This window comes from Mariniflexile jejuense, assembly GCF_042675665.1.
Classification (GTDB): Bacteria; Bacteroidota; Bacteroidia; order Flavobacteriales; family Flavobacteriaceae; genus Mariniflexile; species Mariniflexile jejuense.
Genome location: NZ_JBHTJI010000001.1, coordinates 2,012,651 through 2,127,993, shown reverse-complemented (window position 1 = coordinate 2,127,993; position 115,343 = coordinate 2,012,651). Strand labels below are relative to the sequence as shown.

General features: G+C 31.6%; 100 protein-coding genes and 2 tRNA genes (2 of these 102 running past the window's edge). 62 read left to right on the top strand and 40 right to left on the bottom strand.

The window, feature by feature from the left end:
• The 3 genes from ACFQ1R_RS09070 to ald all read left to right on the top strand — a co-directional run.
• Positions 1-301 carry the 3' portion of a DUF6370 family protein gene (locus ACFQ1R_RS09070; protein ID WP_379925839.1) on the top strand. 11 nt of this gene lie to the left of the window's left edge, so the window shows 301 of its 312 coding nt (coding positions 12-312); the start codon falls outside the window, past its left edge; its stop codon occupies positions 299-301.
• A 3-nt stretch (positions 302-304) separates the two neighbouring features.
• The gene (locus tag ACFQ1R_RS09065; protein WP_379925838.1) at positions 305-556 is read left to right on the top strand and encodes a SemiSWEET family sugar transporter; all 252 of its coding nucleotides are present in this window, start codon (positions 305-307) and stop codon (positions 554-556) included.
• 194 nt (positions 557-750) lie between these two features.
• The gene (gene ald / locus ACFQ1R_RS09060; protein ID WP_379925837.1) at positions 751-1,851 is read left to right on the top strand and encodes an alanine dehydrogenase; all 1,101 of its coding nucleotides are present in this window, start codon (positions 751-753) and stop codon (positions 1,849-1,851) included.
• A gap of 9 nt (positions 1,852-1,860) precedes the next feature.
• On the opposite strand, the gene ACFQ1R_RS09055 is transcribed toward ald, so the two are convergent.
• From ACFQ1R_RS09055 to ACFQ1R_RS09045, 3 genes are read right to left on the bottom strand one after another with little or no spacing between them, the layout of a single operon-like run.
• Complete coding sequence (locus ACFQ1R_RS09055) at positions 1,861-2,604, bottom strand: class I SAM-dependent methyltransferase (RefSeq protein ID WP_379925836.1); 744 nt, start codon at positions 2,602-2,604, stop codon at positions 1,861-1,863.
• Positions 2,605-2,606: 2 nt separating this feature from the next.
• A complete protein-coding gene (locus tag ACFQ1R_RS09050; RefSeq protein WP_379925835.1) occupies positions 2,607-3,320 on the bottom strand; it encodes a glycosyltransferase family 2 protein in 714 nt (237 codons plus the stop codon).
• Between the two features lie 56 nt (positions 3,321-3,376).
• Positions 3,377-4,387 carry a hypothetical protein gene (locus tag ACFQ1R_RS09045; protein WP_379925834.1) on the bottom strand — a complete coding sequence of 337 codons (1,011 nt, stop codon included), beginning with the start codon at positions 4,385-4,387 and terminating at the stop codon, positions 3,377-3,379.
• 412 nt (positions 4,388-4,799) lie between these two features.
• Here ACFQ1R_RS09045 and ACFQ1R_RS09040 point away from each other — a divergent pair, with 412 nt between their 5' ends.
• The 4 genes from ACFQ1R_RS09040 to ACFQ1R_RS09025 all read left to right on the top strand — a co-directional run bounded on the left by ACFQ1R_RS09040 (position 4,800) and on the right by ACFQ1R_RS09025 (position 9,084).
• The gene (locus ACFQ1R_RS09040) at positions 4,800-5,495 is read left to right on the top strand and encodes a zinc metallopeptidase (protein ID WP_379925833.1); all 696 of its coding nucleotides are present in this window, start codon (positions 4,800-4,802) and stop codon (positions 5,493-5,495) included.
• A 79-nt stretch (positions 5,496-5,574) separates the two neighbouring features.
• The gene (locus ACFQ1R_RS09035) at positions 5,575-7,347 is read left to right on the top strand and encodes a MutS-related protein (RefSeq protein ID WP_379925832.1); all 1,773 of its coding nucleotides are present in this window, start codon (positions 5,575-5,577) and stop codon (positions 7,345-7,347) included.
• Between the two features lie 63 nt (positions 7,348-7,410).
• The gene (locus ACFQ1R_RS09030; protein ID WP_379925831.1) at positions 7,411-8,556 is read left to right on the top strand and encodes a methionine aminotransferase; all 1,146 of its coding nucleotides are present in this window, start codon (positions 7,411-7,413) and stop codon (positions 8,554-8,556) included.
• Between the two features lie 60 nt (positions 8,557-8,616).
• Complete coding sequence (locus ACFQ1R_RS09025) at positions 8,617-9,084, top strand: hypothetical protein (protein WP_379925830.1); 468 nt, start codon at positions 8,617-8,619, stop codon at positions 9,082-9,084.
• A gap of 22 nt (positions 9,085-9,106) precedes the next feature.
• Here the strand turns inward: ACFQ1R_RS09025 and ACFQ1R_RS09020 are convergent, their stop codons facing one another.
• Positions 9,107-9,640: a GNAT family N-acetyltransferase gene (locus ACFQ1R_RS09020; protein WP_379925829.1), complete on the bottom strand. Its 534-nt coding sequence runs from the start codon at positions 9,638-9,640 to the stop codon at positions 9,107-9,109.
• A 45-nt stretch (positions 9,641-9,685) separates the two neighbouring features.
• On the opposite strand from ACFQ1R_RS09020, the gene ACFQ1R_RS09015 reads away from it, so the two are divergent.
• A complete protein-coding gene (locus ACFQ1R_RS09015) occupies positions 9,686-10,465 on the top strand; it encodes an amidohydrolase (protein ID WP_379925828.1) in 780 nt (259 codons plus the stop codon).
• Here the strand turns inward: ACFQ1R_RS09015 and ACFQ1R_RS09010 are convergent.
• Positions 10,452-12,059 (bottom strand): Ig-like domain-containing protein, encoded by a 1,608-nt coding sequence (locus ACFQ1R_RS09010; RefSeq protein WP_379925827.1) that lies wholly within the window; start codon positions 12,057-12,059, stop codon positions 10,452-10,454. The two genes, ACFQ1R_RS09015 and ACFQ1R_RS09010, sit on opposite strands and share 14 nt — an antisense overlap.
• Before the next feature lie 59 nt (positions 12,060-12,118).
• Positions 12,119-12,796 carry a ComF family protein gene (locus ACFQ1R_RS09005; protein ID WP_379925826.1) on the bottom strand — a complete coding sequence of 226 codons (678 nt, stop codon included), beginning with the start codon at positions 12,794-12,796 and terminating at the stop codon, positions 12,119-12,121.
• Between the two features lie 128 nt (positions 12,797-12,924).
• Between ACFQ1R_RS09005 and ACFQ1R_RS09000 the strand changes: the two genes are divergently transcribed.
• The gene (locus ACFQ1R_RS09000; RefSeq protein WP_379925825.1) at positions 12,925-14,466 is read left to right on the top strand and encodes a glycine--tRNA ligase; all 1,542 of its coding nucleotides are present in this window, start codon (positions 12,925-12,927) and stop codon (positions 14,464-14,466) included.
• A gap of 85 nt (positions 14,467-14,551) precedes the next feature.
• On the opposite strand, the gene ACFQ1R_RS08995 is transcribed toward ACFQ1R_RS09000, so the two are convergent.
• Entirely contained in the window at positions 14,552-15,466 is a 915-nt protein-coding gene (locus tag ACFQ1R_RS08995) for a tetratricopeptide repeat protein (RefSeq protein ID WP_379925824.1), read from the bottom strand.
• Positions 15,467-15,526: 60 nt separating this feature from the next.
• The gene (locus ACFQ1R_RS08990; RefSeq protein ID WP_379925823.1) at positions 15,527-16,069 is read right to left on the bottom strand and encodes a hypothetical protein; all 543 of its coding nucleotides are present in this window, start codon (positions 16,067-16,069) and stop codon (positions 15,527-15,529) included.
• Positions 16,070-16,269: 200 nt separating this feature from the next.
• Between ACFQ1R_RS08990 and ACFQ1R_RS08985 the strand changes: the two genes are divergently transcribed.
• Both ACFQ1R_RS08985 and pckA read left to right on the top strand, forming a co-directional pair.
• A complete protein-coding gene (locus ACFQ1R_RS08985) occupies positions 16,270-16,656 on the top strand; it encodes a DUF423 domain-containing protein (RefSeq protein ID WP_379925822.1) in 387 nt (128 codons plus the stop codon).
• Between the two features lie 61 nt (positions 16,657-16,717).
• Positions 16,718-18,334 (top strand): phosphoenolpyruvate carboxykinase (ATP), encoded by a 1,617-nt coding sequence (gene pckA / locus ACFQ1R_RS08980; protein WP_379925821.1) that lies wholly within the window; start codon positions 16,718-16,720, stop codon positions 18,332-18,334.
• 55 nt (positions 18,335-18,389) lie between these two features.
• Here the strand turns inward: pckA and ACFQ1R_RS08975 are convergent, their stop codons facing one another.
• Both ACFQ1R_RS08975 and ACFQ1R_RS08970 read right to left on the bottom strand, forming a co-directional pair.
• Positions 18,390-19,139, bottom strand: a complete 750-nt coding sequence (locus tag ACFQ1R_RS08975; protein WP_379925820.1) for a uroporphyrinogen-III synthase — start codon at positions 19,137-19,139, stop codon at positions 18,390-18,392.
• A gap of 22 nt (positions 19,140-19,161) precedes the next feature.
• Positions 19,162-19,809, bottom strand: a complete 648-nt coding sequence (locus tag ACFQ1R_RS08970) for a DUF4271 domain-containing protein (RefSeq protein ID WP_379925819.1) — start codon at positions 19,807-19,809, stop codon at positions 19,162-19,164.
• Between the two features lie 121 nt (positions 19,810-19,930).
• Between ACFQ1R_RS08970 and ACFQ1R_RS08965 the strand changes: the two genes are divergently transcribed.
• Genes ACFQ1R_RS08965 through ACFQ1R_RS08955 form a run of 3 tightly spaced genes read left to right on the top strand, consistent with a single transcriptional unit; the run spans position 19,931 to position 22,516 of the window.
• Positions 19,931-20,653: a polyprenol monophosphomannose synthase gene (locus ACFQ1R_RS08965; RefSeq protein WP_379925818.1), complete on the top strand. Its 723-nt coding sequence runs from the start codon at positions 19,931-19,933 to the stop codon at positions 20,651-20,653.
• Between the two features lie 10 nt (positions 20,654-20,663).
• On the top strand, positions 20,664-22,010 hold the full coding sequence (locus tag ACFQ1R_RS08960) for a dihydroorotase (RefSeq protein WP_379925817.1): 1,347 nt from the start codon (positions 20,664-20,666) through the stop codon (positions 22,008-22,010).
• A gap of 23 nt (positions 22,011-22,033) precedes the next feature.
• Complete coding sequence (locus ACFQ1R_RS08955; protein WP_379925816.1) at positions 22,034-22,516, top strand: DUF4296 domain-containing protein; 483 nt, start codon at positions 22,034-22,036, stop codon at positions 22,514-22,516.
• On the opposite strand, the gene ACFQ1R_RS08950 is transcribed toward ACFQ1R_RS08955, so the two are convergent.
• Positions 22,476-23,483 (bottom strand): NAD-dependent epimerase/dehydratase family protein, encoded by a 1,008-nt coding sequence (locus ACFQ1R_RS08950; protein ID WP_379925815.1) that lies wholly within the window; start codon positions 23,481-23,483, stop codon positions 22,476-22,478. The two genes, ACFQ1R_RS08955 and ACFQ1R_RS08950, sit on opposite strands and share 41 nt — an antisense overlap.
• Before the next feature lie 160 nt (positions 23,484-23,643).
• On the opposite strand from ACFQ1R_RS08950, the gene tyrS reads away from it, so the two are divergent.
• On the top strand, positions 23,644-24,939 hold the full coding sequence (gene tyrS, locus ACFQ1R_RS08945) for a tyrosine--tRNA ligase (protein ID WP_379925814.1): 1,296 nt from the start codon (positions 23,644-23,646) through the stop codon (positions 24,937-24,939).
• A 132-nt stretch (positions 24,940-25,071) separates the two neighbouring features.
• Here the strand turns inward: tyrS and ACFQ1R_RS08940 are convergent, their stop codons facing one another.
• From ACFQ1R_RS08940 to ACFQ1R_RS08930, 3 genes are all read right to left on the bottom strand, one after another.
• Entirely contained in the window at positions 25,072-26,052 is a 981-nt protein-coding gene (locus ACFQ1R_RS08940) for a LuxE/PaaK family acyltransferase (RefSeq protein ID WP_379925813.1), read from the bottom strand.
• A 73-nt stretch (positions 26,053-26,125) separates the two neighbouring features.
• On the bottom strand, positions 26,126-26,893 hold the full coding sequence (locus tag ACFQ1R_RS08935; protein ID WP_379925812.1) for a T9SS type A sorting domain-containing protein: 768 nt from the start codon (positions 26,891-26,893) through the stop codon (positions 26,126-26,128).
• 107 nt (positions 26,894-27,000) lie between these two features.
• A complete protein-coding gene (locus tag ACFQ1R_RS08930) occupies positions 27,001-27,342 on the bottom strand; it encodes a T9SS type A sorting domain-containing protein (protein ID WP_379925811.1) in 342 nt (113 codons plus the stop codon).
• 210 nt (positions 27,343-27,552) lie between these two features.
• Here ACFQ1R_RS08930 and ACFQ1R_RS08925 point away from each other — a divergent pair, with 210 nt between their 5' ends.
• Positions 27,553-28,233, top strand: a complete 681-nt coding sequence (locus tag ACFQ1R_RS08925; RefSeq protein WP_379925810.1) for a response regulator transcription factor — start codon at positions 27,553-27,555, stop codon at positions 28,231-28,233.
• The gene (locus tag ACFQ1R_RS08920) at positions 28,233-29,276 is read left to right on the top strand and encodes a sensor histidine kinase (RefSeq protein ID WP_379925809.1); all 1,044 of its coding nucleotides are present in this window, start codon (positions 28,233-28,235) and stop codon (positions 29,274-29,276) included. The genes ACFQ1R_RS08925 and ACFQ1R_RS08920 overlap by 1 nt, the downstream gene beginning before the upstream one ends.
• Here ACFQ1R_RS08920 and ACFQ1R_RS08915 read toward each other — a convergent pair.
• Positions 29,250-30,305: a glycosyltransferase gene (locus ACFQ1R_RS08915; RefSeq protein ID WP_379925808.1), complete on the bottom strand. Its 1,056-nt coding sequence runs from the start codon at positions 30,303-30,305 to the stop codon at positions 29,250-29,252. The two genes, ACFQ1R_RS08920 and ACFQ1R_RS08915, sit on opposite strands and share 27 nt — an antisense overlap.
• Before the next feature lie 252 nt (positions 30,306-30,557).
• Here ACFQ1R_RS08915 and trmB point away from each other — a divergent pair, with 252 nt between their 5' ends.
• The 6 genes from trmB to ACFQ1R_RS08885 all read left to right on the top strand — a co-directional run bounded on the left by trmB (position 30,558) and on the right by ACFQ1R_RS08885 (position 34,228).
• Positions 30,558-31,232: a tRNA (guanosine(46)-N7)-methyltransferase TrmB gene (gene trmB, locus ACFQ1R_RS08910; RefSeq protein WP_379925807.1), complete on the top strand. Its 675-nt coding sequence runs from the start codon at positions 30,558-30,560 to the stop codon at positions 31,230-31,232.
• 2 nt (positions 31,233-31,234) lie between these two features.
• Entirely contained in the window at positions 31,235-31,864 is a 630-nt protein-coding gene (locus ACFQ1R_RS08905) for a lysine transporter LysE (RefSeq protein WP_379925806.1), read from the top strand.
• 3 nt (positions 31,865-31,867) lie between these two features.
• Entirely contained in the window at positions 31,868-32,197 is a 330-nt protein-coding gene (locus ACFQ1R_RS08900) for an MGMT family protein (protein ID WP_379925805.1), read from the top strand.
• Between the two features lie 213 nt (positions 32,198-32,410).
• On the top strand, positions 32,411-33,550 hold the full coding sequence (locus ACFQ1R_RS08895; RefSeq protein ID WP_379925804.1) for an Mrp/NBP35 family ATP-binding protein: 1,140 nt from the start codon (positions 32,411-32,413) through the stop codon (positions 33,548-33,550).
• Entirely contained in the window at positions 33,551-33,796 is a 246-nt protein-coding gene (locus ACFQ1R_RS08890) for a NifU family protein (RefSeq protein WP_379925803.1), read from the top strand.
• Between the two features lie 102 nt (positions 33,797-33,898).
• A complete protein-coding gene (locus ACFQ1R_RS08885; protein ID WP_379925802.1) occupies positions 33,899-34,228 on the top strand; it encodes a ferredoxin in 330 nt (109 codons plus the stop codon).
• Positions 34,229-34,456: 228 nt separating this feature from the next.
• On the opposite strand, the gene ACFQ1R_RS08880 is transcribed toward ACFQ1R_RS08885, so the two are convergent.
• The 5 genes from ACFQ1R_RS08880 to ACFQ1R_RS08860 form a co-directional block, all read right to left on the bottom strand.
• Positions 34,457-34,921: a hypothetical protein gene (locus ACFQ1R_RS08880; RefSeq protein WP_379925801.1), complete on the bottom strand. Its 465-nt coding sequence runs from the start codon at positions 34,919-34,921 to the stop codon at positions 34,457-34,459.
• Between the two features lie 54 nt (positions 34,922-34,975).
• Positions 34,976-35,875, bottom strand: coding sequence for a metallophosphoesterase (locus ACFQ1R_RS08875; protein WP_379925800.1), 900 nt, complete (start codon positions 35,873-35,875; stop codon positions 34,976-34,978).
• Between the two features lie 70 nt (positions 35,876-35,945).
• On the bottom strand, positions 35,946-39,434 hold the full coding sequence (locus ACFQ1R_RS08870; RefSeq protein ID WP_379925799.1) for a hypothetical protein: 3,489 nt from the start codon (positions 39,432-39,434) through the stop codon (positions 35,946-35,948).
• Between the two features lie 171 nt (positions 39,435-39,605).
• A complete protein-coding gene (locus ACFQ1R_RS08865) occupies positions 39,606-40,784 on the bottom strand; it encodes an acyl-CoA dehydrogenase family protein (protein ID WP_379925798.1) in 1,179 nt (392 codons plus the stop codon).
• 112 nt (positions 40,785-40,896) lie between these two features.
• Positions 40,897-41,613, bottom strand: a complete 717-nt coding sequence (locus ACFQ1R_RS08860) for a tRNA1(Val) (adenine(37)-N6)-methyltransferase (RefSeq protein WP_379925797.1) — start codon at positions 41,611-41,613, stop codon at positions 40,897-40,899.
• Between the two features lie 182 nt (positions 41,614-41,795).
• On the opposite strand from ACFQ1R_RS08860, the gene ACFQ1R_RS08855 reads away from it, so the two are divergent.
• Positions 41,796-42,245 carry a DUF2383 domain-containing protein gene (locus tag ACFQ1R_RS08855; RefSeq protein WP_379925796.1) on the top strand — a complete coding sequence of 150 codons (450 nt, stop codon included), beginning with the start codon at positions 41,796-41,798 and terminating at the stop codon, positions 42,243-42,245.
• A gap of 50 nt (positions 42,246-42,295) precedes the next feature.
• On the opposite strand, the gene rimM is transcribed toward ACFQ1R_RS08855, so the two are convergent.
• The 3 genes from rimM to ACFQ1R_RS08840 form a co-directional block, all read right to left on the bottom strand.
• Entirely contained in the window at positions 42,296-42,820 is a 525-nt protein-coding gene (gene rimM / locus ACFQ1R_RS08850; RefSeq protein ID WP_379925795.1) for a ribosome maturation factor RimM, read from the bottom strand.
• A gap of 151 nt (positions 42,821-42,971) precedes the next feature.
• Positions 42,972-43,481 carry a 30S ribosomal protein S16 gene (locus ACFQ1R_RS08845; protein ID WP_379925794.1) on the bottom strand — a complete coding sequence of 170 codons (510 nt, stop codon included), beginning with the start codon at positions 43,479-43,481 and terminating at the stop codon, positions 42,972-42,974.
• A 106-nt stretch (positions 43,482-43,587) separates the two neighbouring features.
• A complete protein-coding gene (locus ACFQ1R_RS08840; RefSeq protein ID WP_379925793.1) occupies positions 43,588-44,649 on the bottom strand; it encodes a lactonase family protein in 1,062 nt (353 codons plus the stop codon).
• Positions 44,650-44,847: 198 nt separating this feature from the next.
• On the opposite strand from ACFQ1R_RS08840, the gene dnaE reads away from it, so the two are divergent.
• The 13 genes from dnaE to ACFQ1R_RS08775 all read left to right on the top strand — a co-directional run bounded on the left by dnaE (position 44,848) and on the right by ACFQ1R_RS08775 (position 61,457).
• Positions 44,848-49,236, top strand: coding sequence for a DNA polymerase III subunit alpha (gene dnaE, locus ACFQ1R_RS08835; protein WP_379925792.1), 4,389 nt, complete (start codon positions 44,848-44,850; stop codon positions 49,234-49,236).
• A 79-nt stretch (positions 49,237-49,315) separates the two neighbouring features.
• Positions 49,316-50,179 carry a hypothetical protein gene (locus ACFQ1R_RS08830; protein WP_379925791.1) on the top strand — a complete coding sequence of 288 codons (864 nt, stop codon included), beginning with the start codon at positions 49,316-49,318 and terminating at the stop codon, positions 50,177-50,179.
• 222 nt (positions 50,180-50,401) lie between these two features.
• A complete protein-coding gene (gene trxA / locus ACFQ1R_RS08825) occupies positions 50,402-50,719 on the top strand; it encodes a thioredoxin (protein WP_379925790.1) in 318 nt (105 codons plus the stop codon).
• An 80-nt stretch (positions 50,720-50,799) separates the two neighbouring features.
• Positions 50,800-51,345 carry a ClpP family protease gene (locus tag ACFQ1R_RS08820; RefSeq protein WP_379925789.1) on the top strand — a complete coding sequence of 182 codons (546 nt, stop codon included), beginning with the start codon at positions 50,800-50,802 and terminating at the stop codon, positions 51,343-51,345.
• Positions 51,346-51,351: 6 nt separating this feature from the next.
• The gene (locus tag ACFQ1R_RS08815; protein WP_379925788.1) at positions 51,352-52,281 is read left to right on the top strand and encodes a DUF58 domain-containing protein; all 930 of its coding nucleotides are present in this window, start codon (positions 51,352-51,354) and stop codon (positions 52,279-52,281) included.
• A 79-nt stretch (positions 52,282-52,360) separates the two neighbouring features.
• Positions 52,361-52,434 (top strand) — tRNA-Asp (locus ACFQ1R_RS08810).
• Positions 52,435-52,973: 539 nt separating this feature from the next.
• Positions 52,974-53,165 (top strand): hypothetical protein, encoded by a 192-nt coding sequence (locus tag ACFQ1R_RS08805; protein ID WP_379925787.1) that lies wholly within the window; start codon positions 52,974-52,976, stop codon positions 53,163-53,165.
• A 314-nt stretch (positions 53,166-53,479) separates the two neighbouring features.
• Positions 53,480-55,993 carry a PAS domain-containing protein gene (locus ACFQ1R_RS08800; RefSeq protein WP_379925786.1) on the top strand — a complete coding sequence of 838 codons (2,514 nt, stop codon included), beginning with the start codon at positions 53,480-53,482 and terminating at the stop codon, positions 55,991-55,993.
• Positions 55,994-56,092: 99 nt separating this feature from the next.
• Positions 56,093-56,464 carry a response regulator gene (locus ACFQ1R_RS08795; RefSeq protein WP_379925785.1) on the top strand — a complete coding sequence of 124 codons (372 nt, stop codon included), beginning with the start codon at positions 56,093-56,095 and terminating at the stop codon, positions 56,462-56,464.
• Between the two features lie 2 nt (positions 56,465-56,466).
• Positions 56,467-59,658: a sigma 54-interacting transcriptional regulator gene (locus ACFQ1R_RS08790; protein ID WP_379925783.1), complete on the top strand. Its 3,192-nt coding sequence runs from the start codon at positions 56,467-56,469 to the stop codon at positions 59,656-59,658.
• A 448-nt stretch (positions 59,659-60,106) separates the two neighbouring features.
• Positions 60,107-60,511: a PAS domain-containing protein gene (locus ACFQ1R_RS08785; protein ID WP_379925782.1), complete on the top strand. Its 405-nt coding sequence runs from the start codon at positions 60,107-60,109 to the stop codon at positions 60,509-60,511.
• A gap of 80 nt (positions 60,512-60,591) precedes the next feature.
• On the top strand, positions 60,592-61,047 hold the full coding sequence (locus ACFQ1R_RS08780; protein ID WP_379925781.1) for a response regulator: 456 nt from the start codon (positions 60,592-60,594) through the stop codon (positions 61,045-61,047).
• A 269-nt stretch (positions 61,048-61,316) separates the two neighbouring features.
• The gene (locus ACFQ1R_RS08775) at positions 61,317-61,457 is read left to right on the top strand and encodes a DUF5679 domain-containing protein (protein WP_162880137.1); all 141 of its coding nucleotides are present in this window, start codon (positions 61,317-61,319) and stop codon (positions 61,455-61,457) included.
• Between the two features lie 67 nt (positions 61,458-61,524).
• On the opposite strand, the gene ACFQ1R_RS08770 is transcribed toward ACFQ1R_RS08775, so the two are convergent.
• Positions 61,525-62,331: an HAD family hydrolase gene (locus tag ACFQ1R_RS08770; protein WP_379925780.1), complete on the bottom strand. Its 807-nt coding sequence runs from the start codon at positions 62,329-62,331 to the stop codon at positions 61,525-61,527.
• A 163-nt stretch (positions 62,332-62,494) separates the two neighbouring features.
• On the opposite strand from ACFQ1R_RS08770, the gene ACFQ1R_RS08765 reads away from it, so the two are divergent.
• From ACFQ1R_RS08765 to ACFQ1R_RS08735, 7 genes are all read left to right on the top strand, one after another.
• Complete coding sequence (locus ACFQ1R_RS08765) at positions 62,495-63,499, top strand: LacI family DNA-binding transcriptional regulator (protein ID WP_379925779.1); 1,005 nt, start codon at positions 62,495-62,497, stop codon at positions 63,497-63,499.
• A gap of 356 nt (positions 63,500-63,855) precedes the next feature.
• Positions 63,856-64,002, top strand: coding sequence for a hypothetical protein (locus tag ACFQ1R_RS08760; protein ID WP_379925778.1), 147 nt, complete (start codon positions 63,856-63,858; stop codon positions 64,000-64,002).
• A gap of 106 nt (positions 64,003-64,108) precedes the next feature.
• Positions 64,109-65,941, top strand: a complete 1,833-nt coding sequence (locus ACFQ1R_RS08755; RefSeq protein WP_379925777.1) for a tetratricopeptide repeat-containing sensor histidine kinase — start codon at positions 64,109-64,111, stop codon at positions 65,939-65,941.
• Between the two features lie 8 nt (positions 65,942-65,949).
• Complete coding sequence (locus tag ACFQ1R_RS08750) at positions 65,950-66,624, top strand: response regulator (RefSeq protein WP_379925776.1); 675 nt, start codon at positions 65,950-65,952, stop codon at positions 66,622-66,624.
• 394 nt (positions 66,625-67,018) lie between these two features.
• Entirely contained in the window at positions 67,019-67,378 is a 360-nt protein-coding gene (locus ACFQ1R_RS08745; protein WP_379925775.1) for a BlaI/MecI/CopY family transcriptional regulator, read from the top strand.
• 4 nt (positions 67,379-67,382) lie between these two features.
• Positions 67,383-69,017, top strand: a complete 1,635-nt coding sequence (locus ACFQ1R_RS08740; RefSeq protein WP_379925774.1) for a M56 family metallopeptidase — start codon at positions 67,383-67,385, stop codon at positions 69,015-69,017.
• Positions 69,018-69,123: 106 nt separating this feature from the next.
• Entirely contained in the window at positions 69,124-69,600 is a 477-nt protein-coding gene (locus ACFQ1R_RS08735) for a hypothetical protein (protein ID WP_379925773.1), read from the top strand.
• Between the two features lie 2 nt (positions 69,601-69,602).
• On the opposite strand, the gene ACFQ1R_RS08730 is transcribed toward ACFQ1R_RS08735, so the two are convergent.
• Entirely contained in the window at positions 69,603-70,736 is a 1,134-nt protein-coding gene (locus ACFQ1R_RS08730; protein WP_379925772.1) for a glycosyltransferase family 2 protein, read from the bottom strand.
• Positions 70,733-71,701, bottom strand: coding sequence for a lysylphosphatidylglycerol synthase domain-containing protein (locus tag ACFQ1R_RS08725; protein WP_449288661.1), 969 nt, complete (start codon positions 71,699-71,701; stop codon positions 70,733-70,735). Before ACFQ1R_RS08725 ends, ACFQ1R_RS08730 begins: the two co-directional genes overlap by 4 nt.
• Positions 71,702-71,759: 58 nt before the next feature.
• On the opposite strand from ACFQ1R_RS08725, the gene ruvC reads away from it, so the two are divergent.
• The 7 genes from ruvC to ACFQ1R_RS08690 all read left to right on the top strand — a co-directional run bounded on the left by ruvC (position 71,760) and on the right by ACFQ1R_RS08690 (position 76,667).
• On the top strand, positions 71,760-72,314 hold the full coding sequence (gene ruvC, locus ACFQ1R_RS08720; protein ID WP_379925770.1) for a crossover junction endodeoxyribonuclease RuvC: 555 nt from the start codon (positions 71,760-71,762) through the stop codon (positions 72,312-72,314).
• On the top strand, positions 72,314-73,489 hold the full coding sequence (gene hemW / locus ACFQ1R_RS08715) for a radical SAM family heme chaperone HemW (RefSeq protein WP_379925769.1): 1,176 nt from the start codon (positions 72,314-72,316) through the stop codon (positions 73,487-73,489). The genes ruvC and hemW overlap by 1 nt, the downstream gene beginning before the upstream one ends.
• Positions 73,489-74,238 (top strand): cyclase family protein, encoded by a 750-nt coding sequence (locus tag ACFQ1R_RS08710; protein WP_379925768.1) that lies wholly within the window; start codon positions 73,489-73,491, stop codon positions 74,236-74,238. Before hemW ends, ACFQ1R_RS08710 begins: the two co-directional genes overlap by 1 nt.
• On the top strand, positions 74,235-74,636 hold the full coding sequence (locus tag ACFQ1R_RS08705) for a GNAT family N-acetyltransferase (RefSeq protein WP_379925767.1): 402 nt from the start codon (positions 74,235-74,237) through the stop codon (positions 74,634-74,636). The genes ACFQ1R_RS08710 and ACFQ1R_RS08705 overlap by 4 nt, the downstream gene beginning before the upstream one ends.
• Entirely contained in the window at positions 74,633-74,992 is a 360-nt protein-coding gene (locus ACFQ1R_RS08700) for an MmcQ/YjbR family DNA-binding protein (RefSeq protein WP_379925766.1), read from the top strand. The genes ACFQ1R_RS08705 and ACFQ1R_RS08700 overlap by 4 nt, the downstream gene beginning before the upstream one ends.
• Positions 74,993-75,148: 156 nt before the next feature.
• The gene (locus ACFQ1R_RS08695) at positions 75,149-75,976 is read left to right on the top strand and encodes a hypothetical protein (protein WP_379925765.1); all 828 of its coding nucleotides are present in this window, start codon (positions 75,149-75,151) and stop codon (positions 75,974-75,976) included.
• 112 nt (positions 75,977-76,088) lie between these two features.
• Positions 76,089-76,667 (top strand): PhnA domain-containing protein, encoded by a 579-nt coding sequence (locus ACFQ1R_RS08690; protein WP_379925764.1) that lies wholly within the window; start codon positions 76,089-76,091, stop codon positions 76,665-76,667.
• 186 nt (positions 76,668-76,853) lie between these two features.
• On the opposite strand, the gene ACFQ1R_RS08685 is transcribed toward ACFQ1R_RS08690, so the two are convergent.
• Positions 76,854-77,285 carry a YybH family protein gene (locus ACFQ1R_RS08685; protein ID WP_379925763.1) on the bottom strand — a complete coding sequence of 144 codons (432 nt, stop codon included), beginning with the start codon at positions 77,283-77,285 and terminating at the stop codon, positions 76,854-76,856.
• Between the two features lie 224 nt (positions 77,286-77,509).
• Here ACFQ1R_RS08685 and ACFQ1R_RS08680 point away from each other — a divergent pair, with 224 nt between their 5' ends.
• On the top strand, positions 77,510-77,788 hold the full coding sequence (locus ACFQ1R_RS08680; protein WP_379925762.1) for an STAS domain-containing protein: 279 nt from the start codon (positions 77,510-77,512) through the stop codon (positions 77,786-77,788).
• A 67-nt stretch (positions 77,789-77,855) separates the two neighbouring features.
• Here ACFQ1R_RS08680 and ACFQ1R_RS08675 read toward each other — a convergent pair whose 3' ends face one another.
• A complete protein-coding gene (locus ACFQ1R_RS08675; RefSeq protein ID WP_379925761.1) occupies positions 77,856-78,956 on the bottom strand; it encodes a DUF4407 domain-containing protein in 1,101 nt (366 codons plus the stop codon).
• Positions 78,957-79,110: 154 nt separating this feature from the next.
• Between ACFQ1R_RS08675 and ACFQ1R_RS08670 the strand changes: the two genes are divergently transcribed.
• Positions 79,111-80,313, top strand: a complete 1,203-nt coding sequence (locus ACFQ1R_RS08670) for an NAD(P)/FAD-dependent oxidoreductase (RefSeq protein WP_379925760.1) — start codon at positions 79,111-79,113, stop codon at positions 80,311-80,313.
• A gap of 33 nt (positions 80,314-80,346) precedes the next feature.
• Here ACFQ1R_RS08670 and ACFQ1R_RS08665 read toward each other — a convergent pair whose 3' ends face one another.
• Positions 80,347-81,207, bottom strand: coding sequence for a DMT family transporter (locus ACFQ1R_RS08665; protein WP_379925759.1), 861 nt, complete (start codon positions 81,205-81,207; stop codon positions 80,347-80,349).
• Positions 81,208-81,323: 116 nt separating this feature from the next.
• A complete protein-coding gene (locus ACFQ1R_RS08660; RefSeq protein WP_379925758.1) occupies positions 81,324-82,712 on the bottom strand; it encodes a dipeptidase in 1,389 nt (462 codons plus the stop codon).
• A gap of 101 nt (positions 82,713-82,813) precedes the next feature.
• Here ACFQ1R_RS08660 and ACFQ1R_RS08655 point away from each other — a divergent pair.
• The 6 genes from ACFQ1R_RS08655 (at position 82,814) to ACFQ1R_RS08630 (ending at position 90,208) form a co-directional block, all read left to right on the top strand.
• Positions 82,814-82,895: transfer RNA gene (locus ACFQ1R_RS08655), tRNA-Leu, on the top strand.
• 460 nt (positions 82,896-83,355) lie between these two features.
• A complete protein-coding gene (locus tag ACFQ1R_RS08650) occupies positions 83,356-84,147 on the top strand; it encodes a gluconate 5-dehydrogenase (RefSeq protein ID WP_379925757.1) in 792 nt (263 codons plus the stop codon).
• Between the two features lie 18 nt (positions 84,148-84,165).
• Positions 84,166-85,566, top strand: a complete 1,401-nt coding sequence (gene uxaC, locus ACFQ1R_RS08645; protein WP_379925756.1) for a glucuronate isomerase — start codon at positions 84,166-84,168, stop codon at positions 85,564-85,566.
• Between the two features lie 75 nt (positions 85,567-85,641).
• On the top strand, positions 85,642-87,090 hold the full coding sequence (locus ACFQ1R_RS08640) for an MFS transporter (protein WP_379925755.1): 1,449 nt from the start codon (positions 85,642-85,644) through the stop codon (positions 87,088-87,090).
• Positions 87,091-87,130: 40 nt separating this feature from the next.
• Positions 87,131-88,576: a tagaturonate reductase gene (locus ACFQ1R_RS08635; RefSeq protein ID WP_379926326.1), complete on the top strand. Its 1,446-nt coding sequence runs from the start codon at positions 87,131-87,133 to the stop codon at positions 88,574-88,576.
• A 24-nt stretch (positions 88,577-88,600) separates the two neighbouring features.
• Positions 88,601-90,208 carry a UxaA family hydrolase gene (locus ACFQ1R_RS08630; RefSeq protein ID WP_379925754.1) on the top strand — a complete coding sequence of 536 codons (1,608 nt, stop codon included), beginning with the start codon at positions 88,601-88,603 and terminating at the stop codon, positions 90,206-90,208.
• A 66-nt stretch (positions 90,209-90,274) separates the two neighbouring features.
• Here the strand turns inward: ACFQ1R_RS08630 and ACFQ1R_RS08625 are convergent, their stop codons facing one another.
• Positions 90,275-91,303 carry a LacI family DNA-binding transcriptional regulator gene (locus tag ACFQ1R_RS08625; protein WP_379925753.1) on the bottom strand — a complete coding sequence of 343 codons (1,029 nt, stop codon included), beginning with the start codon at positions 91,301-91,303 and terminating at the stop codon, positions 90,275-90,277.
• Positions 91,304-91,739: 436 nt separating this feature from the next.
• Here ACFQ1R_RS08625 and ACFQ1R_RS08620 point away from each other — a divergent pair, with 436 nt between their 5' ends.
• From ACFQ1R_RS08620 to ACFQ1R_RS08610, 3 genes are all read left to right on the top strand, one after another.
• Positions 91,740-95,033 (top strand): SusC/RagA family TonB-linked outer membrane protein, encoded by a 3,294-nt coding sequence (locus ACFQ1R_RS08620; RefSeq protein ID WP_379925752.1) that lies wholly within the window; start codon positions 91,740-91,742, stop codon positions 95,031-95,033.
• A gap of 21 nt (positions 95,034-95,054) precedes the next feature.
• Positions 95,055-97,175, top strand: coding sequence for a RagB/SusD family nutrient uptake outer membrane protein (locus ACFQ1R_RS08615; RefSeq protein WP_379925751.1), 2,121 nt, complete (start codon positions 95,055-95,057; stop codon positions 97,173-97,175).
• An 89-nt stretch (positions 97,176-97,264) separates the two neighbouring features.
• The gene (locus tag ACFQ1R_RS08610) at positions 97,265-98,497 is read left to right on the top strand and encodes a glycoside hydrolase family 88/105 protein (RefSeq protein ID WP_379925750.1); all 1,233 of its coding nucleotides are present in this window, start codon (positions 97,265-97,267) and stop codon (positions 98,495-98,497) included.
• A 479-nt stretch (positions 98,498-98,976) separates the two neighbouring features.
• On the opposite strand, the gene ACFQ1R_RS08605 is transcribed toward ACFQ1R_RS08610, so the two are convergent.
• From ACFQ1R_RS08605 to ACFQ1R_RS08565, 9 genes are all read right to left on the bottom strand, one after another.
• Entirely contained in the window at positions 98,977-99,171 is a 195-nt protein-coding gene (locus ACFQ1R_RS08605) for an IS3 family transposase (protein ID WP_379926325.1), read from the bottom strand.
• 237 nt (positions 99,172-99,408) lie between these two features.
• Complete coding sequence (locus tag ACFQ1R_RS08600; protein WP_379925749.1) at positions 99,409-101,241, bottom strand: T9SS type A sorting domain-containing protein; 1,833 nt, start codon at positions 101,239-101,241, stop codon at positions 99,409-99,411.
• 179 nt (positions 101,242-101,420) lie between these two features.
• A complete protein-coding gene (locus ACFQ1R_RS08595) occupies positions 101,421-103,220 on the bottom strand; it encodes a prolyl oligopeptidase family serine peptidase (RefSeq protein ID WP_379925748.1) in 1,800 nt (599 codons plus the stop codon).
• A gap of 1 nt (position 103,221) precedes the next feature.
• Positions 103,222-106,212: a glycoside hydrolase family 2 protein gene (locus tag ACFQ1R_RS08590; protein WP_379925747.1), complete on the bottom strand. Its 2,991-nt coding sequence runs from the start codon at positions 106,210-106,212 to the stop codon at positions 103,222-103,224.
• Complete coding sequence (locus tag ACFQ1R_RS08585; RefSeq protein ID WP_379925746.1) at positions 106,212-109,109, bottom strand: glycosyl hydrolase 115 family protein; 2,898 nt, start codon at positions 109,107-109,109, stop codon at positions 106,212-106,214. Before ACFQ1R_RS08585 ends, ACFQ1R_RS08590 begins: the two co-directional genes overlap by 1 nt.
• Before the next feature lie 3 nt (positions 109,110-109,112).
• Positions 109,113-110,234, bottom strand: coding sequence for a glycoside hydrolase family 88/105 protein (locus tag ACFQ1R_RS08580; RefSeq protein WP_379925745.1), 1,122 nt, complete (start codon positions 110,232-110,234; stop codon positions 109,113-109,115).
• A gap of 7 nt (positions 110,235-110,241) precedes the next feature.
• Positions 110,242-112,977: a glycosyl hydrolase gene (locus tag ACFQ1R_RS08575; protein ID WP_379925744.1), complete on the bottom strand. Its 2,736-nt coding sequence runs from the start codon at positions 112,975-112,977 to the stop codon at positions 110,242-110,244.
• 4 nt (positions 112,978-112,981) lie between these two features.
• On the bottom strand, positions 112,982-114,172 hold the full coding sequence (locus ACFQ1R_RS08570; protein WP_379925743.1) for an oligogalacturonate lyase family protein: 1,191 nt from the start codon (positions 114,170-114,172) through the stop codon (positions 112,982-112,984).
• A gap of 139 nt (positions 114,173-114,311) precedes the next feature.
• Positions 114,312-115,343, bottom strand: the 3' portion of a protein-coding gene (locus ACFQ1R_RS08565; RefSeq protein WP_379925742.1) for a glycoside hydrolase family 28 protein. It continues 339 nt past the right edge of the window; only the last 1,032 of its 1,371 coding nucleotides appear in the window; the start codon falls outside the window, past its right edge; it ends in the stop codon at positions 114,312-114,314.

Sequence of the window (115,343 nt, the reverse complement as noted above, 5' to 3'; positions counted from 1 at the left end):
AATTCTGGTTTCTATTTTGGTTTTGACTTTTTCTTGTGCTAAAGAAAAGGCCAATAAGCAAATTGTAGAACTTTCTTGTGGGCAATGTCAATTTAATTTAACCTCTCAAAAAGGTTGCGATTTAGCAGTTCGTATAGAAGGCGAATCGTATTTTGTAGATGGTGCACATATTGATGATTTTGGTGATGCGCATGATGAAGGTACAGGGTTTTGCGAAGTAATTAGAAAAGCGGAGGTTGAAGGAGAAGTAGTTGATAATAGGTTTAAAATAAGTTCAGTGAAGTTGCTGGATAAAAAATAAAAGATGGAAATAATAGGTTTTTCAGCAGCAATATTAACAACAGCTGCATTTTTACCACAAGTTTATAAAACATGGAAAACCAAAGATGTTTCAGGTTTGTCATTACCTATGTTAATCATGTTTTTTGTGGGTGTTTTTTTGTGGCTCGTTTATGGGTTTTATAAAGAAAGTCCGTCCATGATTTTTGCTAATGCTATTACGGTAGTTTCGGCTTTCTTCTTAATGTATTTCAAAATTATATATAGCAAAAAATAGTTTTCAAGAATTAAGTTTTCTTCATTTTAAAATGAAAATTTATTTCCTACTAAATCGATATGGATTATTTAATTGCTAACAAAACGTTAAATTCAATGATTATTATTCATTAAAAATAGCTATTTTGCTTTTTTCTTCAATCTATTGTTTTAATTTTGCACTGTTTTTAAAACTAACTTAATATTTTTTCTGTTATGAAAATTGGTGTTCCTATTGAAATTAAAAATAATGAAAACAGAGTAGGTATGACGCCTTCTGGAGTGTTTGAACTTACTAAAAGAAACCATGAGGTTTATGTGCAAAAAAATGCTGGATTTAATAGCGGTTTTTTAGATGAAGATTATGTAGGTGCTGGAGCAAACATTCTTGAAACAATTGAAGAAGTTTACGCCATTGCTGAAATGATTGTAAAGGTAAAAGAACCAATTGAACATGAATATAATTTAATAAAACCAAATCAAGTAGTATTTACATATTTTCATTTTGCATCAAGTGAAGCACTTACCAATGCTATGATACATAGTAAGGCTGTTTGTATAGCTTATGAAACGGTTGAGGATGAAAACGGAACGCTACCATTACTAATTCCAATGTCGGAAGTAGCAGGAAGAATGTCTATCCAACAAGGTGCGAAATATTTAGAAAAACCAATTAAAGGTAGAGGTATTTTATTGGGTGGTGTACCTGGTGTGCCACCAGCAAAAGTATTAATTTTAGGAGCAGGAGTAGTTGGTTACCAAGCGGCTAAAATGGCAGCAGGATTGGGTGCTTTGGTTATTATTATGGATATCAATATGAAAGCATTACGTTATGTAAGCGATTCGATGCCTAATAATGTTATTAGCGAATTTTCAAGTGAATATAATATTAGAAAACATATAAAAGACTCCGATTTAATTATTGGTGGTGTATTACTAAAAGGTGCAAAAGCACCAAAACTAATAACCCGTGATATGTTAAAGGAGATGCGTCCTGGAACTGTAATTGTTGATGTGGCAGTTGATCAAGGAGGTTGTTTTGAAACTACTAAACCAACTACACACCAAGACCCAACGTATATTATTGATGATGTAGTACATTACAGTGTTGCCAATATGCCCGGAGCTGTTCCATATACATCAACTATGGCATTAACAAATGTTACCTTGCCATATGTAATTAAATTAGCTAATGAAGGTTGGGAACAAGCATGTAAAAACAATGCCTCTTTAGCTAAAGGATTAAATATTGTAAAAGGAGATATAGTATATAAAGAAATAGCGGAAGCTTTTGATTTGGAATATCAAACATTGTAAGCCAAAGGCTTACAATGTTTTTTTGCCAACAATTATTGTAGATAATCCAAAGGTGTTAAAAATTACCTTATCTATTATTTTAATAATTGGTACAAGTGTATTGTAAAATTTCATTTGTTTTTTAGGGATTGTTTTATTTTTTAAAATTTTTCCGCTCATGTACCATCCAAATATGCCAATAAAATTAAAATATTGTTTGTGTATTAATTCAAAATCCGATTTTGAAAACACATTGGCAAGTGAAGTTTTAGTGTACCTTCTATAGTGACCAAGTTCCTCATCAAATTGGTTAAAAAGGCTTTGGTATGATGGTACCAATATGATAACATTTCCATTTTTGGAAAGTAGTTTGTGGCAATTTTTTAATGCTAGTTCATCTTCGTATATGTGTTCTACAACATTAAGAGCAAAAACGGTATCGTATTTTTGTGAATGATTTTTGTATTTTTCATCAAAATTAGCATCTGTTAAATTTATTGTCTCAGTTCCAGAGAAGTTTTTAAAGGTTTTGAATTTTTTCTCTAATTCTAAGCAATAACCAACGCGAATGTCACTTAAAAAAATATCGTAACCATCCTTGATAAAGAAATGTGAAATGTTACCAATCCCACTTCCAATTTCTAATATTTTTCCTTTACAGTAAGGTTTAATTGTTTCATACATCCATTGGTTAAACTTGTATGCTTCAGAAATAACATTAAGTGTAATGGCGCCAGAAAGATCTTCTTCTTCAAACTTTATTTTTTCTGTCATTTTTAGAATAAATTATATTTTAATATACAGTAAATGGCACGTACACCATCTTTCCACCCTATTTTTTTGCCTTCTTCGTAGGTTCTTCCGTAATAAGATATCCCGACTTCATAAATTCTAATATTCTTAATTTTAGAGATTTTAGCTGTAACTTCTGGCTCAAAACCAAAACGTTTTTCTTTTAAAACCAAAGGTTTAATAACCTCTTTTTTGAAAAGTTTGTAGCAGGTTTCCATATCAGAAATATTAATACCTGTAAATAAATTTGAAATAAAAGTTAGGAATTTGTTTCCTATGGTATGGAAAAAGAAAAGAACTCTATGAGGTTTTCCACCAACAAAACGAGAGCCGTAAACTACATCGGCATATCCATCTAGCATTGGTTTGAGTAGTAAATTGTATTCATTTGGGTCGTATTCTGTATCGGCGTCTTGTATAATTATGAAATCGCCATTTGCTTCAAATATACCAGTATGTATAGCTGCGCCTTTTCCTTTGTTTTTTTCATGGCGTAATACTTTTAATAAAATGTCTGGGTTAGTTGTTTTGAATTTGTTGATAGATTCAGGTGTATTATCATTTGAGCAATCATCAACAATAATAATTTCTTTTTCTACATTTTCAATAAGTTTTACTTGTTTTATCTTTAAGAGAATCAATTCAACAGTATTTTGTTCATTGAAAGTTGGTATTATTATAGATAATTTTTTGCTCATTATTCCATTTTAGATTTTAATAATTGTATAACAATTAGCAAATTTTAAGGTTTAATTTAATTTATAATTTTCTTTTGAAGGTTTAAAAGCCCTAGAGATGCAAACATACAATAAAGCGGTAGTAAAGGAACCAAAAAACGTGATGCAGATAATGGTCCAGTTAGTAGTGTTACATATATTATAATAAAAAAAGCAAGCCATAAAACAGGAGAAACAGTTTTGTAGTTAGTAATCCAAAATTTACCAAAACCGAATAATTTTATTAAATTAAGGATAAGGATTATAGGTAAAAGCAATATAATTATTATAGGTTGCTTTTTAAAGTAATTGAAAGCTCCAGTTATACCGTTGCTGTTAAGATGCTCTAAAAAGCCTACTTCATTTTTGTTGTTAAAGTTAAAAAAGTTATACAAATCGAATCTGCCTGGGTCTATAAACATCCTGAAGCTACCTTTAAAATGAAACCAAGTATAGCTTAAAAAATCTTTTTTAATATATTGTGTAGAAAGCGATTTTATTGCCTGTTGTTTTTCTTTGTAAGAATCTAATTGAGCGATTTCATTGTCTATTTTGTCATTTATTTTATGGGCATAATCCTTATTGTATTTATTGGTTTGAAAATACAATAGATTGTAGTTTTTTAAAGCCAAATTCTGAATGCTCGAAAATTCAAAATGTCCTGTTCTTTGCTCGTTCCAAGACATATACATTACTAAAGCTAAAACAGGAATTAAACTGAAAAAAGCCGCTTTTGATATATATTTGGAAAGCCAAATACAAATAAGAATATTAGGGATAACAAACAGATAAAATACGGGTTTGGTTAAAAATAGCAACACAATAATCAATTGGAAACCAAATAGCCACCATAAAGATTTTTTTGTAATTGTATTTTGAAAGGCATAGCATAAAAGAATAATTAAAAATTGTAAAAGTATCTCGCTCATTAAATAATTTGCATAAATAAACTGGCTTATTGATGCTGCTATCAATACTATAAATATTTTATGCTTGTTAGTAATATTGAAGTGTTTATTGAAAATACTAATAGTCAATAAAATGTTCATTATTGAGAGAGCGTTTTGAACAAGTAGCACTAATAGTTTAGATTTGCTAAAAAAAGAGAAAAGCAGTATAAATAACCCATAAGCGGGAGGTCTTTTTGTGAAGTTTTCAATTACAATAGGCTCGTCTAAGCTGCCACAATAAAACATGAACTGGGTTTTTATATTCTTGGCTAAGTAGCAGTAATCATAAGAATCTTCAAGAAAAAAATTTCCAAGAAAAACTTTTGTAATAAAAAAAATGAGGTGTATAATTATAAGGAAAATTAATACGGAACGGTTGTTTTTTAAAAAGCCCATTTTTTATATAAAATCCAAAAGTATTAAATTTTCGTTTAAATAACTGACATAATATCATATATACCAATTTGGCGTTATTTTTGTTATATTTAGTTCGTAATTAAAATTTAAAACAATGATTGGATATTATATATTATTAGGAGGCATAGCACTAGTAAGTTGGCTAGTAAGTAGTACTTTAAAGCGAAAGTTTGAAAAATACTCTAAAATACAATTACGTAATGGCATGAGTGGTGCTGAAATTGCTGAAAAAATGCTGGCAGACCACGGTATTACTGATGTTGAAGTTATTTCTACACCAGGGCAATTAACAGACCATTATAACCCAAAAAATAAAACAGTAAATTTAAGCGAATCTGTTTACAACCAACGTAATGCGGCGGCGGCGGCTGTTGCTGCGCATGAGTGCGGACATGCAGTACAACATGCACAAGCATACGAATGGTTAAAAATGCGTTCGGCTTTAGTGCCTGTAGTTAGTGTAACCTCTGGCATGTCACAATGGGTAGTTATTGGTGGTTTAATGTTGGGTGCTGCTGCAGGACTTGGGTTTGGCTATTATATAGCTGTAGCTGGTTTGGTAATGATGGCATTTGCAACAGCCTTTAGTTTTATAACCTTACCTGTAGAATACGATGCAAGTAACCGTGCATTAGCTTGGTTAAAAAACAAAAACATGGTTTCGCAACAAGAATATGCAGGTTCTGAAGATGCACTTAAATGGGCAGCAAGAACGTATTTAGTTGCCGCTATTGGTGCTTTAGCTTCTTTGGTATATTGGGCACTTCAGGTTTTTGGAGGAAGAGACTAAAAATCTTTTAAATTATAAAATCAAAGCTCTGGAGTTTTTCAGGGCTTTTTTGTTTCTTTATACATCATAAAATACACAAATGAGTAACCCATTATCCTATTATCAAAAACACCTAGAAATCTATAAAACAGAAACCCAAAAGTTGCACAAACAAATAACAGCTTTAAGTATTTATAGAGTATTGGTTTTTGGTGTAACATGTGTAGGTATTTATTTCACGTTCAAGCAATGGCAAATCACTGTTTTAATTGGTGTTTTAGGCACAGTCATTTTTCTTTATTTATTATCAAAATATAATGATGTTAAAGCTAAAAAACAGTTTAATGAGGCTTTAGTAGTAATAAATAATGAAGAAATAGAAATTTTATCGGGCAATTTTCATCATAAAAATGAAGGCTTACAATTTCAAGACCCAAAACATTTTTACAGTTTAGATATCGATTTATTTGGTCGCGGCTCTTTCTATCAATTTATAAATAGAACTACTATAAATGAAGGTTCTCAAAAATTAGCCAATGCATTAAAAGCTAATGATGTTAACAACATTAAATTAAGGCAAGAAGCCATAAACGAATTAAGTTCTAAACCAGAATGGCGACAATTTTATACAGCAACCTCTAGTTTAGTCACCATTAATACACCTGCTAAAAGTATTATAAAATGGCTGCAAAACTATAAGTCATTTTTACCAAAACAAGTAAAAAGGTTGCCTTTAGGTTTTAGTATAGTTACCGTTGTTTTATTCGCTTTGGTATTTTTAAATGTAATTACAAATCAAGCTATTATAGGCTATTGGTTGCTTGCGGGTTTAACAATATCTGGGTTTTATGTGAAGCAAATTAATACATTAGCTTCGAATACCGATAAGGTAAAGGAAACGTTTCGCCAATACGCATTACTTTTAGATTTGATTGAAAATGAAACGTTTTCTTCAAAATTATTAAAACAAAAACAACAGCAAATTCAACAAGAAGGAAAGCAAGCTTCGGTTATTTTTAAAGAACTTTCAAAATCCATAGATGCTTTAGATAACAGAAATAATTTTGTGTTTGCCATTTTTGGAAATGGTTACTTTCTAGCAGATATAAAAAACAGTTTTCACATAGAACAATGGATTGAAGAACATGCTGAAAAAGTAGCAGATTGGTTTGAAGTGGTGTCGTTTTTTGATGCTTATAATTCTTTAGGGAACTTTACATTTAACCATCCTGATTTTGTATTTCCTGAAATTTTAAACAACGGTTCTGTAATAAAAGCAAAAGCATTAGGGCATCCATTGTTAAATAAAAACAAGCGTATTGATAGTGATTTAACCATAGAAAACGAACAATTTTTTATTGTTACAGGCGCAAATATGGCTGGAAAAAGTACGTTTTTAAGAACCGTATCGTTGCACATAGTTATGGCAAATATGGGTTTGCCTGTATGTGCAAAATCCAGTAGCTATTCACCAGTGAAATTGATAACTAGTATGCGAACTAGCGATTCGTTAACTGATGACAGTTCATACTTTTTTTCAGAATTAACACGACTTAAATACATTGTTGATGCTATTCAAAAAGAACCTTATTTTATTGTTTTAGATGAAATTTTAAAAGGCACAAACAGTACCGATAAAGCTATTGGCTCAAGAAAATTTGTCGAAAAATTAGTAGCTTCAAACGCTACTGGTATTATTGCAACTCACGATTTAAGTTTATGCGACATTGAAAACGAACTTGAAGATGTAAAAAACTACTACTTTGATGCCGAAATTATAAACGACGAACTTCATTTTGATTACACATTAAAAACGGGCATTTGTAAAAATATGAATGCGTCATTTTTACTAAAAAAGATGAATATTGTGTAAGTTTAATTGATTTAAGATTTTAGACTTTAAAAACTAACAACACAACCTGCCAACCATCAACTAATGAATCACCAATCGAAACTTCCAAATGTAGAAACTACCATTTTTTCGGTAATGAGTGGTTTAGCTACTAAGCATCAAGCTATAAATTTATCGCAAGGGTTTCCAGATTTTGATAGCGACCAAAAACTTATCGATTTGGTTAGTAAAGCTATGAATTCGGGCTACAACCACTACGCGCCCATGCATGGAAATTTAGAACTTCGTGAAGCTATTGCAAAAAAATTCGAGTTGCTTTACAATGCAAGCTACCATCCAGAAAGTGAAATTGTTATTACCGCAGGAGCAACTCAAGCCATTTTTACCATTATTACAACCTTTATCAAACCAAATGATGAGGTTTTAATTTTTAGACCAGCGTATGATAGTTATCAACCAAATATTGAGTTAAATGGCGGAAAAGTAGTTGCAATTCAATTACATGCATCAAATAATTTTAAAGTTGATTGGAATGAAGTAAAGGGTAAAATAAACCCTAAAACTAAAATGATTATTATTAATACACCACACAATCCTACAGGTACCATTTTCTCGAAAAACGATATGCTTCAGCTAGAAAGTATAACCAAAAACACCAATATTATTGTGTTAAGTGATGAGGTTTATGAACACATGATTTATGATGGCGAAACGCATCAAAGTGCCTGTTTATTTCCAGATTTAAAAGTAAGAAGTTTTGTGGTGGCATCATTCTGCAAAACATTTCATAATACGGGTTGGCGAGTTGGATATTGTTGTGCGCCTAAAGAATTGATGGAAGAATTTATTAAAGTACATCAATTTAATGTTTTTTGCATACATCATCCCACACAAAAGGGTATTGCAGATTATATGCAAGAGCCAAAATATTATTTAGAATTATCAGAATTTTATCAAGAAAAACGGAATTTATTCTTAAATTTAATAAAGGATTCTAAGTTTAAATTTACACCATCAAAAGGTACCTATTTTCAGGTTTTAGATTACTCTGAAATTACGCAAGAATACGATTTGGAGTATGCTAAAAAATTAACAATAGAATCTGGTATAGCTTCCATTCCGCTGTCAGTATTTAACACTAATAAATTAGATAACAAAGTGTTACGGTTTTGTTTTGCAAAAACAGATGAAACTTTAAAAAAGGCAGCAAATATATTAAACCAGATTTAAGTGACTTTTTAGTAAATAATAAGTCTAAAAAAATAGAAAACAATTTTAAAATTAAAAAAAATGAGATTAGTAGCAGTATTACTGTTTTTAGGTTTCGCATTTAGTGTGCAAGCTCAAGAAGTAAATGTAAACGGAACCACTTACAAAATTAAAGGAAAAACTATTTTGCTTGATGATGCAGATGTAACAACAACTTTATCTGCCGAAGAGCAATCGGGTATTTGGGAAGCTTTTAATAAACAAAAAGCACTCGACAAAGAACGTGAAGCAGCTGAAAAAGCGATAAAAAAAGCCGAAAAAGAACAAAAAAAGGCTGAAAAAAGATTGAAAAAAGCTGAAAAAGAAATAAAAGCTAAGGAAAAAGCTCAATCTAAATTTGATGATGCAAATGATGATTATAACGATGCCATTAAAAAGTATGAAAAGCTTAAAAGAAAAGGAAAATTATCTCCTAATGATGAAGCTAAGTGGCTTGAAAAAATAGCAGATTTGAAAGAAGATATAGAAAAAGCCAAAAAGAAACTTTAATAAAAGCATAAAAGAGAGACAATTACTGTCTCTCTTTTTGTTTCAAATCTAGTTTGTACAGCAAATCAATTTGTTTGTCTGCTCCAATATAAAAGTTATGAGAACCAAATTTTTTAAAGCCAATTCGTTCATAAAATCTAATGGCGTTAACGTTTTTTTCCCAAACACCAAGCCACAAAAACGCTGCATTTTTTTCAATTGAAATAGTTATAGCTTGGTTTATCATAAATTCACCAATTTTTTTTCCTTGAAATGTTGAAATAACATAAATACGCTCCAATTCAATGGATGCAGCCTTAAGATTTTCGGTTTGCGCTTCCTTTTCATTCAGTTTAAAATATCCAACAAGTTGATTATCTAAGTACAAAAAATAAAAAGACATGTTAGGGTTTAGTAATTCTTTTTTTATTGAATCTTCACTAAAAGCATTGTTTACGTAAGCTAAAAAATCAACCGGATTGTTGTCTTTTTCAAATGCATTTATAAAAGTATTTCTTGAAATTTCTACAAGAGCTTCAAGATGACTTAAATTGCATAAAGTGATTGATAAATTCATAACTCAAAAAACTTAAAATAATAAAAAAATAATTACTTTTAAGTTATGGAAGATAAACTTAAAGTAGCTATAATTCAGTCTGATTTAGCTTGGGAAAGCCCTAAGCAAAATAGAAAAAACTTTTCAGAAAAAATAGAAAGTATTGGAAAAACGGTTGATGTTATAGTGCTTCCAGAAATGTTTGCAACAGGCTTTACTATGAATGCGCAAACTGTTGCCGAAACTATGGACGGAAAAACAGTATCTTGGATGCAAAAAAAAGCTATAGAAACACAGGCTGCCATTATTGGTAGCCTTATTATTTTAGAAAATAATAAGTACTATAATCGTTTGCTTTTTGTTAAACCTTCTGGAACTATTTCAACCTATGATAAACGCCATACATTTACACTTGCAGGCGAAGATAAAGTGTACTCTGCAGGTACAGAAAAAGTGATTATAAATTATAAAGGTTGGAAAATTTGCCCCTTAGTTTGTTACGATTTGCGTTTTCCTGTTTGGGCAAGAAATGTGGAAAATTATGATGTTTTAATGTATGTTGCCAATTGGCCAAAACCTAGAGTTTTAGCTTGGGATGCTTTGCTAAAAGCACGTGCTATTGAAAATATGACTTATGTTGTAGGTGTAAACCGTGTAGGTTTAGATGAAGCTCAAAATGAATACTCGGGCAATTCGGCAGTATATGATGTGTTAGGAAATATAATATCTAACATAAAACCAAATAAAGAGCAAGTTGAAGTTGTTGTTTTAGATAAGAATCACATTCAATTTTACAGAAACAAACTTAAGTTTTTAGATGATAAAGATGCTTTTACTCTGATGTAAATTCTAGTGTTTCAGGATAACCCCAATCTGCTCGAACTTCTATTTCTTTAAAATGACTTGCCTTTTCGGGTTGTATTTTTTTAAGATAGCTACCTGTATCAAATATACCATTACCATTTGTATCGTGTATAACCCGAATATAGTAGGTGCTTGGTTGTAGGTTTAAAAAGTCGATAGTTTCTGGCTTGGTAGTGTATTTTTCGGCTTTCACATCGCCTTTTTCATTGGTTAGTTGTACTATAAGCGGATATTTTGCATTAACTAAAGTAAAACGCACAAAGCCAAAATCGGATGCTTTTCTAGTACTTAAGCTATATTGTAATGTATCATTTTTGTTGTCAAAAAAATCGGTGAAAGCTTCGGGTAAAACCATCATGCTGTATTTGCCTTCTTCTTTCTTTTTAAAGTTGAAAGCATAAGTATTTGTAATTGAATCGTATTCGGTTGTAAAATCAACTTTAACCGAATCTTTATCAATTAAGTTAACTCTTGAAATATCAAAATTTACAAACGGAATATTTCCTGAAATTTTAAAAGGTTCATCAATACCAATAGTTCCTGAAGGATTAGCATTAATCATCAATGAATCTTTCTTTTGTTTTCTAATTTTCACGTTATAATCGTTATCAAAAGTGGTGTGCGATACGTTTAAAATAAGCGAATCAACTTCCAATTTTGGTTTGTACCAAAAGTAAAGAGTGTCTTTTTTTTCGTCTTTTGTGGTGCGGTATTTAAAATCAGGAGGTAATTCAGATTTTACCTTTATTTTCATTTTAGTATAATCGCCTTCATAACCAACAGCTATTTTTTGTGTGGCAGCCAAAGCAGGACGAACAGCTTTAAAATCTAACGCTTCAGAAAATAATTTTAAGGTGTAAAGCGAATCGGTTGGAACCGTAATAAAACTTTTGTGAAACGCAATTTGATCGGTTTTTTGCTGAAATTTATTATCACTATTCCCATCTTTCAACGCCATAAGCATATATTTTCCAGCTTTTATGTTTTCAATAGAAAATGTGGTAACACTATCTAAGGTATTGGTAATGTACTTAGGTTTTTTTTGATATACAATTGAATCTGTAAACGTTGAATCTACTTCATAAAGTGCCACATTTACAAAGGTTTCAGGTTGCCTTTTCAAAGCATCAACAATGTTTCCTTTTACACTAAGTGAATCTATATAACTTCCTGTTGAAAACACATATCGGTAATACGGGTATGGGTTGCCTTCATTATTATCAACAATACTATTTCCAAAGTTAAAAGCATATGTTGTATTTGGTTGCAGTGTGTCAAAAATTTTAATTGTAATGTATTTGCTTGCACCACCAAGCGGTGTAATTTCTGGTTGCGTTGTCATTGGTGGCGAAATGATGAGTTGTTTTTGAATATCCTTCATTTTAACATACTCATCAAAATAAATTTTGATAATCTTACCTTTAAAATTGGTGTTGAAGTTTTTTGGTAATTCCTCTAAAATTTTTGGTGGTATTTCGTCTTTCGGACCGCCATCAGGCGTACCTCTATTAGCGCAGTTTACAAAAACGAGACTAATACAAACCAATAAAACAACATTATAAAAGGCTTTGTTCATTACCAATTTCAAAATTTTTTACAAACCTACATAATTTTAAAGATATAACGGTAAACCCGTTATGCTATTGCCATAGTAGCAATGCTTATTTTTACATTTTTTGCTTTGTTAAGTACCATTATGCAAGCTTCAAGTGTTGCTCCAGTAGTAATTAAATCGTCTACCAACAAAATGTGTTTGCTTTCAATAGGTGTAGTACTGGCAATGTCGAATAATTCATCATTGTTTATCCAACGTGCTAGCCGGTTTTTTATAGTTTGCGATTTTGTGTTAGATACTTTCACCAAAACACCATCAACATACTCTGCATTTAAAGCTAATGCAAGTTGTTGCCCAAATTTAGCCACTTGGTTATAGCCTCTTTTTTTTAGCTTCTTTTTGTGTAGTGGTACAGGAATTACAATATCAATATCCTTATAATTTTCTAAAGTTTTCAGTTCACTACCAAGCCAATTTCCTAGTAAAACACCAATATTTTCGTAACCTCTATACTTCAATCCGTGTATAAGTTGTTGTACTAATCCTTTTTTTTCAAACCTAAAAAGTGCGGTACCATTTTCAATAATTGCCCTGCCGTAAAGCACTTTTTTAATAGCATCATCATTATCAAAATGAAAATTAGTCACTGGCAAATCATGTCTACAATCCACACAAATGGTATCTTCATTATCATTCAGTAAGTTAAGGCAAGCGTAACATACTTTTGGGAATAATAAATCAACAATTGGTTTAAGCATTTTGCAAAATTTATATTTACTAACAAAAATTAGCCACAAATACACGAATATAAATATTTATTAGTGAATTAGTGGCAAATTTTAATCAATAACGCATTTAGTTTGGTGCGGTTTTTTATTTTTGCACCATGGTAAATAATGATGATCAATTTAAAAAGGTAATCTCTCATGCAAAGGAGTATGGTTACGTGTTTCAAAGTAGTGAAATCTACGATGGATTAAGTGCAGTTTACGACTATGCGCAAAACGGTGCAGAATTAAAGAAAAACATACGCGACTACTGGTGGAAAGCCATGGTGCAAATGAATGATAATATAGTAGGTATAGACTCTGCCATATTTATGCATCCAACCATTTGGAAAGCGTCTGGACATGTTGATGCGTTTAACGACCCATTAATTGATAATAAAGATTCAAAAAAACGCTACAGAGCCGATGTGTTAATAGAAGACTATTGCGCTAAAATTGAAGCAAAAATTGATAAAGAAGTTGAAAAAGCAGCAAAACGTTTTGGCGATGCTTTTAATAAAGAAGAATTTGTAACTACCAACACGCGTGTTGTAGAATATCAAGAAAAAATAAATGCAACGCTTTCGCGTATGGCAAAATCGTTGGAAAGTGAAGATTTAGCCGATGTTAAAGCTTTAATAGAAGAACTGGAAATTGCCGATCCATTAACAGGTTCTAAAAACTGGACCGATGTTAAGCAATTTAACCTAATGTTTGGAACAAAACTAGGCGCATCAGCTGAAAATGCGATGGATTTATACCTACGGCCAGAAACCGCGCAAGGTATTTTTGTAAACTTTTTGAACGTTCAAAAAACGAGTCGTCAAAAAATTCCATTTGGTATTGCACAAACAGGAAAAGCTTTTAGAAATGAAATTGTTGCAAGACAATTTATTTTTAGAATGCGCGAGTTTGAACAAATGGAAATGCAATTTTTTATAAAACCAGGTACGCAAGTAGAATGGTATAACCATTGGAAAGAAACGCGTTTAAAATGGCATTTAAGTTTAGGTATGGGTGCTGATAATTATCGCTTTCACGACCATGAAAAACTAGCACATTATGCCGATGCAGCAGCAGATATCGAGTTTAAATTTCCATTCGGGTTTAAAGAATTAGAAGGAATTCATTCGCGTACTGATTTTGATTTAAGTCAACACGAAAAATTCTCTGGTAAAAAATTACAATATTTTGATCCAGAAGAAAATAAAAGTTATGTGCCATATGTATTAGAAACATCAATAGGTTTAGACCGTATGTTTTTAGCAGTTTTTTCAAATTCTTTAGTTGAAGAAGAATTAGAAAACGGAACCACACGTACTGTTTTAAAACTACCAAGCGTATTAGCGCCTATAAAAGCGGCTGTTTTGCCTTTAGTTAAAAAAGATGGGTTGCCAGAAATTGCAAAACAAATTGTAGATGATTTAAAATGGGATTTTAATGTAGATTACGATGAAAAAGACGCAGTAGGGCGTCGTTACAGAAGGCAAGATGCTAACGGAACACCATTCTGCATTACTGTAGATCACGATACGTTAAATGATAACATGGTTACAATTCGCCACAGAGATTCTATGGAACAAGAACGCGTTAAAATTGAAGATTTAAGAAACATTATTAAACAAGAGGTAGATGTACGTACTTGGTTAATGAAAATGTAATGAATTCTCCCGAAGGCGGGAATCTTGTAATAAAAAAAACCAAGCATAACATGCTTGGTTTTTTTATTATATATAGGTTCGGGTTTTAATCAGTTGTTAATTGAGATTTTAAACTCTTTAAAATTTTTATTGCATTATCGTTATTTGGGTTTAACTCAATTGATTTTTTGTAGTTTTCAATTGCAGCTTCTTTGTTTCCCATTTTTAAAAGGCACTCTGCATAGCTGTCATAGGTATTAAAGGCTTTAGGATGTAATTTAATATTAAGTATAAAGATTTTTAAAGCATCAGCATCCTGTTGTTTATTCATAAGTGTATAGCCAAAACTATTTAATCCTTTTTCTGAAATGTCATATTTTGGGTTGTTCTTATCTTCATTTTCAATAATTTCAATGATATTTTCAATCGATTGGCTGTTTGTTAATTCAATCAATTTGGTTCTATTCATGGCTAAAACCCTTTCTTTTTGTTCAGCTAGTGTAGGAACGCCATATTTTATTCTTTCAGAATTAGAAATTTTCGTAGTATCTATTTCTGCCGATTCCCAAGGTTCGTTTGGTCCTTTTCTGTTGTATTGTGTTCCGTAAATTTGAGGTTTATTTATACTTAGTAAATGTCTGTCTATAGCAGCAGCTAAAAGCCATTTGTTTGCAGTCGAATCTAAATCTACAGACTTTTTCATAAGTTCAACTGCCATGCGATAATGGATTGAATCTAAACCGTGTTGAAAAATCATAGCAGCATTTTTATAATCCAAAGAGGTGTGAACTTTGTTAGAGTTTAATAATTCAATGACTCTAATTCTTCTTAAGCTATCATTTTTACCTAATAAGTCCCAATCGACATCGTTGTAATTTCCACTTCTGTCCAATTGGTCCTTTTTGTATATCTCAATTAATTCTAAGTTGTCGCTAATATTTGCTTTTAGATTAAATGTTTGTTTTTTAGTTTTGCAAGAGATGATAATTGTGATAATGCCAAATAGTATCGATTTTCTCATTTATTTTCTGTAAGTTATTGAATTACGAATCTAGTAATTTTGTTTTTAATGAAGCTTTATTTAAAATCGATAACCTAATGTAATTCCTATTTTTCCAACAAATTTAAGGTCTGTATTACTGTAATCATTAAATAAATTTCTGCCAAAACCAAGATTTAGTTCGCCTACAAAACCATTATTCGTAACCCATTTACCACCAACACCAATTCCTAGAGCAAAATCGGTAATAGATTTCTTTTCAAAGTCGTTTAAATTACTGTTAAAGATAAATTCATTGACAGAGTTTAGCATTCCAAACCCTTCAATAAAAAAACCAGCAGCATATTTTTTCCCAAAGTAAAAACGGTAATAAGGAGATATATAATAGTTAACATCGTCTTTTACTTCTTCATCAAATGGTAAAAAAACAGAAAAGCCAACACCAGATTCTTCGTTAATTGTACGTTCATATGTTACTTCAAAAGAGCCAGCTATTAAAAATAAACCATTTAATTTTAACTCGTTAAAGTTTTCTTTTTCAGAAATTTGGGTTTCAGTTTCTTGAGAAAAAGATATTATAGAAATAAGTGAAAATATTAGTGTAATTAAAGGTAGTTTCTTCATAAAAAAGAGTTGTTTTAAGTTGCTTGTAATATTAAACAAATAATTGTATATTTTAAATAATATCTTACAAAATTAATGCAATAATGATGGGTTTTTAAAAGCAATAACTAAAAGTTTTTGGCAGTAATTTTTGTTAAGTAACTTTGTATATTTTTAAAAACACTTTTTAAAGAAGCGCAATAAATTAACAGCCATTTTATATGAACAAAACAATATTAATAACCGCATCAATTTTAGGTGTTACTGGCATTATTTTAGGTGCATTTGGTGCACATTTATTAAAAGAATTAATTTCAGTTGAAGCACAACAAACTTTTGAAACAGGTGTTAGGTATCAAATGTATCATGCTATTTTTTTGCTGTTTGTTGGTAATTCGGTGCTTATTAGGCAGCGCGCTAAAAAGCAAATTTATTTTTTAACCCTATTAGGTATAATTTTATTTTCAGGTTCTATTTATGGTTTGGCAACAAATGTGCTAACAACGTTCGATTTTAAAATGATAGGTTTTATAACACCAATTGGTGGGTTACTTTTGATTGTGTCGTGGATAATTATTTTTATTAATTTCTTAAAAATGAAATCATAAAATAAGAAAAATATAAATATAATGTATTATTTTTGTATATAATATAATTTGAAACAGTGTTATGATAAATTACGACCAGATTACTAAGACGATTTCGTTGGAAAATTATGGAATAAAAAACGCCAAAATTAGATATCAATTATCACCAGAGCAACTTCATGCTATTACTATTGAAAAAGGACAAGGTGTAGAAGCTTCTTCTGGTGCTTTGGCAGTTAATACAGGTGAATTTACTGGGCGTTCTCCACAAGATCGATTTATTGTTGAAGATGATATTACCCGCGATCGTGTTTGGTGGGGAAACATCAACATTCCATTTGATGCAGAGAAGTTTGATGCGTTGTACAATAAAGTAACAGACTATCTATCTAACAAAGAAATTTTTGTTAGAGATTGTTTTGCATGTGCAGATGATAATTACAAATTAAACATTCGTGTAGTTAATGAATATCCTTGGAGCAACCAGTTTGCATCAAATATGTTTTTACGACCTACAGATGAAGAATTAAAAGATTTTGAATTTGAATGGACAGTTATAAATGCACCAGGTTTTATGGCAAATCCAGAGGTTGATGGTACACGCCAACACAATTTTGCTATTTTAAATTTTACAAGAAAAATAGCCTTAATTGGTGGAACAGGTTATACAGGTGAAATAAAAAAAGGTATTTTTTCAGCCTTAAATTTTATTCTTCCTGTCTATAAAAACACCTTGCCAATGCATTGTAGTGCCAATGTTGGAAAAGACGGTGATACAGCTATTTTCTTTGGATTGTCTGGTACGGGAAAAACAACGCTTTCTACCGATCCAAATAGAAGTTTAATAGGCGATGATGAACATGGATGGACTGCTGAAAATACAGTATTTAATTTTGAAGGTGGTTGTTACGCTAAAGTAATTAACCTTTCAAGAGATAACGAACCCGAAATTTATGATGCCATAAAAAAAGGAGCGATTTTAGAAAATGTTATTTTAGACGCTAATGGCGATGTTAAATTTGAAGACACATCCATCACGCAAAATACACGCGTTAGTTACCCAATTGAACATATTGAGAACATTCAAGTACCTTCTATTGGGAAAAATCCAAAAAATATTTTCTTTTTAACAGCCGATGCTTTTGGGGTATTACCTCCAATTTCAAAGTTAACACCAAGTCAGGCTGCATATCATTTTATATCAGGTTATACAGCTAAAGTAGCAGGTACTGAGGCAGGTGTTTTAGAGCCTACACCTAATTTTTCGGCATGTTTTGGTGCACCTTTTATGCCATTACACCCTACCAAATATGCTGAAATGTTAAGTAAGAAAATGAAAGATTCTGGTGTTAATGTTTGGTTAGTAAATACCGGCTGGACAGGTGGACCTTATGGTGTAGGAACACGTATGAAGTTAAAATACACAAGAGCCATGATTAATGCGGTATTAAATGGCGATTTAGGCTTATATAATTATGATAATTACCATATACACTCGGTTTTTGGAGTTGCACAACCTAGAGAATGTCCTGGTGTGCCAACTAGTGTGTTAAGCCCAAGAGCTACATGGAATAATGATGAAGCCTATTATACAACTGCTTTTAAACTTTCTAATGCATTTCGTGAAAACTTTAAAAAATTTGAAGCCTTTGCTAGTGAGGAAATTAGACGTGGCGGACCGCAACGCTATGCATTTTAATAAAAAAAGGGATGATTTTAAAATCATCCCTTTTTTTATAGTTTTAAAACTAAGCTTATTTTGCTTTGTTTACTTTTTCAATATATTTTTCTAAAGCCATCGTCATAGATGGTGTTTCGGGTGTTGGTGCAGCAATATCTACACGCAAACCTCTTTCTTCAACAGCTTTAATAGTAGTATCTCCAAAAACAGCTATACGCGTGTCGTTTTGTTTAAAGTCTGGGAAATTATGAAATAAAGAATCAATTCCAGAAGGGCTAAAAAACACTAAAATATCGTAATATACATCAGCTAAATCAGAAAGGTCGCTAATTACTGTTTTGTAAAAAATAGCTTGTTTCCAATCTACACCCAAAGCATCTAACGAGCTAGGTACTTCATCTTTTACTTTATCGGTGTTTGGTAATAAAAACTTTTCGTCTTTATATTTTTTAATAAGTGGTGCTAATTCTGAAAACGTACGTTTTCCAACATAAATTTTACGTTTTCTATACACCACATATTTTTGAAGGTAAAAAGCAACAGCTTCCGATAGACAGAAATACTTCATGGTATCGGGCACTTTAAAACGCATTTCTTCAGCAACTCTAAAAAAGTGATCAATGGCATTTCTGCTAGTTAAAATAATTGCAGTATAATTATTTAAATCAACTTTTTGTTGTCTTATTTCTTTTGCTGAAACGCCTTCAACATGAATAAACGGTCTGAAATCTATTTTTACTTTTTGTTTTTCAATTAAATCAAAGTAAGGCGAGTTTTCTATTTTAGGTTCTGGTTGAGATACTAAAATGGTTTTCACTTTCATAAGCGCAAGTAGTTTATTCGTTTTATTTAGAAATAATTGCTTTGTATAAAATAACACAAGGTGCAATTTCAAGTGCGCAAAGATATAAAATAAAATAGAAGATGTTGTATTTTATTAAATTTTGATGCGCTTTAAAAGAAGTAAAAAGCCCTATCAATACTATAATAATCAATAATATAACAGTTACATAAAAAAATGTTAATGTTGGCTTAAAACTGTAAAGTAGCAAAGCATTAACAGGAATAAGAATAACACCTAAGTAGTTTTTATAACTTATTTTTTGAAAAAGGTATTGGTCTATTATCATATCCATTTCAAAAAGGCTGCCAATAAGGCGTTCAAGAAGTACTTTAATTAAAATATATACGCATATACCAAATGATATTTTAAACATCACATCTGGTGAAATTATATTGGTTTCTGTAAAAAATTTATAAGTAATGAAAGCAAAAAGAGATACTGAAATAATAAGATTTGTAAATAATAAAGCATCAAATTTGTCGAAAAACTTTTGTTCTCTAGAATAAATTTTAAGGTATTTTGAGTTGCCTAAAACAGCAATAAAATCATTAAAACGCTTTGGAGATGCAACCTTTGCTGCAGCAACAATAAAAAGACCAACCATTAATAAAATGGTGAAAAAATCGTTTGATATAGTATCCCTAAGCATACTGTAAAATTATTATAAATATTTTAGAAGAAGAGGTAATTATTAAGGAATATTTAAAATAAATAAACACCTAATAATGTACATTTGCTAAAAATTAATCCAAATTTCAGAAAAGAAACGAATGACCGATACTATTGTAATCATTCCAACATATAATGAAATAGAAAATATTGAAGCTATTATTAGGGCAGTATTTTCTCAGTCGGATGCTATACATATTCTTGTGGTTGATGATAATTCGCCAGATTCAACGGGTATGAAAGTAAACGAACTTCAAAAAGAGTTTCCTAAAAGGTTGTTTTTAGAGGTTAGAAAAGTAAAATCGGGTTTAGGTACAGCTTACATTCATGGGTTTAAATGGTGTCTAAAAAGAAACTATCAATATATTTTTGAAATGGATGCCGATTTTTCACACGATCCAAAAGATTTGATAAGATTACACCACGCATGTCATATAGAAGGTGCCGATTTAGCTATTGGTTCACGCTATGCTACAGGTGTAAATGTTGTAAATTGGCCAATGAGTCGTGTGCTAATGTCGTATTTTGCATCGCATTATGTACGCGTTATTACAGGCATGAAAATACACGACACTACCGCTGGGTTTGTATGCTATAAGCGAACCGTTTTAGAAGCATTAAATTTGGATAAAATAAAGTTTATTGGCTATGCGTTTCAAATTGAAATGAAATTTAAAACCTATTTAAAAAAGTTTAAAATAGTTGAAGTACCCGTAATTTTTACCGATAGAACTTTAGGTGAATCAAAATTAAGTTCAGGTATTATTTCCGAAGCTATTTTTGGGGTAATTTCAATGAAGTTAAAAAGCATATTTATAAAGTAGAGACAGAATTATGAAGCAGAAAACAATACTTATTAAAAACGCACATATTGTAAATGAAGGCGTTATTTTTAACGGTGATATATTAATTGAAGGCGATTATATAAAAGAAATTAGCGAATCAATTAGTGCAAAATCTTCAGAGGTTTTTGTTATTGATGCAGAAGGAAAGTACTTGTTGCCAGGTGTTATAGATGATCAAGTGCATTTTAGAGAACCAGGGTTAACACAAAAAGCAACTATTGAAACAGAAAGTAAAGCTGCAATAGCAGGTGGTATTACTTCGTTTATAGAAATGCCAAACACAAATCCGCAAACAACAACCATAGAAAAGCTTGAAGATAAATTTGCAATAGCTGCAAAAACATCATATGCAAACTATTCATTCATGTTTGGTGGCACGAATGATAATTTGGATGAAATTTTAAAAGTAGACGCTAAAAATGTTGCAGGTTTGAAATTGTTTTTAGGATCTTCAACAGGAAATATGTTGGTTGATGATGCCAAAGTGTTAGAAAAAATCTTCAAAAGCACCCAATTGCTCATTTCTGTTCATTGTGAAGATGAAGCAACTATAAATAAAAATTTTCAAGAACATTTAGAAACCTTTGGTGAAGATATTCCTGTAAAATATCATCCTATAATTAGAAGTGAAGAAGCTTGCTACTTGTCATCTTCAAAAGCGATAAAATTAGCCGAAAAAACAGGTGCAAGATTACATGTGTTTCATTTATCAACAGGAAAAGAAACCAGTTTGTTTAGTAATAAAATTCCTTTAAAAGATAAAAAAATTACTTCCGAAGTTTGCATACATCATTTATGGTTTACTGATGCCGATTATGATAAAAAAGGCACCTTAATTAAATGGAATCCAGCAGTAAAAACAGAAGCTGATAGAGACCAACTTTGGGAAGCTTTGTTGGATGATAGAATAGATGTTATTGCTACAGATCACGCACCACATACCATAGAAGAAAAGAAAAACGTTTATACAAAAGCGCCTTCTGGTGGTCCATTAGTACAACATGCTTTACCAGCGATGTTAGAAATGCATCATAAAGGTAAAATTTCAATAGAGAAAATTGTAGAAAAAATGTGCCATAATCCAGCTATTTTATTTCAAGTTGAAAAACGAGGTTATATAAAAGAAGGCTATTTTGCCGATTTGGTTTTGGTAGATTTGAATAACCCATGGACGGTTACAAAAGATAATATTTTATACAAATGTGGTTGGTCGCCTTTTGAAGGCACAACGTTTAAATCGAGAATTACCCATACTTTTTTAAACGGTAATTTGGTGTTTCAAAATTCTAAATTTAACGATGTTAAGGCTGCAAAACGTTTAACTTTTAATAGATAATGATAAAACGATTTCTAATATATTTGAGTGTTATTTTAAGTGTTACTGCGTGCGGTTTTGGAGGTCCAGACAAGCCTAAAAATTTGATTTCCAAAAAAACCATGGTTAACATTTTAATTGATGCCAGATTAATTGGGTCAGCGCCATTTACTAGTAAGCAAAAAATGGAAGATAAAGGTGTAAACTTAAACACCTATGTTTTTGAAAAATATGGTATTGATAGCTTACAATTTGCTTTAAGTAATGAGTATTACGCTTACAACTTAAAAGACTACGAAGAAATTTATAGCAAAGTAACCGATAGTTTAGAAAAACTTAAGAAAACATTAAAAGCATTACAAACAAAAGAAGAAAAAGAAAAGAAGCAGATGGAAACCGATTCAATTAATGCTTTAAAAACGAAAGATTCTTTAAAAGCGGATGAATTTAGAAAGAAGAAACTAGATTATGATGAAGGCGTTTTAATTAAACCTGTTTCAGATAAGACTTCCCAATCTCGTAAATAGTTTTTTCAATATCTTTAAAATTATAATTTAACTCTTTTTTAAATTTTTCACTGCTGTAAAAGGTTTCCGAAGCTAAAGAACTTGAAAGGTTTTTTGTTAATTGTCTGCGTTTGCCTGTTAGTTTGTGGTTTAACCAATCTAGTTTCCAACCTATACTTAATAAAAAAGAGCTCGCTAATTTTTCAGGTTTTTTAGCATTAACAGATAATGCTAAGGTTTGTAAAAACTTTTTGTAGGTCCAATTTTCTGCTACTAACACGTAATTAGTATTAATAATGTCGCTTTTCATTAGTGTAATCATTATAGTTGTAACATCATCAATACCAATAAGTCCAATAGTACCAGGCGTGTAATAGCTTAAGCCTTTGTGGGCTTTTTTAAACAAACTACCGGTTCCAAATCGCCAAATACCAGCACCTAAAATAACACCCGGATTTACAATAACAGTATTTAAACCTTCTTGTGTACCGCGCCAAACTTCCATTTCTGCACCATATTTTGTAATGGCATATACATTGTTATCGTCCTCAGGATTCCAAGCAGTTTCTTCAGTAATAAATTCATTAGTAACTGGTTTACCTAAGGTGGCTATAGAACTAACATAGCAAAGTTTTTTAACATTGTTTGAAATACAAAAGTTTACAATATTGGCAGTACCTTCAATATTAGTTTTTCTTAAAAGTTGGTATTTATCAGGTTCAAAAGACACAAAAGCGGCACAATGATATACATGAGTTATGTTTTTAAAAGCTTCAGTTAGTGACGGAATATCTAAAATATCTGCCTGAACCCATTCAATAGCATTAAAAAGTGCGTTATAATTTTCAGTATAAGTAGCAAAAACATTTTTTACCAAGTCTAATTTGCGTTCGCTTCTGTAAATAGCTCTAACCGTTTCGTTATTACTTACAAGTTTGTAAAGTAAATGCGAACCAACTAAACCAGTACTTCCTGTTACTAAAATCATGCATCAAAAATAGCAAATTTAATCTCAGTATAGGGTTTCAATTGTAGTTTTCATATTTGTAGCATGTTATCTTTCCAACTTTAAAAAACTTTCAAAGTTATTACTTAGGAATTATCCATTGATTTTTATCTTTGTCACAGTTTTATAAAAAAGATAAATAATGATAAAGAATTTTGTTGAAGAATTAACATGGCGTGGAATGATACATACAGTTATGCCAGGAGCTGAAGAACATTTAATGGAAGGCATGCGAAGTGCTTATGTTGGTTTTGATCCTACTGCCGATTCTTTACATATTGGAAATTTAGTACCTATTATGCTGTTAGCACATTACCAACGTTGTGGACATAAACCTGTGGCTTTGGTAGGTGGCGCAACGGGTATGATTGGCGATCCATCAGGTAAATCTAGCGAGCGTAATTTATTGGATGAAAAAACGTTACGACACAACCAAGAAGCTATCAAAAAACAGTTATCTCATTTTTTAGATTTTGAAAGTGATGCTAATAACGCTGCTGTTTTAGTGAATAATTACGATTGGATGAAAAATTTTTCATTCCTAGAATTTATTCGCGATGTTGGTAAACACATTACTGTAAATTACATGATGGCTAAAGATTCTGTTAAAAATAGAATTTCTTCCGATGCTTCAGAAGGTATGAGTTTCACAGAATTTACATACCAATTAGTACAGGGTTACGACTTTCTTCATTTGTATAAAGAAAAAAATTGCTCAATTCAAATGGGTGGAAGCGACCAATGGGGAAATATAACTACAGGTACTGAATTAATAAGGCGCATTTCTGGAGGAAAAGGTTTTGCTATTACATGTCCGTTAATAACAAAGTCCGACGGGTCTAAATTTGGAAAATCTGAAGGTGGTAATGTGTGGTTAGATGCAGAAAGAACATCGCCTTACAAATTTTACCAATATTGGTTAAATACTAGCGATGTTGATGCAGAAAAATACATTAAAATATTTACATTTTTAACAGAAGAAGAAATTGATGCTTTAACTAAAGAACATAATGAAGCACCACATTTACGTGTATTACAAAAACGTTTAGCTGAAGAAATAACAACAATGGTACATTCTAAAGACGATTTAGATAATGCTATAAAAGCGAGTGATATTCTTTTTGGAAATTCAACAGGTGACGATTTAAAACAACTTAATGAAAAAACCTTTTTAGAAGTTTTTGATGGTGTTCCATTAACTGAAGTTGCCAAGGCTGATATTGAAAATGGATTAGATATTATTGCTGCATTAGCTGAAAAAGGCGGTTTCTTAAAATCGAATAGCGATGCACGTCGCGCTTTAAAAGAAAATGCAGTTTCGGTAAATAAAGAAAAAGTACAAGAAGATTATACCATAACATCAAAAGATTTAATAAACAATAAGTTTGTGCTGCTTCAACGCGGTAAAAAGAACTATTTTGTTTTAAGAATTGTGTAAAAATACATAAGCCTGATGAGGAACATCAGGCTTATTTTTTAACCAACCAACCAAAAAAAGTAATTAATCTTTTTCATAGCTAGTACATTAGTCGTATTACTTTTTTAAAACTTACATGTATTTATAAATTTTTTATAAAACCATTAAATTACATCCACGAATATCAGAATTGTCAAAGCGTCCAATAATTTCAAAAGTGTTATTTTCATAAACGCGTCCTAAATCTTGTGTTGCAATAAACGAGCAAGAATTTATGTTTGCTAAGTCAATAACATTAATAGCACCTGCTTTTCCTTTAGGTTGCAGTGTTAAAGCATCTTCAGTATCTCGTGTTAAAATGCGCATCCAATTTGGGCATTTAAAAATCCCATTTTTGTTGGAGTAACCTTGGCTTAATAGTTCGGTCATACCATATTCACTATGTATGGTTTCAACACCAAAACCTTGTTTTAATAACGTATGTAGTTCTTCGCGAATCAACTCTTTTCTTCTGCCTTTCATGCCGCCAGTTTCCATAATAATGGTGTTTTTTAAACGGAATTGATACGCTTCAATTAAATCTAATAAGGCAAATGAAACACCAATAAGTAGCACTTTTTTCCCTTCAGAATCTAAACGGATTAAGGTATTTTTTAATTCGGAAAGGTTATTCAAATAAAAGCCACTTTCCGGATGTTTTGATGCTTTTATAAAAGCGTCTGCCATATAAATTAATGAAGAACCTTTTCGTTCTAAATATGATGGTAGTAGTGCCAAAACAACATAATTTGCTACACTGCCATAAAAATGTTCAAATCCGTTAAAAAAGCTTTGTTCATAAATTTTTAAGTTGGTTACTAGATGTTTACTAGTTGTGTTTCCTGTAGTTCCAGAACTTGTAAAAGTTGTTTGAACGGATTCTTTAGAACTTAAAACCTTATGTGTTTTAAAAAACTGAATTGGCAAAAATGGAATATCTTCAACTAATTTAACATCGCTAGGATGTATGTATAACAAATCGCAAAACGAGCGATACACACGGTTGTTTTCAAATTGAAACTTAAATATTTTCAATGCTAAGGCATTAAAGTCATCTTCGGTTTGAATGTTTAAAATAGTATTCGTATCAATCATGAAACAAAAGTAGATAAAATAAAAAAGCGCTACCAAATGGTAACGCTTTAAAATTTATAAAGTTGATTAAAGATTATTTAATCACTATTTTTTTGGTAATTGTAGCATCTTCTTGAGAAACTTTAATAATGTATATACCAGCATTTAATTTAGAAACACTTAAGCGATTATCGCTTACAGTTTCATTAATTACTTGTTTTCCTAAAACATCAAATACAGATACGCTCATTTTAGCATTGCTTCTGCTAGAAATGTTTACATAGCCTAACGATGTTGGGTTTGGGTACATTTTAAAGTTTTCTATTTGTTTTTTTTGAGTAGATAAGACATTGTTAACAGCACCTGCACTTGGGGCTGCGGAATAATAGGTTCCATCATTTGAACGGTTAAGAGATTCTGTAGCGGTATCATCATATTGAATAGTTTCTCCTAAGCCAGTTAATAATCCTGTGTCATCAGCATCACTTGTACCATAAACAATTGCATCAATCAAATTTACAGTAGTAGGTGCGGTACCATTTGGAAAATTTGTTGCTAAATCCATATATAAAGCAGCAGCATCAGCACCATTTTGTAATCCGTTAGATGCAAAGTTAATGACATACAAACCGTTACCATCTGTTGTAGCTGAAGATAAATCTACAGTATCATAGCTTTGGTCATTTGATCCATTGAACAAAACAACAATATACCCATTTAAAGAAGTGTTAGGTGTCCATTTGATTTCAATAAATTCAGCTGTATCTGTGCCAGTTTGATCAGGGTCAATCTCATTTATTACCTGCCCAAAAGAAGCAACAGAGATTAAAATAGTAAATAATAAAAAGTAAAGTTTTTTCATAATTATAAGAGATTAATTAATTTCCTATAAAATTACAGATATTTTTTAAAATAAAACCAAAAAAACAGCTCAAACAGCTATTTTTTTACTGTAATATAACGTTTTCTTTACTTTATCACTAATTTTCTAGTTTCGCTAATATTGTTCTCAGTAATCTTTAAAAGATAAACACCTCTACTTAAATTTGAAATGTTTAACTCATTACCAGTTATTGTAGTTGTATAAATTTGTTTACCCAAAACATCAAAAAATTCAATTTTTTTAGTCAAATTTCGTTTAGATGTAATGTAAATAACTGTTTTACCATTACTAACGGGGTTTGGGTAAATAGATAAGTCTTCAATGTTTTGTTGAACAGTAGCATTGTTAGGCATATTTTGACTAAACCCATCTTGGACAGTAAAAAATGCTAATGCAAAAAATAAAGTTAAAAAGTAATTTTTCTTCATAAGTTCAATTCAACGCTGTAAATTTACTAATTTTAGAACAAATTTGATGCCAAAAAACTGTTAAAGATGTATGTGTTTTAACGAAAGTTTAAATTACGGTAACTTGTTTGTTACCTTAATGTTATTTATATTAGATTGTAAACAAATTTTAATAGATTCTTGTTATTAGTTTTATCTTTACTTCAAGAAACAAGATTTATTTGCTTTAAAATGAAAAAAAAGGATATCAAAATATTGTTAGTAGATGATGAACCAGATATTTTAGAAATAGTTGGTTACAATTTAACAAGTGAAGGTTACCAAGTAATTACAGCCGAAAACGGAAGTGAAGCTGTAAAGAAAGCAAAAAAAGAACTTCCAAATCTAATTATTTTAGACGTGATGATGCCCGAAATGGATGGTATTGAAGCTTGTGAACTAATTAGAAAAAACCCAGATTTACAAAACACGCTTGTTGTTTTTTTAACCGCAAGAGGTGAAGATTACTCGCAAGTAGCAGGATTTGATGCGGGTGCAGATGATTATATTACAAAACCAATAAAGCCAAAAGTGTTAGTAAGTAAAGTAAAAGCCTTACTACGACGCTTTAAAGAAGAGGATGTGGCCGACTCATTTAAAATAGGAAGTTTAGAAATAAATAGAGACGAATACAAAATCACTTCAAAAGGAAAAGAGATAATTTTACCAAGAAAAGAATTTGAATTACTATCTTTATTAGCTTCAAAACCAGGTAAAGTTTTTAAACGTGATGAAATTCTTGATTCTGTTTGGGGTAATGAAGTTGTAGTTGGCGGAAGAACCATTGATGTACATATTCGTAAACTACGCGAAAAAATAGGTGATGATAGCTTTAAAACAATAAAAGGTGTTGGCTATAAGTTTGTAGATTAATGCAACCAAAATTTAAAAAGTCATATAAATTTGCAATTAAAACAGCACTCTATATAACTATATTCATAACGCTCTTAATGAGTGTTTTTTTGTATGGTTTTTATGAGTTGAATGCGTTGTTCATTATTCTATTTTCGTTAAGTACCTATATATTTTCGTTTTTAGTTGTTCAATTTCGTGTAGAACGCTTCATTTATAAACGTGTTAAACAAATATATGATGATATAACTCTTCTAGAATCTACCAGTTTAACCAAAGGTACCATAACAACCGATATGCAAACACTAACTCAAGAAATTGATAAGTTTGCACGCGATAAAAAAATAGAAATTGAAACCCTTAAAGTAAGAGAACAATACAGAAAAGAGTTTTTAGGCAATGTCTCACACGAATTAAAAACACCATTATTCACAGTTCAAGGCTATATTTTAACCTTGCTTGATGGTGCAATGAATGATAAAAACTTAAGAGAAAAATACTTAGAACGCGCTAGTAAAGGTGTAGAACGTTTAGGATATATTGTTAATGATTTAGACATGATTACCAAACTAGAGGTTGGCGATTTAAGTTTAAATATAGAAGTGTTTGATATAGTTGAATTGGTGAAAAACGTGTTCGATATGCTTGAAATGAAAGCAGGTAAGAAAAAGATAACACTTACGTTTGATGCAGATTACTCAAAACCAATATTAGTAAACGCAGATAAAGAACGCATACAACAAGTGTTGGCAAACTTAATAGTGAATTCTATTAAATACGGACGAGAAAAAGGCACAACAGAAGTTAGTATAGAAAACCTTATTAAAAACAAAGTAATTGTTCGCGTAACAGATAACGGTGAAGGTATTGATAAAATACACCAACCACGTTTATTTGAACGTTTTTATAGGGTTGATAAAAGTGGCTCGCGAAAAGAAGGTGGTTCTGGTTTAGGGCTTTCAATTGTAAAACACATTATTGAAGCGCACAACGAAAAAATTTATGTTGAAAGTGAATTTGGTGTTGGTAGTGAGTTCTCATTTACCCTTGAAAAGGCAAAATAGTTTTTCAAAATCGGTTTCAAAATCAAAAGCCTTTAACCCATCAAAATGCACTGTTTCTTTAATATGTTTAAGCGAAAATGCGTCTTGTGTACAACTTGGTGCTAGCTTTAATTCGGTCAATCGATTTGCCAAATATTCTTGTTCAAATTGCCCAGGTGTAGGTATAAAAAAAGCTTTTTTATTAAGTTTCGCCAAATCCATAATAGTTGTATAACCAGATCTGGAAATAATCAAATCACTTTCATTAATGGTTTTTTCAAGTAAGTTGGTAGTCATAAAATTATAAATAGTAATGTTGCCCATTACTTGTATGGTTTGTTCTTTTTCCATTGTTCCTTTTACAAAAACAACTTTGCCTATATAGTTTTTTAACTCATTTAAAAGTTTTTTTTCCAGCAATGTGCGTTGCGGTTCAGGACCAGAAAGTAACACCATTAAGTCATTCAAAATGGGGGCATATTTTTTTTCAAATCTACTTAAAGGGCCAATGTAGTAAGTTGGTATTTCAAAAGCATCAGGATGCCCAATTTTTCCACTTAAATTGATAGTAGTTTCAACATCGGGAATCCAGCAAGCATCAAATTTTTTTATAAATTTTTCATGAATTTTTGTGCTAATCCAAGTGGTGTTTCCACTTAAAACTTTTAATTGATGTGTTATGAAAACAGAAGGTATTTTTTTACTGTAAACACCCAATCTATTGTCAGAAATAATGCCCGAAATATTATTGTTATCTACAATGTGTTTTGTTGCTTTTTTTTCAGCTTTAATAGCTTTTAATACTTTAGGTGAATCTAAAAGAAGTTTAAGTTTAAATAATTTGCCATTTTTTGAATAAGTAACATTATATGAAGGTAATTCAACTGAAGATAATCTTGGAAACTCCTTTTGTAAAAGGGCAAGTGCAACACCATCACTAGCAATAATAGGTTCAAAACCATTTGCTATTAATGCATTTATAATGGGAATACATCGGGTTGCATGTCCTAAACCCCAATTTAATGGAGCAACTAAAACACGTTTTTTCATAATATAATTTAAGGCGTTACTGAAAATTATTTACAACAAATAACTTTAAGTTGTTCTAAACAAAAATCAAATAAACTTGCTAAGTTTTCGTAAAAAAATACTGTATCAAATATAAAACATTCACAATGTCATTTTATAAAAAATAGTTAAGAAAATGTCATTTTTAAAATAACTTTTAAGTAAATTCAAAGATAAGAATATATTTACTTAAGGATATTTCCTTAATTTTACAAAAATATAATAAAGATACCCGTGGGAAGTAAAAATAAACAACGTCGATTTAAAGAAAACGAAACGTTTGATAACGTATATCAACCAACTAGAGATGCACTGGTTAATAATAATTTTATTTTAAAAGGAAATTGGAATCAATCTGTATTTAAAAACAATAATCCTTTGGTGTTAGAACTAGGATGCGGAAAAGGTGAATATACAGTTGCTCTAGCCAAAAAATATCCAAGTAAGAATTTTATAGGGATAGATATAAAAGGTGCTCGGTTTTGGCGTGGTGCCAAAACAGCAACAGAAGAAAATATTTCTAATGTAGCATTTTTACGCTCACAAATTGAACTTATAGATTATGCTTTTGCGCAAAAAGAGGTTGATGAAATTTGGATAACGTTTCCAGATCCTCAAATAAAATACAAACGAACCAAACACCGTATGACGAATGCTGAGTTTTTAAAACGCTACAAAACCATTTTGAAAGAAGATGGTGTAGTAAACCTTAAAACCGATAGTGAGTTTATGCATGGATACACGCTTGGGTTGTTACATGGTGCAGGGCATGAAGTTCTTTATGCTAACCACAATGTGTATAAACAAGAAGGAAGCCCAGAGGAAGTTACCAGCATTCAAACCTTTTACGAGTCGCAATATTTAGAGCAAAATAAACCAATTACGTATATTAGATTTAAAATTAACTAGTATTGGATATAACTCTTATCTTTTTTTTAGGCTTATTCGTAGCTTTAATTGGTGTTATACCACCAGGGCTTTTGAATATGACTGCAGCTAAAATTAGCTTAAAAGAAGGCGATACCAGAGGTGTTATGTTTTCAATAGGGGTTTGTGTAATTGTACTAGCGCAAACTTATTTAGCAGCTATTTTTGCCAGACAATTAAGTAATCATTTAGAAATAGTTGATATTCTTCAACGTGTAGCATTTGTTATTTTTGTACTAATAACTATTTATTATTTTTTTATTGCAAAAAAAGAACCTAAACAGGTTTTAGAACCTGCTAGATGGAGTAAAAAAGGTAGGTTTTTTCAAGGCATGTTTTTATCTAGTATTAATATATTCCCTATTCCGTATCAAGCGTATATGACAATAACTTTGGCGTCATTTGGATGGTTAGATTTTAGTCAAATTAGTATTGTCGCGTATGTTGCAGGTGCTGCAATGGGAACTTTTGTAATGCTTTATGTATATATGTTTTTTTTTCATAGAATAAAAGACAAGCCCATTACGTCTCAAAAAAGCATGAACTATCTTATAGGTGGTATTACAGGTATTATTTCAATCATCACGCTTATTAATATCATTAAAGAAATGTAGTATATGCAACCAGAAACGCTTAATTTTTTTGATAAAGTTTATGAAGTTGCTAAACAAATACCATACGGTCGTGTAACAAGTTATGGGGCTATTGCTAATTATTTAGGTGCAAGCAGAAGTGCGCGTATGGTTGGTTATGCCATGAATGGCTCGGTAAGTAAAGATGTGCCAGCACACCGAGTTGTAAATAGAAAAGGGTTATTAACAGGAAAACATCATTTTGATGGTACTAATTTAATGCAGCAGCTTTTAGAAAGTGAAGGTATTAAAGTTGTTGAAAACCAAATCCAGAATTTTGAAAACGTATTTTGGAATCCTTCAGAAGTATTGTAATTCGCTCCTAATTTTTCAAAAAATTTACAAAAATTCACATTTATAATTTCATAATAAAAACAAATATTTAAATAGATAAAACTTCTAGCTTCTATATTCCGTCTTCCGTCTTTATTCTATATATTTGCATATTAGAATGATTCTTAATTAATTAAAAAAATATGAGAGCTTAGTTTTTTATAACATCTCATATCTCAAGTCTTTAACAAAAAAATGAAGCTTAATAAACAAGATATATTAAAAGCACTCGAAACAATCTCAGTGGTTGGCGAAGGGCAAAACATGGTTGAAAGTGGCGCTGTTAAAAACGTTGTAACTTTTGGCGATGAGGTTATTGTAGATATTACCATTACAAACCCAAGCTTACAAGCAAAAAAGCGAACTGAAGTTGATATTTTAAAAACAATACACGACTTGGTTTACGAAAAAGCTAAAATAACAGTAAACGTAAAAGTTGATGCACCAGTAAAACCAAAAGCAAACGTTATAAAAGGAAACCCAATTCCGGGAATTCAAAATATAGTTGCTGTGGCTTCAGGAAAAGGTGGTGTGGGTAAATCTACCGTAACATCTAATTTGGCAGTAACATTGGCTAAAATGGGTTTTAAAGTTGGTGTTTTAGATGCTGATATTTACGGACCATCCATTCCAATTATGTTTGATGTGGAAGCTGAAAAACCCTTGGCAGTAAATATAGATGGTAAATCTAAAATGAAACCTATCGAAAATTACGGTGTAAAAATATTATCAATTGGCTTTTTTACACAACCAAACCAAGCTGTTGTTTGGCGCGGTCCTATGGCGGCTAAAGCTTTAAACCAAATGATTTTTGATGCACATTGGGGCGAACTAGATTTTATGCTAATCGATTTGCCACCAGGAACGGGTGATATCCATTTAAGTATCATGCAATCATTACCAATTACAGGTGCTGTAGTAGTTAGTACACCGCAAAATGTGGCATTGGCCGATGCAAAAAAAGGGGTTGCCATGTTTCAACAAGAAAGCATTGATGTGCCTGTATTAGGAATTATAGAAAATATGGCATACTTTACACCCGAAGAATTGCCAAATAATAAATATTATATTTTTGGTAAAGAAGGTGCTAAAAACCTAGCGGAAGACATAAATGTACCATTTTTAGGTGAAATTCCATTGGTGCAAAGTATTCGTGAGGCAGGCGATGTTGGTCGTCCAGCAGCATTACAAACCGCAACCGTTTTAGAGCAAGCTTTTGAAAAACTAGCTCAAAACGTAGTGCAAGAAGTAGTATTGCGAAATGACAATTTACCACCAACTGAGGCAATAAAAATTACAACCATGGCTGGATGTTCAGCAGTTAAAAAGAAATAAATGACAACAGAAGAAGTTAGAGAAAATGTTGAAAAGGCATTAGATGAGATTCGTCCGTTTTTGCAAAGTGATGGCGGCGATATTACGTTGTTAGCTATTGAAGAAAACGACACTTTGGTAAAAGTACAATTACAAGGCGCATGCGTAGGTTGCAGCGTTAACCAAATGACGTTAAAATCTGGCGTGGAAATGACCATAAAAAAATACGTACCACAAATTGATAAGGTTGTAAATATTCAAGCTTAAAAAAAATCATTACTACATAAAAATAAGCACAAATAATAGTACTTTTGTCGGCTCATTTGGCACGCATTATGAATAGCATAATGTGTAGCAAAAAACAAAATTATGCAAGATATTACAATAAAAATCACAGATAGAGACGGTGTTACCCACGAAGTTGTAGCCCCAACAGATATGGCAATGAATTTAATGGAAGTAGTTCGTAGTTACGAATTAGCTCCAGAAGGCACTATAGGTATTTGTGGAGGTATGGCAATGTGTGCATCATGCCAATGTTATGTATTAAGTGATACAGAATTACCAGAAATGAGTGATGATGAAGAAGCAATGTTATCAGAAGCATTTGATGTTAAAGAAAACAGCCGTTTGGGTTGCCAAATACAAATGACACCTGAAATGAATGGTTTGGAAGTAGAATTAGCTCCAGAAAGTTAACCCATTGCTTCGCAATAGGAATCTTTTTTTAAAGGACTATAAATTTTACTTAAAGCATTTTACGTTATCACTAAAAGGGTTTTTGTTATATAATTCAATTCCTCGCGTTAACAATAAATTATAGGTTTATTGCTACTATACATTTATTATTTGATTGAATTAAATAGGTATATACATAAGTATTCCTTAAGCTATAACGAACTTAGGTTACTTCAAATAAAAAGTTTACTACTTATTAATTAGCGCAATTTTACCATTCACTGCATCCATAAAAGCATGTAAGTATTCAGGAACATTGTATTTCATTTGGTCAATTTTCCAACGCTTTACAACGCCATTTTTAGAATATTCAATAAAAATACCACCACCATCAGCACAATCAGGGCAACCTAAAATAGCTTCTTTTTCTTTAAGTAATTTTGTTGGGAAAGCATCTATTAAATCTTTTACCTGTTCAAATTTTTCATTGTTTAAAACTTCAAAATCAAATGGTTCACTTGCGTAATTATCAATGGAGTCTTCGTAAAGTTTGTTGTTAGTTAATTTAAAAGTTTCAATGCAACTTTCACCAATACAAAACCCGTAAAAATGACCAAATATTAAATAGTCATCATTATCTAAATTTATAGAATCATTTGAACTACATGCAACTAAAAAAACAGATACAAGTACCATTGCAATAAACTTTTTCATAGTATTAATTTCTTCTTAGATGCGATAAAGTGTTTTTGGTTGCGTTGTTATGTATTAATTCGTTTTGTAGTCTATCAATTTTTTTGGGCCTTCTAAAACGTCTCTAAATATTTGTAAAACGCCATCATCGTTAGTATCAATTTGCCATTTTATTAGGCATATTTCACCATTTTCAATTTCAATACCTGTGATGCTTCTTGGGTGTACACAACTACCATCATTAAAAAAGGCTATATCGCCAGGTTCTGGAAAGCGTGGTCTGTGTGTATGGCCAACAACTGTGATTAAATTGTTGTTTTCAATAATCCATTTTTTGGTTCTGCGTTCTACTTTTATCAATTCTTTGTAGTTTTTTGCTGGACTTGTTGGGTCTGCAATTCCCATTACATTAAGTGGTTTCCATAAAATTCTAACCATAAACCTGCTCCATTTCCAAAATAAATAATTCCACCAATCGGCTTGATGCCCATGGGTTAAAAATACTTCTTGGTTGGTGTTTTTGTGCTTTAAAATAATGCCTTCGTGGTATTGTATATCTTTAAATAACTCAACATTTTCACCCGTTTTTTCATCAAAATACGTTGACAGATTTTTTTTAACATAATTAGGATTGTTATATACCATATCGTGGTTTCCCCAAATCATGTGTAATCTATTTTGCTTATAAAACAATTGCATAAGTAAATACACGTTTTTGTGTGCTTCAAAAATAGATTTGAAATATAGGTTTTCCCAAAGTTCATCACCATCACCAACCTCACAATATGTAAAACCGTTATTGTAATAATGTTTTAAAGCATGAAAATAGATGTTTCGGTTATTAGCAAAATCATCAGCAAAACTATTATCGCCACGGTGGCAATCACTAAATAAAATAAACTTGCTATCGTTATCAAATGCAACAACTTTAGCATTTTTATAAGCGTTATCTAATCTTTTTTTGGATGTAAGCATGAAGTAAATTTAAACAAAAAAGCGTTTCCTTTGGAAACGCTTTTTTAAAACTATTAATTATTTTAATGCACTAAATTTGCTTTCTAAATAATGGATCTGCACCAATAGTGCCAATCAAACTGTTTAAATAAGCTTCAGATTTAGCTTCGTTATACAAGGTTTTAACCGATTTTAAGCGGTCTTCAATATTCATTTCTAACACCAACATATCGTTATTAGGGTTGCTAATAAAGTTTTCTAAATAGGTTATTTGAGATTCATAAAAACGAATATCTTTTTGTTGTTTAAGTTTTAAACGTTCGTTATACCAATCGCTATTTATTACATAGTCTCTATCAAAATAGTTTCTTAATTCTGGGTCGCTTATGCTTTTTCCTTCAAAATGACCATAAGCCATAATATGGATTAAAATTTTAAGCGGCGGTATGCATGCTTCGATACTGCCTTCTTCAAAATAACGAATGGCTACTTTTTCTTGAGCTTCAATAATGTTGTTTATACCATCAACATAATCTTCCATACCTTGTAGCTCTGGTTTTAACATTTTTTCGTTAAATACAGCTGTTGGTTCATCAAAAATTCTATTCAAACATCTTAAAGAGAATGTTTTAGTAATTCTGTATCCTAAACGGCTGGCTAATACTTTTTTGCCTTTGTATTCAAAATCTTCAATTTTTTCTAAAGAACCATTTTCTATTAATTTTTTAGGATCACGATCATCTGGAGCCATTCTCGCCCAAATTTCTGGAATTAACAAACTAATATCGTGGTCAACTTTATTTTCGCCACCCACATAACCTGCTGCTGTACTGAATCCATTAGATTCTGTTAAGATATGTGATAATAAAGCGTTGTTTAAATCGGTAGTTGGTGTTAACATATTAAACGGAGCTTTTGTTAAGGCACCTTCTGATCCTGCACCTGTGGTTGATGGAGATTTACCTGTTAAACTACAAATAAAGTCCATAAACAATTCTGGTGTTTCTTGATAGTGTATTGGGTTGTAAACCGCTAATGGGCGAATGCCAGCTTCTCTTTCAGCAGGGTTATTTCTTCTACCTGGTAGAACAGCATTTACGGTGTGAATTACTGGATCTACTGGTTTAATTCTTCTGCGTAAACGAACGCCCATATCTGAAATATATGACGCTTCTGTTTCGTTAAAAAACTTATTTGGTTCTAAATAACGAGGATTTTTAGTTGGTTCACCATCTACAATTCTAGGGTGTGATGGCAATACAAACTGCACTTCATCATCATCAGAATTAATAATTTCTTTTATAAAATCTTTAACGGGTTGTGTGTATTTGTCGTAATTTATAGTGTCTTCAAAAATAGCAATAGCATCTGCTTTGGTTAGCATTTCGTAGTTTGTTAAAAATCTTCCATCAGAAACAATATCTAATTCTGCAAGTTTATCATAACCTCTAACGATGGCTTCATCTGGCCGTTGGAATAAATGTGCTTCACAGTTTACTAATGCCTTTACACTTTGATTGGTGTATTCTGGGTTTAAATTTTTAAAACGATTTTTAGGAAGTGTTATTGATGCTGTAATATCATCTTCCGTTTGAATTTTTTCACATGCTGCAAAATCTGAACGTAATTTGTTTAGCATCCAGTCGCCATCTTGATTAAACCCTATGCGTACATAGCTACCAACAACTGGTGTGTGATTATACATTAGTGATGTACCTTTAACACCATTGATGAATTCTACCGACATCATATCTTTCCAGTTAAGGTTTGCGCCATGAGCTTGTCTGAACAAACGTTTTACAAACAATACTAATGAACGAACATGAACAGGAATGCTTTCTAAAAATGCGTTGAACTCATCTGAGTTTTCTTCATTAGGCGTTAGTAATTTTACAACCGAACCTAAGGTTCTTTTTTCACTTAGTAATGACCTTGAAATTGGTCTGTTTGGGTCTTTAACTTTCCATCTGGTTGAGTAGTTATACTCGATAATTTCATCGGCTTTTTTAAAATCTTCTTCTATGTCATGTATGTTAAATGCACTGTAAGTAATAGCATTTTGCATAGATTTTGAGATTTCAGATTTACCGCCACCAGAAACCGTACAAGGTTTATGGCAAAAAACACCTTCTGGATAGGTTTCTATCATGCGCCATAAATTGATAGATTTGTGTTTTTCTAGCTTCAATTTGTTTCCAGATGGATGTATATAGGTTTTAAATGGAGATAACGTTAATTTTTGTTCTTTGCCTTTGTAGTTCCATGTAATACTATTAGTAGCTGTATTAACATATGATGATTCTGGTATGTAAACTAAATTTGGGTATTTTTTGTCTACCGCATAGTTTTCAGGTTTCACGTCAATACTATCTGCAATTAAGGTTTTTACATCTTCAAACGTGTGATCTAGTCCGTAATATTTAGCATAATCATCACAGTTTACGGTTTCTCCCATTACACGTCTTGCATATGCAATAGCACCACCAGCATGTTCTTCTTCCGCTAAGCCAAAAAGGTTTGCAGAATAACTAATTTGTGTTTTTATTTCTTTTTTTGAATACCCATAATAGTTATCGGCAATGAGTGTAACCACAACACCACTATCGTCTCTACATGTAATTTTAAATGCACCACCATCATTGTAAAGTTCATTTTCATCATTCCAGCACATACCATCTGCTTTTTGGCGATCTGTTGCATCTTTATAGTGAGGTAGGCCTAAATCTTTCTTTTTAAGCGTTAATAATTGTGGTGCGAGAACAATACAACCTGTATGTCCTGTCCAGTGTAATGGGTCTAGTGCAGCATCATTATGTGCTAAATTAGGATCGCCTGCATTACCAAAAATAGATTCAACAAAATCTAAATTGCTAACTAAAGAGCCAGGTGCAAAAAAGCGAACTTCCATTGATTTTTTTGAAATTACTCCAGGAACTTCAGGACAAACCGTTGGTCTTAAAAGCATTGAAACCATGGTTTTGGCTTGCTCTTTTTGGTTTGATGTAAGTGGAAGGGTTTTTAATGCATCAGAAGGATTGAAGGCTGCATGTAAAAAATGAGCAAACACTACTTTTGGAACTTCTTTTTTATCAAAAGGCACTGGTAATGGACCTTCAACAATATGAAAAGTACCTTTAGTGGTTCGTTTATCGTTTAAGGGGTTATTTAAAATACCTTGTTTAAGGCGGGTTGATGAGACTAAATCACTTTTAAAAAAAGATCCGTCTGGTGGTAAACTAGCTTCTCTTGCCTGTCCTTTTTTAGAAAGAATTAAGGTGTTATTTGGTAATTTATATGTTTTGTTGATAGTTATATCTTTCAAATAAGTATCAATAAAACTTTGAATTCTTGAATCTACCGGAGAAAGATGATTGCCTAAAAGTCTAGATTTTTCTCTAAGACTCATTATAAGTGGTCTTGTAGTTTTTTCAAACTCAGAATCGCAAAATTTCTCTTTACTATCTTCTTCGTCTTTAAAAACTGGTTGTCCTATTGCAGCCAATTGAAGATTAATAAATTGAATAGTATCTTTTCTAGCTTGTTTAACAGCGTCTTTCGTCATTTTAATTTTGTTTTCCATTTTAATTCAATTATGCTTTAGATATAAAGTTGTGTAAATTCAACCGTGGATTTCTTTTCCAAAATTAATATCTAAAACTTTTAATAAAGATGATATTTGTCATACCAACCTATTATAAGAATTAAAAAGCCAAAATAAAGTTCGTTTTTGCTCGTTAAAAGTCTCTTTAAGTTACTTAAATGCATTCAAGCCTGTAATGTCTAAACCCGTAATTAAAAGGTGAATATCATGTGTGCCTTCATAGGTAATAACGCTTTCTAGGTTCATGGCATGTCGCATAATACTGTATTCACCAGTAATTCCCATACCGCCTAACATTTGGCGTGCTTCACGGGCAATTTGTATTGCCATTTCTACGTTGTTGCGTTTCGCCATCGATATTTGTGCCGATGTAGCTTTGTTTTCATTACGCAACACTCCAAGACGCCAAGTTAAAAGTTGTGCTTTGGTAATTTCGGTAATCATTTCTGCTAATTTCTTTTGTTGCAATTGAAATTGTCCTATGGGTTTGCCAAATTGTATGCGTTCTTTACTGTAGCGAAGTGCGGTATCATAACAATCCATAGCAGCACCAATAGCACCCCAAGCAATACCATATCGTGCTGAATCTAGGCAACCAAGTGGTACGCCTAACCCCGATTTATTAGGCAATATATTTTCTTTAGGCACTTTCACATTATCAAAAATAAGCTCGCCAGTGGCAGATGCGCGAAGTGACCATTTATTATGAGTTTCAGGTGTTGAAAATCCTTCCATACCACGCTCAACAATTAAACCGTGTATTTTCCCTGCTTCATCTTTAGCCCAAACAATGGCAATTTGTGCAAAAGGTGCATTACTTATCCACATTTTAGCACCATTTAGTACATAATGGTCGCCTTTGTCTTTAAAATTAGTAACCATACCACTTGGGTTGCTGCCATGGTCTGGTTCTGTTAAGCCGAAACAACCCATCCATTCACCGCTTGCCAATTTTGGTAAATATTTTTTACGTTGTGCTTCGTTACCATATTTCCAAATTGGGTACATAACTAAAGATGATTGTACCGAAGCCGTACTACGTACACCCGAATCGCCACGTTCAATTTCTTGCATAATTAAACCGTAGCTAATTTGGTCTAAACCAGCACCACCATATTCAATGGGAATATATGGCCCAAAAGCACCAATCTCTGCCAACCCACCAATTATTTGGGTTGGAAACTCTGCTTTTTGAGCATAATCTTCAATAATGGGCGAAACGGCACGTTTTACCCAAGATCTAGCAGCGTTTCTAACTAATTTGTGCTCTTCGGAAAGTAAATCGTCAAGATTATAATAATCTGGTGCTTCAAATAAATCTGGCTTCATTAATTTTGAGTTTCAATATATTTTCTTAAAAAATACAATTAGTAAAAACATTGTTTTTTAAGAAAAAAATCAGTGTATGTTCTCAAATTTAATTAAAATAAAATTGATTCAACTACATTTTCAAGTAGAATTCTTTGGTAAGATTTATATAATCTTGTGTGTATTGATGTCTTTCGGTTTCAATAATTAACTCACTTGTTTTAATGTCGCTTTCGCGGAACGAAAATTCCATAAGGCTTCGCTTAATTTCCGAAGTCGGGTTTCCTTTTACATGTAAAATTCTATTAGGAAAAAGGTTAAAAGTTGCAGCTAAATTGATGAATGAAGCTTCTTCTTTAAAAGGAATAATAACGGAAAAAATACCATCTTCTAAAAGTAATTTTGAAACACTTTCAAGTAAATGTTCAAAAGGCATAGCATCGCTAAAGCGAGCTAAATCGCGCTGCTGGCTTTCTGTTTTATAATCTTCAGAATAGAATGGTGGATTTGAAATAATCAGGTTGTATTGGTCTTCAATTTCTTCAACAAATTCATCTAAAGCAGCGTGGTAGCAAAACAATCTATCACCCCAAGGTGATGCTTCAAAATTATCAACACATTGTTCATAGGCATCATCATCAATTTCAATAGCATCAATTAATTCTGCATAGCAACGTTGTGCCAACATTAAAGCTAAAATACCTGTACCAGCACCAATATCTAGCACTGAAAATGGTTGCATTTCAACAGTGGTCCATGCGCCTAATAAAACAGCATCGGTGCCAACTTTCATAGCGCATTTGTCTTGGTTTATTTCAAATTGTTTGAAAGCAAAAGGGTTTTTAGGCATGGGTTTTTTGTTAAAAATTGTGATGGTTATTCTAAAATTTCAGTTAAAATATCTTAAATAGTATTAAACTGTGTTAAAAAATAACTTTGTGTTTTATACGTTATTAATTTTGTAGTGACGATGTGAAAACAGTACGCATCTTAAAATAATTTATTGAAAGTGCTAAACTAAATATAATTTATATGAAGTCTTCAGAAAAAATTTTAGAAAAGCTTAATAATTTATTGATAATGAATTATGGCGTAGAAAAAGTTTATTTGGAAGCTCTTGAGTTGGCTACTGATGATAATTTGAAAGCTTTTTTTAGAGAACGAGGTTTTGAGAGAAATGAATTTGGTAGACAATTAAGAGCCGAAATTGAAAAGTTGAATGGTAAACCTAAACATTTTGGTAATTTGAGCAGCGGGTTAAATAACATTTGGTTAAATTTAAAAAATCATCTTTTATTAAATAATGAAAGTGAATTAATGGATGAAATTTATAAGTTAAAGGAATTAACTATTGATAGGTATAATATGCTTCTAATGGAAATTAATTTACCATTATCGGTATGTAAAATACTTATGAAACAACGCGATAGTGTTTATAGCCATATGAACGCTATGAAACGGCAAGAAGAGTTTGTGGTTTAATTAAAACTAAAAAAGAGGCTGATTTTTAAAAATCAGCCTCTTTTTTGTATTTATAGATATAAATCAATTAAACCATCGGGTGTTTTAACTAAAATGGTTTTGTTTTTTCTGTCTACTTTTTCAATAAATTCATCATTCATTGGTATTAAAATCTCTTTCCCATTTTTCTCTATTTCAAATAAGGCTTGTGCTGTAGAATCGTTAATACCAACAATTGTTCCTACGGTTCCGTAGTTTATATCTTCAACCGTAAATCCAATAACTTCGTGAAAATAAAATTTGTTACCTTCAAGTTTTGGCAAAAATTCTAAAGGTAAATATACATCGCTTTTTATTAAAGCATCAGCATCGGCTTCATTGGTAACATCTTCAAATCGAACACGTAGTAAATCGGATTTATGAAGCTGTGAGCTTTCAATAAAAAAAGGAATTAACGTGTTACGAACCTCAATAAACATAGCGTCAAGGTTTTCGTAAAGCTCAGGTTGGTCTGTATCTAACTTAATTAAAAGTTCACCTTTAAAACTATATTTTGTTACAATTTTACCTAAGTAAAAGCAATTTTCTTTTTTCATGACAAATTTTATTTGTCATCCTGAACAGGATTCAGGATTTTATTAATTAAATTTTTAGGACGCCGAAATAAATTCAGCATAAAGCAAAACCATTTTGCATAAAAAACTCCGATACAAGTACCGGAGTTTAAAAGTATAAAAAATTATTTTTTTATTCTTCTTCGTTTGAAGCTTCTACTTCAGGAGTTGCTTCTTCTTCTGCAACTTCTTCAGCAGCAACTGCAGCAGCAATACGAGCTTCATTAGCTGCTTTTTCAGCTTCTAATGCTTTTGCTTTAACTTCAGCTTGCGCTTTAGCTAAACCATCAGTTTTTGCACCAACTTTTCCTGCTTTTTCTTCTAACCAAGCAGTAAATTTAGCTTCAGCTTGTTCTTCTGTTAAAGCACCTTTTCTAACACCACCTGCAAGGTGATTTTTAAGTAAAGCACCTTTGTAAGATAAAATAGCTTTAGCTGTGTCGGTTGGTTGTGCACCGTTTTGTAACCACTGTACAGCACCATCAACATTTAAATCTATAGTTGCTGGGTTTGTGTTTGGATTGTAAATTCCTAATTTTTCAAGGTATTTACCGTCTCTTTTTGATCGTACATCGGCTGCAACAATCCAGTAAAAAGGTTTCCCTTTTTTACCATGTCTTTGTAATCTAATTTTTACTGGCATAATAATTAATTATTTGAGGTTCTCGACCTCGGTTATTAATGAGGGCGCAAAGATAATCTTTTATTCCTAATTATCAATACTTTATTTTGCTCTGAAAGTATTTTTTTTAGAACAGTAAACAAACGGGTGTTGGTGCTTTTACATCGTGTAAAAAAGTTAGTTTTCCAGTTGCTGCATCAATGCTAAAAACCGAAATATTATTGCTTTTTTGGTTGGCAACTAATAGGAATTTCCCACTAGGGTCTAGTGTAAAGTTTCTTGGCCAATCGCCATGTACAGGCATGGTTTGAATTTTTTCAATAGTGCCATCATATTTATTTCTTTTAAAAACAGCAATGCTATTTTCACCTCTATTAGAACCGTATATATAAAGTTCGTTTTTGGATAAATGAATATCGGCACACGAATTTTTTCCTTCAAAAGAAGCCTCCAAAGTTGAATCGTAATCAACTTGTTCAAAGCCAGAATCTGTTTTTTTAATAGATGTTATTGAACCGCCATATTCGTTAATAACGTAGGTGTACAATCCGTTTTTTGTGATTGCAAAATGCCTTGGACCAAGGTTTTCGGTAGTTTTAAAAATGGAAGGTGTCGCTAATTCGTAGTTGTTATTCTTTAATTTGTATTGATAAACTTTGTTTGTGCCTAAATCGGCTATGTAAATTTCATCTCTAAAAAATTGTGCTGAATGTGCATGCGATACGTTTTCTGCGGAATTATAGTTAAAAACTTGAGTCGCTTCGTTAAGTTTTCCATCTCTATTGATACTATAAATGGCTGCGCTACCACCACGATAATTAGATACAACCGCTTTGTTTCCTTGTTTGTTTAATGAAATATGGCAAGGTCCTTCGCCATTACTACTTACCTTATTAAGAAATTGTAATAGACCATTTTCTCGAATTTTAAAAGCCGAAACCGAGCCTCCAAGACTTTCACTTACGGCATAAACAAATTTTTTATTTGGCGAATAAGCTATAAACGACGGGTTTTCGGTGGCTATGGCTAATTGTAGTTCACTCAGTGTGCCTGTTTTTAAATCAAATTGCATTTTGTAAATACCTTCACTATTACCATTTGTATAAGTGCCTATGTAAAGTAGTACGTTTTGAGCACTAGATATTAAAAAGAAAAAAGAAAGACTTAAAAAAAGCAGTTTAGTTTTCATGTTTTTGAATTTTAGTAAATTCAAAAATAGGCTATTTGAATTTAGTTTTAAATGAAAAATAAATGAGATGATTGTTGGGCAAGTTTTTTGTTCAAAACTCTTTATAACTTTAGCTTTTGAAAGTGATATAATTCTGTATTTTTATAATCTTCGTTTGAAATTTCTAAACGACTTAACAACAAACATCTAAACAATAAAATGTACTTAATTTTCGATACAGAAACTACCGGATTGCCAAAACGTTGGGATGCACCTATTACCGATACCGATAATTGGCCACGATGCATCCAAATAGCATGGCAATTGCATGATGGTTTGGGAAATTGTATTGAACATCAAGATTATTTAGTGCAGCCTGATGGGTTTAACATACCGTATGATGCGGAGAAAATTCATGGTATTTCTACAGAGTTGGCACAAGAGCAAGGTATTCCGTTAGCTGAGGTTTTAAAAAAATTCAATGAAGCATTAAGTAAAACAAAATTTATAGTTGGGCAAAACGTAAAATTTGACCTAAATATTATGGGCGCCGAATTTGTACGAGGTGATGTTGCAAACCCACTGCAAGAATTACCAGTTTTAGATACTTGTACTGAACATACGGCAAGTTTATGTCAAATTCCTGGTGGTCGTTATGGTAAATTTAAGTTGCCAACACTAACAGAATTGCACGAACATTTGTTTAATGTGCCTTTTTCGGAAGCCCATAACGCCACTGCCGATGTGGAAGCAACAACACGTTGTTTTTTTGAATTAATTCGGTTAGAAGAATTTACCAAAGAACAATTAGATGTTCAACCCGATTATTTCCAGAAGTTTAAAGAAGCAAATCCAAAGGAAATTCAGCTTATAGGGTTAAAACACATCAACCTAAAACAAGAAAGTGCAAAGATTCGTGAAAGGTTAAAAAATGTTCAAACCGAAACGATTTCAACTGAAGAAATCAAACAAAATATTTCCGAATTGCAGGAAGTTGATTTTGTGCATCTTCATAACCATTCGCAGTTTTCTGTATTACAATCAACCATCAGCGTAACCGATTTAGTTGCTGTTGCTGCAGAGTACAACATGCCAGCAGTTGCACTAACCGACCACGCTAATATGATGGGTGCATTTCACTTTGTGAAAGCAGTAAGCAACCATAATAGAGGCGTTAAAGCCAAAAATGATGCAGCTATTGAAAAAGGCGAAACCCCGAAAGCCAAAGAAATTAAACCGATTATAGGATGCGAATTTTTTGTTTGTGAAGACCATACCGATAAAACTAGAAAAGATAATGGTTACCAAATAGTGCTATTAGCTAAAAATAAAAATGGCTATCACAATCTGGCAAAACTATCATCGCATGCGTTTGTAGATGGGTTTTATTATTTACCAAGAATTGACAAACAACTTATAGAAAAATATAAAGAAGATTTAATTGTATTAACGGGTAATTTATACGGTGAAGTACCTAGTAAAATTTTAAATATTGGCGAAAATCAAGCAGAAGAAGCCTTAATTTGGTGGAAAGAACAATTTGGTGACGATTTGTATGTAGAGTTGATGCGCCACAACCAAGAAGATGAAAACCGCGTAAACCCAGTGTTAATTGGCCTTGCCAAAAAACACAATGTAAAATTAGTAGCAACCAATAACACTTACTATAGTAAAAAAGAAGATGCCAACGCACACGATATTTTACTGTGTGTAAAAGATGGCGAAAAACAGGCAACACCAATAGGTCGTGGTCGTGGGTATCGCTACGGTTTACCTAATCAGGAGTATTATTTTAAGTCTGCAGAGGCGATGAAGCAGCTTTTTAAAGATGTTCCTGAAGCAATAGCTAATATTCAAGAGGTTGTAGATAAAGTTGAAGCGTACGAGTTGGCGCGCGAAGTATTACTTCCAGCCTTCAATATTCCCGAAGAATTTAAAAATGAAGAAGATTTAATTGATGGTGGTAAACGTGGTGAAAACGCCTATTTAAAATATTTAACTTTTGAAGGAGCTAAAAAACGTTATGGTGAAGAACTTTCAGAAGAAGTTATAGAACGTCTTAATTTCGAACTCGATGTTATTCAAAATACAGGCTATCCTGGGTATTTCCTAATTGTAGAAGATTTTATTCGCGAAGCCCGAAAAATGGACGTGTCCGTAGGTCCAGGTCGTGGTTCTGCAGCAGGTTCGGTAGTTGCGTATTGTTTATGGATTACAAATATCGACCCGCTTAAGTACGATTTACTTTTTGAGCGTTTCCTAAATCCAGACCGTGTGAGTATGCCCGATATCGATATCGATTTTGATGATGAAGGTAGAAGCAGAGTAATGGATTATGTAATCAAAAAATACGGTAGCAACCAGGTAGCACAAATTATTACCTATGGTACTATGGCTGCAAAATCGTCCATTCGTGATACTGCTCGGGTATTGGATTTACCGCTTTTTGATGCCGATCGCATTGCGAAATTAATTCCTACGATGTCTAAACTGAACAAGATTTTCGGTTTAAGTGAAAAGGAATTGGGCAGTAAATTCAGGGCGGAAGATTTAGAGAAAGTTAATCAACTTTTAAACATTTCCGAAGGAAGCGATTTAGAAGCCGAAACCGTAAATCTTGCAAGAATATTGGAAGGTTCGGTTCGAAATACGGGTATTCATGCTTGCGGTGTTATTATTACGCCCGATGATATTACCAAATTCGTTCCAGTAGCAACTGCAAAAGATTCCGATTTATATGTCACCCAATTTGATAACTCGGTGGTTGAAGAAGCTGGTTTATTAAAAATGGATTTCTTAGGGCTGAAAACTTTAACCTTAATTAAAGACACCGTCAAAATTGTAAAAGCAAAACATGGTATTTTGCTCGATCCCGATAATTTTCCACTTGATGATGTAAAAACCTATGAGTTATTTCAACGTGGTGAAACAGTTGGCGTGTTCCAATACGAGTCACCTGGGATGCAAAAACACCTTAAAGAACTAAAACCAACCGTTTTTGAAGATTTAATTGCCATGAATGCCTTGTACCGTCCAGGACCTATGGAATATATACCAAGTTTTACACGTCGTAAGCATGGTGACGAGCCAATTGAATACGATTTAGATGCCATGGAAGAATACCTAAAGGAAACGTATGGTATCACGGTATATCAAGAGCAGGTGATGTTGCTTTCCCAAAAACTGGCAGGGTTTACAAAAGGTGAAGCCGACGTACTTCGTAAAGCCATGGGTAAAAAGCAAATTGCGGTACTCGATAAAATGAAACCTAAATTTGTTGAGCAAGCCAGTGCTAATGGGCACGATGCCAAAGTGTTGGAAAAAGTTTGGAAAGATTGGGAAGCATTTGCAAGTTACGCCTTCAATAAATCGCATTCTACCTGTTATGCTTGGATAGCCTACCAAACTGCCTATTTAAAAGCGCATTATCCAGCAGAATATATGGCAGCGGTACTTTCTAATAATATGAACGACATCAAACAGGTTACCTTCTTTATGGAAGAATGCAAGCGCATGAAGTTGGATGTACTTGGTCCAGATGTGAACGAATCGTTTTATAAATTTTCTGTAAATAAAGATAATGCAGTACGTTTTGGAATGGGTGCCATTAAAGGTGTTGGTCATGGAGCTGTAATAACTATTGTTGATAACAGGAAAAAAGATGGACCATATAAATCGATTTTTGACTTAGCTAAACGTATCGATTTACGTGCAGCCAACAAAAAAGCGTTCGAAAATTTAGCTTTAGCAGGCGGATTTGATGGTTTTGGTACAACACACCGTGCACAATATTTTCATGATGATGGCGATGGCATTACCTTTCTAGAAAAGGCTATTCGTTATGGAGCAAAACATCAAGAAAATGAAAATTCAGCGCAAGTAAGTTTGTTTGGCGATGCTAGCGATGTACAAATAGCAGAACCTCAAGTACCACCATGCGAAGAATGGGGAACTATGGAAAAATTGGCACGTGAGAAAGAAGTCGTAGGCATTTATATTTCCGGACATCCTTTGGACGATTTTAAAATTGAAATGAATACCTTCTGCAACGCCAATTTAGCCTTATTTAAAGATTTAGAAAGCTATGTAAATAGAGAGTTGGTGTTTGGTGGCGTAGTTACCGATGTGCAACATCGTGTTAGTAAACAAGGTAAAGGTTGGGCTATGTTTACCGTTGAAGATTATACCGATAGTTTTGAGTTTCGCATTTTTGGCGAAGAATACTTAAAATTCAGGCATTTTTTAATGAAAAGCAATTTTGTGTTTGTAAAAACCTTAATTCGTGAAGGTTGGGTAAATAAAGATACAGGTAAAAAAAGCGAACCTAGGTTGCAATTTAATAGCTTTCAATTGCTTCACGATGTTATGGAGAATTATGCTAAAAAATTATCAATACAACTAGATATTAAAGATTTAAGCGAACAAAAAATAATTGCTTTAAAAGAATTAATTCATCTACACCCAGGTAATCAATCACTAAATTTTGTTGTTTACGATAATAAGGACATGCTTAAACTATCAATGCCAAGTAGAAAACAAAAAGTAAAAGTGTCACAAGAACTTCTTAATGAGCTACAAAATCAAGATGTTATGTTTAAGTTGAATTAATTTTTCAATACTATGGTAGGATTTTTTGCGTTTTAACTGTTATACGTTTAAAGTATAATAATTTAAAACTTCCCCATTTATGAAAACATTAAAAGTCTTATTAGTATTAGTAGCCATAGGGTTTATGTCCTGTGAAAGTAAAAGCACTTCAGATGATGATCTTTCAGCGTCATCAACTGTAAATTCAGAAGTTATTGTTGAAGATATTGAAAGCGTTTTAGATAATGTTTCCATATATTCAGATGCATCATTTGGTATAGGAATAACTTCAAAAACAGTTTCATCTTCAAAAGAAGCAGAAGCTGTAAACAAGCGTGGTCGTTCTGGGTTTTTTAAAGATTGTGCAGATATTACAATTGAAATAGCAAACGGTACTATAACTACAACAATTGCTTTTAGCGGTGAATGTGAAGATTATGATGGAAACATCATCACAGGAACTATTAAAAAAATTAGAGCAATTTCAGATACCAGTAAAGAACGAACACTAATTATTGAAAACTTAACCATCAACGGTTACGTAATTAATGGCACTAAAACTTATTTCTACACCACTAGTAATGATAATGGAAACCCTGCGTTAACCAGTTCTGTTGATATATCGGTTGAAACTGATGAAGGTACTATTACTAAAGTAGGAACAAGAACCATTGAAATTACTGCAGGAGCTGATACCGATTCTTGTTATGATGATGAAAAAACAATTACAGGCTCATCAACTATTACATTAGCAAATGGTGCTACCTTTACTGTAGAAATTACAACGCCTTTGATACAACCAGCAGGATGTCGATATATAGCTTCAGGTGTTAAACAATATACAAATGCAAATGGTACTGTAACAGTAGATTATGGTGACGGTACATGCGATAACATTGCTACAAAAACAGCACTAGATGGTACAGTAACCGAATTACAAATTGGAAAAAAAAGACATCATTAAAAAATATAATTTCTTATTTTTAAAAAGAGTTGTTGGTTTATAGCAACTCTTTTTTTGTTATCTTTTTTAAAGAATTACACATAAAAACAATTAAAAAACAAAGCAAATAGCCATAAACAATGTTAGTATAAAGAAAACAAATTGTTACCTTGTAAGCTTTAGAAAAAAAATTGACTAATTTTGCATTACAAATAGTAGATTACGAATTTAAAGACAAATATTATGGCATTAGAAATAACAGATGCAACGTTTGAAGAAACAGTATTGAAAAGTGATAAACCAGTTTTGGTTGATTTTTGGGCAGCTTGGTGTGGGCCATGTAGAATGGTTGGACCAATTATTGAACAAATAAGTGAAGAATACGAAGGTAAAGCAGTTGTTGGTAAAGTTGATGTAGATGCTAATCAAGAATTTGCTGCAAAATATGGCGTGCGTAACATACCTACAGTTTTGGTTTTTCAAAACGGTGAAGTAGTAGGGCGTCAAGTAGGTGTAGCACCAAAAAATGCCTATACAGAAGCAATTGATTCGCTTTTATAATCAATATATAAAAAGAAAACTTAAAAGGTTTGCCATTATGGTAAACCTTTTTTTATTTTAGATGAAAATTAAATTAAAAGATGAGTGATAAAATAAAAGTTCAAGATGCTATTGATAGCAAATTTATAGAACAACGCAAAGTGTTTTTGTGGGGACAAGTTGATGATGCATCGGCAAAACACGTAATAGATAGACTAATGTATTTGGATTCTTTAAGTACTTACGATATTCAATTATACATTAATAGTCCTGGTGGTTACGTTACATCTGGATTTGCAATTTACGATTGTATAAAATCTTTAAACAGTCAAGTTTCAACCATTTGTACAGGTTTTGCAGCTTCAATGGGTTCTATTATATTATCTGCTGGAGCCAAAGGAAAACGTTTTATACAACCACATGCACGTGTTATGATACATCAACCAAGCGGTGGCGCACGTGGGCAAGCAAGTGATATTGAAATTACAGCAAAAGAAATTATCATTACTAAAGAATTAAGCGCTCAAATATTAGCAGATAACTGCGGGCAAACTTTTGAAAAAGTAATGAAAGATTTTAACCGCGACCATTGGATGGGTGCTCAAGAATCTGTAGCTTACGGTATTGTTGATGGTATTTTAGGATAGATTTGTGTGAATATTCAAAACGAACTTAATAAAGCAGAAGGTTTTAAAAACCTTGAATTACTTGCAAAACAAGTAGTTGAAGGGTTTATAGCTGGTATGCACAAAAGTCCGTTTCATGGGTTTTCAGCAGAATTTGCAGAACATAAAATATATAATAAAGGCGAAAGTACCCGCCATATAGATTGGAAGTTGTTTGCAAAAACAGAGAAACTATACACCAAGCGTTATGATGATGAAACTAATTTACGTTGTCACATCATAATTGATAATAGTAGCTCGATGCATTACCCTGAAATGCGTTCGTTTTCAATTGAAAACCTTAATAAAATTGCATTTTCAGTTTTGGCTTCAGCTTCGTTAATGCATATTTTAAAAAAGCAACGCGATGCAGTGGGATTGAGTATTTATAGTGATGCTTATGATTATTATGCACCCGAAAAAGGCAGTGAACGCCATCATCAAATGCTATTAAATCATTTAAATGAAGCAGTTGTTTCAAAGGCATCAAATAAGCAAACTGAAACTTATAAGTATTTGCATGAAATAGCCGAAAAAATTCATAAACGTTCCATGATTTTTTTGTTTACCGATATGTTTCAAACCTCAGAAGATGAAATGAAGTTGTTTGAAGCACTTCGACATTTAAAATATAACAAGCACGAAGTTATTTTATTTCATGTTTTTGATAAACAAAAAGAGCTATTTTTTGATTTTGACAACAAACCAAAACGATTTATAGATGTTGAAACAGGCGATTACATCAATTTATATGCTGATGGAATAAAGGAAAATTATAATCGTGCTGTAAGCAATTATTTTGAAGCTTTAAAACTTAAATGCCTGCAATACAAGATAAAATATGTAGAAGCAGATATAAATAAAGACTTTAATAATATACTAACAACCTATATGGTTGAGCGAAAAAAGTTTGTTTAAAAAAAATGTTTAAAAAAACCTAAAAAAAGGTTTGAGATATTAAAAAAGGCGTGTATATTTGCAACCGCAATAAAGCAACGGTCTGGTAGTTCAGTTGGTTAGAATGTCGCCCTGTCACGGCGAAGGTCGCGGGTTCGAGTCCCGTCCAGACCGCGAAAATTGCTAAAAAGCTCTAAGAAATTAGGGCTTTTTTTGGCAACTTAAAGAAGTTGTGTTGTTCCCGAAGTAATTCGGGAAAGTAGTTTACCAAAGCAATTTGGTATTCCAATGAGAAGCTTTCCTTTTTTCTATCTAGAAAATCGGGATGCTTTTTTGTTTTATAATAGTTTCTTAGCAACTAAAAATAAGTTAAATAAGATTTTAGTTTTTTCTTACAAAATCAAAATAAATATAAGATATGAACCCAAAATACATTTTTTGTAAAAAGCCATTTATCTTGTTTTTTTTTAATTATCTGTTGTTTATTGTAAAAATGATGATATTGATGATGGGAAATCAAATCAAATAAAAAAAGCAAAAAACGATGATGAGTTTGCTATTTATATTTTTGGAGTAAATATTAAAGCAAATTTTATGGTTACTATATTGGGCTAAAGCGGAGTTGGAATAAAAGATACTAAGGTTTTCTATTGGAAAAGAAACAGTATTTACAGACCATAATGATGTTTTTGTAATCAATAGTGCAAATGTTTATGAGAATTTTTGCATTTATAAAAGTAGCTAAAGAAAGCTATATTGAGGGAAGTAGAAGTATAGCCCCTATTTTAAACGAAACTAATAATATTCAAATTACTTTATTAAAAAAGAATATTATAGGTGCTGTTAATTCAAGAAATGCGTCTTCCATATCATTACCTAATGGTTTAAAAATAGAATTTCAATGAGTGTTTTAGAAAGAACAAAGTACAGCTATTAAATCTGGCAATTATTATGAGGTAGAAGTTATGCATTTCAGTTGGTTGAATTGTGCGCTCCAATAGAAACCATTAAAGCTTGTATTTCTGTGAAATTTGATGATGGAATTGACATTTCCAACACTTATATTACTGTGTCAAGAAACTTAAAAAACAAGATTTGTTAAAATAATAAGAATAATTGGATACTAGTAAAATAATTAGTAGATAAAAATTGAAAATAAAAAAATAGTTAGTAAATTACTAAATTATCAAAATAAAATTCCATTTGTTTTTTGTTTATCATGAAAAGTAATGCATTATATCTTTTTTTTAAAAAACCTTTAAAAGCCGGTTTTTCAGCATTTATAATATTACTTATTATTTCTCAATTTATTGCCTATCAAAAGTATTTAATAAATGAAAATGAAGAAAAAAAAGCAATAAACAATCAAGTAAACTTAATTAAAGAAAAACTACAAAGCCTAGTTATGTACAGTTATACAGCCACAAAAACTTTGGCGTATATAGTTGAACGAAATGGTATACCAACCGATTTTGATAAAATTGCAATAGAATTATTAGAACGAAACAAATATTTTGATGTAGTAGAATTAGTAGATGGTAATGGGTTTATAACACATGTTTACCCATTAAAAAATAATAACGTAATTGGTTTTAATATTATCACAAGTGCAACAGCAAGTAGTGGCGCACTGGCAACTATAAAACGAAAAGACTTTTTTATAGCAGGTCCAGTTAATCTAAGACAAGGCGGTGTAGGTATGATAAGCAGGCAGCCCATTTTTATAAACGGTAAATTCTCTGGTTTTTCAGCAGTGGTTACAAAACTGTCCACCTTTTTTTCCGATTTAAATATAAATACCTCAATAGATAATCATTTTATTTACCAATTATCAAGAGTTAATCATAAAACAGGAAAGGAAGAATTCTTTTTAAAAAACAATGTTGCTTCTTTTAAAAATTTTGCCGTACCAATAGAAATGGCTTTTGGAGAATGGAAATTATATGTTGTTCCAGCAAAACAACCAATTAATACAGCAATATGGTTTTCGTTATTTGGGTTTTTATTAACATTAATAGGTAGTTGGAGTGTATGGTATTTTGTAGGGCAATCAGATCGATTTGAAAAACGAGTTAACATTAAGTTACATCAACAAGAATCGCAGTTAAAAAAAATTCATGAAACAACCAGTCAGCGCATAAAAAAAAGTGAGTCTAGTTTAAATAAAGCACAGCAAATAGCAAAGCTTGGTAGTTGGGAATTTGATATTGAAAAAAGTAAATTATCATGGTCTAAAGAAATGTTTAGAATCTTTGAAAAAGACCCTAAGTATTTTAAAGTTACTCAGCACGCTTTTTATAAAACCATACATCCAGAAGATAAAGAGATGGTATTAAAAACATTCAAAGATTCGTTAAAAAACAACAAACCATATAAAATTATTTACAGATTAAAGTTTGATGATAAAAAAATAAAATATGTTCATGAACAATGTGAAACTTTTTACGATGAAAACAAATACCCTAAAAAATCATTTGGCACAGTACAAGATATTACCGACAGAAAAAAAATTGAAGAAGTATTAAAAAACAGCGAGCTTTTATACAGAAGCCTAACCTCTAATGCTCCAGTGGCTATTTTTAATGTAAATAAACAAGGTGATTGCACTTATGTAAATGAAGAATGGATGAAGTATTCAGGAATGAGTTTTGATGAAGCAATGGGAAAAGGTTGGCAAAACGCGTTACATCCAAACGATAAAGAACGCGTATTACAAGAATGGCAAGAAACAATATTAAATAATAGAGAGTTTAAATCTGAATTAAGATTTCAAGATGCAAATGGCAAAACAACGTGGTTAGTAGCAAAAGCAACAAAGTTATTGGATGCAAATAATAACTTGTATGGGTATATAGGTATGGCATCAGACATAACAGAAAGAATTAATAATGAAAAAGAATTGTTAAACTATAAAAACAATCTTGAAGAATTAGTGAATTTAAGAACAGAAGAATTAAATGAAGGTAAAGAAGCTTTATTAAATTTACTTGAAGATTTAAATTTTCAATCACAAGAATTAGAAAAAGAAAAAGTAAAAGCACAATCTGCCGATTTAATGAAATCAGCCTTTTTAGCCACCATGTCGCACGAGTTAAGAACACCAATGAACTCAATTATTGGATTTACAGGCATCCTTTTAAAAGAATACGCAGGACCTTTAAACCAAGAACAAAAAAAACAACTTTCAATGGTTAAAACCAGTGGAGAACACTTATTAGGGTTAATTAATGATGTGTTAGATATTTCTAAAATTGAAGCAGGAAAATTAAAAGTTTCAATTTATCCTTTTAATTATTTAAAAACGTTACAAAAAACTTTAGACTTCCTATTGCCACAAGCCTTAAAAAAAGGGCTTAAATTAAAAACAGAAATATCAAAAATAAATATAACCCTAAATAGTGATGAGCGCAGGGTAGAACAAGTATTACTAAACTTATTATCTAATGCTATTAAATTTTCAAGCAAAGGAAATATTACAGTAAAAGTAGATGTGTTTGAAAACACACTCGTTACTCAAGTAATAGATCAAGGTATTGGTATTAGTGAAAAAGACCTTAACAAACTATTTATTCCGTTTATACAGTTAGATAGTGGTTTAAGCAGAAGCCATGAAGGTACAGGCTTGGGATTGGCAATTTGCAAAAACTTAGTAGAGAAATTAGGAGGAACAATACAAGCTACAAGTAAAAAAGAAGTTGGCAGTAATTTTACTTTCAAATTACCATTAGAATAAAAAAGTAAATTCACTCACTATTTAATACTCTTTTATCAAGTATTTTCTTATATTTAGTAATTAAGCGTTTAGTTACAAAACACATAAAATATTTATTCTATGAAATCAACTATTTTAATAATTGAAGATAATGAACAAAATATGTACATGTTGTCTTATTTACTAGAGAAAAGTAATTACATTATAATAAAAGCATTTAACGGAGTGGAAGGATTAAGGTTAGCGCATGAAAATAACCCTCAAATTATATTAATAGATATCCAGCTTCCAGACATGGATGGCTATGAAATATGTAACAAGTTGCGGCATAATGGGCTTCCTAAAACAACAACTATCATTGCCGTAACGTCTTACGCCATGGGAGGCGATAAAGAAAAAGCTATTGAAGCAGGAGCTGATGGCTATTTAGAAAAACCAATTAATCCTGATACCTTTGTAATTCAAATGGAAAGCATTATTAAAGGAAAATAAAAATGAATAAGAAAACTGTTTTAATAGTGGATGACACTTATGAAAACCTGTACTTGCTTAAGGTAATACTAGAAGAAGCTGGGTTTAATGTTGTTGAGGCTTATGATGGTCGTGAAGGGCTTAAAATGTTACACCAAAATGGAAATGTAGATCTTATAATTTCAGACATTTTAATGCCAATAATGGACGGCTATTTATTTTGTCAAGCATGCAAAAAAGAAAAATTATTTAAAAATATACCATTTATTTTTTACACTTCTACATACACAGAAAAATTAGATGAAGACTTTGCCTTAAAATTAGGAGCAGCACAATTTTTAAGAAAACCAATAGACCACGATCAATTGCTTTTTGTTATAAACGAAATTTTCGACTCAAAAAAAGCACAAGTAAAATATTCCAAAAAAGCAAGAATTTCAGAGGGTGAAGTATTAAAACTTTACAGCGAGCGATTAATTAACAAACTAGAACAAAAAAGTTTAGATCTAGGGCAAGAAGTAATGGAACGTAAAAGAGTTGAGCAATTATTAATTCATAAAAATGAAATATTAGATTTAATAGCTATAAATACACCATTAAACATCATTTTCGACAAAATATTGTTAAATTACCAATCTATCCACCCAGAATATTTTGGTTCTATAAGTTTACTTGATATTGATGGAATTCATATAAATTTAGAATCTGCACCTTCAATGCCAGAAGCTTACAATATTGCTACAAAAAAAATAGCAATTGGCAAAAATGTTGGTTCCTGCGGTGCCGCAGCATTTACAAAAAAACCAGTAATAGTCTCAGATATAAGTAACGATGCACTATGGAAAGATTATAAAGATTTAGCAAAAAAACACAACTTAAAATCTTGTTGGTCATTACCTATTATATCTCAAAATAACGAACTATTAGGAACATTTGCAATTTATAGTAAATCTATAAACACACCTTCTTTAGATGATATTCAACAACTCAATTTTAGTGTAAGTTTAGTAACAATTGCAATTGAAAAACTTAAGATAGTTACAGAAATTAAAAAGAAAGATGAAGCTTACAAGGCATTAATAAATCAAGTAACCGACCCTATCATTACATTTTCTTTAGATGGAACAATACATGAATTTAATAGTGCTACATATACTAATTTAGGATATAGTAAAAAAGAGTTTTCAAACTTAAAAATACAAAACTTAATTGTAGGCAATTTAGTAGTAAATGAAGCTGTCTACAAGCAAATACTTAAAGGAAAATCTGTAATTTTTATAAGGCAGTTAATGCGTAAAGATAAAAGTATATTTGATGTAGAAATATCTGCAAAACTTCACCAAGACGGTCGTATAGTTGCAATTGCGCGCGACATTACCGAAAGGCAAAACAATTTAAAAGCATTAAAAACCGCAAAAGAGTTTTCAGAAAATCTTGTTAAATCATTAAGATTAGGGCTGGTTGTTGTTAATAATATTGGCGAAATAATTGATGTAAACCCAGAATTTTGTAAAATGTTAGGTTTCAAACGATCTGAATTAGTTGGAATTAAAAGACCATTTCCTTATTGGTTTCCAGATCATTATGCAAAATTAGAAGAAGCCTTTTGTAAAACATTAAAAGGTGTGGTAGGAGAGTATGAATTTAAATATATTCGAAAAAATGGTGAATGTTTTCCGGTTGCATTAAAAACATCTATAATAAAAGATGATAAAGATGTAATTCAATTATTTTTTGCAACAATTGAAGATATTTCCGAACGTAAAAAAGCCGAAAAAAAACTTCAACTAAGTGAAAAATCTTTAACTGAAGCACAAAAAATAGCAAAAATAGGAAGCTATAACCTAAACTTAAAAACCCAAAAAGCCCAAACCTCTATTTCGTTCAATAAAATAGTTGGTGTTGATGCAAATGCTGAATTAACATTTTTTGATTGGAGACAAATAACACACCCAGAAGATACACCAACTAACCAAAAAACCTTAGAACAATGTATCAAAACAGGCGAAAAATTTGATTTACAATACAGAATTCTAACAAATGATAAAAAAGAATTAAAATGGATTCATGGATTAGGCGAGGTAATTTATGAAGACGGTGAAGCTGTTAACTTTTTTGGAACTATACAAGATATAACCGAACGTAAATTGATAGAAAATGAAATTGCTAAAACCAATGCGCAGCTTGTTGTAGCAAACAAAGAGTTAAATACTTTACGAAACCAATTAGAACAAGAAAACATTTACCTTAGAAATGAAATAAATCTAGTGTTTAATCACGAAGAAATGGTATATGGCAGTTTAGAGTTCAGTAAAGTTTTAGCAGAAATAGAAAAAGTAGCACCTACTACCGCAACTGTATTATTACAAGGAGAATCTGGAACAGGTAAAGAATTGTTGGCAAGAGCAATACACAATAATAGTTTAAGAAATAATAAACCATTAATAAAAGTAAATTGCTCTGCAATACCCAGAGAACTAATGGAGAGTGAACTATTTGGGCATAAAAAAGGATCTTTTACAGGAGCAATTAGTGACAAAGCTGGAAAATTTGAATTGGCAGATGGCGGCACATTGTTTTTAGATGAAATAGGCGAGTTGCCCTTAGATATGCAACCAAAAATTTTAAGATTTTTACAAGAAGGTGAAATTGAAGTTGTTGGAGGAACAGAATTGAAAAAATTAGACGTTCGTGTTATTGCAGCAACAAATAGAAATCTTAAAGAAGAAATAGAAAAAAAACTATTTAGAGAAGACCTCTTTTTTAGGCTAAATGTTTTTCCTTTAGAAGTACCTCCTTTAAGAAAACGAAAAGACGATATTCCTTTGTTGGTAGAACATTTTGTTGATAAATTTAATAAAGCCTACACAAAAAATATTAAATACATTTCAGACGAAGCAATGTCTCTATTAAAAGAATACGAATGGCCAGGAAATATTCGAGAATTAGAAAACTTAATAGAAAGAGCTTCCATATTGGCAACCAATGAAACTCTTATTATCCCTGGTTTTGAATCGGAAAGTCAAAAATCAAAAAAAACAATCCGTAATAATAATTTATCATTAGATTTTATTCAAAAAAACCATATTCTACAAGTGCTTGAGCAATGTAACTGGAAAATTAGCGGTTCTCAAGGTGCTGCAGTTTTATTAGATTTAAAACCTAGTACATTACGAGATAAAATGACTAAACTTAATATAGTCAAACCAATTTAAAATTCACGAAATACCGCTATTCCAAGATTTAAATTTAATTCATCTAACGAAATACCGCGACTTGCTTATAAAATGTTTTTCATATAAAATATTTTAATTATTTGAAAATCAATTTATTAATATCATTCTAAAGTCTTTCATTTACTTTGGCATATCAATTGTCTTAAGTTTACTAGCTGTAGAATAAACGTAAAGCTAAATTTTGCTTGTATTTGAAAAAAATGATAATTCTACATTAACAGTAAATACTCAATATATAGATGCCAATAACTAAATTTTGGAAAAAATATAGAGTTTTATTTTTTTAAAAGAATTCAAGTATTTAAGCAAATATAATTTAAATACCATTATGTAGAAAGTCATATTATATACAAAAACAAAACCTATTTTTAAAATCTTTTGCCTAAAAAAATACTTTTTAAAAACGCCAATTTTAATTAAAATCAAAATGGAAACAACAAAACATCATATGTGGCGACTTTACCCAGATATTGCTATATCAAAATTTATTACAAAAAACATAGCATTTTCTGTATCCGATAAGAATGGACGCATTGTTTATGCCAACGAAAAATTTTGTGGTATTACTGGACGTAAAGAAAATGAACTTATTGGCGTTGAAAATAGTTTATATTCAGCAACTCATCATAAAGATCTTTTTTATAAACACTTATGGCATACAATAGAACAAGGTTTGATATGGAATGGTATTTTAAAAAACACAACAAAAACTGGCAAAAAAATTTATTTAGAAACTACTATAGTTCCAATAAAAGATGATGATGGTAATATTGAAAGCTATGTTTCTATGTTTTTAGATGCTTCGGAAATAAAAACTGAAGCTGTAAAGTAGTTCGGTTTTTTTTAATAATTAAAAAAAATTAAGTTTTAAAAATTTAGATACAAATATCCTACTTAATATAAATTATAAATATGATACCAATAAAAAATGTAATGTTGATAGATGACAATAAATTAGATTTATTTGTCAACCAAAGAATACTTAAAACGTATCATAATAACATAAGAGTTATACATTACCAAAATCCTTTGTTAGCTTTGAAATACCTCCAAATTTCATTACTTAAAAATAATTTAAATCATTTTACAAGACCCAATGTTTTGTTTTTAGATATAAATATGCCTCAATGTACAGGTTTTGAATTTCTTGAAAAACTAATTAAGCAAAATCAATTAGAAATTCAAAATTTAAAAATTTACATACTTTCTTCGTCAACAAGTCCTAAAGACATAAATAAGGCAAAGTTAAATCCAATATGTTCAGGTTATATAAATAAACCTCTAACTATTGAAAAACTTCATGAAATACTCAATATTAATAAGTTGAATTTAAATAAACGAATAGTTTTAAAAAGGTTAAGTATATAGTTTTTAAATGGTATATTTTAACTTAAGTATTTTTTTAAACACGCTAAATTTCTTTTTAAAATGAATTTCGTATGCAACTAATATTTTTAGTAAGCAACTAGGCTAAAATTAGTTAATATTCTAAAATTTATTTTATTTGTAAAAAATAAACTACAAATAAATATGAGATTATAAAAAAAATGATGATAATCTTTATTTTTTACTTGCACGCACTTATAATAAAACTTACATTTATAAATAATTATTAAAAAATAAAAAACCAATTAATCATGGAAGGATATTGTGTAAAGTGTAAAGACAAAAAAGAAATAAAAGATGCTGCTGAAGTTACTATGAAAAACGGTAGAAAAGCAATGAAAGGCAAATGCCCAAGTTGTGGTACTGGTATGTTCAGAATATTAGGTAAATAGTCTTATAAGTCTTATTCATTTAACCAAAGCACAGGTTTAGTTTAATTAAAACTTAACTTGTGCTTTGTTATGTTTTGTAGTTAATAAGTTGCTCTAAAATTACTTCAACACCTTCTTCTGCATTGCTTTTAGTTTTAAAACGGGCAATTTTTTTTACATCATCATGTGCATTTTCCATGGCATAACTAAAATGTGCCAGTTCTAGCATTTGCAAATCATTATTATAATCGCCAAAAACCATAGTTTCTTCTTTGGTAATACCCAATTCTTTTTGTAACATACTTAAGGCGTAGGCTTTGTTGGCATTGGCATGAGAAATGTCTAGCCAATTTTGACCAGATACAATAATTTGCATGTTATTTTTTAATTCATTTATATGAGGAAAAATGTGTTTTTCAGAACTTTCAAAATGATACACAGCAATTTTTAAAAAATCATCATCATCAACTGTAGTTAAATCGTCAACTATTTTATATTCAGAATAATATTTACTAAATTTTGAAATAAAATCTGAATTAGAAGTTTCAAGGTAAGCCGATTTTCTTCCGCATAAAACAATATAGGTATTATTAATTTTACGCAACATTTCTATAGCTTTTAATCTGTTTTCTAATGATAAGGTTAACAAAATATGTTCTTTATTATCATGTTTCATCATGCCGCCATTTTCAGCTATTATAGAAATGTCATCTTTAATTGTATGTAGTTTTTCTAAAATGCTTTGGTATTGGCGTCCGCTTGCAGCAACAAAATGAATGTTTTTTTTCTTAAGATGAATAAACTGATTTAAAAATCGTTCACTAACTTCACTTTTAGGGTTTAGTAGCGTGCCATCCATGTCTGAAACTACTAGTTTAACTTTTGAAAAATTCATATAAAAAATTAAAGCACAAAAATACTATTCTAAAATTTAATTAATGTTAGTTTAATGCTAATCTATTACTTTTCACTAAAAAAGATTTTGATATTTTTTTTGAGATTATTTTGATACATCTATTTTTGTAAATTGCAATAAATTAAAACGACACGTTTATAGTATGGTAACCTTAAAACAATTAGCAAAAGAGTTAAATGTTTCAATCTCAACAGTTTCTAAAGCATTGAATAACAGTGAAGAAATTGGAGAAGAAACCGTTAAGCGTGTAAAAGAACTTGCCGAACTTTATAATTATAAACCTAACAAAGTAGCATTAAGTTTAAAACAAAATGCAACAAAAACCATAGGAGTTATAATTCCAGATATTTTAAACCATTTTTTAGCAAAAGTGCTTTTTGGTATTGAAAGAGAAGCTACTAAATACGGATATAATATAATTACCTGTATATCAAACGAATCGCTAGAACAGGAAAAAGAAAGTCTTCGCCTATTAGCCAATGGTAGTGTTGATGGTTTTATTTTATCAGTAGCCGAAGAAACGCAAATTAAAAATGAGATTGAACATTTTAAAAGAACCATAACACAAGGGTTGCCTATAGTAATGTTTGATAGAGTTGCACATGATGTTTTGTGTGACAAAGTTATAGTAGATGATTTTGATGCAACCTTTAATGCAACCAAAAATTTATTTTCCGAAAACAGAAAGCACATTGCCTTCATATCAACTTTAGATGGTTTAAGTGTTGGAAAATTAAGAGAACGCGGATATAAAAAAGCAATTTTTGAAACAACAGGCGGCGAACCTTTGGTTTTAAAAATTAAAAAGAAAGACGATCAACAGAAAAAGATAATGGCTTTTTTTAAAAAAAATCCTGAAATAGATGGAGTTATTGCCGCAGATAGTTCGTCAGGTATTATTGCTATAAATACCGCTGTTAAATTAGGACTAAAAGTGCCAAAAAATATATCTGTAATAGGTTTTGCTAGTAAATCGGATTCGTACCATACCATTCCACAATTAACTACAATTAGGCAACATGCTAAAGAAATTGGTACAAGTGCTGCACAAATGCTTATTAATAGACTTCAGAATAAGCCAATAGATGTTGATGTAAAAACTAAAATTGTAAAAACTACATTAATCAAAGGCAAGTCTATTTTGTAAGTTTTGTTTTTCTTTAGATTGATTTTAAACTAACAAATTACATTTCATCGAATAAAAACTACATTTCATCGATTTTATTTTATTTAATCATTCGTTTTGTAATACTTTAGCAACTCTTAAAAAGCGCCCCAATATTCCCTAAGCAATTTAAGAAAAGTTAATCCATTTTTTTTGACTGTAAAGTCATATTCCCTCAAAATAGTATTTTATAAATCTGTGCGTTTTTTTTGTGCATTCGATTTTAAGTTAATTATCCATTTTTTCCCTCTAACTCGGGTTTTGTTTTTCAAAGTCTTGGTTACCGTTTTGTTTTAACATTTAGAAGAATAAATAATTTAACCTTAAAATCAAATATTATGAAAGCCCTAAAAATTACCTTTATTTTGGCATTGCTTATCACATCTTTAACGTCTTGCACAAAACAAGATTTAAACGAGGATGACATTTTAAAATCTCCAGAGACTGAAAACGTTCTATACACAGGAGGTGATATTGATGAATAAAAAATCTTAACCCAATAAATAAAAGCTCTTTACCAAACAGGTAAGGAGCTTTTTTTATAACAAAATTATAGATACTTTTGGTAGAACTGATAACAATCCATTTTTATTGAAACTTAAAGTATTTTATATTGTAGTTTGCTTCAGCTTAAATTATTCTTTTTCTCAAGAAAGTTATAATTTAAAAAAAATAGATTCATTAAAACAATTTATTCTAAATATTCAAGATTCTACATTAGTAGGAAAAACCAATTACACAATAGCTGAGTATTATAGAAAAGCTACACCTTTAACCGATAGTGCCTTTTATTATTACCATAAAGCTGAAAAAATATTTAAGAAATTAAACTCTAAATATGAATTGGCTTTAACATTGTATGGTATTGCTGTAATTCAAAAAAATGAAAAAGATTTTATAGGCAGTGAAGTGTCTTCCGTTGAAGCATTATCGTTATTAGAACCACTAGGTGAAACGAATGAAATAATAGGTAGTAAAGCTTTTATATATAATAATTTAGGTATTGTTTTTAAAGAGTTAGAACAATATGATGAATCTGTAAAATACCATACGAAAGCTCTTAAACTCAAAGAAAGATTAAAAGGAGATAATAAGGAAACAATCAACATCTCAAAAAACAATATAGGTAATACTTATAAAAATGCAAAGCAGTATGGTTTAGCAATTGAGTATTATAATCAAATTTTAGGTGATGAAGATTTTATAAAAAAGAATCAAAGCATGTATGCTCTAGTGCTAGACAACTATGCGCATACATTATACTTATCAAATAAGCACAAGCAGTTGCCTGATTTGTATTTTAAAGCATTAAGAATTAGTGATAGTATTGAATTTAAAGGGTATAATTCCATTATAATTAACCAACATATTGCAGAATATTATAACGATAAAGGCAATAAAGATTTAGCTAAATACTATGCTTATGTTGCAAAAAATATTTCGGAAAAATACCATAACGACGATTTGTTAAAATCACTCTTATTACTTTCAAAAATTGAAGAAGGCGATATGGCTGCCAAACATTTAAAAGCCTACATTCATTTAAGCGATAGCTTGCAAAAAAACGAAAGAACTATTAGAAATAAATTTGCAAGAATCCGTTTTGAAACTAGCCAAATAGAACAAGAAAATTTACAAATAGCAAAAGAACGCTTGTGGCTTTTGGTTATATCAATCGTAATCATTATTGCATCCTTTTTATTATACTTAGTAATTAATCAAAGAAATAAAAATAAAGAACTTCAATTTATACAACAGCAGCAGGAAACAAACGAAGAAATTTATAACTTAATGCTATCTCAAAACGAAAAAGTAGAAGAAGCAAGAACATTAGAAAAGAAACGCATTTCAGAAGAATTACATGATGGCGTTTTAGGACGTTTGTTTGGAACACGTTTAAGCTTAGATAGTTTAAATATGAGTAGCACTATGGAGGCTATTAAAACAAGAGAACAATATATAATAGAACTTAAAACTATTGAAGAAGATATTAGAAAAGTATCACATGAATTAAATACCGATTTTGTTTCTGGCTCTGGATTTATCGACATTATTAGAACATTGGTTGAAACACAATCTACAGTTTATAACTTAATTTACACTTTAGAACACGATGATTTAATTAATTGGGATGAGGTTTCTAACAAAAAGAAAATACATATATACCGTATTATTCAAGAGTCGCTACATAATATTTATAAGCATGCACAAGCAACCAAAGTTAGTATTAGTTTTAAATTAAAAAATAATGTAATTTGGCTAACATTAATTGATAACGGTGCTGGTTTTGATGTTAGCAAAGCAAAGTCTGGTATTGGCTTAAAAAACATGAATTCTAGAATTAAAGAAATAAGCGGCGAAATTAATATTACATCAGAAAAAGACACAGGAACAACAGTAACCATACAAGTCCCATTAACCTAACCAATAGTATGAACCAAAAAATTAAAATTTTAATGATTGATGACCATCCAATGATTATTGAAGGTTATCAAAACACATTGCTATTTACAAAAAAAGAAACTCAAATACTAGAAATTGATATAGCAAATAATTGTGATGAAGCTATTTTGCTAATCAATAAATCTGTCGAAATACAAAATCAATATAACGTATTATTTATTGATATTAGTTTACCGCCATCATCCGATGGATTAATGACTTCAGGTGAAGATATAGCTGCTTACGCACGTAAAGTGTTGCCAAACGCAAAAATTATAATATTAACCATGTTTAATGAGTCGTTTAGAATTCATAACATCATTAAAACCATCGATCCAGAAGGATTTTTAATAAAAAGTGATTTAACTTCAAGTGAATTAGCAAGTGCATTTCAAGCTGTATTAAATAACCCACCATTTTATAGCGGTACTGTAAATAGTTTTATTAGAAAAGCAATTACCAGTGATATTATAATTGATGAAAAAAACCGAAGAATACTTCATTTATTATCTCAAGGCGTAAAAACAAAAAATTTGGCTTCTCATCTAGATTTGTCGTTAAGTGCCATTGAAAAGCGAAAAAAACAATTAAGAGAAATTTTTGATGTACAAGATGGACAAGACGAAACGCTTGTAAATATTGCCAGAAACAAGGGTTTTGTGTAATAAAATAAAGCGTTTTATAAGGTGTGAAATTAATTTTTGCTTTTTTAATTTTTTTTAACCTCTCTTAAAGCCTACTATACTTGACTTCTCTATTTAACCCGTAAAACAATTACGGGAAACCCGTAAGTCGAATGAATTTGTAATTCCTACCTTTGTATAGTCAACACTTCAAAAAATTAGTAATCCCTCAATTTTTTTTGTTGATAATAGCAATTTACATAAGCCCTATGGAGGTGAGAGACCCATAGGGCTTCTTCTTTTTTATAATTTAAACACCCAGATTTATACAGATATTTAAATTTATAACTAAAAAATTAGTTTAAACTAATTTTTTAGTTATATTTGCTTTATTCAACTAGGTTTTTAATTTAAAATCATTAAAATAAACTTCAGAATGAAACAATTAACAAAAGCAGAAGAAGATATCATGCAAATACTTTGGAAACTTAAAAAAGCCAATGTAAAAACCATTATTGAAGATTTTCCAGAGCCTAAACCAGCATACAACACCGTTTCGACCATTGTTAGAATTTTAGAAAGTAAAGGTTTTGTAGATTATGAAAAAGAAGGTAAAGGACATATTTATTTCCCACTTTTACAACAACAAGATTATAGTAACCAATCAATAAACAGTTTAGTTGATAATTATTTTCAAGGTTCTTTTAAAAACATGGTGTCTTTCTTTATGAAAAAAAATGATATCAGTTTAAACGAATTAGAATCTGTATTAAAAGATATTAATAAAGAAAAATAAGGTTATGGCATATTATATTCTGCAAGTTATAGCATTTCAATTGGCTTTTTTACTTATTTACGATATGTTTTTAAAGAGTGAAACCTTTTTTAATTGGAATAGGTTTTATTTAATTGCAACTGCACTATTATCTATTGCTATTCCATTTATTAGAATTGATAATTTTAAAAATGTAGTACCTCAAAAATTCATTATAAATCTTCCTGAAGTTATTATTGGTACCGTAACTTCAGAAAACCAAACAACCACAGAATTAAATAGTGTATTTGTAGAATCTAAACCTTTTTTAATTTGGGAAAATATACTATTAATAGGTATTGGTTTAGCAACTATTTTATTCGTTTTTAAAACAGTAAAACTATTACAAATACTATTAAAAAGCCCTAAAAGTAAAGCCGGAAATTTGGTAATTGTTAAGCTCTTAAAAAGTGATACTGCTTTTTCATTTTTTAATTATATTTTTTTAGGAGAATATTTAATGGATGCCAATAGAGAAGCAATTTTGAAGCATGAAATTGTTCATGTTAGGCAAAAACACACACTAGATTTATTGTTTTTTGAAATGTTTCGGATACTTTTTTGGTTTAACCCTTTAGTATATATGTACAAAAATAGAATGATGTCGCTTCATGAGTTTATTGCCGATGCAGAAGTTGTGAAGCACCAAGATAAAGCAAGTTATTATCAAAATTTATTATCGCAAGTTTTCGAAACTAAAAATATTTCATTCATCAATCCATTTTTTAAACAATCATTAATCAAAAAACGAATCGTTATGTTAACAAAATCAAAATCAAAACAGGTAAATTTATTAAAGTATGCATTGTTAATTCCTATGGTTTTTGGGATGTTGGTTTATACGTCATGTATGCAAAATGCCTATTCACAAAATAGACAAACTTTAAGTGAAGAAAAAATAGCTCAAAATTCACCATTAATTGAAAAAATAAAAGCCATTGGAAAACAACTCCAAGCTCAAGGGAATACAAGTGAAGAAGAAGATAAAGGTTTAAATTTATTATTAAGAATTATAAAGCAAAATGATTTAGATACGGAATTAGTCAAAGAAGTACAAACGTATACTTCCATAAAACCAAAAACTAAATTGACCGAAAAAATATGTGATGTTTTTAACCAAATTCAAAAACAAGGCGACATAACGGATGCTGAAGATAAAACCTTAAAGAAATTGTTGGTTTTTACAAGTGATGATGGTTTTAATGACCCATTTTTTGACGATGTAATTAATGATGTTGATGTTCCTTTTGGTGTTGTTGACCAAGTTCCAGTATTTCCTGGTTGTGAAAGTTTAGAAACTAACGCTGATAAAAAAGTATGTATGTCTAAAAACATTCAAGACCACGTAGCCAAAAATTTCAATACCAAAATAGCTGAAGAAAACAATTTAGTAGGAAGACAGCGTATAAATGTTATTTTTAAAATTGATATAGAAGGGAATATTACAGAAGTTCGTTCTAGAGCACCACATCCAGCTTTAGAAGCCGAAGCTATTCGGGTTATAAAATCATTACCTAAAATGATTCCAGGTGAACAAAAGGGAAAAAAGGTTAATGTGCCTTATTCATTACCAATTATATTTCAAGTAACAGAAGATAAACCTTTACCAGAAAAAGAATAATTTTAAACATGTCAATCTAAAAAAACCGAAGTATTAGCTTCGGTTTTTTTGTTTTTAATAACATAAAAACCAAAAAAATCGTACTTTTCGGGCTTAGTTTTCCATTATGAAGCAAATTTATGTTTTAATAGTCGCCTTAACGCTTACATCTTGCGAGTATTTTAATGTGAAAAAAACATCGCCTGAGGCTATTTTAAATGAAGAATTAAAAACATTTAATTGGAATGATGTTGATGTGTATCCATCATTTTCAAGTTGCGATTCTATAGAGAGCAAACCACAAAAAACAGTGTGTTTTACAGATGTGTTAACTGCACATATTTTAAAGCATTTACAAAGCGAAACCATCGTTGTAACACATGATGTTACCGATACTATAAATTTAAAATTCCAAGTGTCTGAAACAGGTGTTTTATCACTTTTAAACATTGAAGTTGATAGTACTATTATTAAAGAAATACCAAATATAGAAACCTTAATTCATTCAAGTTTAGATTCGCTACCAAAGGTGTTTCCAGCAATAAAACGCGGGCAACAGGTAAAAACAGAATTTGAATTACCTGTTATTATTCAAGCAAATTAACGTTACTTTTTAAATGTACGTCCTTTCCATTTATAGCTTGAAAATAGCGATATAAAAGCAACATAAACACTAAAAAACGGGTAAACCAAAAACCCAACAATATAACTTCTTAAAGCACCCTTTTTATTAAAAAATACTGCCGATTTATAAATTAAAAAGAAATCGATGTTAAATTTTATAATTAATACATATAAGAATACTTTTAAATTGTAACTACCAATAATTGTAAGCAGTAATAATGTAATTATAAGGGCATTTTTGAGCAATACAATAAGTCCTGTAAATTTCCCAAACCAGTTATTATAATGACTGGTTTTTGCAGCCCAACGTATTCGTTGACTAATTAATGTTTTTAAACTTGGTTGTGCTTTTGTTAAAACAATGGCAAGTTCACATTTTAAATAATGCAGTTGTTTAGGGTGTTTTTTTGCAGCCTTTTCTAGCAGAAAAATATCATCACCACTTGCTGTATTTGTGTTGCCTTCAAACCCATTCAAATCTATAAAAAGGTCTTTTTTGTATCCAAAATTAGCACCATTACACAAAAATGGTTTGTTAATACCAAAACCACCAATAGTTGCACCTTGCAAACTCAAAATATCTAGTAACTGAAACCTGTTTAAAAAACAGTTTTTTTCAATGTAGTTAACCGGTGCAGCAATACAATTAGTATCATTTTTTTGTATAAATTCATCAAAACTATCTAGCCAATATTTAGGAAGCAAACAATCGGCATCAGTAGTAATAATCCATTCGTGTTTTGCATGTTCAATAGCCGTTGTTATAGCATCTTTTTTGGGTGAATTTGAAGTTTTTTTGTTTTTTATAATTGATATGTTTGGTTGATTGTTGCTGAAACCTTTTAGTATATTATTTATAATCTTAACCGATTCATCTTCAGATGCATCATCAACAAAAATAATTTCAAATAATGTGTTTTGATAATTTAAAGCATTAATAGATTTTAATAAAGCGGGCAAATTTTCAGCTTCATTTCTAAAAGGAATTATCACCGAAAAAGTTGTTTTAGCAGGTAAATCTTCAAGCTTAAAAAGGTTAATTTTATCAAAACCAAAAGCAAAACTTCCTATTAACATTAGGTAAAGAAGAGTAATAATAATACTAGTTAACATCATGGGTTGGTTTCTGGAAAGTTAAACTTTAAAACAAAATAGCTTCCAAAAATGCTGGGTATTACAAAATTAAAAAGCCACATTATGGTTACAATACTTAAAATGGTTAATGCATTTATACCAACAAAACTAAATAAATATACAGCAATGCCACTTTTTACAACCACATCAAAAATAAAAATAGAAGGTATAATTGAGGCTAGTAAATACATGGTTGTTATAAATAGCATAGCATCAAAATAGGAAATATTTATGTTGAAAAGCGTTAATAAATAATAAAACTGAAACGAAAAAATAGCATACCTAAGTAGTGAGTAGCCTATACCAAATGCAATTGTACTTTTAGGATAGTATAAAACAAACGCTTTTATTTTTTCAAAAGAAAATCCTTTAAACCTGAATTTGGTTTTTCGAATTATAAATACAATTAAAGTAATTATGAATAGCGCGAAAATGGAAATAATGAAAAACTTTGAAGTGTTTAAAGCCATTTGGTATTTTGAAACAAAAAAATAACAACCAATAGCACCTAAAAAAGTAGTAACTGCCATTTGTAATGCGTTGCTAATTAGGTTTGTTAGCATTATTTTTTTTCTAAACGTTTTTGTATAGTAAATGGCTTTAGCACCATATTCACCAATTCGGTTTGGTGTAAATAGTGAAGCAGTTAATGAACCCAGAGTTTGTTCTAAAGCATTTTTAAAAGCAATATTTTTTATTGCAGACACTAATTTTTGCCATTTCAAAATTTCAAAAAACCAATTAAAAATGCTTAAAAAGGATAGAATTATGATGCTTTTTGCTGAAAAAATACTGTTTTCAGTTATTATCTTAGTAAAACTTGAAAATGCTAAACCACTATTGTTTGTTAGTTTTTGATAGATAAAATAAAAAGCAATAACAACAATACTTATTTTGATAAGCACAAAAAAGAATTGTTTAGTTTTGTATGGCAGCGTATAAATCATAAAATCAAGTCACAAATTAAACCAATATTCCTTTAATAAATCTAAACTGGAGTCATAAATGAGTAAAGAAAAAATTATTTTAGGTATTGACCCAGGAACTACTATTATGGGTTTTGGACTTATAAAAGTTGTTGGAAAAACGATGCATTTTCTACAACTTAATGAACTCGATTTAAAAAAATACGACGACCATTACCTAAAATTAAAACTCATTTTTGAACGCACTATTGAGTTAATAGACACACATCACCCCGATGAAATTGCTATTGAAGCACCTTTTTTTGGTAAAAACGTACAAAGTATGTTAAAACTTGGTAGAGCGCAAGGCGTTGCAATGGCTGCAGGTTTAAGTAGGGAAGTACCAATTACCGAGTATTCGCCAAAAAAAATAAAAATGGCAATCACAGGAAATGGAAATGCTAGTAAAGAACAAGTTGCAAAAATGCTTCAAAGTTTATTAAGCTTAAAAACCCTGCCAAAAAATTTGGATGCTACCGATGGATTAGCTGCAGCAGTTTGTCATTTTTATAATGAAGGTAAAATAGAAGTTGGTAAAAGTTATTCGGGTTGGGATGCTTTTGTGAAACAAAATGAAGATAGAGTTAAAAAATAATGGCAGGCATTTATATCCATATACCTTTTTGCAAGCAAGCATGCCATTATTGCGATTTTCACTTTTCTACGTCTTTAAAAAAGAAAGATGAATTGGTTAATGCTTTGGTTACAGAATTAAAACTTCGTAAGGATGAATTCAAAAATCAAAACGTTGAAACCATTTATTTTGGAGGCGGAACACCATCTTTATTGACTATAGATGAATTAGTATTGATTATTAATACCATTTACAAAAACTACCAAGTTGTAGAAAACCCTGAAATTACTTTAGAAGCAAATCCAGACGATTTGATCCAATCGCAAATGTCACCTCGAGCGCAGTCGAGAGGTCTCGCAGGTAATTCTATTTTTGAAGATTACCTTAAAATTGGAATTAATCGCCTTTCTATAGGTATTCAATCATTCTTCGAAACCGATTTAAAGCTTATGAATCGTGCTCATAATGCTGAAGAAGCCAAAGCATGTTTACAAGAAGCAACGAAGTATTTCAATAATATTTCAATCGACTTAATTTACGGTATTCCAGATTTAACAAATAAAAACTGGCTTAAAAACATTGAAACCGTTTTAAGTTTTAACATTCCTCACATATCAAGTTATGCCTTAACTATTGAACCAAAAACAGCTTTAGATTCCTTTATTAAAAAAGGTATTATAAAAAATGTGGATGATGATTTGGCACAAGAACAATTCCATATATTAATTGAAAAATTGGAAGCTTCAGGATACATACATTATGAGTTGTCAAATTTTGGAAAACCCGATTATTTCAGTAGAAACAATTCGGCATATTGGCAAGGAAAACCGTATTTGGGTGTTGGTCCTTCGGCGCATTCGTTTGATGGTTTAAAACGCGGTTGGAATGTGCGAAACAATTCAAAATACATTAAATCATTAGAACAAAATGTACTTCCTATAGAAATTGAAATACTATCAACAACCGATAAATACAATGAGTATATTATGACAGGTTTACGAACCGTATGGGGTGTTTCTTTAAGAAAAGTTGAACACGATTTTGGAATTCTTTACAAAAAATATCTTTTAGAACAATCTCAAAAACACATTAACGAACATTTGTTGTATATTGATGATGATACATTATTAGTCACAAAAAAAGGCAAATTTTTAAGCGATGGAATAGCTTCAGATTTATTTAAAATCAATTTATAATGCGTGCTATAATTCAACATAACTCAAAAGAATTTAAAATCGATTTATCGAAGCCATTAGATATTTCAATACCAATAAGTGCATCAAAAAACAATGTAAATGCGTGGTATTTAGACGACCCAAAATTTGAACCCGTAAAGCTTGAAGATTGGGTAGGTAGCGTAAAATTTGGAGCGCCAGTTAATTTTAACAACATTTGGTTCAATCCGCATTCGCATGGTACACATACCGAATGTATTGGGCATATTACTAAAGAATTTCACTCTGTAAATAAATATTTAAAACAGTTTTTTTTCACTGCGGAAGTAATATCAGTTGCAGGAGAGAAATACATGAAAGATACTGTTATTTCAAAAAAACAAATTGAGTTGCTTTTAAAAGATAATACACCTGAAGCTTTGGTAATTAGAACAATGCCAAATACAAATGATAAAATAAAGCGGCAGTATTCAAACACAAACTGGACTTATATTACCGAAGAAGCCATGGTTTTTATTCGTGAAAAAGGCATTAAACACTTGCTTATAGATTTGCCAAGTGTAGATAGGGAACATGATGGTGGTACACTATTGGCGCACAAAGCCTTTTGGGATTTTGATGGTAACCAACGGCTAGATTGTACTATTACAGAGTTTATTTATGTGTCAAACAAAGTTAAAGACGGTAGTTATTTGCTAAACCTTCAAATAGCATCGTTTGAAAATGATGCAACACCAAGCAAACCCATTTTATATAAAGTTTTAAAATGATAACAATTTCAACTGATAAAAGTAAACTTCAAGTTGATGTAATTCATCAATTTTTAACCACAACTTATTGGGCAACTGGTAGAACTTTACAAGAAGTTAAAAAAACTATTGAAACCTGCTTTTGTTTTGGCGTGTATTTAAATGAAAAGCAAATAGGTTTTGCCAGAATAGCTACAGATTATACGGTTTTTGCCTATATAATGGATGTTTTTATTTTACCAGAATACAGAGGAAAAGGCTATTCAAAACAGTTAATGAAAGCTATAAATGAAGAACCACAACTACAATCATGCAACGTTTGGATGCTAAAAACCAGCGACGCTCATAATTTGTATAAACAATTTGGATATACTGAATTGAAACATCCAGAAAAAGTAATGGAACGCCTTTTAAAATGAACATAGAACAACTCCATAACTATTGCCTTAGTAAAAAAGCAGTCACAGAAGATTTTCCTTTTGATGAAGATGTTTTAGTGTTTAAAGTTCTAGGAAAAATGTTTCTTCTTACTTCTATAAAATCTTGGGAAATAGGCAACCCTTCAATTAACTTAAAGTGTGACCCTGATTATGCGCAAGAACTGCGTGCGGAATACGAAAGTATAGAACCTGGTTACCACATGAGTAAAATACATTGGAATACCGTTAAGCTTTACAATAGCGATTTACAACCTAAATTTATATTAGAATTAATAGATCATTCTTATAATATGGTTGTAAAAAGCATGCCTAAAAAATTAAGAGACACATTATAATTATTGTAAGTTGTTGGAATTCAGTAAATTTTTGTATATTTACTATATTCACAATCTCTCTCCCTAGTAGTTGTTAGTAGCATAGTTGCATACGCCCTAAAATCTTAAAGTAGAATTTATTTAATCAATATATTAACTTTAATTTTTTAACAAATTATGAAACCAACCAACCAATTTTTAAAAGCTATAGCAATGGTACTATTGCTATGTTTTAGTACACTCAGTTTTGCTCAAAATGAGCAAAAAGCACCACAGTATATTACTGTAACTACCCTGCATTGGAACATGGATTTAGAAGATTTTGATATGGCTACCTGGAAAGCCGTTGAGAAAGAATATCTAGAAAAAGTTACAAAAAAGAACGACTACGTTATGGGATCGTCCTTCTATTTACACCAAATGACACCCGATAACACCGAATTAATATATGTAAGAGTATATGGCTCTTGGGCAGATATTGAAAAAGCAGCAGCCAAAGATGGCGAACTAGAAAAAGCCGCATGGCCCGATGAAAAAGCTAGAGATGCCTTTATGAAAAAACAGCAAGCCTATTATTCTCATGTTCATTCAGATGAAATTTATTCAACAATGCCTCTTGTAAAACCAATGCCAGTTGGTAACACAAAAGATTTAATTTGTTATGTTCGCACTTCACATTTAGCATTTCCTGAAGATGGAACTAATGAAGAAATTAGAGCGTTAAGAACAGAAAATTTTGAAAAACTTATAAAAGCAAATCCAATAATTAAAGGCTATTACCCACATAGACATGCTTGGGGAAAAGATGGAACCGAAATAATGGAAGCATTCTTTTTTGATTCTATGGCCGATTTAGAAAAAATGTTTGATGGTCTTGCAGAACTTTCCAAAAAAGCATGGCCAGATGAAGCTGCGCGTGAAGCTAGAGGTAAAAAATATGATAAATATTTTACAGGTGTTCATGGAGATGCAGTTTATAAATTAGTTGCAGAACTTTCAAAATAAAAACACTTAAAACGAATAAAAAAGCGTCTTTTACAGGCGCTTTTTTTTGTCACAAAACTAACTTGTAAAAACTTACAATTAAACGTATTATTGCAAAATCAAAATCACATTCATGAGCGTATTACAAACATTACAAGAACGAAGCAATAATACCTGCGAACTTTGTACAGCAACCAACCAACTATCTCAATACACCATTCCGCCTTCATTAAATGAAAATGTAGATAACGATATATTGGTTTGTATTACCTGTTTAAATCAAATTGAAGGTAAAGTTGAAATGGATGTAAACCACTGGCGTTGTTTAAACGATAGTATGTGGAGTGAATTTGTAGCAGTGCAAATAATGGCTTGGAGAATGCTTCAAAGACTGCGTAATGAAGGTTGGCCAAAAGATTTGTTGGATATGATGTATTTAGATGATGACGCTTTGGCACTTGCAAGAGCCACAGGCGAGCATGAAGATGAAGCTAATAAAATTATTCACCGCGATGTTAACGGTGTTATTTTAGAAGCTGGCGATTCGGTGGTTTTGGTAAAAGATTTAAAAGTGAAAGGTTCTAGCATGGTAGCAAAACAAGGTACTGCCGTTAGAAACATTCGTTTAGACCACGAAAATGCCGAATACATTGAGGGTAAAGTTGATGGGCAACATATAGTAATTATAACCAAATACGTTAAAAAATTATAACATTTGGGCGTTACCCTATCGGGTCGGGTTTTTCGTTGCAATCTTTTTAAAACGTCATTTCGTGTAGGCACGACAAACCAAACTGCTAGTTTTAGGTCTTACCAATGTTTGTTATACCAAGGTTTTAAAAAGGATTTCCACTTCAACCCCTAACGCAATTCAGAAATTCAAATAAAGCTTAGTTTTTCAGCAAGAAGTATCGGCAACAATTTTCCATTCACCGTCAATTTTCCTAAAAATAAGCATAAAAATGCCATCGGCATTTCCAACATCGCGTTTTATATGGTATTCACCTAACACAAAATAAACATCATCACTTATTTTAGTAATGTCGTTTATTTTAAAACTTAATTTACCTGTATGCGCTTCGGTAGGATAGCTTTTTTCATACCGAATAAGTGTGTTTTCCCAACCATAAGTAATGCCATTTGCACCATAAAATTTAAGCGAATCACTTTTCCAGTAGCCTTCCATAAACTCTTCAATATTATGTTTAGACCATGCAATACGTTGTGCTTTCAAAACCGCTTGAATAGCATCTTTATCTTCTTTTTCAGTGGTTTGGGCAAACAAATTAAAAGTAGAAATAAGGCAAAGTAGAAATATAATTTTTTTCATAAACAGGTAGTTTTCTTTTTTTGAATGATGGTAAAAATAACAAATTGTTTATTTCAAAAAGTGTTCCTTATCGATTAATTTGACATATATTTTTTGTTCATCTAAAGTTAAAACCGATTTATCGAATAAATATTGGTAATAGCCTTACGGTATTTATATTTACCTCATAGTAAACTAATTAATAGCCCTAAATGTATTGTTTAATCAACTAAAATTAACTTATTATGGATTTAAAAATTTCAAACTGCAACAATTTTTTTAAAATTAAAGGAACTCTAGACAAAAATAATTTAGACGTTTTTAATAGTCAATTCAAAAATATTTTTGAAAACCTAGATGTACTAACTATTAGCATTGAAGAAGTTGAAAGTATGGATCGTTTAGGTGTAAATGCCTTAACAGCACTTCATAAAGAAGCTATAGCTAAAAACAAAAGTTTGTCTATTATTGGTTTAGGTTGTAAAGATTTATACAATCATTTCAAAACGGAAATAGCTGCATAATTCAAATAAAACTTAGAAGCATCGCTTCTATTTTCCATTGGAAAGTCTTGCTGTGTAAAAAGGCAGACTAAAGTATATTTTTTTGTTGTTTATAAAAGGCATCTGCCTGAAGCTGCATAAGTTCCCTCGCTTTTGTGCGCTTATAGGTGTATAGTTCGTCTTCATTTTCTAAATCGGCATAAATACGGTCGTTAATAGCAAAATCTGTTTTTAGCATCACTTCACGTTGCTTTTTATTTTGAGCCACATTTGTTTTTAAAGCTGTTTCTTCGTCTTCTAACTTATAATCGTAAGCACCTTTTGGTGATAATAGTTTAGCGAAAATAGGTGAGGTTTCAATAGCCAAGAACAATAAGAATATAAAAAACGAAGGTAACCACGGTAGTTTGCCTAAGGCGTTAACACGTGCCATTAAACCATCAAAATTATTAATAATAGGTTGTGTATTTGAAACTTGGGTTTCATAATCACCTTTTAATGATGCTATTTGAGTTTCAGTAGCTTCAATTTTAGTTTTATTTTCAGCCTTTAGTAGTTGTAATTCGGCTAGTAAAGCATCATGTTTGTCTCGTTTTTCTTTATAAACAGGTCCTTTTCCTAATAATTTGGTTCCTGCAGTTCCTTCGGCTTCTGCTATATACGTATCATAAAGAGCATTAACTTCCGCCTCTTTGGTTGCTATTTCTTGTTGTAAAGCAGTAATATTTTTGTTTAAATTTTCAATATTTGGGTTGAATTGTTTTGCTATTTGGTTCTTATTGGCAAGTGTTAAATCGTTTTTCTGTTCTAATAAAACCTGATTAATTTCTTTTTCAAAAATCTTTAATTCTAAAGGTTTTGAAATGACGATGGCTATAATAACAGCCAATATTATTCTGGGAGAAGCTTGTATAAATTCATCTAAAACACTGCCTGTTTTTTTAATGGTAGAAACAATGTAGCGGTCTAAATTAAAAATAAGTAAACCCCAAATAAACCCAAATAAGATTGCAGAATACAGGTTATCAAAAACTGTGTATAGTGCGTAACTACCAGCAATAAATGCCATAACAGCAGTAAAAAATACAGTGGCACCAATGCCTGCGTATTTGTTTTGTTCGCCTTTAGAACAAGTGTTTAAAATATCGGTGTCTGAACCCGAGCAAATAATAAAGAATTGCTTTAACATATTGATTGATTTTGATTGATGATTGATTGTTAGAACGTTAAATTAGTCAATTTGTTACATTAAAAGCAAATTAAATGACTTTTACTATTATGTAACATTGGTTACACCAAAAAATAAAGTTAGTCATTAACTTTATGTTATTAAACTTAAAGTTATGACAACAACGGTAGTAGTAGGAGGTAATTTTGCTGGTATGACGGCAGCTCTTGAGGTTAAGCGTAAAGGAAAAGACCAACATAAAGTGATTATGATAGATAAATCTCCTTTGTTTTTATTTATCCCATCATTAATTTGGGTGCCTTTTGGTAGACGAGAAATTAAAGATATATCTTTTAGAAAAGATGAGATATTAAAAAATAAAGGAATTGATTTTAAAATTGCAGAAGCACTAAAAGTAGATGTTAAAAAACAAGTTATAATAACTAACAAAGAAGAAGTATATTATGATAATTTGGTAATAGCTACAGGTCCTAAAGTAAAATATGATGTTGCGCCAGGCGTTGAAGAATTTGCTTATTATGTTGGCACTCCAAATGGAGCGTTAAAAATAAGAAAGGCTTTAGAAGAATTTAAACAAAACCCTGGGTCAATAGTAATAGGTGCAACCCAAAATGCAGGCTGTATGGGTGCTGCTTATGAGTTTCTCTTCAATATTGAAAAATGGTTAAGAGAACAACAAATTAGAAAAAAAGTAGATTTATATTGGATTACGCCTGAAACATTTTTAGGCCACTTTGGTATTGATGGTATAACAGGCGGGGAAACTATGCTAAAATCGTTCATGAAAATGTTCAATATTCACTATAGAACCGAAGTTGGTGTTAAAGAGGTGAAGAAAGATAAAGTAATTTTAACCACCGACGAAGAACTTCCAAGCAAATTTACAATGCTTATGCCTCCTTTCATAGGAGTAGATTTTGTGAGTAACTCTCCTGAACTTAAAGCAACTGCTACAGGATATATTCCAGTAACTGATGATTACAGACATATAGAAATTCATAATGTTTGGGCTGCTGGTATAGCTGTAGATGTGAAATTGCCATTTAAACCAGGTAAAGTGCCTTTTTCTGGTCCAAAAACAGGTTATCCATCTGATGAAACTGGAAAAATTGTAGCAGAAAACATTATTAGAGTTTCTGAAGGAAAAACAGAATTGAAGAAAAAAGCATGGGGCAAAATACCAGGAATATGTATTATGGATGCAGGAAAAAAAGAAGTTATCATTTTAAGTGATAAACTATTTAAACCTAGAAAATTTGCAATTATGATTCCTAATATTTTTTATGATTTTTCTAAAATTTTATTTGAGAAATACTTTCTTTGGAAAACAAAAAAAGGTTATTCATATTTGCCATAAATTTATAAATTGCCTTGTTTGAGGGTCTGTTTTTTATTTATTTCTTGACCGAACACTTTCAATAACAACCGTAGCAAGAATTAACGAACCACCAAAAAACGTGTTTAAGGTAGGTATTTCATTTAAAAATAGAAATGCCAGTATAATGCCAAAAACTGGTTGTGTACTACTAATGATGCTAGCAGTACTTACCGAAAAATGTTTAAAACTACTAACTATCATGGTATGGCCAATAGCGGTTGTTATTAAAGCAAGCGAAACTACAAATGGAAACTGATTTGAAATATTTGAGGTATCCATATAAAAAATGGCAGGTAATAATACAATGCTAAGAATGGCTAGTTGATATAACATGATGCTTGTTCCTGTGTAGCGACTTATCAATTTTTTAGAAATAATATTGCGTAATGCGTATAAAAGTGCAGAGATAACGCCAAATAAAATAGCTTCAAAATAAGAACTTTCAGAGTTAAAACTAGGGGTTAATATATAAAGCCCTAATAAAACCATTAAGCTTAAAACAATGTACATGGGGTCGAATTTCACTTTAATAAAAAGTGGTTCAATAAGTGCAGTAAGCATTGGATAGGTGAATAATGATAGCATACCAATAGCTACGTTTGATAATTTAAGCGCGTAGAAATACGTTATCCAATGTGCACCAAAAAACAGCGCGCTAATAAAAAGGGTAGTAAAATCTCTTTTTGAATAAATTTTAAGATTTACTTTTTGGAAGTAACAAAACGCATATAAAAAGAGTCCACCTAAAAAACAACGACACCAAATAACAACAGGAGGTGCTAAATCTATAAACTTCCCTAACGGGCCAGACGTACTGCCAAAAAGTGTGGCTATTAAAAGAAAAATAAGGTTTCTTGAGTGTTGGTTTTTCATGGTGTATTACTAACTGCGTTAGCGATTGAAGTGAAAAGCCCACAGCTAGTACCGATTTTTATCGGGGCTAGCGAGGACTTGTAACGGAAAGCGCGACCCTTGTGGTAACGCCCATATTATTTTGAAAGTTCGGTGAAATATTTATAAAATAACGGAATGGTTTCGATGCCTTTTAGGTAATTGAAAATGCCGAAATGTTCGTTGGGTGAATGAATGGCATCACTATCTAACCCGAAGCCCATTAAAATGGTTTTGCTTTTTAGTTCTTTTTCAAAAAGCGAGACAATAGGAATACTACCGCCACTACGCTGAGGTATTGGGGTTTTGCCAAAGGTGTCTTGGTATGCTTTACTTGCGGCTTGGTAGCCAATACTGTCTATAGGGGTTACATAACCTTGCCCACCATGATGCGTTTTTACGTTTACGGTAACACCTTTTGGAGCGATATTTTCAAAATGGGTTTTGAATAATTGGGTGATTTCTTCCCAGTCTTGATGCGGTACTAAGCGCATGGATATTTTGGCATAGGCTTTACTGGCTATTACGGTTTTGGCACCTTCGCCTGTGTAACCGCCCCAAATACCGTTTACATCTAGGGTTGGGCGTATGGAATTGCGCTCGTTGGTGGTATAGCCTGTTTCGCCGTAAACAGCTTCTATGTTCAATGCTTTTTTGTAGCTTTCTAAATTGAAAGGCGCTTTTGCCATTTCAGTACGTTCTTCATTTGAAAGCTCTTCCACCTTATTGTAAAACCCTGGGATGGTGATGTGGTTGTTTTCATCGTGAAGAGAAGCAATCATTTTAGCTAAAATGTTGATGGGGTTTGCCACAGCGCCACCGTATAAACCAGAATGTAAATCGCGGTTTGGACCTGTAACTTCTACTTCCACGTAACTCAATCCGCGTAATCCTGTGGTTATGGATGGCACATCTTGGGCAATCATGCCAGTATCGGAAATGAGAATGACATCGTTTTTAAGTTTTTCTTGATTGTTTTTCACGAAAATGGCAAGGTTGGAACTGCCTACTTCTTCTTCACCTTCAATCATAAATTTTACGTTGCAAGGTAGTTGGTTTGTAGAGGTCATGAATTCCATGGCTTTTACATGCATGTACATTTGCCCTTTATCATCGCAAGCACCCCGTGCAAAAATGGCTCCTTCGGGATGTAATTCGGTTTTTTTAATAACAGGTTCAAAAGGAGGTGAATTCCATAAATTTAATGGATCTGGTGGTTGCACATCATAATGCCCATAAACTAAAACGGTTGGTAGGTTTTTGTTTATTATTTTTTCACCATAAACAATAGGGTAGCCGTCTGTTTTACAAATTTCGACGCTATCGCAACCAGCTTTTTCTAAACTGATTTTAATGGCATCTGCTGTTTTTAGAACATCCTTTTTATAAGCTGAATCGGCACTTATGGATGGGATTTTAAGTAATTCTATTAGTTCGTTAAGAAATCTGTCTTTATGTTCTTTAATATACGATTGTATAGTATTCATAGAAATATTTGTATAGTGTTTTCAAAAATATGAAAAAAAGAATGTTTTTACCCTTTAGAAGTTTGCAATTTAAAAATCTTGTTTATATTTGCACACCTTTAGCGGGCGTGGTGGAATTGGTAGACACGCCAGACTTAGGATCTGGTGCCGCGAGGTGTGGGAGTTCGAGTCTCCCCGCCCGCACTAAATATAGGAAAGCCGAATCGAGAGATTCGGCTTTTTTATTTTCTACTCAAAAATATAAAATTTTATAAATTAGGTAGCCATAAACTTATTTTCTATTTACATGACGGTACAGGATAGAAACAAACTTAATTTATTCTAAATTTCGACCGAAATTAACTTTGAGTTTGAAAATCATTTAAAATAACATATTAAAAGTAATTAAATTAGTATTTTAAAATAATTTTATTATTTTTGTGTAATCGATTACAGTGCGGTTATTTTTTACATTAAAGTAATCATAATAGTGCTGTTAACTTAAGCGTATTCTTTTGATTTAAGTGTTTAAGAGTTGGTTTTGATGAAAAGAATAGGCTAAAAAAAGAAAGCTCTAATTTTTGTAAATTTGAACTCTATTTAAAAAAATATAGAGTCATAAAATTTAATGAAATATTAAAACTAGGAATAAAAATATAAAATTATGTCAATAAACTTATTCGATTTAACAGGGAAAGTAGCATTAGTAACAGGCGCAGTACATGGATTAGGTATGGCGATGGCAAAAGGTTTGGGTAATGCAGGAGCTACTATTGTGGTTAATAATAACAGTGCTGATTCTTTGGATGCTGCAGTAGCAGAATATAAAGCATCAGGTTTAAATGCTTATGGTTATGTATTTGATGTTACTGATGAAAAAGCAGTAGCAGAATCTATAGCTAAGATTGAGGCTGAGGTTGGACCTATTGACATTTTAATAAATAATGCAGGTATTATTAAAAGAACACCAATCATAGACATGGAGGTTCCTGATTTTGAATTGGTTATAAAAATCGATTTGGTTGGGCCGTTTATTGTTTCAAAACATGTTGCAAAAAGCATGATAAAAAGAGGTGGTGGAAAAATAATTAATATTTGCTCTATGATGAGTGAATTAGGTAGAGACTCTGTAAGTGCTTACGCTGCTGCAAAAGGTGGTCTAAAAATGCTAACTAGAAGTATGGCTACCGAGTGGGCAAAATACAATATTCAAACAAATGGCATTGGTCCAGGATATTTTGCAACAAGTCAAACAGCACCAATTCGTGTTGATGGACATCCATTTAACGAATTTATTATTAATAGAACACCAGCGGCGCGTTGGGGAGATCCTGAAGATTTACAAGGTGCAGCCATATTTTTAAGTTCAAAAGCAAGTGACTTTGTAAATGGTCATGTTGTTTATGTAGATGGTGGTATTCTAGCTACTATTGGAAAACCTTCAAACGAAAATTAATTTCACATAAATACAAAAATGAGTACAAAATTTATTCACGACAATTTTTTATTAGAGAATAAATATGCTGAAGAATTGTATCACACGTATTCTAAACATCAGCCTATTATAGACTATCACAATCACTTACCACCACAACAAATAGCACAAGATAAAACCTTTAGTAATATTACTAACGTGTGGATAAACGGCGACCATTACAAGTGGCGCGCTATGCGTACTTTAGGTGTAAATGAAGAGTTTATTACAGGTAAAGGTTCAGATAAAGATAAATTCTTAAACTGGGCAAAAACAGTGCCTTACACCATGCGTAACCCATTGTACCATTGGACACATTTAGAGCTGGCTAGGTATTTTGATATCACCGATTTATTAAGTGAAAAGACCGCTGAAAGTGTTTGGGAACAAACACAAGCACAGTTAAATGCAGGAACACACAGCACACGACAATTATTACAAAAAGTAAATGCTGAATTGGTTTGTACTACTGAAGATCCTATTGATAACTTACAATATCATCAACAATTAGCAAAAAGCGATTTTAATGTAAAAGTTAGTACTGCTTTTAGACCAGATAAAGCCATTTTAATTAATGCAGATGGTTATAATTCATATTTGGATTCTCTTGCAAATGCTGCGGGTGTTTTAATCAATTCTTATGAAGATTTATTAAGTGCTTTAAGAAAACGAATTGAATTTTTTAATGCTAACGGATGCAAACTTTGCGACCACGGTTTAGATCAAATTTATTTTGAAAATTACACTGAAAGTGAAGTGAAATCAATTTTCGTTAAGAAAAGAGAAGGTAAAAATATTTCGAACGAGGAAGCTTTAAAATTCCAAAGTGCTATTTTAGTATTTTTATGCGAAACCTACCATGAGTTTGGTTGGGTACAACAATTCCATTTAGGTGCTTTACGAAATAACAATGCGCGTATGCATCGTATTTTGGGGCCAGACACAGGTTGGGATTCTATTGGCGATTATCCGCAAGCACAAAAACTATCAGCTTTTTTAAATGCTTTGGATAGTAAAGACAAGTTAACTAAAACCATTATATACAACTTAAATCCTGCCGATAATGAAGTTATGGCTACCATGATTGGTAACTTTAACGATGGTAGTGTAAAAGGTAAAGTTCAGTTTGGTTCTGGATGGTGGTTTTTAGATCAAAAAGATGGCATGACAAAGCAATTAAACGCACTATCAAATATGGGTTTAATTAGTTGTTTTGTTGGAATGCTTACCGATTCTAGAAGTTTCTTATCATTCCCAAGGCATGAATATTTCAGACGAATTTTATGTAACCTTTTAGGTGATGAAATAAAAAGAGGTGAATTACCAAATGATATGGAATGGATAGGAAAAATGGTTTCAGACATCAGTTACAATAACGCTAAAGACTATTTTAAGTTTTAAACATCAACTTTATAAACCACATTTAAATATATACTTAGGATAAGTGTATATTTAAAGCTAATTAAACTAATAATTATGACTCAAAACACATCAACAAAAGCAACAAAGTTTAGATGGACCATTTGTGGACTTCTATTCATGGCAACAACTATAAATTATTTAGATAGGCAAGTGCTTTCTTTAACATGGAAAGATTTTATTGCTCCTGAATTTCATTGGACTAACAATGATTATGGAAATATAACTGCATTATTTTCAATTTTTTACGCTGTTTCCTTGTTGTTTGCTGGTCGTTTTGTAGATATAATGGATACCAAAAAAGGGTTTCTTTGGGCTATTGGTGTTTGGTCTGTTGGTGCTTGTTTACATGCTTTTGCAGGTATTGCAACATCAGGTTATATAACAGGAAACTGGTTTGTTGGTTTTGAAGGGGCAAAAAACATAATTGAAACAGTTAACGATACAGGTTTAGTAATTTCAGTTAGTGTTACGCTGTTTATTTTTGCACGTTTCGTTTTAGCGTTAGGAGAAGCTGGAAATTTTCCAGCTGCAATAAAAACTACTGCAGAATATTTTCCTAAAAAAGATCGCGCTTTCTCTACAAGTATATTTAATGCAGGAGCAACAGTTGGTGCATTAGCTGCGCCAATTTCAATACCTTTCATTGCAGAAGCATACGGTTGGGAAATGTCTTTTATCATTATTGGAGCTCTAGGTTTTATATGGATGGGTTTTTGGGTGTTTCTATATGAAAAACCAGAAAAACATTCAAAAGTAAATGCAGCAGAATTGGAATATATTCAACAAGATATTATTGCAGATAGTAAAATAGAAGGATACATTCCTGAATCTGCAAAAAAAGTTTCTTTAATGGATTGTTTTAAGTACAAACAAACTTGGGCTTTTGCATTTGGAAAGTTCATGACCGATGGTGTTTGGTGGTTTTTCTTATTTTGGACACCAGCTTACTTAAGTTCGGTTTATGGTATGGATTCTACCCAAGCGGCGTTCCCACTATTTGTTTTGTATATGATAACTTTACTTTCAATTATAGGTGGATGGCTACCTACTTATTTTGTAGATAAAAAAGGAATGAACCCTTATGAAGGCAGAATGAGAGCTATGTTAATTTTTGCATTCTTTCCACTTTTAGCCTTAATAGCACAACCATTAGGACATTATACATATTGGATTCCTGTAATAATTATTGGAATTGCTGGTGCAGCACATCAAGCTTGGTCTGCAAATATTTTCACAACAGTGGGCGATATGTTTCCTAAAAAAGCAATTGCTACCGTTACAGGTATTGGAGGTTTAGCTGGAGGATTAGGTTCAACAGTTATAAATAAAGGTTCTGGGCTTTTATTCGATTTTAGTGAAAGTACAAATATGGCATTCATGGGCTTTAAAGGTATTGAATCTGGATATTTTATTATTTTTTCAATATGTGCTGTTTGTTACTTAATAGGTTGGGTGGTTATGAAAACGCTGGTTCCAAAATACAGACCAATAACAGATTTGTAAAAAATAATTTTTATTATTCATAAATATTAAAATGACAACAATTAAAAAATTAAATAGAAAAAATGTAGGTTTGGAAGAAAAACTTCCAATTAAAATAGTACAATTTGGTGAAGGAAATTTCCTTAGGGCGTTTATTGGATATGCATTCCAAGAACTAAATAAAAAAGCCGATTTTAACGCAGGTATTGCAGTAGTACAACCAATTGACAGAGGTTTAGTAAACATGCTAAACGATCAAGACGGGTTGTATACGCTTTTCATGAAAGGAGTTAAAAAAGGTGAAGAAATTCAAGATGTTGAATTAATTTCTAACATCGTAAAAGCGGTAGATCCATATGCTAATTTTCAAGATTACTTAAGTTTAGCTAAAGAACCATCGTTAGAGTTTATTATTTCTAATACTACCGAAGCAGGTATTGCTTATGTAGGTTCAGATACGGCAGAAATGCAACCTCCAAGTTCATTTCCAGCAAAATTAACAGTGCTTTTACACGAACGTTTCAAACATTTCAATGGCGATGCAGGTAAAGGTTTAACTATCATTCCTTGTGAATTAATTAACCACAATTCTGAAACTTTAAAAGAAATTATATTAAAGTATGTAATCGATTGGAATTTAGGTGATGACTTCAAAACATGGCTTTTAGAAAGTAATGCTTTCCACAGCACATTGGTTGATAGAATTGTTCCAGGGTATCCAAAAGATGAAATAGAAGCTTACAATGCACAATTAGATTATTCAGATAATTTAATAGTAGCAGCCGAAGTATTTTTACTTTGGGTAATTGAAGGGGGTAATGATTTGAAAGCAAAATTACCATTCCATAAAACAAGTTTAGATGTTAAGATTGTTGATGATATGCAACCTTACCGTACTAGAAAAGTTCGTATTTTAAACGGTGCACACACCGCCATGGTACCTTTTTCATTGCTTTATGGAAACAAAACAGTAAAACAATCTGTAGATAACGAATTTACAGGTCCATTCATACATAAAGCGGTTTTTGACGAAATTAGCGACACCCTTGAAATGGATAGAAACGAATTAAACAGTTTCTCTGATGAAATTTTCGATCGTTTCAGAAATCCATTCATCATTCACAACCTATCAAGCATTGCTTTAAATTCAATCTCAAAGTTTACAGTACGCGTACTACCAAGTTTATTAGGCTATGTAAAAATCAACAAAAAACTTCCAACCAATCTAACATTTGCGTTTGCAAGTTTAATACGTTTTTACAAAGGTACTTGGAATGGTGAAGCGTTACCAGTTCAAGACAGCGATGATATTGTGGCAACATTTGCTAAAATATGGAAATCAAATGATTATACTGAAGTAGCTAAAAATGCATTAAGTATAAGTGATTATTGGGGTGAAGATTTAACCAAAGTTGAAAACTTAACTGAAGCAGTTGCTTTAGCTCTAAAAGAAATTGATGCTAATGGTATTGAAGCAGGATTTGCTAATTACAGCAAAAAGTTTTAAACAGAACTAATTTAAATTATTAGTATGCAAAAGAAAATAATGAAAGTAAATGCATCCGATAATGTTGCAGTTGCTTTAGTAAATTTAACCGCAGGAGAAATTATTTCTTTTGAAGGAGAAGATGTTAAAGTATTATCAGACACTAAGTCAAAACATAAAATTGCTTTACAAAAATTTGAATCTGGAGACAGAATCATTATGTATGGTGTTTTAGTAGGTTCAGCTAATGGTGTTATTGAAAAAGGTGATGTGTTAACAACTGAAAATGTAAAACATCAAAGCGAAAAAGTATTTGGAAGAACTGAAACTTTTACATGGACAGCACCAAATGTTGATAAATGGAAAGATAAAACCTTTTTAGGATACCACAGAGAAGATGGGCAAGTAGGAACAGAAAACGTATGGCTATTTTTTCCATTAGTTTTTTGTGAAAACCGAAACATTGAAATTTTAAAAGATGTTTTTGAAAAAGAACTTTTAAAGCAAAAAGTAAACCCATATCAAACCTTATTACGCTCGTTAGTAAGTGGTAATGAAGAAACTGAAGTCGCTTCAACAACAACAGATGTTTTTGATAATATAGATGTGAAATTTATAACGCATCCAGGAGGTTGTGGTGGTATTCGTCAAGATTCTGAAAGTCTAGCTAAATTATTGGCAGGCTATGTAAACAATCCAAATGTAGCAGGAGCAACCGTATTGAGTTTAGGGTGTCAAAACCTTCAAATAAGTGTGTTTAAAGAAGCATTGAAAAATATCAATCCTAACTTAAACAAGCCTGTTCTTATGTTTGAACAACAAAAAATGGGTACAGTGGAAGAAATGCTTACTGCTATTGTAAAAGAATCTTTTGAAGCTATTAAAGTAGCCAACGTTGCAGAACGAAAACCAGCGCCATTATCTAAATTACGAGTAGGATTAGAGTGTGGAGGTTCAGACGGATTTTCAGGTATATCGGCAAATCCAACGTTAGGTGTTGTTTCCGATATGTTATCAGCTTTAAATGGTACAGCTATTTTATCAGAATTCCCAGAATTATGTGGTGTAGAGCAAGAATTAGTTAACCGTTGTGTGGAAGATGAAAAAGGCGAGAAGTTTTTAAAGCTTATGAAAGCTTATGAAAAATCAGTAGTTGATGCAGGATCTGGTTTTGATATGAATCCATCACCTGGTAACATAAAAGACGGTTTAATTACCGATGCTATGAAATCGGCAGGTGCTGCTAAAAAAGGTGGTACATCACCAGTACAAGATGTTTTAGATTATGGTGAATACATTACTAAACCAGGATTAAACTTATTATGTACACCAGGTAATGATGTAGAAAGCACTACAGCAATGGTAGGTTCTGGAGCTAATGTGGTATTATTTACCACAGGTTTAGGAACACCAACAGGAAACCCAATTGCGCCAATTATTAAAGTGTCTTCAAATACAGAGCTTAAAGAACGTATGCCAGATATCATCGATATTGAAACAGGTGCAGTAATACGTGGTGAAAAAACCATTGAAGAAATGGCAGATGAAATGTTAGGGTTTATTATTGAAGTTGCAAGTGGTAAAGTACAAACCAAAGCAAAATTACTAAATCAAAATGATTTTATTCCTTGGAGACGAGGTGTGTCATTATAAGAACTTAATAAAATCAAGCATAAAAAAACCAAGACATTTATCTTGGTTTTTTTATGTAATTATCTATTAGTTTTTTAGTTTTAAGGAAGAGTCTCTGATAATTAATTCTGGTGATAAAACAACTCGTTTCTCAGATTTAATTTTTTTACTATTGTTGGCTTCTTCTAAGAAAACTTTTGCAGCTATCCTACCCATTTCAATTGGTGACTGGTCTACAGATGTTATAGAAAGTTCCATAAATCTAGTGAAAGGTTCATTACTAAAACCAACTACACTTACATCTTCTGGAATTTTTAAACCATGTGCCTTTATTTCTTCAATAGCACCTAGTGCTGTAAAATCACTTGAAGAAAATATAGCATCAGGAGGATAATTCATATTTAAAAGTAGTTTAGTGGTTTTTCTACCTTCCAAAACTTTACTCATTGTTTCTATAACAATACTTTCATCAAATTCAATACCACTATCAATAAGGGCTTGTTTGTAACCTAAATATCTATTTTTAAAAATTTGCATTTCTCTATTGTTTGATAAATGAGCAATACGCTTACAACCTTGATTTATTAAATGCTTAGTAGCATCATAAGCACCTTTAAAATCATCAATAGTAACAGAGCTTACGCCAGGTATATCTTTTTTTCTGTCAAAAAATATTAGTGGAACACCTTTCCTAAGAAGCTTTTGAAAGTGTTCACTAGTTTCTAATTTAGCATTAGATATAGACATTAAAATACCATCTACCTGCGCATTAAGTAAGGAATTTATGTTTTCAATTTCTAAATTTTCTTGGTCATGGGTTTGGCATATAATAACATGATATCCATGTGGGTATAATTCTTCTTCAATACCTCTAATAACTGACGCAAAAAAATTACTATCAATACGCGGGACAATAACACCAATATTGAAACTTTTACCACTTTTAAGAGCCAAAGCAAGTTTATTTTGTTCATAATTCATTTCTTTAGCTGTGTCGTTAACTAGCTTGCGAGTAGCTTCACTAATTTTAGTATTACCATTTAAAGCTCTTGATACAGTAGCAGCTGTAATATTAAGTTTTTCTGCTATATCATAAATGGTTGTTTTTTTATTCATGAGTTATTAGTCCTTTTATTTAAGAATGTAAACTTATTAATTTGTTTGAAACATTTTAACATTTTTTTGTTAAATGCATCAACGCTTAGAAATAAAACTGCCAGTGCTATTTTACAGTGTGAATTTTTTAAGAAAAAATTAAGAATTGTAATGCAATATATATAATTTTTTTTATTTTTGTGTAATCGATTGCAATTATTAATTGAAAATAATGAATATTTTTTTTAATGATTATTTAAATTTTTCATGCGTAAAATAAAGATACCGCATTTCTATTTCATTAAGTCTTTTAAGAGTTTTTAATAAGAAATTAAGTACTGTTCAAAATATATTTTCCAACCAGTATACTATTAAAATAAACCAATTTAAGCCTATGAGTGAAAAAAACTATCAAAAGAAAAAACAATTAAAACAAAGCCAAACTAAACAATTAAGTATGAAAACAAAAAAGAATTTTAAATATTATTTCCTTCTTTTAGGGATATTATTTTATTTGCCAAATTATGCGCAAAACGTATCTAGTGTAAAAGGTACGGTAACAGACGAGACGGGAGTTCCACTTCCAGGAGTATCAATTATAATTAAAAATACAACCAAAGGGACTGCTACAGATTTTGACGGAAATTTTTCTATTAACGCCAATTCAAAAGATATACTAGTATTTAGTTTTCTAGGTTTTAAAACTCAAGAAATTTCTGTTTCAGGAAAATCAACTATAAATATATCTTTGGTTACTGATAGTAGCCAATTAGATGAAGTTGTTGTAATAGGATATGGAAGCACAACAAGAAGAGATGTTACTGGTGCAATTTCATCTGTTACAGGAGAAAAGTTAGCAGCAGTGCCTGTTCCAGATGCAGCCCAAGCTTTACAAGGCAAGCTGCCTGGTGTAAATGTTACAACTCAAGATGGACGACCAGGAGCTAATATTTCAATTCGAGTAAGAGGAGGAGGTTCAATTTCTCAAAGTAATCAACCTCTTTTTATTGTGGATGGATTCCCTGTAAGTTCTATTAGTAATATACCTGGTAGCCAAATTCAAAGTATTGACGTACTTAAAGATGCCTCTTCAACAGCCATTTATGGAGCAAGGGGTGCAAATGGTGTAATTATAGTAACAACAAAAAGTGGTAAAGTAGGGAAGACAACCGTTACTTATGACGGTTATACTCAATATAGTGTAATACCTAAATACATACCTGTAATGAATGGGTATGATTATATAGCCTACAACTGGGCTTATGCAGATGCTATTGGTTCTCAATATAGAGACGCATGGGAAAAGCTATGGCTTATTGGTTCTCAAAGTGGAAGTAATACCGCGGGTATAGATTATTATAAAACTGTTAAAAGTAGAGATTACACCAAAGAATTGTATAATAGTGCTTTTACTCATAATCATAACTTTAATTTAAGTAGTGGAAATGAAAATACTAGATATTTATTAGCTTTTAACCACCTAGACCAAGAAGGAAATAAAGTTGGTTCAGGCTACGAAAGAAGTAATGTGTCACTTAAATTGGATCAAAAATTAGGTAGCAAATTAGATTTCTCTTTAAATACACGTTATGCCCAAGAAAAGGAGTTAGATAATGATGGTAACTCAACCGCTTATTATTTCCGCCCTATTAATACTGTCGATGTGTTAGGAGATTTAGATGTTACTTCAAACTCTCAATTAGGAGATTATAACAGTATTTTACAAGATGCATTTAATCCAGCAGCTATATTAAACGATAATTTTAATTCAAACACCAAACGTTCTTTGGTAGCAAATTCAGCTTTAAGTTGGAAAATACTAGAAGGACTTACTGCAAAAACAGATTTAGGTTTAAGTGTTAACTGGAGTAGACGAAAAGTTTGGACAGGTGCTTATGCTAATAACTACATAAATCCTTCAACTGGAGAAAAAACATTTGGTGGTAATGCACGTTTAGTATCAAGCGAAGGTTGGAATTTACGTTGGGTAAATACCTTAAACTATGAAGTACAAGGTTTAGGCGATGACCACAAGTTAAGTTTACTTGCAGGTATGGAGGTTGCCGATTCTGGTTCTGAAAGTATTGATGCCAGAGGCGTTAGATATCCAAAAGCCTATGATGCAGACAGAGCTTTTGCAAACTTACGAGATTATGATACCACTCAAGGTGATCAAAACTTCTTCTTTTCAAATGTAGCACCTGCCAACAGATTGCAATCATATTTTGGACGTGTAAATTATTCATTATTAGATAAGTATTTGTTAACTGCTACATTGCGTGCTGATGGATCTTCAAGGTTCGCACCAAGTAATCGTTGGGGGTATTTTCCAGCTGCCGCTTTAGCATGGAGAGCTTCAAAAGAAGATTTCTTAAAAGAAGCTACTTGGATTGATGATCTTAAAGTGCGTTTATCTTACGGTTCAGTAGGTAGCGATGCCATAAGTTCAGAATTATGGAAACAAAGTTGGGCTTCTGGTGTTGGTACATATTCTATAAATGAAGTGCTACAGCCTAACTATACTCCAGCATCTGCATTGTTAGCAAACCCAGATTTAAAATGGGAAACAACCATTACAAGAAACTTAGGTGTAGATTTTTCTATTTTAAATAGTAAACTTTCTGGTACTATCGAGGTTTATAAAAATACGGTTAAAGATTTATTATTAGTATCACCAGTATCAGGTATCACAGGTTTTGAATTCACACAAGAAAACATTGGACAAACCAGTAATAAAGGTATCGAGATTTCATTAAATGCAGATCTAGTAACCTCCGAAGATTTTAATTTACAAGCCAGTATTAACGTAAACGTTAATAAAGGAAATATTGATAAATTAGCCGATGGGGTAGAGGGATCTTACGGCTCCGGTTGGGGTGGTGTAGCACAAAACCCAAGAGAAGATTATGTGTTTGAAGTAGGTAAGCCAGTTGGTTTAATTAGAGGCTATACACACGATGGATGGTATACTACAGATGATTTTGATTATAATCCAACCACTCAAATATACACTTTAAAGTCAGGAGTAGCAGATTATGCTAGTGGTGTATTAGGGTTTGTATATGGTACAAACTCAAACAAACCAGGATCGCAAACAGCTTATCCAGGAGTTCAAAAAGCAAAAGATTTAAATGGCGATGGATTAATTGATGATCAAGATATTACAATTATTGGTGATGTAAATCCAGCACATACAGGTGGTTTTAGTTTATCAGGAAACTATAAAGCGTTTGATTTTGCTTTAAACTTTAACTGGAGCGTTGGAAACGATATTTATAATGCAACACATCAACAAGCATATTTAGGAAATAAAGAAGCTGGTTTATATAGAAATAGATACCAAGAGTTAGCAGGTCATTATAAAATTTATGATATTATAAATGGGCAGTTAACCAAAGTTTTAGACCCAGCAGCATTAGATGCGCTTAATGCTAATGCTACAACACATTTGCCTTACCCAGAAAGCACTATAGTATCTACTTTTGCTATTGAAGATGGCTCTTTTTTAAGGTTGAACACTGCAACTTTAGGATATACATTATCTAAGTCGGTTGTTGATAGATTTGGAATTAACAGATTCCGAGTATATGGTTCTGTGTACAATGTATTTACTATAACAGGGTATAATGGTTTTGATCCTGAGGTAAATACAGATGCAACAAGAAGTCAATTCTACCCAACACCTGGGTTAGATTTTGGGTCTTATCCACGTTCTCGTACATTTACATTTGGTGTAAATGTTGAATTTTAATCTAATAAAAAATTGAAAATCATGAAAAAATTAGTTTATATATTAATGGCGGTACTTATGATGGTAACTACTGCTTGCCAAAAAGATTTTTTGGACGTTGAAGCTCCATCAAATGTAGATGAGGATTTTGTATTAGCATCACCAGAAGATGCACAAAAAGTATTGTCAGGTATTTATAATATTTGGTATGACTTAGACAGATTACTTTATTATGAAACAGAAGTAGTGGGTTCAGATTCTGAATGTCATCCAGAAAATTACAGTTCACAATCGCGTCACATACCAGAAGGGTTATTTGCATCCGAGCATCTTATTGATGATTCCAATGCACGACCAACATGGAATGAATGTTTTCGAATTATTAACCGTTGTAATATTATCTTAGAATCTCTAGACGGTAAAGATGCATATCAAAAAGCAAAAACAGCAGGAATACCTAGTGCTTGGACACAAATATATGGAGAAGCACTTGTAGCACGAGCAACTTGTTATAAATTACTAGTGCGTTATTTTGGCGATGTTCCATATTTTGATTACCCTTTAAGAACCAAATCACAAACAGATACTTTAGGGTTAACTTCAAGAGATATTGTTTATGAAAGAGAAATAGAAGCTCTTAAAAAAGTAGTGCCATTAATGTACCGTTTGGGAGAAGGTGGGTTAAATGCAGAGCGTTTTTCAGGAACCTATGGATATGCTTTGATAGGACGATTAGCATTTGATGCAGCAGGATACCAATTAAGACGTACTGATTTTAATTATGGTAGTGTATCATTCGATCAAATTGGTATTGAAAATGACACATGGAAAGCTAAATACGTAAGAAGAAGCGATTGGCAAACTTTTATGACAACTGCAAAAAATTACTATTTAAAAGCTGTAGAAAACGCAGGAACTGCACGTTTAATTGAAACTGATTCAAGGGGTGCTAGTTTTAACAATCCGTTTCAACGTAATTTCCAATATTTAATGGATCTAGAAGTGAGTCCAGAATCATTATACGAATCAGGATATACTCAAGGTTATAACTCCGATTTTCCATATTCATTTGGACGTCCATCTGGTGGTCCAGGTTCTAATGGTTATCCAGCTAAAAACTATGGTCAAGCACGTATTTATGCAAGTTTTTACTACGGAGATTTTCAACCAAACGATAAAAGACGCGATGTTACAGCATGTGTAACAGGAAACTCTGGTAAAGCTTCAGAAATATTAATGAACTTTGCACCAGGTAGTCGTGAAAAAGGAGGTTTAGCTATGAACAAGTTAGATGAAGCCCGATTTAAAGATCCGTATGAAGCTAAACAACGTCAATCTGGATGTAATTGGCAACAATTACGTATGGCTGATGTGATGCTAGATTTAGCTTATGCAGCCGCAGCAACAGGTGATGAGGTTACAGCAAAAACATATTTCAAAAAAGTACGTAGTCGCGCATTTTCAACAGCAGATCAAGCGACGTTTGTTACCAGCTATGTTGATGGTAAATCAGGTCAAGCATTAATAGATGCAATCGCTTTTGAACGTAAATTGGAGCTTGCAGGTGAAGGTAAAACACGTTGGGACATGACGCTTTATGGTAAAATGCCAGAACGTATAAAAAAATTACGTGATAGACAAATAGCGATGGTCAATGGTCTGAAAACGAACGGATATTATACGTTTCCAGAAACAGGTATGACAATTTCTAATTATGTTTGGACAAAATATGTAAACATTAAAACAGAAATTGATCCATCATTAAAATTATTAACAGCGCAAACACCTGCTGGAATTACTACTGCAGACCCAAAATATCCAGTATTAGTACCAGGTTGGAGAGGAACTAGCGATACTTGGACAGATTATATTAGTACATTACCTAGTAATAAAGTAAACTTAGCTATTAGAGGATTATATGAGTATATCGATCCAAATGGACCAGTTGCTTTAGCTTTACAAGCACAAGGTTATGTTAAAGCACCTTGGGGTGCAAATATTATTGCAAATGAAAGTCAGTATACATCTGATATATTTAAGGGATATCCTGATTCTTATTATACAGCAGGACAACCACCACGCTATATTAGAGCAATACCGTCAGCAACTTTAGAGCAATCTTACGGGCATATAACCCAAGGTTACGGTCACGCTTCAGAATAATAATTATAATTTTTATATATTTAATAACCCGCTTCAAATATGTTGCGGGTTATTATTTTTAATTTAAAGCTCAATTATTTTTTTAAACTATGATATATAAAAGCAAAATATCACTTATAATTTTTATTGTTTTCCTATCAGTTATTAATGTAAGTTTTAGCCAAACTAATAAAAAAACAAACGAAAAAGATCCATCAAATGACAGATTGTTAATTTCAGATTCCTTAAAATGGTCTGAACGTATGGCTCTGTCAATATTGAAACGTAATCCAAAAGCTTGGGATATTGATTATATTCCTGAACCAAAATGGGAGTATAAGGTCGGTTTAGTATTAAAGGCATATGAAAGACTTTATGAGGCTACAAAAAATGAAGCTTACTATAATTATATTAAAGATTTTGTAGATACCATGATAGATAGTACAGGCACAATAAAAGGGTATGAACTTGAAAGTTATAATATAGATTTAATCAATTCAGGAAAATTACTTTTCAACCTTTATGATAAAACTAAAGAAGACAGGTATTTAGTGGCAATTAAAACCTTAAGTAAGCAATTAGAAAATCATCCAAGAACAAAATCTGGTGGTTTTTGGCACAAAAAAATATACCCAAATCAAATGTGGTTAGATGGGTTATATATGGGCGAACCTTTTTATGCACAATATACCGTTGAATTTGAAAATGGCAAGAATTTAGATGATGTTGCACATCAATTTGAATTACTACACAAACATGCTTTTGATAAAAAAACAGGATTGTATTTTCATGCCTGGGATGAAAGTAAACAAATGCCTTGGGCAAATAAAGAAACAGGTACAGCACCAAATATTTGGTTAAGAGCTTTAGGATGGTATGCGATGGCTTTAGTTGATGTGTTAGATTACATGCCTGAAGCCCATCCAAAACATCAAGAATTAGTAGTTTATTTAAATGAATTGGCTGAAGCTTCAAGTCATTTTCAAGACGAATCTGGATTGTGGTATCAAGTCCCTAACATGCAAAATAAAGAAGGTAATTATTTAGAAGCTTCAGGTTCTGCGATGTTTATTTATGCTTTTGCCAAAGGAACGCATAAAGGCTATTTACCAAATAAATTTGAAACGATTGCAAATAAGGGTTTTGATGGTTTAATAAATAAATTAGTAACCGTTGATGAAGATGGTGAAGTTCATTTAAACCAAATATGTAAAAGTGCTGGGCTAGGAGGCAACCCATATAGAGATGGCTCTTATGGATATTATTTAAGTGAACCTATTTTAACAGACAATTCTCATGGTTTAGGTCCATTTATTATGGCTGCACTTGAGTTAAGAAGATAGTTTTAAAATAATATCTTCTATTTTAAAAACCAAAAAGGCTGTTTATAAAATTAGAAACTGCTTTTTTGGTTTTTATTAATAATATTTTTTATTCTTTCTTTACTGTTTTAATTGTAACTGGTTCATTAAGTGAAACTTTTAAAAAACAAACATCTAAAGCTTTGTCTTCAATATTTAATTAATTTTATTGCCGTTAGTAAGGTGTTTTTTAGATGAAATTTATGTGACAAAGTTCGATATATTATCGATGACCATTAGTTACTATATTTACACCTCTAGCAACTTTTACATTACCACCCGAAATATTGAAACACCAATTTTATTTTGTCCAGAAGGGGTGTTGGCTATTTCTTAAAAAAAGCCAATGTATAAAGTGCCATCTAAAATATTTTCAATACCATTTCTGCCATTAGCATAACCAATATAAATTTGGAATTGCAACATAAAAGTAGAGGCATTTTAAGCAGCTTCTTTTTTATTTATCGCCATTGCATTTTCACCTGGTTCGGGGTTAGGTAATCAAGCGCTGAATGCCTTCTTTTTCTGTTATACCATACTTCTATATAATCGAATATCTCAAGCTTAGCCTGTGCCCTGGTCTGAAATTTACTGTGGTATACCATTTCCACTTTCAAAGTCTTAAAGAAGTGTTCTGCTTTGTATGTTAGTAAAATCTATGGATCTATCACTCCAATTGTTTACATTATAAAAATTGGAATCAAAAGCATCTACCCAAGTTGTGGTTTGACTAAAAGCGGATAAAGTTGAAATTAAAAACAATAATTATGCACTCCAATTAAGAGAGTTTATTTTAATTAGATATGTTTTCATGATATTTTTCATGCAAAAAGGGTACATATTTTTTAATATGTACCCTTAGTTTTTTAATTATGATTATTAACGAAAAACGATTATTTTGTTAATAATTTTACTGATTTTGTGCCTTCAAAAGTTTTAACGGTAGCAATATAAAGACCAGATTTTAAATTGAAGTTTGTATCATTATTTGTTTTAAATGATTTAACTAATGCACCAGTAATTGAATATATATTGATTTCAGAAGAAGATTTTACATTTGAAACATAAACTCTATCTCCAATAGCATAGACATCAGTTGATACGTTAGATAGTTTTTTATTTAAACTTAAAGTACCTGAATAAGCAGAGTTAACATATAATGAATTTGGAACTACTAAGCCTGTTAATTTATATGCAGCATTTCTCCAAATAGTAAGTGCTTGTGAAGAAATATTTGCACCATTACCCATAATGGTTGCACCATAACTAAACGATAAAGCTACAGCATTAACTGTTAATACATCTGTTGTAGCAGTACCTAATCTAGTTCCAGAAGGCAAGTAGTTAATTACCATTGAAGTAGCAGGGTCAGTAGTGTAAGTAGTTGTAGCTAAGCTTTGACCTCCAGCAGTGATATCTAGGTTAATAACAGCATCAATAGATTTAGTGCCACCACCAGAAGTACCATTATCTGACGCAGTAGCTGAACCAAAAATTGCTACATTATTACCTCCCGCAAAACTAATACCACGAAATAATTCATTACCTTGGTTTAAAGGATCTACTGTTACAGCAACATCTGTTTGAGAGCTAGGAACTGAAGCATCTGCATCAGTAACTGCTTTTCCGTCTCTAAACGCATAAGATTTGTTATATATAATTGGAATTGTAACATCTTTAACTCCTAATTTTCCACCTGGTTTAAAAACAGCAGCACCAGAACTAAAAGTTTCTTGAGCAATTACTAAATCAAAACCAGAAAGTGCAGGAATTTGTGTTCCATTTTGGTCAGACTCTATGTAAGTTACCTCAAAATTAGCATCAGATTGTAACATGGTAATAACAGGATCTGCGCCAGGAGCAGAAGCTCCAGTGCCTTGCCCAACACCAATTTGATTTAAGTAAAGTACTTTTTTAGCTGTACCAGCTACTGCTGTAATAGTTATTTTACCATTTAAATAATCGGTAACTACTGATAGTGTTTTACCTCCAGCAGGAACTATTTTACCATTGGCTACATAACCATTAATTTTTGATTCTAGAGCAGCATTTGTAATTTCTAATGTGCCTCCATTTACAACAATAATTCCTGTACCTGGACGAGATGGTTGCTCATCGATATCAATAGCATTAATAGTGGTAAGGCCACCATTAATATTTAAAGTACCTCTGCCAGCATAGTTACCTAATAAAATACCATTAAGAGTAGATGTTACTGTACCACCGTTTACATTAAATATACAGTCACCCGCATCACCTATTATTAATTGGTTTTTAGTATTAACTATACCACCATTAACATTTACAGTTTGAGTTGAAGTAGCATTAGTACCAAAACGACCTTGATTTCTAATATTAATGTCTGCGCCAGTTTCAATGTTTAATTTACCAGCACCAAAGTAATTTCCTGAACCAGCATATAGCCATAATTTTGCTGCTAATGTTAGTTCAGAGTCGGCTTGTAATGTTAAATGACTAATGTAGTCTAAAGTATTAGTAGTCGCTGGTAAAGAACTTAATGCGGCACTTAAAATAGGTTTGTTGGTTACAGGTGCAATAGATACGTCATTGGCTGGTACAGGTATTGTACCCAAATCCCAGTTAGTACCTGTTCCAAAGTCAGTATTAGTTGTTCCTGTCCATGTAATTACCTGTGCATTAATCATTCCAACACCGAATATCAGTGTGCAAAATGATAAAAAATTCTTTAGTAAAGTTGTTTTCATAATTTAGTAAAGTTGTTTTTGGTTAATAATTTAATTTAGTTTGGCTTTTTTTCATAAGAAATCACGAATGAAATAACCTATATCCTTCTAAATTAGGGCTGTAATAAGATAGCTCCATCCTGTACTTACCTGTAATAAGGAGAAAAATAGATAAAGTGCAATTTTATTGGGTGTATAACTTAGTTGTTTTTCAACTTTGAAAAAACATTATAAGGTATTTTGAAAACACTACCATGCCTTGTGCCATTTGGAAATTCTATTTTTTCTGAAATATCTTCCCAAGTTTTTAAATCTGTAGATTGAATAGCACCATATTTGTGATCTCTGTATTTATCAAAATAAACCACCCAATTTCCATCTATATAAATTGCGGTTGGTCCTTCAGCCCAATAGTTTCCTGTAATGGGTTCACTGGCTTTGGTGTAAGGTCCTGTTAAGTTATCACTAAAAGCTACTTTTAAATTCTTTTGAACAGGTTTTTTGGTTTCATCTTTTAGAAACATAACATACTTATCATTTTGTTTTTGAATAGTAGCATCAATCACATTAAAACCAGGGTCGTATAATATTTGGGTAGGTGAAAAGGTTTCAAAATTTTTAGTAGTGGTGTAATACATTCTGTGGTTGTAACCATTATCTTCTGTAGATTGGGTTTCTGGGAATTTGCCTGTAATTGTTGATGCCCAATAAATCATGTATTCCTTAGTAGTTTCGTCATACGTTATTTCTGGAGCCCAAGTGTTGCGTGTTTCTTTTTCATGTTCCATAACTGGAATAAATTTTTGTTTAGACCAATTAATTAAATCTTTTGATGATGCATAGCCAATACCCTTATCTGTCCAACTTACGGTCCAAACCATGTGGTAATAACCATCTCCACCTTTTATAATACATGGGTCGCGCATTAATTTATCTTTGCCAACTTCTGGGGTTAAAAAAGAGGTGTCGTTTTTTAAAGAAGTCCATTTAAAGCCATCTTCACTGTATGCTAAATGCAAACCATCTTCTCCATTTCCTTTAAAATATGAAAATATGTAAACTTCTTTTTCTGGAATAAACTTATTAGCTATTAGCCAATTTTCACAAGCTTTTGGCCAATTAAGGTGTGTTCCAAATCTGCCCAAACCAAATCCATGTCCGCCATTTTCATAAATATGCATTTCTGCAGGTACCTTATTTTCTTTTAAAGCTAAATAGTAGTTAATAGAATTTTCAACAGGAACAGCTCCATCATCTGTGGCGTGTACTAAAATGGTTGGCGGTGTATTTTTAGACACTTGTTTCTCGTTAGAATATTTTTCAATTACTGTATTGGAAGGATTTTTACCAAGTAAGTTTTCTTTGGAACCTTTGTGTGTAATACCATCTTCCATTGAGATAACGGGATAAATTAACATCGAGAAATCTGGACGCGCACTCGTTTGATCTGAAGCATAAACCACATCATTATAATGTGTAGATGCTGTTGATGCTAAATGGCCACCAGCTGAAAAACCTATAATACCAACTTTATTTGGATCTATATTCCAATCTTTAGCATGTCGCCTAACCATTCTTATTGCTTCTTGAGCATCTTGCAGCGGACCAATAGTTTTATCTTTCATAATAAGATCGCTTGGTAGTCTGTTTTTTAAAACAAATGCCGAAATACCAATCGTATTTAACCATTCTGCGATTTTATCACCTTCTTTTATATGAGAAAGAACAGAATATCCACCTCCAGGGCAAATAATTACCGCCGTATTTTTAGTGTTATTATTGTTTGCCAAATATAATTTAAGGGTAGGTGTTGTTACTTGTTTAATGGCATTTGGTTTACCATCAGTGTCTAACCTAAATTCTTCTTGATATGATTTATTTTCTATGGCATTTGGTACCTTATCCCAAAGCGGTATTATTTTTTGTTGAGATAACGATGGCGTAGAAATTGCCAAAATTAAACCTAATCCTAAATGCATTGTTTTTTTTAAATTCTTCATCTTATTGTTCATAAAATTCTATTTCTACTATGCGTAATTGTCCTTTTGCATCAACCGACTCTTTGTCTTTAAACATATCTAATTCTGCATTGGGATCTATTTCTACAATCTTATCAAAGGCATCATTTTCAGAACTTAAGCCTATTAATTCAATAGTTATTTCTTTTGCTAAAACTGGAGTTATTGGTATAGTGATGTAGCCCAAACTACGTTCTGTACTACCTTCATATACTAATTTACTATCTGCTAAAATACGAATAGGATAACTTTTTGTACGCCATCCTGTAAATTTTACAACGCATTCATTTACTAATGATGGCTTGGTTAAAGTATAAGTAATTTTGCCTGTTTTTATTTTACCATCGTTACGCCATTCGGTTAATTCATTATCATCAAAACTATTGTAAACGGTTTCTTGGTTGGATAAAGCGGTTGCATAACTTATAAAAACTGGTTTTCTTTTTACTGTATAAGAAGGTGTTTTTGGCGTTGGTCCTTTACCTAAATTTGATGGCATATTAATATCTGGTAATTGTTTAGAAAGACCGTTTATTGATGTAACAGGAATAGTTTTTAAGGTGATTTTAGCAGATTTTAAGCCTTTCGATTTTGCTGAAACGGTTATGTTATCAGCATCAAATCCAGATTGAATCATAATTCTGTTTATGCCATTTTCAACAGGTAATGTTTTAGAAAGTATATAATTGTTTGGACCTTTTGCAATACCACCCAACCAAGTAGCATTACCTTTTAATGAAAATTCAATAAGGTTATTGTTTATTGGGCATCTATTGCCATTTTTATCAACCACTTCAACATCAATCAATGCAACATCTGCTGCATTTGCTAAAAAACCTGTTGGACTTACATGAGATGTTAGTTTTATTTCGAACGGAGCACCAGCTGTTGTTTTTGAAGTTTCAGAAACTATGTTGTTTTGACTATCGTAACTTATAGCTTTAATGCTTCCTGCTTCCCAAGGAATGTTTTCAAAAGTGAATAAAAACTGTTTGCTTTGTTTACCGAATCCTTTTGATGCTCCATTTACAAAAAGTTCAACTTTATCACCAGAAGAAACCACATAAATATTTTTTATAACATCTTTTGTGTAATTCCAATGCCCAAGAATATGACTGCTATATTTTTCAATATCTACCCAACCATTCCACATAACTTGGTGAGCAAAAAAGCCGTCTTTAGGAATACGCATGGGGTCAACCTCTCCGCTTCGTCTGTAATTTTCAGCACCTCTAAAATGGGTGTTGGTATCAGAAAAAACAATATTTACGCCACCAGAGCTTATTCTGTTTCCTGTTCCAGGTCTTTCTATATAGTAATCGTACCATCTGGTAACGTTTTCAATGGCGTGCGAATCTTGGTTTCTGTTATACGGGCTAGCATCTGCTACTTTACTGCCATTTACGTTTGAATGTGTTGTACCACCTTCACCATCTTTGTGAAATGGCGGACTAAATTCATCCCAATATTTTCGTAAGCCTTCATCTCTAGAATACTCTGTTGCCCAAAGTGGTTTGCCAGCACTTTTATTTATGTACAACATTTCACCACCATATTCAGCAACGCGACTATCTAGCATTTCGCGAGAACCAATAGCACGTCCACCATGCGGATCGTAAGTATCTCGTATACTTTTCATTTCAAACATGTGCGCTTCGCTAATGGATTCGTTGCCAGATTCGTAAAAAATAATACTAGGGTTGTTTCTATTGTAAATAATGGCGTCTCGCATTAATGATGTACGTTGTATCCAATTAAAGCCTTGAGAATCTTTTTCAGCATCTCCAGCTGGCATCGCTTGCATTAAGCCTACTCTGTCGCAAGATTCTACGTCTTGTTTCCATGGGGTAACATGCATCCAGCGTACTAGGTTTCCGTTGCTTTCAATTATCATTTTGTTGCTGTAATCGCTAATCCATGCAGGAACAGACATGCCTATTGCCGGCCACTCGTTACTGGTGCGTTGAGCGTATCCTTTTATTTGAATAACCCTATCATTTAAAACAACTTCGCCTTTTCTAAATGCGGTTTTACGAAAGCCCGTTTTAGTACTTACTTCATCTACAATGTTTCCATCTACTTTTAAAATAGATTTTACTGTATATAAATAGCCATAACCCCAACTCCAGAAATGTAAATTTTCAAGGTATTTGTTTGCTTTTAAAATGGAGGTTTCTCCGGGCAGTAACGTTTTTTTGTCTCCTAAAAATTCAGATATTTTTTGTCCGTCTAAATCATAAATTTCAATTTGTAACTCGGCAGTTTTAGAAGTGCTGAATTCATTTTTAATTTCAGACTCAACATGTATGGTTGCAGTTGCATGTTCAATATCAATTGCCTTGGCATATACATAAGCACCTGTTGTTTTTAAATTTGAGTAGAGTGGAAGGGTTTGATATAATTTATCTGTAATATGTAGGTAAACATTTTTAGGAATGCCGCCTAAATTAACGTTAAAGTTTGTATTATTCCAGCGGTATGATGCACCTGTTGCCGTTTCTTTATATTTCCAATCGTTATCGATACGAAGTGCAATTACATTTTCAAAAGGATAGGGTTTTACAAATTCTGAAATATCGAAACCAAAAGCCATAACGCCATTTTCGTGCATGCCCACTTTTTGTCCGTTTACATATATAATACCACCTTGCCTAATACCTTCAAATTCAATAAATATTTTTTTATCTAAAATTCCTTCAGGTAACTTAAATGCTTTTCTATACCAAACAATACCCGTTGTAAAATCTGTAATTTCTTTCAAGAAAGTTTCATTTTGGTTGTAAGCATGAGGAAGTGTAACATGTTCCCAAGAAGCATCGTTAAAATTAATTGTTTCGGCTTCTTTATAATCACCAGTTTTTAATTTCCAATCAGAATTGAAATTGTATTTTGTTCTTTCAAATTCTTGAGAAAATAAATTTGTAGTTAGTGTTACAATTATAAGGAAGATGAATTTGTTTAATTTTATTAGCATTACAATTTAGTTTCGTTGGGTAATTTGTAAGGTAAAGTTTTTTTGCCAGAAGTATTTAAAACAAAATAATCTAACAAAACGCCAGCATCAATCATATAAATTATTAAGTTTTGCTTTCCTGTGTTTTTAATAGGAACATGTATTTGTTTTATGGCTTTGTTAGATAGTACATTTTCTTTCCACTCACTACTTCTACCTTCTGTTTTAAAATTAACAATTTGTATTGGTTCATCATTCCATTGCACTGCAACCTTAAGTTCGCCATCTGTTGTTAATGGATGTGTAGGAATAGCTACAAGTGTAATATTAGCTTTGTTAGTAATTGTTTCAGTATAAATTTCATATTCCAAAACAGGAGCGTTTTCATGGTTTGTACTAGAAGATGCATGTAATGGACTTGACTGCATAACCGATTTAGAATGTCCTAATCCACTAATTTCTTGCCAACTTAAATTTTCTTTATTTTTAATTTGAGAATATTGATTTGCATATAAAATTGCGTAACCATTTTTTTCAACAAAGCTATTTTGAGTTATATTTTTATAACTGTTAGAAATGTGTATTTGTATTGGTATTTCTTCGGAATTGGTTTGAATTATGAGCGTTTCGGTTGATGGTTTACCTGTTTTTATCCAAGAATCCCAGTCGATTGAAATATAAATTCGTTCTTCTAATGCTTCGGAAGTATTTAAAACTCCTGAAATTTTAGAGGTTTTTATCCAATTAGGATGTTGCTTTATTTGCCAAGTTCCAGATTCGGAATTTTTTAGATACACATCAATAAAATATGATTTTGAATCACCAACATAATACGTAGGTAAGCAATTTAAACCTTGCAGTGTTTTTAAAGTGTCTTCAATGGAAACACCAACAAGTTCTTTTGAATGACTTTCAGGAAACTCAATTGTAGGATTTTCATAAACAGGCAGCCTTCTTGGTTTCATATCCATTATACCATTCCATTTTCCGTTAGATAATTGATTGTAATTTTCTGTTAAGTGTTCAATGTTTAAAAAAGCTTCATTTGATAAATTTTTATAAATGGAAGCACTTTTTCTTCCTTGTTTGGCATATGCTAAAGCTTTATCTCGATACAAGAATTTTTTATTCATATTTGAAGCACCTTTTACGGGATAACTTACCAATTGCATAAAAGCACTTTTTAAAGTATTGGGTAATTCGTTTTCAATGGAGTTTACTTCTTTCTCAATAGTTTCATAAGCATTGATGCGTTGGGTAATTTCGTCGTTATTACTAAAAGGGTTGTATTGGGTATTAAAAATTTGCGTAGTTGGTTCTGTTTGGCTCCAACCCATAAATTCGGGTTTGCGCTCAAAAGCTAATTGATAATAAGTTTCTTTTATTTTGGTGATGTTTTTTGAAAATGCCTTTCCGAATATATCATCAAAAAATTGTTGTTGATGGGATGTTGTATATTTGGAATTTTGAAATTTTTCTGCATCATAAGCTATATCTAAAAAGAGTTGCGTACTATATTCGGCGGGTTTAATATCGCCTACATTTAATATCCAAATGGTTCGGTTATTTAGGTTGTAAGCTTTCATCATTTCTTCTCTTATTAAATGCGGATTTGTAGTGTCAAGCCACAAGTAATCGTGTGGTCTTCCCCAATAGGAAGCATGGTAATAAACGCCTGAGCCACCGCTACGTTTTTGTTCTTCAATGTTGCTTAAGGCACGTATGTAACCATAATTATCATCAGTCCAAACAAGTGTAATATCATCAGGAACTTTAAGTCCAGCTTTATATAAATCCAACACTTCTTTATAAACCGTGAAGGCTTGCGGAATGGTTTCAACCTTTGGGTTGATGTGTTTTTTTAATAGGGTTCTTTGGTCTGAAATAATGCCATCTAATAATTGAACTGCTTCATAATTATTTTTCACACCTTCCATACCACTATCATGTACCCCGCGCATACCCATAGTGTAAATGGCATTAAGGTTTTTAGCATTTTTCACACGGTTTTCCCAATAGTTAATTACGTTGGTTTTATTGGTAACATAATTGAAATCGCCAAAGGCTTGTTTATTCCACTCATCAACATTGTTACACAGCATAGGTTCTGCATGCGATGTTCCTATTACTATTTGATATGCTTCTGCTATTTTAGCATTATTTGGATAATAAAAAAAGGCTTTAGTGCTTGGATGCATAGCGGGCCAAATGGTATTTGCGTTTAGGCGTAATAATAATTCGAAAATTTTTGAATATGTTTTTGGTCCAATATCGCCTGTTTCGGGTTCAATGGTTTTGGCTGCCCAGGGTTGCAAGCCCCAATCTTCATCATTTAAAAAAATACCACGATATTTTACGGATGGGGATTTACTATAAAAATCTAGCTGTTTTAAAATGAGTTCCTTACTTTGTTTAACAGGTACATCTGCCCACCAATACCAAGGGTTTACGCCAATTTTTTTTGAGATATTAAAAACACCATAAGCAACACCACGCGCATTTGTACCAGAAATTACCAAGGCTTTTTTTATTTTTTTATTGGGATTTGATATGGTTTTGTATAAATAACTTTCCCATTGATTTTTGAATGATGAAGACAACTCTTTTTGGTTTAAAAAGTTACCAATAAGTTTAGATTTTATGCTTCCTATAACAATTACATTGCCTTTAGCTTCTTTTATTTTTGTAATAACTTTTGGTTTGTAGTTGGTTACTTGATAAATATCTTCAGCTAATAAATAGGCTGAAATAGAATCTAGTGAACTGCCTTTAATGTCATATAAAATAATTGCCTGATTTTGAGAGGTAAAAATTTCAAAATCAGGCAGATTACTTTTTTTTGTATTTACTATATATACATTTTTTAGCATTGTAATAAAGCCAATAAAAAATGTAAAAGTGAATACTATGTATTTCATAAATTACTGTATTCTATAAATTTCAGCTCCAGCCAATAAAAAACATCCTAAGCCATAATCTTCAAAATCGGGAATTTTATCATAAGAAAGCGGTTGCCCATCTTTAGGTTCTTTTCCTGTTGATTGTAAAAAACCTAAAAAACCGTTTTCGTGCAACGCTTCTTTAATCAATGCATCCCATCCTTTTTCAATTATTGGTAAATATTTTGCTTTATCTAAAATACCGTTGTTTACACCGTAAGCCATACCGTAAACAAACAAAGCTGTTCCAGAAGTTTCTTTACCACCAAAGTTTTTTGGATCGTGTAGGCTTACATTCCAAAAGCCATCTTTTCTTTGAATTGGAACTAAGGCTTCTGCCATCGATTTTAAATCGATAATATATTGTTCTCTATGTGGTGCATTTTCTGGTATAATAGATAAAGTTTTAGCTAATGCTGCAATAACCCAACCGTTACCTCTGCTCCAATAAGCATCTTCTCCATTTGGCTCTGTGTATGGCGGATCAAAATCGGCATCGCGCCACCAAAGTCCGTCTTTTGGGTTATATAATCCATTATCACCATGTTTGTCTCTGGTGTACATATACATATTGTACATTTTTTCAAAATAACGATTGTCTTTTTCTAAAACACCTAATTTTGCAAATACAGGCATGCCCATTTGTATGGCATCAATCCACGACCAATCGTTTAGTTGCGGTGTGTTTAAAAGCATATTTATACAAGCTTTTGTGTTTTTTAACTTTTTAGCGTTTGGTTCTAAATTGTACAAATCAATATAGGTTTGTGCAGCACAATAGTTATCTGCGTTACGTGTTATATTTCCGCTATTAAAACCCCAATTATGAAATTCAGACCAATCATAAGCATATTTGTAATATGCTTCTTTTGGGTAAATTTCATAAAGTGCCATAAGTCCTTCGTAATAAACACCACGCGTCCAAATATTACTTGGGCGTTCTTTGTTAGTAACAATGGTTTTGCCAACATCTTGCCATTTATCCATAAAGTATTGATTGGCAAGTTGCATGTGTTCTAGAACTTTCTTTTTGTCTGAAATTTGACCAATTACAGTTTGAAAACTGAAAACGGAAATAAAAATGATTACTATATTTTTTTTCATATGAAGCTTATTTATATAATTTAATTTTTTTTAGTGGTGTAATTGTTATTGGTCCTAGTAAACCAGAAGGCATTGGCTTCCATTTGGTAGCATCAAATTTTTCGTAATCTTTGTTTACCATGTTTATTTCGTAGAAAATTTTCCATTCTTCGCCTTTAAGTTCTTTAGCTCGAATTCTATTAGCAGGTAAATTGGTAACTTGAATTTTTAACTCGTTTTTGCCTTTTTTTAGTGTTCCTAAATTGATGTTGAATGGTACAGACCAAAGGTTGCCAATAAACGTACCGTTAAGCCATACTTTGGCACTTTCTCGAACATCACCTAAATTCAAATTCCAATTATCAGCCTCAATTGTTGGTGCATCAAATTGTAATGTATAAGTTGCGGTTCCTGAAAAGGCTTCGGCTTCTGCACTTAAATTTGTCCAAGATTGTAATGTTTTCATTTTAGATGAAACAGGTAATTCTGGACCACCTTTTTCAAAAACAATAGTCCATTCACCTTCTAAATTGATGGATTTATTTTCTTTTTCGTAATAATTCCAATCTTCTTGTGATTTTGTGTTTTCAGTTTTAAGAATGAACGATTGCCCAGGTTCTAAGCGAAGCTTAACCAACGTGTTTTTATCTGTTTTTTTAACCGCGGCGTTACCATAAGCTTTGGTTAAAGGGTCTAAAATTAATACCTCTTTATTGGTGATTGCTAATGGAATAAAATCATCTATTACTTTAGATGTATGGTTTACCAAGTAGTATATTTTTTCACCATTTAACTCTCTTTTTGTGAATTTTAATCCAGTGTTAACCAATGTTTCAGGATATATATTAGCAAGTTCCAAATTTTTAAACAGGTTTGAAGTTGGCTCTAAAAGTGTGTTGTTGTTTGAAATAGTTGCTACTAATTTTTTGGTTTGAGCTTCATAATCATAAAAACCAGGAACCGTTTGTGGTAAGCCTTCAAAAATAATATGTGCACCTTCTTTTTTTAAAGCAATTAGCTTTTCTAAAGTTTTTAAAGGCATTTTTTTACATTGCGGAATAACTAACGATTTGTAGTTGCCACCGGGTAAAACAATAAGTCCGTTTTTAACAGTTGCCTGTGAAATGAATTTATCTGAAATAAAATCAAGACTATAACCACTATCCATTAGCTTTTTGGTTGTGTTGTAAAAAGGCGTTCCGTGTAGCCATTTTTTTAAAGAATGGATTTTGAACTCAAAGAACAAAGTGCTTTCTAAATTTTTGCCCCATGTATCGTAAATTGGCCAATAAAGTAAGGTTTCGTTATCCGGTTTTCCAGATTGAAGCATCGATTGGCAATTTGCTATATATGAAAATAATGCTGGTGCATCTTCCCAAATAGTATTTGTTGCATTAAAGTTTACAGACGCATAGAATTTCCAACCTGGCCATACAGCTTCTTTAGGTGAATATGTTGAACCATGTAAAAACACATGGTTGATGCCGTTTAATAACAAGTCTTCAACTTCTGGTTTACATTGCGATAAGGCTGTTTTAAAATGGTCGCGTAACCAAGTAAATGTTTCTGAAGATGTAAGTTGTTTTCCTGATATGTGAGCTGCCGATGAGGAGAATTTTAGCATCACTGGATCTGCATCACCTTCTCGTATATCTTCTGCATCGCGTCTAAAACCTGGTATATTATACGGCATAGAACCAAATGTTTCACATTCAGGAATGTCAGCGGAAGCATACAAATCAATTAAATTACCAGGTGAACCATGGGCTTGCAGTTTGGTTTTGAAGTTTTTGGAATTAGCCCATTCGGTCCAAGGAATATCAAATTTATTTAGTAGCAAATCAGATATGGTTTCTCTATAATCACTTTTTACTCTGTTATCAATATTAGTATCGTCTTTACTTAAAAGTTGCGGCATGTATTTTTTTAAATCATAACCACGGCGTTTTTCAAATTCTTGAAAAAATTGGGGAGTAAAATCGGTGCCATACACCTCGTAACTATCGTTAAAAATAGCTCTTGGTTTGTTTTTTATACTTTCAAAAGCTTTATTGAAAGGTTGTACATATGCATTTAAAGCATCGGTTGAATAATGGTCTAGTGTATAACCTTTTCCTCCAGGAGCAGCTCGTTTAACCTGTTGCCCAGTTTTGCCTGTAAATACGGCATAAACCGTATAATCTGTTTTTTTAGCTTTCCATTTTAATTGATTGCCATTTAGTTGGTTTGTTAAATCTAAAAAAGCACCATTTTTGCCATAAGCCAAAACATGAATTAGTTCTGCAGGCATTTTCTCTTTAGAGGCATCAACAGTAATGGTTTTGGTTATTTTTTCATTTTTTTTAACTTCAAACGTTTCAATTACTAGTTTAGTGGCAGCGTAAGGCGCTGTAACATGCGAACCGCCATAAGGCCAGCCTGTGCCTAAAACCATATCAACCTGCATGCCTAAACTATCTGCAATTTTAATGGTGTAGTCAAGCATTTCTAAATATTTTGGTGATAAAAAATCAATAAAATTGGCTTCTTGCCCTTTTACACCATAAATAGGGGTTATTTCAACGCCACCAATACCCGCTTTTTGAAAATCGATTAAGCTAGACTTTAAATTTGGTTTATCAACAGCACTACCCATCCACCACCAACGTGCCCAAGTTTTTGTTTGCGAAGTGTTTTTAGGCCAAACATTGTTGTTTTGTGCTTGAATAGTTGTAAATGTAAAAACACTTAAAGTAAATAATACTAGTAAATTTTTATGTTGCATGTTGTTAATTTAATGAATGTTTTTTAATATCCACAGCATAAATTTGAGTGCTTCCTTCAAAATTTGCTCTAAAAATTATTTGTTTGCCATCTGGTGAAAAATGCACATTAGGTTCTAAATCATAATTATGGTTCTTCATATTAACCAATTTTGTTGAAACTAAACTATCGTTTTTTGGTATGAAGTGATACAGCCACATACCATCTTTTGCACGAGCTACTTGACCTTCATCGCCGCCATCGCCAGCAAAAGTTTTTTGGTCTGGTGAAATATTAAAATGAATAGACCATTCATCTCGTTTTAAACCGTAGCGTGTTTCTTCGCCTGTTTCAATATTTTTTCCAGCTACATAAAATGTAACACTTCTTGGTATTTGAAGATCGAACCAAATGGTTTTTCCGTCAGGACTAAAAAACTCGTGACCTGCAATTTCTCTATCAACAGTTCTTTTATGAACCAACTCAGTTTTCTTAGTTTTAATGTTTATGTTCCAAATACGGTCTACTTTGTGCCATGGTCCTTCATGGCAATACATCAATACATCAGGATTGGTTGGTGAAAATTGAATATGGTTTAACCAGGCATTTTCAGAATATAAGTTGTTGTATTCTTTGGTGTTTACATTTATGGTTATTAAACTTCTTTCAAGTTTTGCTTCGTATATCTTATCAAAATAGCTTGATTTAGACGGATTTTTTTTAAAAATCTCGTTTTCTTCTTTTGTTATTAAAGCACCACCTAAAAGTGTTTCATCGGCATTTAAAGTTGAAATAGAGCCAATCACATCATCATTAAATTCGTATATAAATTCCGTTTTGTGCGTGTCTATATGTGTTGAAAAAACACTGTCGTTAACCATATAAAATACTTTGCGGGTTTTTGTTCCTAAAATTTCACCGCGTTTGCTTCCTTTAGTATTTGTAATTTGTTGTATTTCTTTTGTTTTTAAGTTAACTGTAAAATACTGACTGCTAGTTTCAGTTCTTCCAGAAAAAATCATTAAATCACTGTTTCCGTCTTTAGACTTTATAAATGGATTGTTATGAAAGTAAAAACTATAATTATTGCCATTTCTATTAACCAGTTTTTCAATTTTATGTCCTGTTGAAGCGTCTATCCAAACTTTAGCAAGAGAACTTTCTTTACTAGTTTCCATAAGAGGAATTTGAGGTGTCTCTTTTTTTGTATGCTTCACACCACAAGAAAAATTCAAGATAATTAAGAAAGTGAATAGTATTTTAAAAAGGTTCATGTTGTAATTTTAAATAAAAATAGATGTTGTTTGTATTTATTCTATCCTGTGGCATCCTGTAATATTTAACCAATAAGTAAGACTAATTGGGTGTTATATTGAAATTTAAAACATGTTCATGGATAAGTTTCTGATTTGAAATAGAATCAACTTCTACATTATTAAGAAAAATATTTTTTACAGGAAGCTCTTCTTGACCTAATATGCGTGATAAAAATTCTGTTTTGGTAGCCTTTACATTTGTTAAATACACATCCTGTATAGGTGTTAAGCGTCGTTCAATAGTTGGTACTAAATCGCGCCATTGGTATAAAACATCGGTTTCAATACCAAGAATGCCATTTTGAATAGCACCAGCGTTAATGTTTTTAACAAAAATATTTTTTACATAGCCACCGCGACGTTCGTTGGTTTTTATAAATACTAAATGGAACATTTTAGCACCGTCAACCACGTTACAGTTTTCAACAAACACATTTTCTATACCGCCAGATAATTCACTGCCAATTGCTAATAATTGATGTCCGTTTTTCATGGTGCAATTACGCATTACAATGTTTTTGCAAGGCGTATTTAAGCGCCAAGCATCTTGGTTTCTGCCTGATTTTACTGCAATAGCATCATCACCTTGATCAAAAATGCAATTTTCAATTAAAACATTTTCACTCATTTCTGGATCTACACCATCGTTATTGTGCCCGTGTGCATATACGTTTAAATTTCTAATAACCACATCTTTTGATAGGTAAGGGTGAATGGTCCAAAAAGGACTGTTTTCAATAGAAACACCTTGAAGTAAAATATGTTTACTACGATTAAATTGAATAAAATGCGGACGGAAATTTGCTGTATCATTTACCATTTGACGTTCTTCAACAGGTTTGTTGTACGATGCCAAATTGTAAAGGCGTTTTAAACTTTGCATGTGTGGTTCTGGGCGTGCAAACCATTTTTCCCAAATATCCATTTTTGCTTTTAGCTTACCTTCACCTGTAATGGCAATGTTTTCACACTTAAAAGCGTAAATAAGTGGCGAGTAATTATAACATTCCATACCTTCCCAAGTGGTGTGAACTGCAGGTAAATAATCTTCTGGTTTTTCTGAAAAAAGTAA

What these genes read in the sequence shown, in the direction of transcription:
- ACFQ1R_RS09065 (WP_379925838.1), top strand. Translation starts at nt 305, where the DNA reads ATGGAAATAATAGGTTTTTCAGCAGCAATATTAACAACAGCTGCATTT.
- ald (WP_379925837.1), top strand. Translation starts at nt 751, where the DNA reads ATGAAAATTGGTGTTCCTATTGAAATTAAAAATAATGAAAACAGAGTA.
- ACFQ1R_RS09055 (WP_379925836.1), bottom strand. Translation starts at nt 2,604, where the DNA reads ATGACAGAAAAAATAAAGTTTGAAGAAGAAGATCTTTCTGGCGCCATT.
- ACFQ1R_RS09050 (WP_379925835.1), bottom strand. Translation starts at nt 3,320, where the DNA reads ATGAGCAAAAAATTATCTATAATAATACCAACTTTCAATGAACAAAAT.
- ACFQ1R_RS09045 (WP_379925834.1), bottom strand. Translation starts at nt 4,387, where the DNA reads ATGAACATTTTATTGACTATTAGTATTTTCAATAAACACTTCAATATT.
- ACFQ1R_RS09040 (WP_379925833.1), top strand. Translation starts at nt 4,800, where the DNA reads ATGATTGGATATTATATATTATTAGGAGGCATAGCACTAGTAAGTTGG.
- ACFQ1R_RS09035 (WP_379925832.1), top strand. Translation starts at nt 5,575, where the DNA reads ATGAGTAACCCATTATCCTATTATCAAAAACACCTAGAAATCTATAAA.
- ACFQ1R_RS09030 (WP_379925831.1), top strand. Translation starts at nt 7,411, where the DNA reads ATGAATCACCAATCGAAACTTCCAAATGTAGAAACTACCATTTTTTCG.
- ACFQ1R_RS09025 (WP_379925830.1), top strand. Translation starts at nt 8,617, where the DNA reads ATGAGATTAGTAGCAGTATTACTGTTTTTAGGTTTCGCATTTAGTGTG.
- ACFQ1R_RS09020 (WP_379925829.1), bottom strand. Translation starts at nt 9,640, where the DNA reads ATGAATTTATCAATCACTTTATGCAATTTAAGTCATCTTGAAGCTCTT.
- ACFQ1R_RS09015 (WP_379925828.1), top strand. Translation starts at nt 9,686, where the DNA reads ATGGAAGATAAACTTAAAGTAGCTATAATTCAGTCTGATTTAGCTTGG.
- ACFQ1R_RS09010 (WP_379925827.1), bottom strand. Translation starts at nt 12,059, where the DNA reads ATGAACAAAGCCTTTTATAATGTTGTTTTATTGGTTTGTATTAGTCTC.
- ACFQ1R_RS09005 (WP_379925826.1), bottom strand. Translation starts at nt 12,796, where the DNA reads ATGCTTAAACCAATTGTTGATTTATTATTCCCAAAAGTATGTTACGCT.
- ACFQ1R_RS09000 (WP_379925825.1), top strand. Translation starts at nt 12,925, where the DNA reads ATGGTAAATAATGATGATCAATTTAAAAAGGTAATCTCTCATGCAAAG.
- ACFQ1R_RS08995 (WP_379925824.1), bottom strand. Translation starts at nt 15,466, where the DNA reads ATGAGAAAATCGATACTATTTGGCATTATCACAATTATCATCTCTTGC.
- ACFQ1R_RS08990 (WP_379925823.1), bottom strand. Translation starts at nt 16,069, where the DNA reads ATGAAGAAACTACCTTTAATTACACTAATATTTTCACTTATTTCTATA.
- ACFQ1R_RS08985 (WP_379925822.1), top strand. Translation starts at nt 16,270, where the DNA reads ATGAACAAAACAATATTAATAACCGCATCAATTTTAGGTGTTACTGGC.
- pckA (WP_379925821.1), top strand. Translation starts at nt 16,718, where the DNA reads ATGATAAATTACGACCAGATTACTAAGACGATTTCGTTGGAAAATTAT.
- ACFQ1R_RS08975 (WP_379925820.1), bottom strand. Translation starts at nt 19,139, where the DNA reads ATGAAAGTGAAAACCATTTTAGTATCTCAACCAGAACCTAAAATAGAA.
- ACFQ1R_RS08970 (WP_379925819.1), bottom strand. Translation starts at nt 19,809, where the DNA reads ATGCTTAGGGATACTATATCAAACGATTTTTTCACCATTTTATTAATG.
- ACFQ1R_RS08965 (WP_379925818.1), top strand. Translation starts at nt 19,931, where the DNA reads ATGACCGATACTATTGTAATCATTCCAACATATAATGAAATAGAAAAT.
- ACFQ1R_RS08960 (WP_379925817.1), top strand. Translation starts at nt 20,664, where the DNA reads ATGAAGCAGAAAACAATACTTATTAAAAACGCACATATTGTAAATGAA.
- ACFQ1R_RS08950 (WP_379925815.1), bottom strand. Translation starts at nt 23,483, where the DNA reads ATGATTTTAGTAACAGGAAGTACTGGTTTAGTTGGTTCGCATTTACTT.
- tyrS (WP_379925814.1), top strand. Translation starts at nt 23,644, where the DNA reads ATGATAAAGAATTTTGTTGAAGAATTAACATGGCGTGGAATGATACAT.
- ACFQ1R_RS08940 (WP_379925813.1), bottom strand. Translation starts at nt 26,052, where the DNA reads ATGATTGATACGAATACTATTTTAAACATTCAAACCGAAGATGACTTT.
- ACFQ1R_RS08935 (WP_379925812.1), bottom strand. Translation starts at nt 26,893, where the DNA reads ATGAAAAAACTTTACTTTTTATTATTTACTATTTTAATCTCTGTTGCT.
- ACFQ1R_RS08930 (WP_379925811.1), bottom strand. Translation starts at nt 27,342, where the DNA reads ATGAAGAAAAATTACTTTTTAACTTTATTTTTTGCATTAGCATTTTTT.
- ACFQ1R_RS08925 (WP_379925810.1), top strand. Translation starts at nt 27,553, where the DNA reads ATGAAAAAAAAGGATATCAAAATATTGTTAGTAGATGATGAACCAGAT.
- ACFQ1R_RS08920 (WP_379925809.1), top strand. Translation starts at nt 28,233, where the DNA reads ATGCAACCAAAATTTAAAAAGTCATATAAATTTGCAATTAAAACAGCA.
- ACFQ1R_RS08915 (WP_379925808.1), bottom strand. Translation starts at nt 30,305, where the DNA reads ATGAAAAAACGTGTTTTAGTTGCTCCATTAAATTGGGGTTTAGGACAT.
- ACFQ1R_RS08900 (WP_379925805.1), top strand. Translation starts at nt 31,868, where the DNA reads ATGCAACCAGAAACGCTTAATTTTTTTGATAAAGTTTATGAAGTTGCT.
- ACFQ1R_RS08895 (WP_379925804.1), top strand. Translation starts at nt 32,411, where the DNA reads ATGAAGCTTAATAAACAAGATATATTAAAAGCACTCGAAACAATCTCA.
- ACFQ1R_RS08890 (WP_379925803.1), top strand. Translation starts at nt 33,551, where the DNA reads ATGACAACAGAAGAAGTTAGAGAAAATGTTGAAAAGGCATTAGATGAG.
- ACFQ1R_RS08885 (WP_379925802.1), top strand. Translation starts at nt 33,899, where the DNA reads ATGCAAGATATTACAATAAAAATCACAGATAGAGACGGTGTTACCCAC.
- ACFQ1R_RS08880 (WP_379925801.1), bottom strand. Translation starts at nt 34,921, where the DNA reads ATGAAAAAGTTTATTGCAATGGTACTTGTATCTGTTTTTTTAGTTGCA.
- ACFQ1R_RS08875 (WP_379925800.1), bottom strand. Translation starts at nt 35,875, where the DNA reads ATGCTTACATCCAAAAAAAGATTAGATAACGCTTATAAAAATGCTAAA.
- ACFQ1R_RS08870 (WP_379925799.1), bottom strand. Translation starts at nt 39,434, where the DNA reads ATGGAAAACAAAATTAAAATGACGAAAGACGCTGTTAAACAAGCTAGA.
- ACFQ1R_RS08865 (WP_379925798.1), bottom strand. Translation starts at nt 40,784, where the DNA reads ATGAAGCCAGATTTATTTGAAGCACCAGATTATTATAATCTTGACGAT.
- ACFQ1R_RS08860 (WP_379925797.1), bottom strand. Translation starts at nt 41,613, where the DNA reads ATGCCTAAAAACCCTTTTGCTTTCAAACAATTTGAAATAAACCAAGAC.
- ACFQ1R_RS08855 (WP_379925796.1), top strand. Translation starts at nt 41,796, where the DNA reads ATGAAGTCTTCAGAAAAAATTTTAGAAAAGCTTAATAATTTATTGATA.
- rimM (WP_379925795.1), bottom strand. Translation starts at nt 42,820, where the DNA reads ATGAAAAAAGAAAATTGCTTTTACTTAGGTAAAATTGTAACAAAATAT.
- ACFQ1R_RS08845 (WP_379925794.1), bottom strand. Translation starts at nt 43,481, where the DNA reads ATGCCAGTAAAAATTAGATTACAAAGACATGGTAAAAAAGGGAAACCT.
- ACFQ1R_RS08840 (WP_379925793.1), bottom strand. Translation starts at nt 44,649, where the DNA reads ATGAAAACTAAACTGCTTTTTTTAAGTCTTTCTTTTTTCTTTTTAATA.
- dnaE (WP_379925792.1), top strand. Translation starts at nt 44,848, where the DNA reads ATGTACTTAATTTTCGATACAGAAACTACCGGATTGCCAAAACGTTGG.
- ACFQ1R_RS08830 (WP_379925791.1), top strand. Translation starts at nt 49,316, where the DNA reads ATGAAAACATTAAAAGTCTTATTAGTATTAGTAGCCATAGGGTTTATG.
- trxA (WP_379925790.1), top strand. Translation starts at nt 50,402, where the DNA reads ATGGCATTAGAAATAACAGATGCAACGTTTGAAGAAACAGTATTGAAA.
- ACFQ1R_RS08820 (WP_379925789.1), top strand. Translation starts at nt 50,800, where the DNA reads ATGAGTGATAAAATAAAAGTTCAAGATGCTATTGATAGCAAATTTATA.
- ACFQ1R_RS08805 (WP_379925787.1), top strand. Translation starts at nt 52,974, where the DNA reads ATGAGAATTTTTGCATTTATAAAAGTAGCTAAAGAAAGCTATATTGAG.
- ACFQ1R_RS08800 (WP_379925786.1), top strand. Translation starts at nt 53,480, where the DNA reads ATGAAAAGTAATGCATTATATCTTTTTTTTAAAAAACCTTTAAAAGCC.
- ACFQ1R_RS08795 (WP_379925785.1), top strand. Translation starts at nt 56,093, where the DNA reads ATGAAATCAACTATTTTAATAATTGAAGATAATGAACAAAATATGTAC.
- ACFQ1R_RS08790 (WP_379925783.1), top strand. Translation starts at nt 56,467, where the DNA reads ATGAATAAGAAAACTGTTTTAATAGTGGATGACACTTATGAAAACCTG.
- ACFQ1R_RS08785 (WP_379925782.1), top strand. Translation starts at nt 60,107, where the DNA reads ATGGAAACAACAAAACATCATATGTGGCGACTTTACCCAGATATTGCT.
- ACFQ1R_RS08780 (WP_379925781.1), top strand. Translation starts at nt 60,592, where the DNA reads ATGATACCAATAAAAAATGTAATGTTGATAGATGACAATAAATTAGAT.
- ACFQ1R_RS08775 (WP_162880137.1), top strand. Translation starts at nt 61,317, where the DNA reads ATGGAAGGATATTGTGTAAAGTGTAAAGACAAAAAAGAAATAAAAGAT.
- ACFQ1R_RS08770 (WP_379925780.1), bottom strand. Translation starts at nt 62,331, where the DNA reads ATGAATTTTTCAAAAGTTAAACTAGTAGTTTCAGACATGGATGGCACG.
- ACFQ1R_RS08765 (WP_379925779.1), top strand. Translation starts at nt 62,495, where the DNA reads ATGGTAACCTTAAAACAATTAGCAAAAGAGTTAAATGTTTCAATCTCA.
- ACFQ1R_RS08760 (WP_379925778.1), top strand. Translation starts at nt 63,856, where the DNA reads ATGAAAGCCCTAAAAATTACCTTTATTTTGGCATTGCTTATCACATCT.
- ACFQ1R_RS08750 (WP_379925776.1), top strand. Translation starts at nt 65,950, where the DNA reads ATGAACCAAAAAATTAAAATTTTAATGATTGATGACCATCCAATGATT.
- ACFQ1R_RS08745 (WP_379925775.1), top strand. Translation starts at nt 67,019, where the DNA reads ATGAAACAATTAACAAAAGCAGAAGAAGATATCATGCAAATACTTTGG.
- ACFQ1R_RS08740 (WP_379925774.1), top strand. Translation starts at nt 67,383, where the DNA reads ATGGCATATTATATTCTGCAAGTTATAGCATTTCAATTGGCTTTTTTA.
- ACFQ1R_RS08735 (WP_379925773.1), top strand. Translation starts at nt 69,124, where the DNA reads ATGAAGCAAATTTATGTTTTAATAGTCGCCTTAACGCTTACATCTTGC.
- ACFQ1R_RS08730 (WP_379925772.1), bottom strand. Translation starts at nt 70,736, where the DNA reads ATGATGTTAACTAGTATTATTATTACTCTTCTTTACCTAATGTTAATA.
- ACFQ1R_RS08725 (WP_449288661.1), bottom strand. Translation starts at nt 71,701, where the DNA reads ATGATTTATACGCTGCCATACAAAACTAAACAATTCTTTTTTGTGCTT.
- ruvC (WP_379925770.1), top strand. Translation starts at nt 71,760, where the DNA reads ATGAGTAAAGAAAAAATTATTTTAGGTATTGACCCAGGAACTACTATT.
- hemW (WP_379925769.1), top strand. Translation starts at nt 72,314, where the DNA reads ATGGCAGGCATTTATATCCATATACCTTTTTGCAAGCAAGCATGCCAT.
- ACFQ1R_RS08710 (WP_379925768.1), top strand. Translation starts at nt 73,489, where the DNA reads ATGCGTGCTATAATTCAACATAACTCAAAAGAATTTAAAATCGATTTA.
- ACFQ1R_RS08705 (WP_379925767.1), top strand. Translation starts at nt 74,235, where the DNA reads ATGATAACAATTTCAACTGATAAAAGTAAACTTCAAGTTGATGTAATT.
- ACFQ1R_RS08700 (WP_379925766.1), top strand. Translation starts at nt 74,633, where the DNA reads ATGAACATAGAACAACTCCATAACTATTGCCTTAGTAAAAAAGCAGTC.
- ACFQ1R_RS08695 (WP_379925765.1), top strand. Translation starts at nt 75,149, where the DNA reads ATGAAACCAACCAACCAATTTTTAAAAGCTATAGCAATGGTACTATTG.
- ACFQ1R_RS08690 (WP_379925764.1), top strand. Translation starts at nt 76,089, where the DNA reads ATGAGCGTATTACAAACATTACAAGAACGAAGCAATAATACCTGCGAA.
- ACFQ1R_RS08685 (WP_379925763.1), bottom strand. Translation starts at nt 77,285, where the DNA reads ATGAAAAAAATTATATTTCTACTTTGCCTTATTTCTACTTTTAATTTG.
- ACFQ1R_RS08680 (WP_379925762.1), top strand. Translation starts at nt 77,510, where the DNA reads ATGGATTTAAAAATTTCAAACTGCAACAATTTTTTTAAAATTAAAGGA.
- ACFQ1R_RS08675 (WP_379925761.1), bottom strand. Translation starts at nt 78,956, where the DNA reads ATGTTAAAGCAATTCTTTATTATTTGCTCGGGTTCAGACACCGATATT.
- ACFQ1R_RS08670 (WP_379925760.1), top strand. Translation starts at nt 79,111, where the DNA reads ATGACAACAACGGTAGTAGTAGGAGGTAATTTTGCTGGTATGACGGCA.
- ACFQ1R_RS08665 (WP_379925759.1), bottom strand. Translation starts at nt 81,207, where the DNA reads ATGAAAAACCAACACTCAAGAAACCTTATTTTTCTTTTAATAGCCACA.
- ACFQ1R_RS08660 (WP_379925758.1), bottom strand. Translation starts at nt 82,712, where the DNA reads ATGAATACTATACAATCGTATATTAAAGAACATAAAGACAGATTTCTT.
- ACFQ1R_RS08650 (WP_379925757.1), top strand. Translation starts at nt 83,356, where the DNA reads ATGTCAATAAACTTATTCGATTTAACAGGGAAAGTAGCATTAGTAACA.
- uxaC (WP_379925756.1), top strand. Translation starts at nt 84,166, where the DNA reads ATGAGTACAAAATTTATTCACGACAATTTTTTATTAGAGAATAAATAT.
- ACFQ1R_RS08640 (WP_379925755.1), top strand. Translation starts at nt 85,642, where the DNA reads ATGACTCAAAACACATCAACAAAAGCAACAAAGTTTAGATGGACCATT.
- ACFQ1R_RS08630 (WP_379925754.1), top strand. Translation starts at nt 88,601, where the DNA reads ATGCAAAAGAAAATAATGAAAGTAAATGCATCCGATAATGTTGCAGTT.
- ACFQ1R_RS08625 (WP_379925753.1), bottom strand. Translation starts at nt 91,303, where the DNA reads ATGAATAAAAAAACAACCATTTATGATATAGCAGAAAAACTTAATATT.
- ACFQ1R_RS08620 (WP_379925752.1), top strand. Translation starts at nt 91,740, where the DNA reads ATGAAAACAAAAAAGAATTTTAAATATTATTTCCTTCTTTTAGGGATA.
- ACFQ1R_RS08615 (WP_379925751.1), top strand. Translation starts at nt 95,055, where the DNA reads ATGAAAAAATTAGTTTATATATTAATGGCGGTACTTATGATGGTAACT.
- ACFQ1R_RS08610 (WP_379925750.1), top strand. Translation starts at nt 97,265, where the DNA reads ATGATATATAAAAGCAAAATATCACTTATAATTTTTATTGTTTTCCTA.
- ACFQ1R_RS08600 (WP_379925749.1), bottom strand. Translation starts at nt 101,241, where the DNA reads ATGAAAACAACTTTACTAAAGAATTTTTTATCATTTTGCACACTGATA.
- ACFQ1R_RS08595 (WP_379925748.1), bottom strand. Translation starts at nt 103,220, where the DNA reads ATGAAGAATTTAAAAAAAACAATGCATTTAGGATTAGGTTTAATTTTG.
- ACFQ1R_RS08590 (WP_379925747.1), bottom strand. Translation starts at nt 106,212, where the DNA reads ATGCTAATAAAATTAAACAAATTCATCTTCCTTATAATTGTAACACTA.
- ACFQ1R_RS08585 (WP_379925746.1), bottom strand. Translation starts at nt 109,109, where the DNA reads ATGAAATACATAGTATTCACTTTTACATTTTTTATTGGCTTTATTACA.
- ACFQ1R_RS08580 (WP_379925745.1), bottom strand. Translation starts at nt 110,234, where the DNA reads ATGAAAAAAAATATAGTAATCATTTTTATTTCCGTTTTCAGTTTTCAA.
- ACFQ1R_RS08575 (WP_379925744.1), bottom strand. Translation starts at nt 112,977, where the DNA reads ATGCAACATAAAAATTTACTAGTATTATTTACTTTAAGTGTTTTTACA.